Source organism: Corynebacterium sp. KPL2830, assembly GCF_040225635.1.
Lineage (GTDB): Bacteria > Actinomycetota > Actinomycetes > Mycobacteriales > Mycobacteriaceae > Corynebacterium.
Genome location: NZ_JBEHFR010000006.1, coordinates 1 through 81496, shown reverse-complemented (window position 1 = coordinate 81496; position 81496 = coordinate 1). Strand labels below are relative to the sequence as shown.

The following is an 81496-nucleotide window of genomic DNA, read 5'->3' as shown; positions in this document are numbered from 1 at the left end:
CCTCCATGCCTCCCGCCATGCCACCCTTCGCGCTCACCGGCGGCCACTTGGGTGCGCTGGAGCGTCCCCTGGTGAGCGCGAAAGGCGAGTGTGGTCCCGGCCCACCCTTTGCGCTCACGCCCACGCTTTCCGATGCCCATTTGCTCCTCCCCGTGACCGCGAAATGGGCCGGTTATCCACAGGCTGGCGAAAGCCGCCTGGACGGGAAGGCGGCCGCTTCTTTAGGTTGAAGCCATGGGGGCATGGACGACCGCGCAGTTGCGCGAGCAGGGGCTGGGCAAGGACGCGATTCGGCGGCGGGTGCGCGCGGGCAATCTGTACCGCGTCCACCGGGGAATTTATACCGACGAGTGGTCGCCGCTGGCGGTGGCAAAGGCGCTGGTGCATGGGCTGAGCCGTATCCATTTTACGGGGAAGACCGCGCAGGAGATTCACCTTGACCGGCCGCTGACCTTTCCGCTGGAAGCGGAGGGGCCGCGCACGCTGCGCGGCAAGAATTTCCGCGTCTCGCATTCCCGGCTCAAGGCAACGAGCCTGGTCAAGGGGCTTCCGGTAGTGCAGATTCTGTGGGCCGCGCGGAAGATTGCCGGGGCATGCGGCCCGCTGCTGGAGGAGTTTTATCGCGGCGAGAAGGGGCCCGGCCGGCTGGAGCGGGACCGCAAGCGAATGGGCCGGACACCGCGGGCGCTGAAGGAGACGATTCGACTCTCCGCCATCGGCGCGGATAGCCCGCCGGAGCGAAAGGTCAGCCGCGCGCTGCGCGCAGAAGGCATTTTCCCTGTTCACAACGCCCTGGTGTGTGGGTACCGGTTCGACCTATTGATGGGCAAGCTCATCGTGGAAATCGACGGCTGGACCTACCACAGCCACAGCCTCGCGTTCCAGGCCGACCGCTCCAAACAGAACGCCGCGACCGCGCACGGGTACACGGTTTTGCGCTTTACTGCCGATGACGTCACACACCACCTTGACCAAGTCATTCTCCTTATCAAAGCCACCCGTGACCTGCTCAAAGGCCGCAAGCCACAACTGCCTATATCCGCCACCCAGCCATATTGGCGCTGGCATTTATGCGTCTGACCCTTGCCATAATGTCAAGTTTGCTTTACATTAGGTCATGTAAACACGACAAGAGAGGTGATGATGTGGCCGGACAACCCAACATGGTCCGCAAGTGGCGGCGCTGGCGCGAATGGTCGCAAGGCGAACTAGCAGAGCGCGTCGGCGTCTCCCGGCAAACTATCGCAAATATCGAACGCGGCAACTACTCCCCGTCCGTGCACCTCGCATTGGACATCTGCCACGAACTAAGCAAAACAGTCGAAGAAATCTTTGGAGCTGAACAACATGATTAACGCCATCGCCAACATATCCCTCAACCACATCGAGCGCGCCTCCACCGACGAGTTCGAGCGCGACATCCTCACCAAGGCCTCCGCCATCGCACTGACCCCAATCTCCTTCCTCGAGCTCATCGTCGCCGCCATCCTCGCCTGGTCCCTCCCCGGCCGCCTCAGCCTCCTCGCCCTCCTCGCCATCGTCCCCTCCATCGCCGGCACGTCCCTCAGCGCCGCCTGGATGCGCAGGCACATCGCCACCCCCACCGTCCGCTCCAACTGGACTTTGACCACCCTCTACCTCATCCCGATGTTCCTCTGCTTCGCCGGCATCGCCTACCACGCCTTCACGCTTTCCGATGTCCCCGCCGCCCCCTACCTCATCGGCGCCACCGTAGGTGCCATCACGTCCGTCCTCATCTCGCCCGCACTCCGACGGAAGCAAAACCGCCGCGACCAGTCCCGCCTCGACACCGAGCTCGAGGACTAATGCTCACTCCACCTCCAATACGCACTCCACCACCCGCCCTTCGCGCTCACCGCGGACGGCGGGTGGTTTCCGTTTGCTACGCCCCGTGAGCGCGAAGGGGTGCTAGCGTCAGCGGCTCCCGACCTCCCCACCCTTGCCGCTCATCGGGAGGAGGTTCCGCCGCCGGCAACCGTTGGCGGTGAGCGCGAAGGGCGAGGCCTCCCTTGCCGCTCACCGGGGGCTAGCGCTGCGCACGAAGTTCGCCTTCCCGTGAGCGCGAAGGGAAGAGTGCCCCGCACGCACTTGCTTGACGATGCCCCTCCCCGCCCTTGCCGCTCACCGGCGGGTACAAAAAGACCCCAGCGCCCCACGCTGGTGAGCGCGAAGGGCGGCTGGGGCGGCTGGGGCCGTGCGGACGGCAGGGCCGTGGCCAGCGACGAAAGGTAGTTAAACCGGCGCGACCTCGTCGACGACGACAGGATTATTGGGCTTGGAGCGGAACGTCCAGAGCTTGTTGATGATGAAGTTGATAGGCATCGCCACGACGATGGAAATGGCCTGCGCCCAATAGGACTTGGTGCGCAATCCGGTGGAGTTATCGAAGACATCGGTGGGCAGCCCCACGGGCGAGTTGGGGTTCATGAGCAGCGTCAGGATGACCTGGCTGACGATAAACGCCCCGATTCCCGCCAAAAGGAACGGGAAGAAACCGCGAATCCAAGAGACCTTGGACACGGTCCGGAAGGTCCACATGCGGTTGAGCTGGTAGTTCCAGGTATTAGCCACGAGGAAGGAGATGGTGGCAAAGACGTGGTACCAGCGGATGTGGAATGCAGAACCGAAGAGGTTCATGAAGGGATCCTCGGCAAAGATATCCGCCGCGCCGAACAACTTCTGCGCGAGAAAATACACGAAGAGGTTAACCGCGGTTCCCGAGCCGCCGACAAGACCGAACTTAAGGAATTGCCCAAAATTGGACGCAAAGCGCGCAACGCTGAGGTCTGCCATGGGCCGCCTTTCTTGCCGGAGGTTAGTAATTACCTGATTGTAGTTCCTAATCCCCGCGAACTGAAAAACTGACGCTCCGAATGTGATAAAGGATCTATAAAAGATATAGTTTCGTGCGGCAAGGAAAGCGGGCGCGAGAAGTCGTAGAGGTCGAGCGGACGCGGCGTGGGATACGTGTCATCGCCAATGAGCGGACACCCAAGATGGTTCAGCAGCACCCGCAGCTGGTGCGTATGCCCCGTCCGCGGCCACATGGTCACCTCCCGCCCCGCAGCGCGCACATACGTCGAGGTCGGCGTGCCATTATCAGCCACGAGCACCTGCCTGCTGCCCCGCGGCTTGTGCATCGGCAGCCTGATTTCCTCATCGCAGAAAAGCGGCTGCTTGACGATGCCCCTATACCTCTTCACCGCCCTTCCCTCCAGGAAGATGCGCTGGTAGGCCGCGCGGGTCGCGGGATTGCGCGAGCAGATGACAAGGCCTGCGGTGAGGCGGTCGAGGCGGTGAAGCGGCACGATATCGTCTTCGCCGAAGTCCACGCGCAGGCGGGTTTGCAGGGTTTCGCGCTGCAAGCGGCCATTCGTGGTGGTGGGAAGAAAGTGCGGTTTATCGGCAACAATGATGTCGTCATCCGCGTGGACGACGGTGTATCCAAAGGGGATCGGATCCTCCGGCGGGACGAAGGGGTGATACCACGCGGGAATGGGCCGCGGGAGGCTTGCACCCGCGGGAAGGAGGGTTCCCTCCGGAAAGGGTGAGTCCCCGGCACGGGCGGCCCAGTACTCGCCTTCTAAAGGAACGCGATCGCGCAAGACCACCTTGCGGGGAGAAATCCCCTCCCGCGCGGGCGGGCGAAAGGCGCGAGGCGAGTTAAGCACTGGCGAGGCGTTCGACGGCGGCGCGCACCCGCTCATCGGTGCCGTTTAAGCCAATGCGCACGTGTTGTGCGCCCGAGGGGCCGTAAAAATCGCCAGGTGCGGCGAGGATACCCAGGGAAGCCAACCAGTCGATGGTCTCGCGGCAGTCTTCGCCGCGGGTGGCCCAGAGATACAGGCCGGCATCGGAGTGGTCGATGGTAAAGCCCGCCTTGATGAGCGCCTGCATCAATTCGGCGCGGCGCGCGGCGTAGCGCTGGCGCTGGAGGGCTTCGGTGGGGTCATCGTCAAGCGCGGCAACCATGGCCGCCTGAATCGGGCCTGGCACGATGAGTCCGGCGTGCTTGCGCAGCTCCAAGAGCTCCGCGATGAGGTCGTTATCGCCGGCGAAGAATCCGGCGCGGTAGGAGGCCATATTCGCGGACTTGGACAGCGAATGCATGGCGATTAGGCCGGTATTATCGCCGTCGGTCACGCGCGGATCCAGGATGGATACCGGCGGGTTGTCGTCGTTCCAGCCCAAGCCCATATAGCACTCGTCGGAGGCGATGATGGCGCCCGTCGAGCGGGCCCAGGCCACGATGCGGCGCAGCTCCTCTACCCCAGCGACGCGGCCGGTGGGGTTGGACGGGGAGTTGATGAATACCAGGGAGGCGGCTTGAAAGTCCTCGTCAGCGCGCAGCGGAGTGGCCCCGGCGAGGAGGGCGCCGACCTCGTAGGTGGGATAGGCCACCGAGGGGAAGGCAACGGTCTCGCCGCGCATGCCCAACAGGGTGGGCAGCCACGCGATGGCCTCCTTCGTGCCTACCACGGGCAGGACGCGGTCCACGTCCATGCGGTAGCGGCGGCGGAGGGCGGAGGCGATGGCTTCGCGCAGCTCGGGCGTGCCCTGCGTTTGCGGGTAGCCGGGGGCCTCGGCGGCAGAGGATAGTGCCAGCTGCACGCCGGGGGCTACCGGATCTACGGGGTTGCCCACCGAAAGGTCAACGATTCCATCTGGGTGCGCCTGGGACTTCTTTTTGGCACCAGCCAGCGAGTTCCAGGGAAAATCCGGAAGCGATTGTCCTAGCGGTGTGCGGGCCATGATTTACTCCTGATTCTGTGGGGGCAGCGCGGCTACCATTGACGCATCGAAATCTTGCGGGCCGAGGGCTGCCGCTCCACCGGGTGAGCCCAAGTCATCGAAGAATGCTGCGTTGGCATCGTTGTAATCGATCCACTCATCGGGTACGTCGTCCTCGTAGAAGATGGCCTCTACCGGGCATGCGGGCTCGCAGGCGCCGCAGTCCACGCACTCATCTGGGTGGATGTAGAGCATGCGCTTGCCTTCGTAAATGCAATCGACGGGGCATTCCTCAACACAGCCGCGGTCCATTACATCAACGCAAGGTTGAGCGATTGTATAAGTCATGGAGAATCCTTGAATCTTCCTGATTTCATGGGGTTGGGGATGAAATATAGTATGTCACTTCTGCTTTAGGAAAGGCCAAACGCCGCCGCCGATTCCGGCCAAAAGCAGGAGCAAGCTGAGAATATTATTGCCCACGATGACATCACCGGTAATCGGAACCAGCAGCATAAGCGCGAAAAATCCCAGGCCCCACACTATGAGCGGGATGGCCACGATATAAGTTCGATCACTCCACAGCCGCGCCGTACGGGTTAGCACCACGTTAAAGGCGGCGGCGATGACGATGGTGATGGGAAACGCGATGCTCGCGCCATCAGCCAGCGGAATCCGGGCGGTAAGGTAAATGACCTCTAGGAACAGCGATAGCAGAGCGCCGAGGGAGAGCCAGATAAGGCCGGTGACCTGCTCACCGCGGCTAAAATCAGTGCGCATTACAGCTCCCCTAGGAGGTCGGTTGCGGGCTCGCCCCGGCCGAGTTGGAAGTATTCGGTGCGCAGCAACGGCATGAGCAATCTATTGGACAGGCAGTAGGCCCCGGGCACCGCGGCTGGGTCGTGGACGGCAGCGACGGCGGCCTCGGGGTTGGTGGCGGTGGTGGTGCCATCGGCCAGCCAGATTTGCGTGGCGTGGGCGCGCATGGCGGCGCGTTTGGCGTTCAGGGCGGCATCGTCAAGCGCGAAGGCCAGATCCGCGCCGGCGGTGGTGAAATTATCCAGGTACGCGGCATCGGGCTTGCGCCAGCCCGCGGGCGCGTCGAGCGTGTCCAGGCCTGCGTAATTGGCGGCGCGGTCAAAGATCGCCCACCAGATGCGCGTGCTTGCCGATGCCGCCTTCTCCACCACCCTATGCACCGCCACGTGGTCCGGGTGGTTGTAGCCGCCATCTGGTCCGTAGGTCAGGATGGCGTGCGGCTGAAGAACCTCTAATTCCGTGCGGAGCAGATCTACTGCCTCATCCAAGCGATTGACCAACGCGCGGGGGTTGTCGTGGGAGGGCGATCCCGCCATGCCGGAATCGTGGAAGTGGCCGAATCCGCCCAGCTGGATGCCTTCTACTCCTAACGCAGTGAGGGCGCAGGCCAATTCGCGGGCGCGGAAGCCACCGAGCTGGTGGTGCTCGGCGAGCCCTTTATAAGGCGCGCCGATCACCTCGCCGTCCTCACCAAGGGTGAGGGTGATGACCGTGACCTGCGCCCCGCGCGCGGCGAGCGTGGCGAGGGTGCCGCCGGTAAAAAGCGTTTCATCATCGGGGTGCGCGTGCACTGCAACTACGCGGTAGCCCGCCAAGTCCTTAGTCCTCATCTATCCTCCAAACCGGCGCGGTGACCAGACCTTTATCCCAATCATCAATACTTTGGCCGGGGCCTACAATACCCTCCCCCAGCGCGTGCACACGCGTTTCATCTAAGAGCGGGACGTATAACACGTCCCGGGCATTGATCTCGCGGATTCGCCCCAGCGCGGTCGAGGGGCTTATCTTTCCGGAAAGGATGTCCATGCGCGTTGCGGCGGCATTATCGGGGCAGAACCCGGAGAGATCGCCGGCGAGCGGTTGGTCTTCGGCGCAATTGAAGATACTCGCGGCCGAAAGCGAGGTTAAGGTGATATCCTCCCAGGTCACGACCGCATCCACCTTGCCTTCAGGAAGCAGCTTAGAGGTAATGGTAGTAAGCCTATCGGTGGTGACCTCGGCGGGGATGCCGTGAGCCTCGAGGACATCGTAAAGCGTATTCGCCGCAGCCAAAGCCGTGGGGCTGGTCGGATCGACGGCGAAGCGGATGGGCTTCTTGCTGGCGCGCTCGCGCAGGGCCGTCAGGTTCGCCTCCCCGGAGACCGGATTATGCCCGGCCTTCAGATTGGAGGCGCGGCCGGTGGCGAGCCTGGCAACCTGTTCGGTATCGATAAGCGAGGCCACCCCGCGCCGCGCGGCCGCATCCTCAAGGGCGCCCTGCTCGGTGGACATGTGCAAGCGCAGCTGGCGCGGCCGAGTGACCGTCTTATCGCTCACGTGCCCCAGCAGGCCAAGCGCTTCCTGCGAGGTCTGATCCGGGGTGAAGTCCGCGAAGCCAATCTGGCCAGAGCGCAGCATATTCAGCGCCTGGGTGCTATCGCGCACCTCGCGCAGCTGGACGACGTCGATGTGGGCGGGGTCGGCGCCCCAGAAGCGGTCATTGCGGTTGAGGGTGATAACCCCGCGGCTGCGGTCCACGCTATCGACCGAGAAACGGCCGGCGGAGGCGGGAATGTCATTGGCCAGCACCGAGTCAAAATCGGAATTTTGCAGCAGGTGTGAGGGAAGGAGCTGGTTGAATAGCTGCTTCCAATCTTTAACGCGCTCTGCAAAATCCACCGTGACCACGCGCCCACCATCGGATGTGGTCACCGCGGAAATGGCGCGGTACCCCGCCGGGTCCTTGACGCCTGCGGTCGTGGTCATCTTCTTCCACAAGTAGCTGAAATCCGCCCCGGAAATCGGGGTGCCATCGGACCACTGTGCCGGAGAGGCGATGACGTAGCGTACCCGCTGGGCCACGTCCTCCGGCGCGGTGACCTCCGCGGCAGATTCCAGGACGTCTGTATCCATGCGTCCCCAGTGGAACGTTGACGGCAAAACCAGCTCGGCGATTTGATCCACGAGCTCAGAGTTATTGGCCACCAGGTGTGGGTTGAGGCCGGCGCGCAGCGGATCGACGCCGATGGAAATGGTAGGCCGCGACTCATCTTCCTCCGCGCGCGGCGGCTCGTTATCCGTCGTGGCCGTGGAGGATTCCGTTTCCTGGGCGGTAGATTCCTGTTCGTCCGAGTCTTCTACCACCGGCGGTGGGCCAGGATTGGCCGAGCACCCGCTGACAAACGCGAGGCCGATGGCGGCAGTGGCAGCCAGTGCACGGGCCTTGAGACTATTTTTCATCGCGGACTACTTTAGTACCTTCTTCCCGCCACACGAAGATTCTGCGCGCTAAACTCGGGCAAAATCACTGTTGAAGGGATCGTCGCCACCATGCTTATCTGCCAAGAAATGTTCCTCCTGCTTACCAAGGACAACGGTAAAAAGGAAGTACTGTCCAATAATGAGACCGCCCTGCGCGCCGGCCTTTTTAGCGATCTGCTCCTGCACGATGCGGTTGCCATAACTGCAAAGAATAAGGTGCACGCCACGGATAAGAAGCCGGAGCATCCGGTGCTTGCCTGGGCATGGGATAGCCTGCACGAGCACCGGACCAGCTCGGTCAAGGCTCTGCTGCAGGCGCGATGGTTCTCCCCGCGCGGGAAGATTGCCCAGGATTTTCGGGACCGCGGCCAATTGGAAATTGAGGATTCCGCGTGGTGGCAGCTCGGTGGCGATCGTTACATCATGACGGATACGGCGCTAGAAGATGGCGTGCGCGAGAGGCTCGCTGCGGTGCTTGACGGCACCGAAGCCCCTAGCGCCAAGGACGTCATCATCTTGGATATCCTCCGCGAAATTAGGGGCGCCTATCCCTTGCTCAAGGAGGACGCGCCCGAGATGAAACGCCGGGAGATGCGCAACCGCATTAAAGAATTAAAGCAGCAGGTGGAATACGACGATGCCGCCGCCTCTGCGGTAAAAACCATACTGCAGGAGACGACGGCGATTATCGCGGCGGCTGCGGTATCAACCGCAGGCACTACTTAGGACGGCAGATTACTTCTTCATCTGCTTAGCGCGGGAAGCGGCGCGCTTGCGGTCGGTGGCGGAAAGCTCCAGCTTGCGCACGCGCAGCACGTCTGGGGCGACCTCGACGCACTCGTCGTTGCCACAGAATTCCAGCGCCTCTTCCAGCGAGAGCGTGTGGGCCTTGGCCAGAGTGACCGTGGCGTCTGCGGTGGCAGAGCGCATATTGGTCAGCTTCTTTTCCTTGGTGATGTTGATGTCAATATCCTCATCGCGGTTATTGGCACCTACCACCATGCCTTCGTAGGCCTCGGCGCCTGGCTCGACGAAGAAGTTGCCGCGGTCAGCCAGCTGCATCAGTGCGTACTGGGTGATCTGGCCGGTGCGGTCAGCCACGAGGGAGCCAGTGGCGCGGGACTTGATCTCGCCGGCCCACAGATCGAGGCCATCGGAGATGGAGTTGGCGATGCCGGCACCGCGGGTTTCGGTCATGAACTGGGTGCGGAAACCGATGAGGCCACGGGCGGGAACGCGGAAGATCATGCGTACCCAGTCGCCTTCGCGCACGTCCATGGACTGCATCTGGCCCTTGCGGGAGGCCAGCAGCTGGGTGATGGCACCCTGGTGCTCCGACGGGGAGTCGATGGTGAGGATCTCATAAGGCTCGTAGGTCTTTCCATCGATCTGCTGGGTCACAACCTGCGGCTTACCGATGGTCAGCTCGAAGCCCTCGCGGCGCATGGACTCGATGAGCACGGAGAGAGCCATCTCGCCGCGGCCCTGAACCTCCCAGGTATCGGGGCGCTCGGTGGGCAGCACGCGCAGGGAGACGTTACCGATAAGCTCCTGCTCCAAGCGGGCCTTGACCATGCGGGCGGTCAGCTTGGTGCCGCCGCCGCGGCCTGCCATCGGCGAGGTGTTCACACCGATGGTCATGGAGATGGCTGGCTCGTCAACGGTGATGCGCGGCAGGGCCTCGGGGTTTTCTGGATCGGCGATGGTATCACCAATCATGACATCGGAAATACCAGAGATGGCGACGATGTCACCGGCGATGGCCTCTTCGGCAGGCTGACGCTCGAAGCCGACGGTGCGCAGCAGCTCAGCGACCTTGACGGTCTTGGTGTGCTGGTTGCCCTCATCGTCGTAGTGGATCCAGGCCACCTGCTGGCCCTTCTTGATGCGGCCGGCGTAGATGCGCAGCAGCGCGATACGGCCAAGGAAGTCGGAGGCGTCAAGGTTGGTCACGTGCGCTTGCAGCGGGGCATCGACGGTAGCGGAAGGCTCGGGCAAGACGTTGTAGATGACATCGAAAAGCGCCTGCAGGTCCTTGCTATCGGGGACGTTGCCATCGCCCGGGTTCTCGGTGGAGGCAACGCCGGCGCGACCGGAGGCATACAGAACGGGGAGATCGAGCAGCTCTTCAGCGGCGGCTGCGGCTTCCTCATCCTCGAGGCCAGCAGCGATTTCCAGCAGCAGGTCCTGGGACTCGGTAACGACCTCGTCGATGCGGGCATCGGGGCGGTCGGTCTTGTTCACGCAGACGATAACCGGCAGCTTGGCCTCTAGCGCCTTGGTCAGGACGAAGCGGGTCTGTGGGAGGGGACCCTCAGAGGCATCGACAAGCAGCACGACGCCGTCCACCATGGAAATGCCGCGCTCGACCTCGCCGCCGAAGTCGGCGTGGCCCGGGGTGTCGATGACGTTAATGATGAGGTCTGCGCCGTCTTTGCCCAGACCCTGGCGGCGGATGGCTGTGTTCTTGGCCAAAATGGTAATGCCGCGCTCGCGCTCCTGATCGTTGGAGTCCATGACGCGGTCCGTGTGCTCACCGTGTTCGCCAAAGGCGCCGGACTGTTCCAGCATGCCGTTGACCAACGTGGTCTTGCCATGGTCAACGTGCGCGACAATGGCAACATTACGGAACTCGGTATTACTCACTAGTTGGGTTCTCCTTCGGAGGATCTACAAGCGCTGGTGCGCGAGAAATGTTCTTGAACGACGTCCTACGATACCCCCTAACAGGGCATAGTGCAGCATTGGGGAGCCAGGACGCGACCTATGCCACCCCGTAACGTCTCGCGTGCCTGAAACGACCTAGTACTTGACACTTCCCAGCGGATCACTATCGTTACTAGAGTTATTACTGTTACTGCTGTGACCGATGAGGTTATACTTCTTTCCCTGCGAGACAATAAGGACCTGATACCGTGAGCCACGCCCACACTTCTTGGCGCCTAAGCGGGCGCACCGGCTACATCGCCGCTGCCACCGCCGCGCTTATTGGCCTTGCCTCTCCCCTGGTTGCGCCCGCGCAGGCCTTCGCCCCGGACCTCTCCTCACTGGCACAGCAGCACATGCCCGCCAGCCCCTTAGATGAGCTCGGCCGCCCCACCCCGGAGACCCAGGACCGCGTGCGCGCCTTTGCCGCGCAGCCGTGGATCCCTGAAGACGCCCGCAATGCGATCTTGTCTGCCTTGGACTTCTTTGCCGGCAACGGCGACGGTAGTGGCGGTGTCGCTATGCCGCAGGGCGATAATCCACACTTCCGGCAGTTTTATTGGCCTACCGTCTCCGCGCACTGCATCGGTGGCACCAACGCTGCCACAGGCTCTGCCATCGCGGTACCTGGCCCTACGGAAATTCCCGCCCCCGGCGCCGGCGAGGGCGAGACCGCCTTCCTCTTTACCGCCCTGGGCACCCCTCCGGCAGCACCGGACCAAGAAGGCATGAACGTGCAGTGGTTTAATATCAATACCCTGCAAAGCGGCATTACCCCGCTGCACAATAACGGCATCAACCAGGATGGGCCCACGACGCTGTCTGGCACGGCCCACACCGGCAAGGGCCTGGTCGTTGCGCTGCTCTCCGGTTCCGTTAATACCACCGAGGCGCGATGCGATTTCGCCCCCACCGCCGCCTTCCTAGAGGTGAAGTAATGGCCGTTGATCTCCACCCAGTCAAGCGGGAGACTTTTAATACTGCGGACTTCACCAATACCGATCCCAAGGGCTACCTGCGCCAAGTCGATACCTACACTGAAACCGAGTTCGGCCTGTACATGGCGCGCGGCGCCGATCACCCGCGTTTTGGCTACCTCGAATCCTGGCTGCTGCCAAGCCTCAACCTGCGCGCAAATATTTTTCACTTCCGCACCGGCATTGAGGTAGAGCAGGACTTTTATATCGACGTCGCAGAAATCCAGCGCCAGGGCAACGAATGGACCACCCGCGATCTCTACGTCGACCTGGTCACCACCACCGGCGAGCCGATTACCGTCCTCGACATCGACGAGCTCTCCGCAGCGACGTCCGCGGGCCTCATTTCCGCCGAGGACGCCGAGCTCGCCATCGACACCACCCTGAACGCGGTCGAGGGAATTACCCGCCACGGCGACGATGCGATGGCCTGGCTTGCCCACCACGGCATAGACTTGTCTTGGTCAGACAACATAACTTTAGCCCCCGAAGGATAAGCCATGGCCGGTGGCCTTTTTGCCCTGCTTGACGATGTCGCCTTAATTGCCCGCGCCGCCGCCTCCAGCGTCGACGATGTGGCCGCCTTAGGCGGCAAGACATCCATGAAGGCCCTCGGCGTCGTCGTCGATGATGCCGCAGTAACCCCGCAATACGTCGAGGGCATCAAACCGCAGCGCGAGCTGCCGATGATCTGGCGCATCACCAAGGGCTCGCTTATCAACAAGCTCGTCATCATCCTGCCGATTGCGATGATCCTGTCTTGGATCGCGCCGTGGGCGCTCACGCCCATCTTGATGTGTGGCGGTACCTATTTGTGCTTCGAAGGCGCGGAAAAGATCCTCTCCTTCTTCCACTCCAGCCCAAGCGATGCCACCGATACCGTCCAGCACAAGGGCCCCGAGGCCGAAGATAGCCTGGTGAAATCCGCCATCACCACCGATCTCATCCTGTCTGCTGAGATCATGGTGATTTCCTTAAATGAGGTCATCGATCAGCCCTTCTGGCTGCGCCTTGGCGCGCTCATCGCCGTCGGCGTCATCTTGACCTTGGGCGTCTACGGCGCCGTGGGATTGCTGGTCAAGATGGATGACATCGGCCTGGCCTTAGCCCGGCGCCGCGATGGCAATTCCCTGCTAGGCAATGCCTTGGTCAAGGGCATGCCCATCGTGCTGGATATCATCGGCATCATCGGCACCGCCGCCATGCTGTGGGTAGGCGGGCATATCGTCACCACAGGCCTGCATGAATTCGGAGTAGACCAGCCACATGGGTTTATCGAGGCCGCCACTGAACACATCCACAATGGCGCGCTGAGCTGGCTGGCCGAAACCGGCCTGTCCATGGTGTGCGGGCTCATCCTCGGCCTCGTCATCGCCAGCATCGTCATGGCCGTCAAAGCCTCAACCGGCTCGCCGTCTGCCACCTCAGAAGCGCAACACTAAATTACATAAACAGCATGAGCGATACTGCCATAATGGCCATGCCGGCGATAAGGCCGTAGATGGCGTAGTGGTGCTCGCCGGTTTCTTCCGCGGTGGGAAGCAGCTCATCGAGGGAAATAAACACCATGATTCCTGCCACGGCGGCAAAGCTAATGCCCATGGTGGCCGGCCCCAATACCGGCATGAGCAGGCCAAATCCGATGAGCGCGCCGAGCGGTTCAGCCAGCCCTGAAAGAGTGGCCCACCAGAAGCCCTTCTTGCGCGATCCGGTCGCCTCCCGCAGTGGCACCGCGACGGCGATGCCTTCCGGGATATTGTGGATGGCAATCGCCACGGCCACCGGCACCGCAATCTCCTTAGACTCCAGGCCTGATAAGAAGGTGGCAAAGCCCTCCGGAAAATTGTGCAGGCCCAGCGCTACCGCAGTAAATACGCCCGTCTTCATCAACCTGCCGCGCCGGGCATCTTCTTCGGTCGTGCCCGGTTCGTGCGGGTTGATTTCTTCTGGCACCATTCGGTCAATAATCGCGATGACCGCAATACCGGCGAAGAAGGCGCCTACCGCGGCCCAGGTACCGGATTTCTCGCTTCCGAGGGCATCGCTAAGCTGCTCTGTGCCCTCCGGCAGGATTTCCATGAAGGAGACATAAAGCATCACACCCGCCGAAAGGCCCAGGGCCGCAGCCATAAATGCGGGCCCTGGCTGGCGCTTTCCCACAGCCAGCGCTCCGCCGATGGAGGTGGACAGGCCTGACAGCAGGACCAATCCAAAGGCGAAGGCGAACGTGGACAAGGTCATAGGCAGGACTCTACTCCACTGGATGGGTTAGGATTTAATCTTTATAAGCTTTGCTGCGATCGCAAAACCGATGCAGGCTAGAACCGCAGGTGCGAAACCAACCACTAATCCCCAACCGGTATAGGCCCACATAATGAGGGGACGAATAATCACCATGACGGTCCCACTTAGTGCTGAAGCGATGGAAAGCATAGTCACTCGTTGACGCGGCCTACAGCTAGTGGCAAGTTTAACTTCTGCAATGCTCCGGACTACCCCGAAAATAAAAGCGCTGACAAGCATGAGCGCACCACTATAAAGTATTCTTTGACAGGTATCTACCAGCATCCCTATCGGCACGTAAATTGCGCTGAAGGCACTCAGTAGGACCCATGCGGAACCTTTTCGCATCCTAGGTCCCATCAGTGCTCCTACGCTCGATCCGATGGAAATAGCCAAAGAAAAGACCGTATAGAAAATCGAGACTTCTAGGGGGCTGACTCCGGTATCACTGCTAACGGGTTGAATTAAAATTCTCACGGAGACACCACACGTCAAAGTAGCCCCTAGTAGCAGCACACTTAGATGTAGAGTCTTCGGACCTCTAAAGAAAGACTTCAGATGACTGCGTTCCTCAGCCGCCATTTTTCTCGTAGAAGTCGGCTCAGGCAGACGCAGGGTAATCGGAAAAACCCCAAAAGCTAAGGCCGCAGTGAGCAAGTACGGCAACTTAGGATCGAGCTCAAACAAATAGCCAGCGGTTAGAAGCGAAACCCCGATTGTAATTCCTGAGACAAGCCTGCAAATGCTCAAAAATTTCGAAGGAGCTAATGTAACGAATCCTGATTCAGCTACTTCCCATGAATAAGCAGTATCTAGTCCGGAAGACAGCGCCCATAACGCACCCCAAGCTGCCCAGACGATGAACAACATGGGAACAGAATTACAAAAAGCTAGTCCTACAAATATGGCGGAGGTTCCCAGGGCAGATGCCTGGATGCTCCTAGCCCGCCCTATCACCGATACTGCCCTGCCCAGCGGAATTTCCGATACCAATATAACGGCATGGAAAATTGCATCGGCCTCAACTGCCTCTGCCGTTGAAAATCCTTGTTCCTTCAAAAGGAAAAACCAAGTTGGAAACCAAAATTGCACGTCTAGCGCAATTCGAACAATTAGTACCCTTGCGGCAACTGACATTTCTAGAGCGCCTGGCGTCGTTTCCAGAAGAATAAGAGCATCAGGATTACTGACGCCAATAAGCTAATCAGCAACACTGAGTCCATCGATTGGGATGACAGCCATGATGTGATGCTCCCATTTCCAAGGTCAAACATTGATTGTTTTGGATCACTATTGGCGTCTCGCCCGAATTGGACTAGGGCAACCGCTGTAGCCAATAAGGACGTCAGCCCAATTCCCAAAAGGATAATGTCTGTCGTAACCGCTGAACGCTCTTGCTGTTCTGCGGATAGTTTGGAAATCCGGTCTTGACAAAGTTCAAGCTTTCTTTGTGCAGGTACTCGCAAATCACTTTCGTACTCCCAAACCTGAAGAAATTCAGTGACCTTCTTTTTAGTGCGTCGCGGAGCATATTGCCGGTACTCGTCTTGGACCATAAACAATTCGACGGTTGAGTTCACCGTGAAGTTAAGGTTCCATCTGATAGATCTCAAATCAATTTCGTCCGAGTCCGCCATAGATTCCGCAAGGATAACTCGGAGGCTCTCATCCACACGTTGCAAAGATGCCCAGAAAAACTGAGCTATTTTCAGCGACTCCCAACGCATGTCCAGTTCGTCTTGGTTAGCCACATTATGAACGTGATTCATCCATCGAGCTACCTGGATGTCTTTGTTCTGAAGGACCTTTTTAAAGTCTTGATTGTGTTCTTCGTCCACCTCTTTGACCCAAGAATGTCCAAATTCGCATGAAACAGGATCGTCCAAATCCATCTGGAAGGCTCTCGTCACCCAGAGAGGTTCATCAATAATGTCTCCCTCATCGTGAAAGTAATAGTCCCAGTCCTTCACGTCCTTTGCGAACTCTCTTACTTGGCTCAAGAGGCACTTCCCGCAATTGACCGTCACTTGGCCCAAATATTCTCTTAGGCGGTCTTCAAGGAGCTCCGGGTCAGATAGCAATGAGTCTTCTACATCGACGTAGCCGTCAACTAGAAAAACCCCGTAGTCATACAAGTACCAATTAATGGGAGTCGTAAGCTGAAATTTCTCTTCTACGGGAAAAACGAAGTTTGATTCATCAGCCTTACCTTGTAATACCTCGAGCGGCCACGGCTGGGCAGCACCAGAAGCCGTTGCCCAGCCAAAGGGCTCAGATCCCGCCCGGGACCTAGGTGAAAATGCCGAATACCCAGAAAGGTACGAGCACAATTGGCATAAAACGTCCTGATATTCCTTTCCCGCACGGTCCCGAATGCCAGGAGAGCTTGTTAGTCCCACAAATATCGGAGACATCCACCGAAACCTAGCCATTATCTAGCTCCACATCATTAATCGATACTTCCCCAACGAGGCCCGCGCTAGGACCATTGAGCACTTTAACTGGAACAGTTGGTTCCGCCCCTAAGCTGGGCTGATCCAGTATTATTACCTGCGAATTACTTATCACCATTTCATCGGAATTATCCTGCCCCTTCAGCTTCATACGTACCGCGGAACCATCAGGTGCTTTTAAGCGTGCGTAATCCTTCTGATTGGTTATTTCATCGATCCTCGATTGATACTCCGCTGAGTCTTTATACTCTTTTAAAGTTTCATTAACGGATTGAACGATGTTTTCACTTTCCTGACTTGCCCCGAAGAATAAATGTAAGCCTCTAGCATTGGAGTTAAAGGAATGTCCATTGTCTAAAATCGAAAAATTATCTGCACTATACGAGAAATCCTCGCTTCGTAATACGGTCTGCCCGGCAAGTTTTCCCTCTGCTACAAGATCAACTTCTCCCCGTGCCAAAGCCTTAAAAGCTTCTAGACTTGTCGGAAAAGTCTCAAACCTAGCACCAGAGTCATCAAGTGCATCCCAGTATTTATAGCCTTTTATTTTGGCGACCTTGGCCCCGTCGAGACTTTGCTCTTTGTGAAGTTCATTGAATGTTCCTCCAGTTTTGCCGAAGAGCACATATTCAAATCGCATTAATTCATCGCTGTATATTCCAAATTCATGGCGATAGTCAACATCTATGACCGGGCCCATCGCTAAGGTGGCACCGTTTTTCACATCAGCTTCGGCCGTTTCCCAGTTCGTAAATTCAAAGTGTGGCTGGTAGCCAGAACGTTGCAGGACATCGGTAATAATTTCCGCTAATGGACCATTATTTTCCAATTCAGGGCCAATATAGGGCGACCATTCTGCGGTGGAGATAGTGACGGGAGTTTTCTGCTGCGGTGGTGCAGCACGTAGCTGGGTGGCTATTACATAAATAACAAGCCCGAAGATGATCGCCAACAAAATCCCTATCGCCGGCCCCGATAAGCGGCCGTTGGTTCGTGTATTTTTCTTCTTCATCTTTGATAACCCGTGATAACTTTCCATCCAGCAGAGTTCTAGGCCTTAGGTAATCCTCGATAGAATATCTAGCACATATTGACTGATATATCTCTTCGAGAGTTTCACATGAACGAGTGAGGACCTGATGATTGCCTACCCGCTTGCGACCAGCTACTTCGGCGTCGAACACGTCGCCATCTTGGAACATGTCATCTCTGGCACGGCGCTCAGCATCCCTGGTGTGGGTGGTGAGCCCGCGCTTATCGATGTCTCCTTAGAGCCCGATACCTACTCCAACGGCTGGCGGGTGCGTTCTGAGTTTGGCTTCATCGGTTTTCTCGATGAAGTTGAGGCAGCCGAATACCCGGACTTGCACCGGTTGAAGGCCTCTCAGGCCACTCCGCAGACGGTGGCCACGGTCGGCATCGTTGACGGCGAACTCGAGGTTGCCGTCTCCCTCGGGCTGTGGCCGTGGATGGTGCCGGTCAATGACCAGCCTGCCGAATCGGCGCTGCTCGCCGGTGGCCACGGTGCAGTGGTTGACACTGCGGCGGGCGATCTGACTGATTCGCAGCTATCTCACCTTGAAACGCAGCAGTTCTTTGTCACGCTCAAGGTCATCGATGATGCCGTCGTGGCCTCCTGCGGCGATACTGTGCTCGGCCCGTGCGGCACGTTGAGCCAGCTGCCGGGCCTGCGCGCCGCGTATGCGGCGGCACAAGTTTCCGGTGCCACGGTGGCCGCCCGTGCCTATAGCGGCGGCGGGATGATCGCGGTGGATATCCCGGTAGCGGATGCCACAGAAGCCGAATTATTCTCCCCTGCGGTACCGCCCCTGCGCGTGCCGTCCGGCCGCACCGCGCTGCCTAATGCCACCACTTCCCGTCCTGCCACCCCAGCCCCGCCCGAGGAATGGGAGTTCGCGCTGGAGTCCAGCGACATTGCCGGCGATCTTCCCACCGGCTCCCGGCGCCCGGTCAGCCCCAACACCGACGCAGCCACAGCGGTCACTGGTTCTGCCGAAGCCTCGCCCGCGACGCCCAGCGCTGCCCCGGAGAACGACGCTGCCCAGGAGAGCGGCGCCAAGAACGGAAAAGAAGGCGCAGAAAAAGAAGTGCCTACTACCCCACCCACGCCTCGTGCCCACGAGAAGGACCAGGCGGCGGCACCGCCTGCTAGCAGCGGCTTGGCCGACTTGGTCTCGTCCATGCCGGGCGCACAGAACCTGAGCTGGCGCGCGCTTCCCGTCGCGGAGGAACCGGGCCGCTTTTCTTCCGAGTCCGCCCGCGTGCGTGCCCGGCGCGTGGCGCGCGAGCAGTCCCGCCCGCGCGGCGGAAACCATCGCAAATAAGTCGGCCGCCTCTGCTTAGCGCAAGGTGCGCTTGCCGCCCTCGCCGCGGCGGGTAATACCATGGGCATCGAGGTATTCCAGCAGCGGGATGGCCACCCGGCGGGTGGTCCCCAGCGCCTGCCGCGCGGCGGACAGGGTGAAGGGCTGCTCGAGTTCTACTAGGAGCTCCCGCGCTTTGCCCGACGCGCCTGGTAAGAGGATGATGCCGTCTTTCAGGCGTAGCAGGCGCCCGGCGCGCTCAGCGGCGGCCAGTTCTTTTTCGCTCAGCCCCAGCTCTTTAAGTTCGTGCGCCTCTGGTGCCGCGAAGGGATCTTTATTTAACCTGCGCTCCAGCTCAGTCACGGCGGGCTCGGCGGCGCCGAGATCCACGCTGTGGCCGGGCAGGCGGATAAGCCCTTCGGATTCCTCCGCGTGCGCGGCGGCTACTGCTAGGCGCAGCAGCCCTTCTTCCTTGAGATCCAAGGCATCGAGTGCCGCCTTGCGCGGCATGCCGGGTGCGAGCGGATTAGCCGCAGCGTGTTCCTGCAGCGCGGTAGTCAGAGGTTCTTTCCAGCGCGTTACCTGGCTGGCGGCAATCCACCACTGGTGGAAGTTAATGATGCCCGTCGGCGTAGCGTCGGTGTCATAACCATCGAGTGCCAGGTCCGCGCGCCGGGCATAGCCCACGCGCTTCAGGTAGGAGAAAGGATTGCGAAAGGAGCTTAGCTCAGCCAGTGCGTTAGCCCGCTTGCGGGCGGCACCGCGGCGGTCGAGCTCCGGCGGGCGCACGTCGATGACCTCTACGCCGGCGCTGACATGGCGGCCGCCGGGGCTGCGGATCACTAGGCGGTCCAGGATGACCAGCGGCAAAGCGCGCGATAGGCGCAGGCGGGCAAAGCCCGCTGACAGCGGCCGCAGGTGCGCTTCTATCCCGGCGGTACCGCAGTGGACCACGAGGTTATCGGGCAGTTCATCAAGCGCGGTGCCAAAAGTGCGGTGGACGTCCACGGTATCGACGCCGCGCCACGCATCGGGGCTCAGCAGCAGGTCACCGCGGTGTATATCGGTGGCATCGACCCCGCGCAGGTTGACCGCGGCGCGGGTAACGGGGCCCAAGGATTCTTGCGCGGTATTTTCGCTATGCAGGCCGCGGATCTCCACGCGCTTGTTTCCTGCCGCGGTGGATAGCACCAAGGTGTCGCCGGTGCGTAGCGTGCCAGCACTCAGGGTCCCGGTCACCACGGTTCCCGCGCCCTTGACGCTAAAGGCGCGGTCGATCCACAGGCGCACCGGGGCGTCTGTGTCGGGTGCGGGCACGCGGGCCACCAAGTCATCGAGCGCCCCGCCAAGATCCGCCAGGCCCTCGACGGTGTGGGAGGAGACGGGGATAATGGGGGCATCGGCAAGCGGCGTGGCAGAAAACTGCGTGCGCACCTGGGCGGTGACCTCCGCGCGGCGCTTTTCATCGGCGCGGTCGCTGCGGGTCAGGGCGATAATGCCGTGCTCGATGCCCAGCGCGTGCAGCGCCTCGCGGTGGTCGGTGGATTGGGCCTGCCAGCCCTCGTCCGCGGCAACCACGAAGAGCACCACGGAGGCAGGCCCCACCCCGGCGAGCATATTGCCAAAGAACTTTTCGTGGCCGGGGACATCGACAAAGGCCACGTCCGCACCGGAAGGCAGCGACGTCCACACAAAGCCTAAGTCAATGGTCAGCCCGCGGCGCTTTTCCTCGGCCCACCTATCCGGATCCATGTCCGTTAAGGCGCGCACCAGGCTGGACTTGCCGTGATCGACGTGGCCGGCGGTCGCGATGACGTACACCTACATCACCGCCCGGATAGCCGCGATGAGCACCTCGTCCTGGGCCTCGGGCACGCAGCGCACGTCAATGAGGCAGCGGCCTTGGTGCTGGCGCGCCACCACCGGCGGGGTGTGCCGTCGCAGCTTTGGCGCAAGTTCCTCCGGCAGGGATACCGCGACGCCGGGCAACGGGTACTCGGGGGCTCCTCCCCCGCCCACGCGGCCAGCGTGGTCAACAACCTCGCCACCCACCGCCGCGGCGATGGCCTCGGTGCGCGCGCGGTGGCGCGCCGGGTCAAGGTGGAGGGCCTGCTGCACCGCATTGGCGGGCGTCGTGATAGCCGCCTCCAGGGCATTAAGCCGCAGCTTATCAATGCGCACCGCCCGCGCCAACGGGTGCTTTTTCACCGCCGCAATCGCGTCCTTAGTGCCCAACAGGATCCCGGCCTGCGGCCCACCCAAAAGCTTATCGCCAGAAGCGATGACGATATCCGCCCCGGCCTTCAGCTGCGCGTGAATATCGGGCTCGTCTGGCAGCACCGGATCGTGGGTGAGCAAGCCCGAGCCGAGATCCACGATGAGGTTCGTGCCTTGCTTCTTCGCCAGTTGCGCCAGCTCGCCCACGCCCACCGAGGAGCTAAACCCCTCTATCCGAAAATTGGACGGGTGCACCTTCAAAATCGCACCGGTCTCCTCCCCCAGCGCGCCTTCATAATCGTGCAGGTGCGTCCGGTTGGTCGCACCCACCTCGCGCAGGCGCGTCGCGGTGGATTCAATAAGCTCCGGCAGGCGGAACCCCGCGCCGATTTCTATCAGCTCGCCGCGCGAGATGATGACCTCTTTGCCCGGGGCCAGCGCGGCCGTGGCCAGCAATAAGGCCGCCGCACCGTTATTGACCACCAGCGCGTCCTCCGCGCCGGGGCAGGCCGCCAAAAGCGCCTGGGTGGCACCGGCACCGCGCCGGGACGAGCGTCGCCCGGTGTCTAGGTCCATTTCCACGTCGGTATATCCGGCCGCTTCCTGCAACGCGTCGATCGCGGCTGCGGGCAGCGGGGCGCGGCCCAAGTTCGTATGGATGATCACGCCGGTGGCGTTGATGACCGGCTGCAAGGAATGGGTGCTGTGGTCTGCCAGCCTTTGCGCTATTTCTTCCTCCACGCTGGCAACGGGCACCTCCCCGCGGCGGGCGGCGGAGAGCACGCCTTGAATCGTGGCGCGGATGGCGTGTTCGGCGAGTGTCTGCCGCGCGCTTTCTACTGCGGGGAGCCGCAATAGCTCATCCATGCGGGGTAAATTCCGGCGGGGATCACGGGCATTATTCGCGGGGCGACCAGCGTTATGACTCGGCACTCGTTTTCCTCCTTGCGCGCTTTTGGCGGAGACGGACAGGAATCGAACCTGCCAGACCGAGATGCTCGGCCTCACCGGTTTTGAAGACCGGGGCGCCCACCAGGACACGTACGCCTCCGCCTGGCTACTTTACAGATCCCGCGCGCACCCCACCGCCGCCGCCCCACCACTTCCGGCGGGTAAAATGACCAACATGATGGAGCAGATTAATTTAACCTCTTTCGCCGCAGGTGGCGGCTGCGCCTGCAAGATTCCCGCCGGGCAATTGGAATCGGCGGTAGAAGGGCTCATCGGCAAGGCCGATCCCAATGTCTTGGTCGGCCTCGACGATGGCGATGATGCCGCAGCGGTCAAGATCGACAACGGCGTCGCCGTGATTTCTACCGCGGACTTTTTCACCCCCATGGTCAATGATCCGTATGACTGGGGCCAGATTGCCGCGGCCAATGCGCTATCTGATGTCTACGCAATGGGTGGCACCCCCATTACCGCCATCAACCTCGTGGGCTGGCCCAATGAGAAGCTTGGCTTGGACGTCCTGCGCGAGGTGCTGCGCGGCGGCATGGATAAGGCCACCGAGGCAGGCATTTCCATTACCGGCGGCCACTCCATTACCGCCCCGGAGCCCTTGTACGGCATGGCGGCGACGGGCATCGTTGATCCCGAAAAACTCATGCGCAACGATGCCGCGGAGGCCGGCCTGCCCATTACGCTGACCAAGCCCATCGGCGTGGGCATTTTGAATAATAAACACAAGGCCACCGGCGAGGTATCCCAGGCCGCCATCGATTCCATGACCGCGCTCAACCGCCAGGCCGCCCAGGATGCGGTCGCCGCAGGTGCGCGCGCGGCCACCGATGTCACCGGCTTCGGGCTGCTCGGCCACCTGTACAAGATGTGCCGCGCCTCCGGGGTGTCGGCTGAGCTGGACTTTTCCGCCGTGCCCACCGTGGACGGTGCCACCGATGCCCTCGCGGAAGGCTTCATCCCGGGCGGCTCGCGCCGCAACCTGGATTGGGTGCGCACACACCTGCAGCCCTCCTCCCTCTCGGAGGAAGAGCTGGTGCTGCTTGCCGATGCCCAAACTTCCGGCGGCCTCCTCATCATCGGCGAAGTCCCGGGCTACCCCGTCATCGGCCGCACGACACCGCTTTCTGACGATTCCTACATCACCATTTCCTAAGATGAACCACCGCCTTTTTAGCCTGCCCCTTGTCACCCTCGCCCTCGGTGCGAGCCTTGTCGCCTGCGCCGACGGGACCACCAACCGCGGCTGCTCGCCCATCGAATTATCGGAGCTGCGTACTTCCCTGCCAGACACCCTGATCGGCGCTAACCAGGATCCCGATTCCACCAGCGATGAGGATGACTCCTTCTCCGTGCTCTACGGCGGCGATTCGCCGGAAAAGATTAGCGTGCTGGGCACGAAATACGAATCCGATAATGAGGCCGTATGCCCCGATGACCCAGATGCGGCGGCGGAGCGCTACTTGGAGCTGGTCAATGAGGACATCGACAAGCAAAATGCCGCCCAAGGCCGCGCGGGAAATGAGTACAAGCCGTTCGATTTCACCGCCGCGGACCGGCATTTTTATTGCTCGGCCTGGGAGGTCGAGGATGCCGTCTCAACCACCTGCGTGACCACGGTGCATGACGCTGCGGTGAACTACTATCTCCACCGCGATTCCGAGTCCTTAGAGGCCGAGCAATCGCGCATGCAGGAGATCGGTGAAGAACTCGCCGATTCCTTCGCCAACCTCGACTAAGCCTGGCCAGTCCTCGCTAGCCTGCGCTGAGTACGTCGGTGGCAAGCCCCTGCTCGCGCCGGCGCCGCTCCGCGCGGCGCTTCTGCGGACCCATCGTGGTGGCCGGGTTCTTGACCGCCGCCAAGCCCGCGTTGAGCACGCCAAAGCGCGTGCACGCGGATCCGGCCATCAAGGCCAGGCCCGAAGCCACGGATACGGCGCGGGACTTCGTCGCTGCTGCCACCGCGCTGCCCACACCGCCAGCGGCAATCAAGTACTCCGAGGCGCGCATGAGCTTTCCCGGCGTGCCGCGATGCAATTCCTCGCGCGGCTCCTGCTCCATATTGTGTTCTAGCACCTTCGTCGCCGCGATATCGCTGGCCGCGGCCGCCATGCCCAAGGCGCGGGCGGGACCGGCGTATTTCACCGGGGTGGTGACCATGGCCAAGCCAGAGGCCGCTGCCGAGGCAGAGGATACAAAGACATAGGGCAGGTGCCGCTTCATGTCATTCCACACCGGGTTGGACGTATTGGACAGCAATACCGCCGTATATCCGGCTAGCGGGCCACCGAGCAGGCCGGTTATCACCCCGGCCGGAGTTGCGGCCTTGCCCAGGCTCGCGCGTAGCCACTTCGGCAGCGGCAGCTTCCGCTTGGTCGCGTTATCAACCTCTACCACAGCCGGAATCGCCGCCGCGGTGGAAAAGCCCGCAAGCAGCCAGGATCCGAGCGACATCGGCGAGGTCACTTTGAAGACGCGGAACATATTCAACGCGCGCTCCGGCCGGCCCAGATCCAAAATCAAAAAGACCGAACCGGCGGCCGCCGCGCCAAAGGCCGCTACCCGCGTGGTCCGGCGCAAAGGTGCGTTGCCTGCGGCCTGTGCACCGGTGGCGAGAAGGCCCGAACCGCCGGCAATGCCGCCCAAGAAGAAATACCCACCGATGGGCCACTCCCACGGCGGGGCCTTGACTACCGGCCTGCCGTAATAGGAAGAAAACTCGAAGTCTTCGGCCATCCGCTCCTCTTTGGAGCCATCCTGCGCACCCGCACCCGGGCGCTTGCGCTTCTTCTTGCGCTTCGGCCCATCGAAGTTGCGGTAGCGATTCGGCCGCTCCGGCTGCGGTGGCCGGTACTCATCAAAACCGCTCATTTGCGCCCTCCAATCAAAAAGGAACCCGCCACGGCCAGCGCCATCCCGCCGATGGCCTTGGCCGCGGTCTTATACATACTCGGCAAATCCGCGGTGGGCACGCGCGGGTCCGGCGGCAGGCCATAGACCTCTGGCGAATCCAGCAATAAGAAGATAGAGCCGGTTCCGCCCACGCCATCGTTATCATTGGCGCCATAGAGCCGCGCCTCCGTTATGCCCTGTTCGTGCAGGGCGCGCACACGATCCCTCGCCGCGGCCAGCATGTCCTCATAGGTACCGAACTGGATGGAATCCGTGGGACACGTCTTGGAACAGGCCGGTTGCTCGCCCTGTTTCAGGCGGTCATAGCACATGGTGCACTTCTGGGCGACGCCCACATTCTTAATCGGCATCGCCTCGCCCGGCGTGTGATCCGTGCCTTGGGGTTTGCGCTGCTTGAGCTTTTTCAGCACATTGATGCCGGCGTGCGAATTATCCTGATAATCCACCGTCGCGGTCTTATCGTATTTCAACGACACCCCGCCGTCATCGCGGCGTTCGATGACGCCGAAGGGGCACCCCGCCACGCAGGTTCCGCAACCATTGCACACATCATCTTGGACGACCACGGTGCCAAACTCGGTGCGGAAGAGCGCACCCGTTGGGCACACATCCAAACACCCTGCATGCGTGCAATGCTTGCAGACGTCCGAGGACATCAACCACCGGAACGTATCCGTATCAGGCGGAGTGGTATCGACCTCGTCAGGCTTTCCACCGATGGTGGGCATGCCAAGGGAAATAAGCTGTTTTCCCTCTTCACGAGCCATTTCGATGCGGTCATTGTTTTGTTCCACAAAGGCCACGTGGCGCCACGTATTTGCACCTAGCGCGCCGGTATTGTCATAGGAATTACCGGTGACGTCATATCCCTCTACCGGGTTGCGGTTCCATTCCTTACACGCCACCTCGCAGGCCTTGCAGCCGATGCACACGGACGTATCGGTGAAAAAGGCCATGCGGCGGTAGGAATCATAGCCGTGCCGGCCCGCGTCCTCGGTCAGTAGATTAGTCATTTACTTACCTTCTTCGCCTTCGCTTGCCGTCTCATCATCACTACTATCCGCCCCAGACTGACCATGCTTTTCAGGCTCGGGGTTATAGGTAAACGAGTCAGGAACCGACAACAAATCATTGCCGGAATCAACGCTCAACTGCGCCCGCTCCTGATACTGCTTGAGCAGCTTCAAGCGGCCTTCTCCCCTTGGCCGGCGGCCCGGCTGGATATCGCAGGCGCCGATCTTTGAGTTCTGAATGAACACATTCGGCTCGAGCGTAAGACCCAAGAGATCGTTGGCACCGTCACCGGCCACAGCGGTGGTCTCGGACTCGCCGTAGTGGAAGGGCAGGCCAATCTGGTGGAATTCTTCCCCATTAATCTTCAGCATCTGCATGCGATCGGTGACCAAGACCTGCGCCTCAATCACGCCGCGCGGCGAGATAATCGTCGCCCACTCGCCATTTTCCAAGCCGCGCTTTGCGGCCAAGTCCTTATCCACCTCGCAGAATAGGCCCGGCTGCAGCTCCGCCAGATAAGGCAGACGGCGCGACATCGCACCCGAGGTGTACATCTCCGTGAGGCGATAGGTAGAAAATACGAACGGAAAAACCTCCGCACCGGGCATGCCCGGTTCTGGACGCTGCAAGTTATCCGGGCGCTTGATGGTCAAGCGCGTCGGCGATTGCTGCTGCTTATACAGCACGTTGGTCACCGGAGACTCCTGCGGCTCGTAGTGGGTGGGCAAAGGGCCATCGGAAAGCCCGGAAGGCGCAAAGAGCCACCCGCGACCGTCCGCCTGCATGATGAAGGCGTCCGTGCCATCAAGGGCGTCCGGACCGACGGCATCGGCGGGAGCCTTGTACTCGGGCGACTTCGTCACCGGGAAGTCAGGGACGTCATCGCCTACCCACTTGCCCTGGGCCTCGTCCCACCACACGTACTTCTTGCGCTCGGACCACGGGGTGCCATCCGGCTTGGCCGATGCACGGTTGTACAAAATGCGGCGGTTAGCAGGCCATACCCAGCCCCACTCGGGCGCGACCTCGTTCTGCTCCGAACCCGGGACCTTGCGCGCGGACTGGTTAACGCCGTCCTTGTACACGCCGGTGTAGATCCAGCAGCCGCCGGAGGTCGTGCCGTCATTCTTCATCTCCACGAAGGTGGGCAAAAGCTCACCCTTCTTGGGCCCATCGAGGTAGTAGCCGTTGATCTCCTTGAGGACATCCTCGGAGTTCGGTTCGCCTTCCTCATTTTCCACGTAATCCCACGTCACCTTCTGAAGCGGGAGATCGCGCGGATCAGTGGAATCGCGCAGGCGTTCCTTCAGCTTCTTACCCAGCTGGTAGAAGAACCACAGCTCGCTCTTGGCATCGCCTGGCGGCGGCGCCGCTTGGAAGCGCCACTGCAGCATGCGTTGGGTCTGGGTAAAGGTACCGGCCTTTTCCACGTGGGTAGCTGCGGGCATTAAGAAGACCTCGGTCTCGATGTCTTCCGTCTTCAGCTCGCCGTTTTTAATCTCCGGCGCATCCTTCCAAAACGATGCGGTTTCGATTTCCTGGAAATCGCGCACCACTAGCCACTTCAGCGATGCCAAACCGCGACGCTGCATGCCACCATTAGACTGCGCCACCGCCGGATTCTGGCCAAAGACGAAGTAGCCATCTACCTGCCCATTAAGCATGGCCTGCAGGGTTTCGTAGGTGGAATGCGCGCCGGAAATGCGCGGCATGAGGTCATAGCCCCAGTTATTTTCCTTGGTCGCCGCATCTCCCCAGTAGGACTTCATCAAGGACACGGCGTAATTCTCGCCAATCTGCCAGAAGCCCTTTTGGGACTCATCCCGGATCTCATCCACGAATTCCGGCCACGTCTGCTTTTCCACGCTCGGCATGGGCAGGTAGCCGGGAAGGGAGTGGAAGAGCGTCGGGATATCCGTGGATCCCTGAATGGAGGCATGCCCGCGCAGGGCCATGATTCCGGAGCCCGGACGGCCCACATTGCCCATCAAGAGCTGCAAGATCGCAGCGGTGCGGATGAACTGCGCTCCCAAGGTGTGCTGGGTAAATCCCAAGGCATAAGCGAAACACGTGGTGTGTTCCGGATCGGAATTCTGCGCAATGGAATCCGCCAGGTAGTAGAAGTCTTCCTGCGCGATGCCGCAGGTTTCTTCTACCAGCTCAGGGGTATAGCGCGCATAGTGACGCTTGAGAATCTGGAAGACCGAATTCGGGTGCTCCAGAGTGTCATCGCGCTCCACATTCCAAGAAGAGCCTTCCGGTTTTTGCACGTACTGCCACGAATCGGTCACATACGTGCCGGTTTCCGGGTCATAGCCAGAAAACAGCCCGTCCAGTTCCTCGGTGTCCTGGTAATCCTCCGAGATGATCATCGGCGCATTGGTATATGCGACGACATAATCGCGGAAGTACAGCTCATTCTGGAGCATGTAGTTAATGACCGCACCCAGCAGCACCACGTCGGTACCGCCGCGAATGCCAATGTGGCGGTTAGAGAACGCAGAGGTACGCGTATACCGCGGATCCACGTGAATAATGCGGGCACCACGCTTTTTGGCTTCTACGACCCACTGGAATCCCACCGGGTGGCACTCGGCCATATTCGAACCCTCGATGACGATACAATCAGCATTCGCCATATCCTGCAGCGGTTGGGTTGCGCCGCCGCGGCCAAACGAAGTTCCTAAACTAGGAACTGTGGCGGAGTGTCATATGCGCGCCTGGTTTTCGAGCTGCACCGCACCGGCAGCGGTAAAAAGCTTCTTAATGAGGTAGTTTTCCTCATTATCCAAGGTCGCGCCGCCAAGGCCAGCGATACCCATCGTGCGGTTGAGCGTCCGTCCCGAGTCATCGGTGTCTTGCCAGCCCTTCCGGCGTGCCTCCACGAAGCGATCCGCGATCATCTCCATTGCGGTGTCTTCATCCAGCTCCTGCCACTCGGTGGAGTGCGGTGCGCGGTACTTAATCTTGGTCAAACGCGTTGCGGAGTTGACCAACTGCTCCGATGCCGAGCCCTTGGGGCACAAACGCCCGCGCGAAATCGGCGAATCCGGATCGCCCTCAATCTGGATGACCCGGTCATCTTTAACGTATACGCGCTGGGCACAACCTACCGCGCAATATGGGCACACGGATTGCACCACGCGGTCAGCTTCCACCGTGCGCCCGTGCTTTTCCTTACTCTTGGTTGATTGCGTATTGATATCCCTGCCAAAGGGATCGCCACTACGCAGCTGGCGCACCACCGGCCAGTTGAGAGGACTTAAGCGAGACATGACTTTAAATCTATATTTGGGCGGAAAATTTCTCTAGCAAGGCGACCCTAAGCGCTTTTCGCCACGGCGCTAATCGCGCATTCCACGCCCCGCACGACGTCCGCGAGCTCCAGCATCGGGCTGTTTTCCTTATTCTGCTCCTTAATAAACGGAACGTGGATAAATCCTGCTTTTACCTGCGTATCTTTGAAATGGTGCAGCAGGCCATAGAGCAGGTGGTTGCAGACGAATGTTCCCGCCGTGGTCGAGACTTGCGCTGGAATCTCGGCCTCCTGAATCGCTGCAACCATTGCCTTGACTGGCAGGGTGGAAAAGTACGCGGCCGGGCCGCCTTCAACCACTGGTTCATCGCTGGGCTGGTTACCCGCATTATCCGGAATGGAAGCATCCGCCAAGTTGATGCCCACCCGCTCCGGAGTGATATGGCCCCGCCCGCCGGCCTGTCCCAGGCAGACCACCGCGTCCACGTTTTCTTTCTCGGCCACAGCAATGGCCTGCTTCAACGCTTCACCGAATACCGTTGGCACAGGGTGCTTAATAATCTGCGCGCCGCCGATTTCATCCGGCAGCCTATCCAGCGCGCGTTCCGTAGGGTTAATTTCTTCGCCACCAAAGGCATCAAAAGCAGTTACCAGAATCTTCATCATTCCAGTATGGCAGCTGACGGCGCCCCGCTGCTGTGATTTCACGCGGTTCTCTTAGTTTCCTCGTAGTGCCCCATCGCCCTTCGCGCTCACCGGCGGCGGCCTTTAGCGGGGCGCCGTGCTCGCGGTGAGCGCGAAGGTGAAGTGAACAAATTCGAGCGGACGGGCAGTCCGCTAAATCGGATTCTAGGGTGCGCCTCCCCACCCCCGCCCTTCGTGCTCACGTGGAAGCGCTAGCTCAGACCGTCTGGTCTTCGCGGTGAGCGCGAAGGGCGGGGTGATGAAAACTGAGCAGCTAGCCGATTTGTTGCTTGGTCGTGCAATCAATCTTCGCGTAAGCACGGCCCTTCTTATCCACAGAGGTTAAGGCGTAATTGCCGCCGTATGCACGGCACCCGGTGTAGGTATCCACGCGTGGTGCCTGTTGCGGCTGCGGGGCGACGTACTGACTTCCGCCCGTGTTCAAATTAGACCCTGCGGCGGGCGCTGTGGCGTCTACATGTGCATCTTCTGCCAGTCGCCTCTCGTGCTCGGCCTCTCGCTCCGCCGCTTCTCGCTCAGCTGCTTCCTGGCGCTCGCGCTCTTGTTCCCTTCGCTCCTCTTCTCTTTCCTTTTCCCGCTTGGCGGTCTCTACCTGTTCCTCAATTTCTTCTTCATGCTCAGATAGTTCCTTCTCCATCTGTTTTGCCAAGCGCTCTGGAGCTTCTGGATAAGCGGCTTTTTGGAACTCACTGCGATCATCGCTACGTCCACGCAAGGCTTCCAGCCCCTTCCGGGCAGCGTAAATCTGGGCAAGAGCCTTTGCGGCCCCACCGTCATCGTCGCTATCGATGTTGGCAGCAATAATTCCGATCCCAGCGGCAGCAGCCGTAGCACTTTCAGCTTGTTGAAGTGACTCTGCCATATCCTCATCGCTGGATACTTGGCATTCATCGGAAACCCCGAAGACTCCCGTGCCCTTAGTCCGCGGACCGCTTTCTGCTTCTTTTACCTCGTTATAGAACTTGCCATTAGCGCCAATCTTTTTGGCAACCGCAAGCCCCTCAGCAGCAATGTCTGCATTTACGAGATCGCCTCCAAGAAAGACACCGGCTAATGTGCGCCCATACTTATCAGTCTTCTCCTCGTCGTATTCCAGTGTCACCTCGGTTCCTTGTGGCAATCGACCTTCGAGGTACTCCTTAGCTTCTTCCGCTAAGCACTCGCTGGGCTTCCCGTTGCGCCCGATTTCGGGAGTATCGATATTAAGGAGTCGAACCCTCGTCTTTTCGCCATCAAGCATGACGTCTATGGTGTCGCCATCGATGACGCGATTAACCACTGCGCGCTCATCACTATTCGCTGCACCGACTCCCATCGACACCACGCCACCGAGTACGGCAACGCCAATTAATGGCTTTATCCAGCCCACGCCTCTACCTCCTGTAAAAGAAATAAGAGTAAAGGTACCAGGAGGTTCACGGGCTACCTATTGGGTACACCCAGCATCTTGTTAGCTCCATCTTCTCCCCTGCCCTTCGCGCTCACGGGGGATGGGAGCACTGGCAGAAATGAGGCTCGCGGTGAGCGCGAAGGGCGGGGCGCGGGTTGAGGAGGTGATGGGTTACAGGGCAGGGATGAAGGGCGTGGGCTGAGGAATGCGGTGTGGGTGAGAGCGTACACGGGTGCTGAACTGCTTAGTCTACAAAGCAGTCTTAACGGCATCGCAGCTGGAAACGAGACCCTTTTTCCTTGTGGTTTGACGCATGGAATAAAGTAAGACTGGTCGAAGTTGAACAGAACCGTACTAAGAAAATAGTCAGACCTGTTCAGTTGATTTCTAAAGGACGTTCTATGACACAAAAAGTTTCCTCTCGCTCCAAGCTCCCTAGCTGGGCAACGGGGTTTGGCGCGCAAGTCATTGCGGGCCTTATCATCGGCCTTATCCTGGGACTGATCGCATCTGGCATGGATACCGATCCTGATAATCCAGGGTGGCTGACCAACCTGCTCAGCGGTGTGGGTGGCGCCTATGTCCAGTTATTGAAGGTCATGGTTCCGCCGCTCATCTTCGCCGCGGTGGTCACCTCTGTGGCTAACCTGCGCAAGGTTGCCAATGCCGCATCCTTGGCCGTTTCTACGTTGATGTGGTTCGCCATTACGGCGTTCTTCTCCGTCATCGTGGGCATCGTCGTGGCATTGGTCATGAAGCCCGGTGCCGGCGCGAGCGTCGATGCATCCGCTGCAAAGGATCCATCGAGCGTCGGTTCGTGGACTGCCTTCTTCGAGCAGCTGCTCCCTCAAAACTTCATCGGGCTTACGGCCTCTGCTAGCGATGGCGAAGTTACCCTCAACTTCGGTGCGCTTCAGCTGCTGGTTATTTCCTTAGCCATTGGTATTGCCGCCGTACAGACCGGTAAGGCAGCCGATCCGTTCTTGCACTTTACGGAGTCCTTCCTCAAGGTCATCCAGAAGGTCCTGTGGTGGATTATCCGCCTGGCACCGATTGGTACCGCAGCTCTTATCGGTAAGGCCGTTGCTACCTATGGTTGGGACGCACTTGGCTCGCTGGGCAAGTTCGTCCTAGCAATGTATGTGGGTCTGGCCATCGTCTTCGCCGTGGTCTACCCTGCGGTGCTGAAGTTCAACAATATTCCGGTCAAGGGCTTCTACAAGCGCATCTGGCCGGTAACCTCCTTGGGCTTTGTCACCCGTTCTTCCATGGGTGTTATGCCCGCAACGCAACGCTTTAGCGAACGCGCCTTGGGCGTTCCCACCGAGTACGCGTCCTTTGCAGTGCCCCTCGGCGCTACTACGAAGATGGATGGCTGCGCCTCCGTCTACCCTGCTGTTGCTGCGATCTTCGTCGCGCAATTCTACGGCGTAGACCTAGACTTCACGCAGTACCTGCTCATCATCTTCGTCTCCGTTATTGGTTCTGCTGCTACCGCGGGTACCACTGGCGCGACGGTTATGCTCACGCTGACCCTGTCCACGCTGGGACTGCCATTGGCTGGCGTCGGTTTGCTGCTGGCCGTCGAGCCCATCATTGACATGGGCCGTACGGCGCTGAACGTCACGGGTCAGGCATTGTGTGCGACGGTCGTCGCCAAGCGCGCAGGCATCCAGAACCAAGAGGTCTGGGATGAAGCCGAAAATGGCGTCAAGCACATCATGGAGGAAGATTCCGACGAGGAAGTAAGCGTCAACGCTTAATAAATCGCGAACGAAGGCCCAGGGCAGTACGCCTTGGGCCTTTATTTATTGCCGGAATGGAAGTGGGCGGCGATGCGCGACGCCGGCTGGCTCCACGTGGATAAACACGCTGCATCCGGGGAAAAGCTGGTCGAGGGCGACTTCGACGTCGTCGGCGATCTCGTGCGAGTATAAAACGCTCCAGTTCGCCGGCACCTCCATGGTCAGGTAGACCATTCTTTGCCTGCCGGAGGCTACCGTGCGCCGGTCCGTGAAGGTCACGGCCTTTTCTTTTTCCAGTTCAGTTAAGAGATCCCAAATCTGATCCTGCTCTTCTTCCGGGAGGGCTTCAGAAAGCAGGCTGCTGACGGATTCGCGCAAAATCTTAAATCCCGTCCACAAGATATTGATGCCAACGGCCAAGGCTACAAGCGCGTCGAGCCACAGCCAGCCCGTAAGATACACCGCAGCCATGCCTGCGAGGACGCCGACAGAGGTCCACACATCCGTAAGCAGGTGGTGGCCATCGGCATTCAGCGTCGCGGAACGGTAGCGCTTGCCCGCCTTAATCAAGGCCAAGCCGACGCCCAAGTTGAGCAGCGAGGACAAGAGCGACAGCGCTAAGCCCCAGCCGCCTTCTTCAACGGGCTGGGGAGTAATGAGGCGCTGGATCGCGGTGTAGATGATGGCCCCTGCGGCGAGGAAGATCATCGCGCCTTCTACCAACGCGGACACATACTCGGCCTTGCCGTGTCCAAAGTGGTGATTGTGATCGGCGGGCTTGGCGGAAATGCGCAAGGCGCAATAGCCCGCGATGGCGGCTGCGAGGTTCACGAGGGACTCAAGGGCGTCAGAGAAGAAACCTACCGAGCCCGTTAGCCAAGCCGCCAGGGATTTCAAGATAATCGTCGCCACCGCCGCGGCGATGGACAACATCATAAAGCGCTCTAAAATGCGCTGCTCAGAACTTAGAGAAGACAAGGTCTACTACTCTCCCTTCGGCAACCAAAATCAGTCCGAAGGTCTCGTTCGCATCAAAGGCATCGATGCTGAGTGGCCGGGCTTTGAAGCCAGTGTGTCGACCAGTCATCGCGGCGCAATAGGCGCCGTAGGAACTACTCCCCTTCTGAGGTCATAGGTTAGCAGACAGAGGGAAGGGGAAAAATACAGCCAATGCCTGGATCCTCTCATGGGCCCTTGCAGCCGCTAGAGACGAAAAATCTCCCTACGAACCAGAAGGTTTCTCACCATCTGGCTCGTAGGGAGTAATGAAGGGGCTAGCCTAATTTAGTGCTGACCCTCTGCGAACTCTTCGACCAACTTAGCGTTGAATGCAGGCAGGTCGTCCGGGGTACGGGAGGAGACCAAGCCCTGGTCGCAGTGGACCTCCTCGTCAACCCAGGTAACACCTGCGTTGCGGAGATCGGTTTGCAGGGACGGGAAGGACGTCAAGGTACGGCCCTTGAGTGCATCTGCATCGGCTAGGATCCAACCGCCATGGCAGATGGCGCCCAAGGGGCGGTCCTCGCCCATGTGCTTACGCACGATGCTAACGGCTGCCTCGTCCAAGCGGATGAGGTCAGCGTTATTGGTGCCGCCAGGCAAGATGATGCCGTCGAAGGTCTCACCCTCGGAGTCCTTGGTCGTAGCATCAACGTTAATCTCGGTACCGTTCTTGCCCGTAATGGTGCCAGCCTTAGGCGCCAGAACCTTCACGGTAGCGCCGGCCTTCTGCACGGCCTCTAGCGGAGAGGTCAGTTCGGAGTCTTCAAAGTCATTGGTAGCAATGATTGCAATCGTCTTGTTTTCTAGCTCAGCCATTATTATGACCTCCTTATTGTTGTTGGGTACGCAAATAGGATAACTCTACATTCGCGCACTCGCCACGTTTACTTTCGCGACCTGCAACAAGCTAGGATTTAGCCACCGATCTTGAAGTCACACACGTCGCCATCGTGCATGATGTAGTCTTTGCCTTCTTGGCGGACCTTGCCGTTGGCGCGCGCCTCGGCCATGGAGCCGGCGGCAACGAGATCGTCAAAGGAGACGATTTCCGCCTTGATGAACTTCTTTTCAAAGTCGGTATGAATAACACCGGCGGCTTGAGGGGCGGCAGCGCCTTGTTTAATGGTCCACGCGCGGGCTTCCTTTTCACCAGCGGTGAGGTAGGTCTGCAGTCCCAAGGTGGAGAATCCGGCCTTGGCCAAGGTAGCCAAGCCGGGCTCTTCTTGGCCTACTGCCTCGAGCAACTCGCTTGCCTCGTCCTCATCCAGCTCCAAGAGCTCGGACTCGGTTTGTGCATCGAGGAAGACGCAATCTGCTGGGGCGACGAGCTGGCGCAGTTCGTCCTTCTTGGCGGCATCGGTAAGCACAGCCTCATCCGAGTTAAAGACGTAGAGGAAGGGCTTAGCCGTCATCAGGTGCAGCTCGCGCACGAGGGAAAGATCAATCTCGCCGGACTTGGCGGCGGCGAAGAGGGTGCGGTCATCCTCCAGGATTTCCTGCGCCTTCTTGGTTGCCTCCACCACAGGTGCCAGGTCCTTATTCTTCCGGGCATCTTTTTCTAGGCGCGGCAGGGCCTTCTCGATGGTCTGCAGATCCGCCAGAATCAGCTCTGTATTAATAACGGAAATGTCGTTGCCGGGATCTACCTGGCCATCGACGTGGATGACATTGTCATCAGAAAAGGCGCGGACCACCTGGCAGATAGCGTCGGCCTCGCGGATATTAGCTAGGAAGGCGTTACCCATACCCTCGCCCTGCGAGGCACCTGCGACGATGCCGGCAATATCCACGAAGGACACGGTCGCCGGCAAGATGCGCTCGGAGTTGAACATCTTAGCGAGGGTGTCCAAACGGGGATCCGGCAGCTCCACCAAGCCGACGTTGGGCTCGATGGTGGCGAATGGGTAGTTGGCCGCCAAGATTTCGGAACGGGTCAGGGCATTAAACAAAGTGGACTTGCCCACATTGGGCAAGCCGACGATTCCTAGTGTAAGACTCACGGGGCTAATCCTAACGCACCTACCGCGTTATAAGGCAAGATGGTGGGGTGAGTTCTGATAAGCAACCAACACCCGAAAAGCCGCAGGCAAGCCCGGGCGATAAAATAGACGGTGACTTCGACACCAGCCAATTGGACGATGTATCGCCGCATCCCCCGGGCAATCAGGTCGATCGCTCCGTCATCGCGGGCGAAATGGTGAAGTCGACCTCCCTGTGGGCCGTGCGCCTGCTAATCATCGGCGTTTTCCTTTTTGCGATCTATCACGTCTTGGGTAGCTTCTGGCAGGGCATCCTGCCGGTGCTCTTGGCCCTTATTATCTGTACCGTGCTTCACCCCATGGCGCGTTGGATGCGAACAAAAGGACTGCCTGCAGGCCTGGCGGCGATTGTGACGATCCTTATCTCCTCGGCCGCCGTCGGTGGGCTCATCGCCTCGGTGGCACCGGATTTCATGCGGCAATCCCAGTCGCTCTACCTGCAAACGGTCTCCGGCATCCAGCAGCTCCAGGTGTGGGCCCAGGGCCCACCCTTGAACCTCGATAGCGACGATATGAGCACCTATATCGACGAGGCCGCAGGCTGGTTGCAGGAGCGTGCGGGCGTTATCGCCGGGTCCGTATTTACGGGCATCGGCAATGCCACCTCATTTTTCGTCACGGTGTTCATCGTCTTGGTGCTCACCTTCTTCTTCCTGAAAGACGGCACCAAATTCCTGCCGTGGCTGCGCAATGCCACCGGCCGGCGCGCCGGCTGGCACCTCACAGAATTGCTCACGCGCGCCTGGAATACCCTGGGCGGATTCATTCGGGCGCAGGCAGTGGTCTCGCTTATCGATGCCATCTTTATCGGCCTCGGCCTCGTGCTTATCGGCGTGCCCTTGGCGATGGCCCTGGCGATCATTACCTTCATCGCCGGCTTCATCCCGTTCGTCGGCGCCATTGTCTCTGGCGCGCTCGCAGTGGTTATCGCCTTGGTATCTTTGGGCTTTACCCAAGCACTGTTGGTCTTGGGCCTCGTTATTTTGGTCCAGCAGCTTGAAGGCAATGTACTCTCGCCGTGGCTGCAGGCAAAGGCCATGAACCTGCACCCAGTTATCGTTTTGGTCTCCGTCATCGTCGGCTCCGCGCTCTTTGGACTCATCGGTGGATTCCTGGCCGTGCCGACCGCCGCCATGATCGCGGTTGCCTATCGCTACGTGCAGGACATGATGAAGCTGCAGTCCGGGGAAAAACACTCCTCCGAGCTCAACTACTCCACCGTCGCGGGCTATCTCATCGGCCGCTATACCGAAGAGCAAGCGCAATACAAGCGCGAGCAATGGCGCAATGTTCCAGAACACGCCAGCCCCGATATCGCCGGCGCCGATGCGGCTTCCGATGGCGACTCCACCACGCTCGATGACTCCGTCGATGTCGATTCCACCCCGGAGGACTATGACGAGCCAAGCATGCGCTCCAACCTGCGCCGCGCGCGGGATGCCTTCGAAAATCTCTTGAACGGAGATTCGAATAAATAGTGTGCCGTGTCGGCAGCACGTGTCATAGTGGATTCCATGACATCCACTTTGCCCATGCTGCTGCTGTTTATCGGTCTCCTACTGGGTGCCGTTCTGGGATGGCTGGCCCACTCTCATTCCGCTTCCCGCTCCGCGCCGAGCGAGGAGCACCGGGCGCTGCAAGAATCCCAACGCCGCCAGGCCGAGCTGCAACCGCTAGAAAAGGCCATGGATAGGCTCGGATTCCAGCTACAAGAACTGGAAGAAGACCGCACCGCCCACTTAGCCTCCCTGTCCAGCCAAGTGCAGGCGGTGACCCGCACCTCGTCCCAACTCACGGAGCGCACGGATCAGCTCGTTACGGCCCTCCGCTCGCCCAATGTGCGCGGGCGATGGGGCGAGATCCAGCTAGAGCGCGTCGTCGAACTCGGCGGCATGAGACGGCACGTGGACTTCGATTCCCAAGTCTCTGCCCCCTTAAACGGCCGCATCGTGCGCCCAGATATGCTCATCAACTTGGCCGGTGGCAGGCATATCATCGTCGATGCCAAGGTTCCGTTCTCTTCATACCTCGATGCGCTAGAAACCGACGATCCAGAAGAACACGCCGGCTACCTGCGCCGCCACGCGCATCAGCTGCGCAGTCACATCCAGGCGCTATCCCACAAAGACTATATTGAGGCCTTCCAACCCACCCCGGAATTCGTGGTGCTCTTCGTACCCGCGGATCCTTTCCTCGATGCTGCGTTATCGGTCGATCCTGAGCTCATCGAGTTCGGTTTTGAACGCAACGTCGTCATCGCGACCCCGAGCTCACTCTTCGCGCTCTTGCGCACGGTAGCTATGGGGTGGCACCAGGAAGATATTTCCGCCAAGGCAAAAGAAGTCCAACGCTTGGGACGTGAGCTCTATTCGCGGCTCAATACCCTTTCGGAGCACTATGGCAAGGTGGGCCAAGGACTCGAAAAGGCAGTAGAAGCCTATAATTCCACGCTCTCCTCGCTTGATTCGCGCGTGGGCGTGACCGCCCGCAAGCTGCACGAAATGGAGATTCCCGGCCGCACGAACAGAGCGCCGCGCGAGCCCTCCCCCATTGATACGTGGCCGCGCGGGACAAATTCTTCTTAAAATCTAGGCAGTTTTACTGCGTGGATATAGCCATTGGCCCGCGCCAGACGGTAGGATTTTGCGACGTGTCACTAGCCAAACAACGAAAGCCTACCGCCGCGCAAAGCCTGAGCATGCCGAGCATCTCGCTGCTGAAGGGCCTTGGGCTATTGGCGGCACTTTTGCTCACCGGCGCATTGATTTCCATTCTTGCCGGCTCCATAGGCTGGATGTACTTTGCCTTTCTCATCATCAGCTCCCTGCTCATAGCGCTCATCGTTGAGGAGCGGGGATTATTCCTGTCCATCGCGTCCATCCCCATTTTGTACGCGGTAACCGTGGTGACGGCGGGAATCTTCATCACCAAGTCCAATGCTCCGGAAGGCACCAGTTTTTCTAAAACGTCCCTGCTGACCTCCGTGTATCCGCTGGTCCAGAACTTCCTGTGGTTGCTTATCGCGGTTCTCGGCGCGACCGCAATCGGCGTCTTGCGCTGGATGCGCTTCCGCAAGGCCGCCCAACGCGCTGTGAATCAGCAAAAGGTCGCGCGGCGCGCGGACATGAAGCGGGATCGCCAGAACCGCGCTGAACGGCTTTCCGTGGCGGAACTCATGGCGCGCAATAGATCCGAAAACCCGCAGGCCCCCTCCCCACGCGCCTCCCGCCGCAGATCACACGCACAGGCGCAACCTCCGCGGAAGCCGCAGGACCGCATCCGTGGCCGCGACCGAGAAGAGCGCCGTCGCGAGCAACAGGCGGAACGCGAAAATCGCTTGCAACCGGATCCGCACCGGCGCGCAGGGGACGTGATACCACCGGCCCCCGAACCAGATCCCGCTTCCTCGACAAAAGACACTGCCAAGAAGCAGCGTTGGGACGATAACCTCTACGAATAAACTAAACCGTGAGCCCCGGCACTCTTTAAGAGGCCACCAGGCTCACGGTTGTTGTCGTTTTAGGCGTTGCAGCGCTAGGTGCGGGCAGGACGCAGATCGCGCGGCAGCGCGAAAGTAATGGATTCGGTGGAGGTGGTCACTTGCTCCACGTCATTAAAGCCGCGCTCATCCAAGTATTCGAGCACCTCGCGCACAAGAAGTTCTGGCACGGAGGCGCCACAGGTCACGCCAACGGTCTCTACGCCGTCTAGCCACGATTCATCGATCTCGTCGGCAAAATCCACCAAGTGGGAGTCGCGTGAACCCGCCTCGAGCGCGACTTCTACGAGGCGCACGGAGTTGGACGAGTTCTTAGACCCCACCACGATCATAAGGTCGCACTTCGGTGCAATGGCTTTGACGGACTCTTGCCGGTTTTGAGTGGCGTAGCAGATATCATCTGACGGCGGGTTTTCTAGGTGCGGAAAACGCTCACGCAGCTTATTGACGATGACAACGGTCTCATCCACCGAGAGTGTGGTCTGCGAAATCCAGATGAGTTTCTCATCCTGCAGGTAGTCTGGCAGCTTGTCCACGCCGTCGACGCCATCGACCAGATGCGTAACATCGGGGGCCTCGCCCGCGGTGCCTTCTACCTCCTCGTGGCCTTCGTGGCCCACGAGGAGGATGTGGTAACCATCGCGCTCGAAACGCTGGGCTTCCTTGTGCACCTTAGTCACCAAGGGGCAGGTAGCGTCCAAGGTCAATTGCTTGCGCTCCTGCGCCTGATTGCGCACCGCCGGGGAGATCCCGTGGGCGGAAAAGACGAGGTGAGCACCCTCCGGGGCCTCGGCGGCCTCTTCAACGAAGATGACTCCGCGCTTGGCCAAAGATTCAACGACATAACGGTTGTGGACGATTTGCTTGCGCACATAAATGGGTGCGCCGTATTTTTCTAGCGCCTTTTCTACGGTCTCGACGGCGCGGTCCACTCCAGCGCAGTAACCGCGCGGTGCCGCGAGGAGAACATTTTTACCATCAGTCATGCCTCCCAGAGTATCGAAAGGTAAAGCAAAACAATAGTAAGGGCTATCCAGCAGGGAAAGCGCCCATCTAGGCCACCCAAGCGGGGCGCCACGTGCCTTGAGCACCTACACTAAAGGGCACCGTATGGCGCTGTAGATGGAAAGGGTGGCTGCGTGAATCAACCGGCAAATACTCCAGAGACCCCGTGGCCCGTGGGCCAGGTCAATGACCAGGTGAAGGGATGGATCGAGCGCCTTGGATACCTGTGGGTGGAAGGCCAATTAACGCAGATCAATTACAAGCCCACCTGGAAGCTGTCCTACCTCACCCTGCGCGATGTGCAGCAGGAAAAGTCGGTGCAATTGACCTGCTCTTCCTCAATGCTGCACAACTTGCCCACGCCGCTAAAAGATGGCGACCGCGTCATCGTACACGGCAAACCCGCCTTTTATGCTGGCCGCGGATCCTTTTCCCTGTGGACCACGGAGATCCGGCACGTGGGCATCGGCGATTTATTGGCGCGCATCGAAAAACTGCGCGCACAGCTCGCCGCCGAAGGCCTCTTTGATCCCGCACGCAAGCGCCCGCTTCCCTACCTCCCAGAGAAGATTGGCCTAATTACCGGCCGCGGTTCTGCCGCCGAGCGCGATGTCATGGCAGTCGCCCGCGACCGGTGGCCGGCCGTGCAATTCCGGGTCATTAATACTCCGGTTCAGGGGGCCAATACCGTCCCCGAGGTGATTTCGGCCCTGCAGGAGCTGGACGCCGATGCGGAGATTGATGTCATCATCATCGCCCGCGGCGGCGGTTCCGTCGAAGATCTCTTGCCCTTTTCTGAAGAAGCCCTGCAACGCGCCGTCGTGGCTGCCAGCACCCCGGTGGTCTCCGCGATTGGCCACGAGCCAGACAGCCCGGTGCTGGATAATGTCGCAGATTTGCGCGCGGCCACGCCCACGGATGCCGCCAAGCGCGTGGTGCCTTCCGTGGCAGAAGAACGAGCGATTATTGCAGAGGCGCGTTCCCGCATGGCGGCGGCGTTGCGCGGCTGGGTCGAACGCGAGCGCCGTGGACTGGATAATATCCGCTCCCGGCCGGTATTGGCCGATCCGATGACACCGATCCGCGCCCGGCGCGAAGAGGTCGAGCGCATGCGCACGAGCATGCGCCGCGAACTGCGGGTGCTCTTAGACCGCGAGACCCGGCACGTGGAGTCCCTTCGCGCGCGGGTTTCTGCTTTAGGTCCTTCGGCGACGCTTGCCCGTGGGTATTCTATTGTCCAGGTCTTGCCCAAAGATGGCAGCGATCCGGAGGTCGTTAGCTCTTATGAGCAATCACCGCCCGGCGCGCAATTGCGCATTCGCGTGGGCGATGGTTCCATCACCGCCGTGTCCATGGCCTCCCAGGCCGCCGATTAGCCAGAAATAGTAGGAGAATTGCTGATGTCAGATGAAACCATTGGTTCCGGCCAGCCGGGCCAGGATGCTTTTACTCCCGTAGAGGAATTGAGCTACGAGCAGGCGCGCGATGAGCTCATTGAGACCGTCAAGATTTTAGAGCTCGGCCAGATGGGCCTGGACGAGTCCCTGAAGTACTGGGAGCGCGGCGAGGCGCTTGCTCGCACGTGCGAATCCCACCTGGATGGAGCCTCGAAGCGCGTGGAAGATGCCCTCGAAAGGGCGGAAAACAACGAGCAGCAGGCCGAGGAGGGTGAAGAGTAGTGCAGATTTATGGTTACCCGGGAAAGCGGATTGATTTCGTATCCAAATCGGCATCGGCAGGCTCCATCATGGGCGGCGATTCCCGCGCGCTGGTAGAGGAGTTCTTCGGGCCGGCGCATACCAGCACCCAGGTTTCGGGCACCGAGGAGGAACTGAGTTACTTTTCCCAGTCCATCGTGCTGCTGCTTGCCGATGCCCAGGTGGTCCAAGTCTCCATCTACCCGCAGCGTTCTCAGCGCGAGCGCGTGGATGTCTACCTAGAAAAGACGCGGCTGAGCGGCCTGGATGCCGCTGGCTTAGAAGAAGCCACCGGTAATACTGAAGGAATCACGGTGGAAGCGGACTCCGAGGGGCTCAGCGAGGTTACTTTCCGCTTATAGGCTTGGTCTTGATAAAGGCCTCGGTGGCGGCGGCGAATTCTTCATCGGGGGCCGCGCCGGAGATGATGAGGCGGGCATCGCCCAGGTCAACAATCCACAAGCGGCGCACCGAATCGTCATCGCTTGCCAGCACGCGCACCTGGTGGCCGGCTACCTCGCGAGTAGAGTTCAGCCCGCGGTAGTTCGCGTCGTATTTTTCGCCCGCGTCTTCTGCAGAAACCTGGGTTTGGGTGGATTCCACGTAATTTCCATCTGCGGTGAGCCAGCTGACGACGGTGGCTGTCTCGCCGCCTAGCTGCGAACGGCGGGCCGCATTGGCCTGCCAGCCTTCGGGCATCTGGGGATCTCGGATGGCGCCAACACCGGCGCGGGCCTGCGTATCCAGGAAGGTCTCCTCGTCTACCTCTTGAACCGGGCCTTGCGCCGTTTCCGGATTCACCGAGCAGAGCCCGGTTGCGCCCACCACGAGCAACATCATGACCACCACTACGGAAAGGGACAAAATGATGTCGCGAGCGCCTTCGAAAATCTTCGGTCTTTGTTCTGCTGCCACGCGCCTTAGTATCGCATGAGCCGCCGTGAAAGTGCCACATGCCTCCCGCGTGCGCACATTCGCGCCGATAATGCTGCCCCTGACAAGGAAAATCCCCACAAAAGGGGCCCCAAATCGGACCTATTGGTGCCAAAAAGTGCCAGAATAGGAAAAGTAGAACACTAAGCGCGTGGGAATTACCCCCACGGTGAGAAAACATGGAAGGCAACCACTACACATGTCCGAAAATACTTCTTATTTGCCCGACCGTAACCTGGCCATGGAGCTGGTGCGCGTGACCGAAGCCGCCGCCTTAGCCTCTGGCCGCTGGGTTGGTCGTGGCATGAAGAATGAGGGCGATGGCGCGGCAGTCGATGCCATGCGCAAGCTGATTAACTCCGTGGCGATGAAGGGTGTCGTCGTCATCGGCGAGGGCGAAAAGGATGAGGCCCCGATGCTCTTCAACGGCGAGGAGGTCGGCACCAGTGAGGGCGCGGCGATGGACATCGCCGTGGACCCCGTGGACGGCACGCGGTTGATGGCTGAGGGCCGCCCCAATGCCATTTCCGTAATCGCCGCCGCTGAGCGCGGCACCATGTATGACCCGTCCGCGGTCTTCTACATGGAAAAGATCGCCGTGGGCCCCGAGGCCGTCGGTTCCATCGACATCAACCAGTCCGTGCAGTGGAATATCGAATCTGTTGCCAAGGCAAAGGGCCTGCGCACCGCCGATATCACCGTGGTGGTATTGGACCGCCCGCGCCACGATAAGCTCATCCAGGAGATCCGCGAGGCAGGCGCCAAGGTGCGCCTTATCATGGACGGCGATGTGGCAGGCGCCATCGCTACCTGCCAGGATTCCAACTCCATCGACATGATGATGGGCATTGGCGGTACCCCTGAGGGCATCATCACCGCCTGCGCCATGCGGTGTATGGGCGGCGAAATCCAGGGCAAGCTGTGGCCAAAGGATGAAGAGGAAGCGGAAAAGGCCCGCGCCGCAGGCCACGACTTGGATAAGGTCTTGGGCACCAATGACTTGGTCTCCTCCAAGAACTGCTACTTCGCCGCCACCGGCGTGACCAACGGTGACATGCTGCGCGGTGTCTCTTACCGCAATAACGGCGCCTCCACCCGTTCGCTGGTCATGCGTTCCAAATCCGGCACCATTCGCTACGTCGATTCCTTCCACAAGCTGGCTAAGCTGCAGGAATACTCCGTCGTGGACTACTCGGACCCCACCAAGAACTAAACCTCACCCCCAAATGGCGGGGCAGGCTCGGGCTTTTCGCCCTCTCACTTTTAGCTTTTCGCCATACTGGGGGTAGACGCACACAATCAATTAACCGAGGTGATTTTCATGACCGAATACCGTACCGAACATGACACTATGGGCGAGGTTAAAGTTCCCGCCGATGCCCTGTGGCGCGCACAAACCCAGCGCGCGGTAGACAACTTCCCCATCTCCGGCCGCGGCTTGGAAGATGCGCAGATCCGCGCGCTCGGCCTGCTCAAGGCTGCATGCGCACAGGTCAACAAGGATTCCGGCAGCCTGGATGCAGAAAAGGCTGATGCGATTATCGCCGCCGCGAAGGAAATCGCAGAAGGCAAGCACAACGATGCCTTCCCCATTGACGTCTTCCAGACCGGCTCCGGTACCTCGTCCAATATGAACACCAACGAGGTCATCGCTTCCTTGGCACATAAGCAGGGCGTCGAGGTCCACCCGAACGATGACGTCAACATGGGCCAGTCCTCCAATGACACCTTCCCCACCGCTACCCACGTGGCGGCTACGGAAGCTGCCGTCAATGACCTCATTCCGGGCCTGAAGGTCCTGCACGAGTCCTTGACCAAGAAGGCGAAGGAATTCGCGGACGTCGTCAAGGCCGGCCGCACCCACCTCATGGACGCCACCCCCATCACCCTGGGCCAGGAGTTCAGCGGCTACGCCCGCCAGGTGGAGCTCGGCATCGAGCGCATCGAGGCTACCCTCCCGCGCTTGGGAGAGCTCGCCATCGGCGGTACCGCCACCGGTACCGGTCTGAATACCTCCGCCGAGTTCGGCGGCAAGGTGACCGAGGAGCTCAAGAAGCTCACCGGCGTTGAGAACCTCAAGGAAGCAGAAAACCACTTCGAGGCACAGGCTAACCGCGATGGCCTCGTGGAGTTCTCCGGCGCCATGCGCTCGGTGGCCGTGTCCTTCAACAAGATTGCTAACGACCTGCGCATGCTGGGCTCCGGCCCGCTGACCGGCTTGGCAGAAATTCACCTGAAGGACCTGCAGCCTGGTTCTTCCATCATGCCGGGCAAGGTCAACCCGGTTATCCCTGAGGCGGTCACCATGGTGGCCGGCCAGGTCGTGGGCAATGACGCAGCCGTTGCTTTCGGCGGCGCGCAGGGCCAGTTCGAGCTCAACGTCTTCATCCCAATGATGGCGCGCAACGTGCTCGAATCCGCTCGCCTGCTGGCCAACTCCGCCCGCGTGTTTGCTGAGAAGTGCGTCGACCACATCGAGGCGAACGAGGAGCGCATGAAGCACTTCGCGGAGTCCTCCACCTCCATCGTGACCCCGCTAAACTCCGCCATCGGCTACGAGAACGCTGCAAAGGCCGCAAAGCACGCACTCAATGAGAAGATCACCGTCCGCCAGGCCGTAATCGACTTGGGCTTTGTTGACGGCGAGAACCTCACCGAGGAAGAGCTGGACAAGCGCTTGGATGTATTGAGCATGACCAACCGCGAGCGCGACAATATCTAATCTAAGCCGCCTTAAGCGCTGCAACCCCGCTCGGAAATCGCTTCTGAGCGGGGTTTTCGCATTCCTCGACTCGCTTCCCAGGCAGGGTAAGCGCGGGTAAAGAAAGGGGCATCGGCAAGCACACGACGTGACCTACAACATAAATTCGGTGTATACATCTACAAAATCACCTATTTTGCACTTGGTGCAAGTTTGCACCGAGTGTAAAGTTGCATCCTGTGCAAGAAGAACTATCACTACGCGAGCAGAAACGCCTAGAAACGCGGCTACGCATTGAGGATGCCGCCACCGAATTGGTGGATAAGCATTCCTTTGGCGAGGTCACTATTGAAGAGATCTGCGAACTAGCCGGTATTTCTCGGCGCACGTTTTTTAATTATTTCGATTCGAAGGAATCCGCCGTGCTTGGGGCGCCAAGCGCTGACTTCACCGCCGAAATGCGGGAGTATTTCCTCCATGAGTCCACCAGCAGCATCATGGAATTAGTCCTTAACCTGGTGGAACAGCACATGGAGGGTCATCACGTTAATCCCACGATTCGGGAGAGACGCAAGCGCATTGCTAATGACCCAGAGGCGGCGGCCGCCTCCATTAGCCGCAAGCGGGCGAAATCCATCGAGCTTATTGGGCTCATTGAGGAGCGCCTAACCCAAGAACCGGAACTGCGCATCCTCGAGGGGCACTCCGCGGCAACGGAGGCCATGGTCATCGCCGGTGTAGTCCGCGAGGCCCTCTGGCTTTCCATCGCCGCCCCCGATAGCGATTGCAGCGACGCCCTGAGGTCGCGTCTGAATGATTCACTGACTTTGATTAATGATTTTATGAAAGGAATCCGATGGTAGATACAGCCGAAAAGGCTCCTGCGCAGGGCCAGTCGCGGGCGGATAACCTGGGGCTCATTTTCTCTGCGCTGGTGCTCACCATGTTGATGAGCTCGCTGGGCCAGATGATTTTCTCTTCCGCTTTGCCAACTATTGTTGGTGAGCTTGGCGGCGTTGACCACATGAGCTGGGTCATCTCCGCATTCCTTGTCACCATGACCATCGCCATGCCGATTTCCGGCAAGCTGGGTGACATGCTGGGCCGCAAATGGCTCTATATTGGCGGCATCGCCGTCTTCGTCGTGGGCTCCGCCGTCGGCGGTTTCGCCGATTCCATGACGGTTCTCATCATCGCCCGCGCTGTGCAAGGCTTCGGCGCTGGGTTCATGATGATTTCCTCGCAGTCCATCATCGCCGAGGTCACCTCCTCCCGCGAGCGCGGCAAGTTCATGGGCATCATGGGCGGCGTCTTCGGCCTGTCCTCCGTCCTCGGCCCCGTCTTGGGCGGCTGGTTTACTGATGGCCCCGGCTGGCGTTGGGGCATGTGGATGAATATCCCGCTCGGCCTGCTGGCCATGGTGGTCTGCATCTTGGTGCTCAACCTGCGCGTTGGCCAGGCCGATATGAAGCGCTTTGACTGGCTCGGCGCCACCTTCATCGCCATTACCACCGCTTCCCTAATCCTCATGACCACCTGGGGCGGCACCGAGTACGACTGGGATTCCTCCATGATCCTCACCCTCGGCGCCATCGCCCTCGTCGGCGCCATCATTACCACCATCGTGGAATTGCGCGCTGCCGAACCGCTTATCCCGGTTCGCCTCTTCAAGAACCGCAACATGGCCCTGACCACCCTATCCGGCGTCATTTTGGGTCTGGCCATGTTCGGTGTGCTGGGCTATATGCCCACCTACCTGCAAATGGTCCACACCCTATCACCCACCAACGCTGGCCTGATGATGATTCCGATGATGGTTGGCCTTATCGGCACCTCCACCGGCGTCGGGTTCATCATCGCCCGCACCGGCCGCTACAAGATTTACCCCCTCATCGGCCTAGCCATTACCGCAGGCGCCCTGTTCTGGATGTCCCGCCTCTCGGTAGATACCTCGCTCACGCAGCTCGGCTTCGAGTTCCTCGCCTTCGGCATCGGCCTGGGCATGGTGATGCAGGTGCTCGTGCTCATCGTCCAGAACTCCTTCCCACTGTCCCAGGTGGGTACGGCCACCGCGGCGAATAACTTCTTCCGCCAGATCGGTTCTGCCCTGGGCGCTTCCCTAGTTGGTTCCATGTTCATCAACAACATGCAGGATGAGATGGCCAACCGCCTGCCGCAGGCTATCCAGCAGCTGGGACCTGAGGGCGCAGCCTATGCCGAGAAGTTTGGCAATAGCGACGGCAATGCCAATAGCCTGACCCCGGATTTGGTGTCTTCCCTGCCAGAGCCGCTCGAGCAGGCAGTATTAAATTCCTATAATGACGGCCTCACCCCGGTCATCGCGCTGATGGTCCCGCTCGTCATCGTCGCCCTCTTGGTCCTGCTTCCCCTGCGCGAAGAGCGCCTGAAGGAGACGATCGATTAAATGTCGCTCAATCCTGCAGAAACCGCCGCCACAAGTAGGGAGCTGCATGCTCTGCGCGATAGCCTGCCGCTTGCCGATGCCCCCATCGAGTCCGCGCTCGGCTACCCACCCGGCGGCCTCGCGGAGGTGCTCGATTTCGAGGCAAGCCCCATCGAGGTATGGCGCACCCGCGATTACCTCGTGGCCTTAGCCGAGCGCGAAGGCATTGACGTGCCACCCTTTAGCCACTTGCGCGATTCCATGCGCCCACAGGCACAGATGTGGTTTGGGCGCTGGGAGGTACCCGCAGTCTAAGGCCGCGTATCTCACCAAGCTTTACCTACGCACACTGCGTGGTAGAAAACAACGAAAGGCCGTAGCGACCGGGATGATTAATTCTCCCCGGCATCGCTACGGCCTTCGTGGTTAAATGGCACAGCGCCTTTAGAGGTGCTTTTCCTCCGGCTTGGGAAGCAGGAGCTCGTAGACATCGGTATCGCGCCACTGACCGGCCAACTCGCCATAGGTCATCTTGGCCATGTGTGAGTAGGTGCCGACCTTTTCAAACCCGCGAGACTTGTGCAGGCCCGCAGAACCTTCATTTTCTGGGAAGATCCAGGAGTGGATGGCCCACTTGTGCAGGTCCTTGCACACTTCAATGAGGCAATCGAGCAAGGCCCCTGCAATGCCACGGCCTTGGGCATCAGATCCCAAGTAAATGGAATCCTCTACCACCCCGTGGAAGACGGTACGCGAGGAAATCGGGGCGGCCGAAACCCACCCCAATACCTTGGAATCATCGTCCGCCTCAACGGCTACGTGCACCGAGGCCATGATCTTGGAGCTCGTAAACTCCTCGTAGGTCAAGGATCGGGTTTCATAAGTGGCATGGCCGGTTTGTAGGCCCTGCTCGTAGATGTCCCGCATCTGCGGGTAATCGGCCGAAGTGAAGGGCCGAATACGGAAATCCTTTTTCTTATCGTCCGCAGACGTCTTCTTGGCGTTCTCGCTCATAAGCACCATTATTACTGGTCTTGGCTGATTCTTGCTATAAAGATTTCATTAAATTCGCTGTCTGCGAAACGCATTCATCCAGCCCTCGCTTAGTCGTTGCCTTCTAATAGATCAGTTACGAGTTCCGCAATGGCGGAGCGCTCCGAACGCTTAAGGGTAATGTGCGAGAAGAGCTCGTGGCCCTTGAGCTTTTCGATGACCGCCTGCACCCCATCGTGGCGGCCCACCCGCAGGTTATCGCGCTGTGCGACGTCGTGGGTAAGCACGACTCGCGAGCCTTCTCCCAAGCGCGAGAGCACGGTGAGCAAAACATTGCGCTCCAGCGACTGCGCCTCGTCCACGATGACGAAGGCATCGTGCAAGGAGCGGCCACGGATATGGGTCAGCGGCAAGACCTCTATAAGCCCGCGTTCGTGGATCTCTTCCAGGACGTTGTCAGAGACCAACCCTTCCAAGGTGTCATAGACCGCTTGGGCCCACGGGTTCATCTTCTCTGATTCAGAGCCCGGCAAGTACCCCAGCGATTGCCCGCCTACGGCGTACATCGGCCGAAATACCACAATGCGGCGGTGTTCCCCGCGCTCTAAGACGGCCTCCAAGCCGGCGCACAATGCCAGCGCTGATTTACCAGTACCGGCCCTACCGCCGATGGAAACGATGCCAACCTCCGGATCCAGCAACAGATCCAGGGCGATGCGCTGTTCCGCCGAACGCCCCTGCAAGCCAAAGGCGTTCCGATCGCCGCGCACGAGGCGCACTGCGCCGTCCGGCATGATGCGGCCCAAGGCAGATTGCGCGCCGGCGATCAACGTGATCCCACAGTGCACCGGCAAGTCTTCAACCGGGGTGTCATCGTCCGTGACAACCCCGTCTAGCAGCACTTCCCCATCGCTGTAGAGGGCGTCGATGACATCTGTGGTGGTATAGGCGGTGGCCATACCGGAGTACCCAGTCAAAATGACGTCCTGGGCGTGGTATTCATCGGCCTGCACGCCCACGGCGCCGGCCTTGACGCGCAGCGGTACGTCTTTGGTGACCAAGACCGTGTCCTTACCCTCGTGCGCCAGGTTCAAGGTGCAGGCCAAGATGCGGTGGTCCCCTTCCGGCCCGCGGAATGCGGCCGGCAAGAGCGACTGGTCTTGGTGGTTAAGCTCTACCCGCAAAGTACCGCCAGCTACATTTACCGGAACGGGTTGGTCGAGCGCCTCATAGGTAGCGCGCAGCTCTTCCAAAAAGCGAAGAGCTTGGCGGGCGAACCAGCCAAGCTCCGGGTGATGACGTTTTCCTTCTAATTCAGAGATAACCACGACGGGAAGGACGACCTCGTGTTCAGCGAATTTTCGCAGCGCCCACGGGTCAGATAATAAGACCGAAGTATCGAGAACATAGGTCTTGGTGGCGACGTCATTATCGGTGGTGCCTAGTGGAGTAGAAAGTACAGAGGGGCGAGTCATGGTGGCAGGAATCTTCCTTTGTGAAACGGTAGAAAGCTGTTCTTCCTTGTCTATCCCCCGGACCGCTGATGCTGCGATCTCTTGGGGGCTGCCACCCAACCTAAGCACCCAAGGTTGAAATCACATGGGTGGAAGATGAACTTTAAGAAAACGACAAATCCCTGCGGGAAACCCGCAGGGATCGTGGCGAGAGGTAATCGACGCGCCGCGTGGGCAGGGCGCCGACTTTTAACTTTTAGGCGTTGATATCAGCCGCGAAGGTGCCGTCTTCACCCTCAGTCCAAGAGATGGTGCCGTTGCTAAACTCTTGGGTCCAGCCGTTCGCCTCGGTTGCGTCAGCCTCTGGCTTGGTAGGCAGGCCAACGGAAGAGTCGAGGCCACCCTCGTTTACCCAGGTTTCAGCAATCTTGCCGATGACCGGCTGTGCACCAGTCTCCTCAGAGTAGACCAGGTGCTTGCCGCCCTCGAAGGTAGCCAAGGTGCCCTTATCGGAGGACTCTACGCTCTGCACGTCGCCCCACTCTGCCTGCTTTTCCTCGATGGCGGCTGCAAGGTCAGCGGGAACTTCTTCCTCGCCATTTGCAGTAGTGACGGTCTGGGTATCGCCCTTGGCGCCCTCTGCATTATCGTCCTTGGAGCCAGTTGCCTCTGCGGCAGCGGAACCTGCGGCGTCGGTGGCATCGGCTGCGGCAGAGCCGGCAGCATCCGATGCGTCTGCGGCTACGGAGCCAGCGGTATCCTTGGCGTCATCAACGGTATCCTCTGCGTCCGAGCATGCAACGAGAGCAACGGAGAGGGTTGCGGCCGCGAAGCCACCTGCAATACGACGAGTAATCTTGCGCATTTCTATATCTACCTTTCGCTTTTCAGCCGAAAAATTAGTTCACTGTAGTTTTCAGCCGCCATTGTGGCGAGCGCAGCCAACCGTATAGCGATCTGCACTGCCGCGCCACTGTGTGCACCGGGGATTGAGCGGATCAGCTTTCAGTTTATCGCCGTTTGCGCTGCTTAGGACGCTTCTTCTGCTTTTGTAACGGATTGTTAACAATCCTTCGAGACTGTTTAGCTTTAGCTTTTTCGCGGGCTGTGCGCTTCGGTTTTTCCTGCCTTGAGGAACGGGCGGTGCGGCCCTTAGCGATGCCCACAAAGTCCTGAATGGCCTCGCCATCCTCCGCCTTTCGCCAGACCAAGGCGATCTCGGTGACCGGTACCTCGCTGCCCTTCAGCGCAAGCGGGACCACCTGTTTCTTGCTGAGGATTTTTAATAGCGGCAGCGGTGCGATGGCGATCCCCACATTGGCTGCAACCACCTGCAGGGCTTCGCGTACGGCGGCGATATCGACCTCACCGGCATCGGTGAGGCGGTAGTTGAGGTGCTCATCGGAGACATCGGCAAGCGCCCGCGCCTCGCCCACCTCCGCATAGACTGAGTCCTTTGGAACCGCAATGCCTGGCGCCTCCTCATAGAGGCGGACCACATGGAAGGAGTCATCCACGCGCGCATCCGGCAGGCGAGTTAGCGCCACATCCACGTGACCGGCGAGCACTTCCGCTATGCTGTCATCCGCATCAATGGTGGATAAACCGCCGTGCGCAGTATTGTCCTGAAATCTCTGAAACCATTTTCCAGGTTGTGTACCGGTAACAAAGGCTAAGCGCAGCATGGAGCACAGTCTACTGAAAGTGCTACGGTTAAACCGTGAGTGAACAACATAACCAACAGCAACCGTCCGGTACCGCAATGCGCGCGCAGACCGCCGCTAAAAAGCTGAATATCTATCTGCCCGCCGCGCCCGAAGAATTTCAAAATAGCGCGGTAAGCCACGAAGAGCTGCGCGAATTGCAGCACAATCCCCCACAGTGGCTGCAAACGCTGCGCCGCGAAGGCCCCCACCCCCGGCAGGAAGTTGCCCACAAGCTGGGCATTTCTGTCACCGCATTAAAGAAGAATGACATGGATAAGCCGCTGACCACTGCGGAAATCAGCGAGCTTTTGGAAAAACAGCCGGAGTGGCTGCAGCAAGCCCGCGCCACGCTGGCGCAGGCTCGCGGGCACGACGTCAACGAGGACGCCGCAGAGGATAAGGACTAAACCAGCTTCCAGTCCTCGAGGCCTTCATACAGCGGGTAATCCTCGGCAATCTTGTCGACGCGCCGGCGAAGCGCCTCGACGTCGGCGTTATTGCCCTGTGCCAAGGCGGTGCCGATGACATCGGCAACCTCGGTGAAGGCTTCCGCATCAAGGCCGCGGGTGGCCAGGGCGGAGGTGCCGATGCGCAGGCCCGAGGTGACCATCGGCGGGCGAGGATCGTTCGGGACCGCATTGCGGTTGACGGTGATTCCTACCTGGTGCAACAGGTCTTCTGCCTGCTGACCATCGAGCTGCGAATTGCGCAGATCAACCAGGACGAGGTGGACATCAGTGCCACCGGACACAACGTCCACGCCAGCTGCCTGCGTATCTTCCGCCAAGAGGCGATCAGCCAGAATGCGGGCGCCCTCAAGGGTGCGCTCCTGGCGCTCCTTGAATTCCTCGCTGGCCGCAATCTTCATAGAAATAGCCTTTGCAGCCACCGCGTGCATCAACGGTCCACCCTGCTGGCCTGGGAAGACATTGGAGTTCAGCTTCTTTGCGTATTCCTGCTTGGCCAAGATCATGCCGGATCGCGGACCGCCCAGGGTCTTGTGCACGGTGGTGGAGACGATATCGGCGTGCTCCACTGGGTTCGGGTGCAGGCCTGCGGCAACCAGACCCGCGAAGTGGGCCATGTCAACCCACAGGTAAGCGCCCACCTCATCGGCAATCTCGCGGAAGGCCGCGAAATCCAGGGTGCGCGGGTAAGCGGACCAACCGCCGATGATGACCTTTGGCTTCTCCTTTAGCGCCTGTTCGCGCAGCTTATCCATGTCCACGCGCATGGTCTCTGGGTCCACACCATACGCCGCGACATCGTAAAGCTTGCCGGAGAAGTTCAACTTCATCCCGTGGGTCAGGTGTCCACCATGCGCCAAGGACAGGCCGAGGATCTTATCGCCCGGTTCCGCGATGCTGGCCAGGACTGCGGCATTCGCCTGCGCGCCGGAGTGTGGCTGCACGTTGGCAAATTCCGCGTTGAAGAGCGCCTTCGCACGGTCGCGGGCGAGATCCTCAACAACATCGACGTGCTCACAGCCGCCGTAGTAACGACGCCCTGGGTATCCCTCGGCGTACTTATTGGTCAGGACAGAACCCTGTGCCTGCAAGACGGCGCGCGGCACGAAGTTTTCAGAAGCGATCATTTCTAGAGTTTCGCGCTGGCGGGAAATTTCTCCCTGGATAGCGCCGAAAACATCGGGGTCAAGATCGCGCAGGTCAGTATTGAAAGAAGCCATATAAGACTAGTCCTCTTCTCGGTAGGAAGCAGTATGAACTATTACATATCATAACCTTTCGGCTACCTTACAGGGGGCAAATTTTTAATTCCCTTATCATCGCGTGCGACAATTAGGCTATGGCGCGCAACCTGGATTCAAGCCCCTACCTCGACTTTGACCGTGAAACCTGGCGTGATCTTCGCAAATCCATGCCACAGGTTTTGACAGAAAACGAACTAGAAGAGCTACGCGGCATCGGCGATCGCATTGATTTGGACGAGGTGGCAGACGTCTACCTCCCCCTCTCCCGCCTTATCCACATGCAGGTCACCGCCCGGCAACAACTCACCGCCGCCACCGAAGCCTTCTTGGGCAACCCTCCCACACACGTGCCTTTCGTCATCGGCGTAGGCGGTTCCGTGGCCGTTGGTAAATCCACCACCGCCCGCCTCCTCCAAGTGCTCCTACAGCGCTGGGACTCTCACCCGAAGGTGGACCTGGTGACCACGGACGGGTTCCTCTTTCCCACCCAAACGCTTAAAGACCGCGGACTGATGAAGCGCAAGGGTTTCCCCGAATCCTACGACCGCCGCGCACTTATGCGCTTTGTTACCGACGTCAAATCCGGAAAACCCGTGGTTAAAGCGCCGCTGTATTCGCATATCACCTATGACATCGTCAAAGATCGCTATCAAGAGGTCAACCAGCCGGATATCTTAATCTTGGAAGGCCTCAACGTCCTCCAAACCAGCCCCACCTTAACCATCGCGGATCTTTTTGATTTCTCCGTCTACGTCGATGCCCGCACGGACGATATTGAGCAGTGGTACATCGACCGCTTCCTCACGCTGCGCCACACCGAATTCCGCAGGCCCAATGCTCACTTCGCTGCTTATGCCGATATGAACGATGAGCAGGCGCGCGCCCAAGCCCGCGAGATTTGGCAATCCATTAACCTGCCAAATTTGGTGGAAAATATCCTGCCCACCCGCGTGCGCGCATCCCTGGTATTGAAAAAGGGCTCGCATCACCTCGTCGAAAAGGTGCGGATGCGAAAAATCTAGCCGCTATTTGCCAAAGCGGCGCGAACGCTGCGAATAATCACGCAGCGCGCGCAGGAAATCTACCTTCCGGAACGCCGGCCAATAGGTATCGGTGAACCAAATTTCTGAATAGGCTGCTTGCCACAGGAGGAATCCGGAAAGTCGCTGCTCACCGGAGGTGCGGATCACCAAGTCCGGGTCCGGCAGGCCCTTGGTATAAAGGTGTTCCGTAATCGAATCCGCGGTGACTCGGTCCGCCATCTCGGCCGCGCTCGTGCCCTTTTCGGCCTCGCTGCGCACCAGCTTCTGAACGGCATCAACGATTTCTTGGCGCCCACCGTAGCCCACGGCCACATTGACGATGACGCCTTGGTTATCCTTGGTTTCCTCAGCGGCGTCAACCATGCGCTGGGTTACCGGCGCGGGCAATAAATCTAAGTTACCCACAAGGCGCACCTGGCAATCCAAATCCCCCTGGGACAAATGCGTGACCACATCAGAGATGATGTTAAAAAGCAGCTGCACTTCCTGCTGGCTGCGCTTCAAGTTCTCCGTGGACAAGAGGTAGATGGTGACTACCTCAATATCGGTATCACGGCACCACGCGATCATCTCCCCAATTTTCTTCGCCCCCTGGCGGTGACCGTGGCTGATATCCGTAAAACCGGCTTCCCGCGCCCAGCGGCGGTTGCCGTCAGCCATGATCGCCACGTGCTTCGGCTGCGGTCTGCCCTTGATAAGCCGCACGAGGCGTGCTTCATACAAGGGGTACATCAGCCGCTTGAGAAATGTCACGTTGATTACTCCAGCCGGCTAGAAAATCGACTTCTTGCGGTTATCGTAAAGGCCAGCTTCCTTGAGCGCCGCATCCACTGCCTCTTCGTCGAATGGATCGATTCCGTGGTCTTCAGCGAACATAGTGCGCCGACGGAAGCGCGAAAAGCGACGGTGGAAATTCCAACCCGCTACCAGCACGGCAACGCCCAAGATGGCCAAGATAAGCAGCCCGATGGGCGAGGCTTTACCAAACTCGGGCCCCATCGGCCCGCCCTCTGCACCTTCTGTGCCTTGCGCAAGAACAGTGACATCGTGCGCAGCCAAGAAAAGGGAGTCATAGACGCTCATGCTTTAAGTCTCCTCGTTCTTTTCAATGCCCGCAAATAAATCATTTTCCGGCAGCGAGGTCGATACCCTAGTCTTGGCTAATTCAAACTCCTCCGTTGGCCACAAGCGCTGTTGGACCTCCACGGAGGTTGCCAAGAATGCGCCCGCAGGATCGATCTGCGTCGCGTGCGCCCGCAGCGCATCATCACGGTTTTGGAAGTACTCGGCGCACTCCACCTGCGTGGTAACGCGGGCCATAATATCGCCGAAAGCCGTGTCCCAACGCGCCAGCATAGGACCGTACGGGCTGGGCTTACCCTCCTCAAGGAGAAGATCGTGGAACATCTTCATACGCTGGTACACAAAGCCATGCGAATAATACAGCTTCAGCGGCTCGAAGGGCTCGCCCAGTTCTGGGTGGTAAGAGGCGTCACCGGCCTTTTCCCACGCAATCATGGAGGCTCGGTGAACCATGAGGTGGTCTGGGTGCGGGTAGCCGCCATTTTCGTCATAGGTAATGATGACCTGCGGGCGGAATGAACGGATAACGCGCACCATTTCCTGGGCCGCTGCATCATCGCCCATCAGGGCAAAGCAGCCTTCCGGCAAGAGCTCTTCCATGCTCTTGCCTTCCTCAGGATCTGGCAGGCCGGAATCAACGTGGCCTAACCACTGGTGTTGGACCCCAAGCGCGCGGGCTGCCTTAGCCATTTCCTCGCGGCGCACCTCAGCCATGTTTTCCTTGACGCCAGGACGGTCCATAGCCGGGTTAATAATGTCACCGCGTTCACCACCGGTGCAGGTCAGCACCATTACATCCGCACCTTCTGCTGCGTAACGGGCCGTAGTCGCAGCCCCCTTGGAGGATTCATCATCCGGGTGTGCGTGGATTGCTAGGAGGCGAAAGTCGCTCACTGAAAATCCATCCCCTTTAAAACTAGCTTTTAGAACAGATCACTATCTTAGTAGATAATGGGAAAATGGTACTCCTCGGTTAAAGTAGGGCTATGACTTCCGCCGGAAATTCTCGCCCCGCCGCGCGCTACGGCTCGCGCGATAAATCACAAAAGAACTCTGGTAGCTGGGCCAATAAGGCGCTGGTGTTGATTTTCGCCGCCATGCTCGTCACCCTTCTCTACTACGGCTTCCAGTATTTTCGGGAAAAAGAATCCGTCAATGCCCAGATTTCTATGGTCACTCAAGAGGTTCTGAGCGATGACACCACGCGCGTCTGGGTCGACGTAACCCGCAATCACACCGATGAGGATGCTTACTGCATCGTGCAGGCTTACGATTATTCCAAATCCGAGGTAGGCCGCCGCGAATTTGCCGTTCCCGCTGGCGGAAATGAGACGCATCGCATTGCCGTCGATGTCCCCACCAGTGCCCGCGCCGTCGCCGGTGGAGTCTATGGCTGCTCCGGCAATATCCCGGATTACCTGGATATGGACAATCCCGACTACGCGGAAAGTCGCTAGCCCCATGTGCTAGGATTTGTACAGCCTAGAACTGGGCAATTGCCTGGTTGCATACTTAACTTCGGTCCCGCCATCATCGCAGGACTTTGACCACTATTCCACAGCACGGAAGGTTTTAGAATGGCTGAGCAGCAAAAGCAGTACATCACCCCAGAAACCAAGGCAAAGCTCGAGACCGAGCTGCAGGAACTCATCGATCACCGCCCAGAGGTGGCAGCGGAAATCAATGAGCGCCGCGAAGAAGGCGACCTGAAAGAAAACGCCGGCTACGACGCCGCCCGCGAGATGCAGGACCAGGAAGAGGCCCGCATCAAGCAGATTTCTGAGCTGCTGGCCAACTCCACCACCGAGCGTGGCACCATGCAGGAAGGCGTTGCCTACACCGGCAGCGTTGTTCACGTGTACTACAACGGCGACAAGAACGATAAGGAAACCTTCCTCATCGGTACCCGCGCCGCTGCGACCGATAACAAGGACCTAGAGACCTACTCCGAGCAGTCCCCACTGGGCGCCGCCATCATCGGTGCGCAGGAGGGTGAAACCCGCGAGTACTCCGCACCAAACGGAAAGACCATTTCGGTAACCATCGAATCGGCTGCCCCATACGATTCCGCCAAGGCCGCCACCCCGCGCGAATCCTAAATTCCTCCTCCCACCCCACTACCGCCTTCACTACTCTGGAGAAAGAGCACATCCCCATGAAGAAATTCTCCCGTTTCGCCACCGCTGGTTTAGTTTTTACCGCCGGCCTTTCCTTGGCCGCATGCCACCCGCCGAACGAACAGGATTCTGAATCCGGCAAGATCGACAACGCATCGACCTTCACCGGCGAGGCGCCGGCGCAGAAGAATGCTGAGACGTCTTCATCTGCTGCCACCACCGAGCCCGGGGTGGATTCGGAGGGCCTGCAGAACGGGGTCGAGGAACCTGTGCAGCAGCCAAACGCCACCGCGACACAACTGCCGCAATAAAAGAAATGGGCTGAAGGATAGTATCCCTCAGCCTTTTTCTTTCCCGATTCGCTGCCTAGGATTCTCGCACCCAATTGCCGATGACCCCAGGCACAACAGCCGGTGGTTCTCCCAACAGATCTCGCTTATTAGGATCGCGCTCAACTTGAGTCGTTACCGCCTTCACCCGGTTCTTGTCATTTCCCTGACCCCGGGTTCCCATCATTGGCGCAAAGGCTCGCATACCTGCTGCCGGCCTTGCGGCGCCAGATTTGGCACCGGTGCTATTGATGGCGCCTCCCCCGCGCACCACGGCTTCGCGCACAGCTCCCCTTTCAAGGTGTCCCCGGTTACCGTTACCGCCGCTGCTATTGCCAGCAGATTCGCCTGCCCCGCGAGGAAGCGCACCTCCCACACCGCGAGCGCCGACGCTCTCACCGGAGCCACCACGCAAAGCAGCTCCGCCGCGCGCAGCGGTTCCGTCAGCACCTAGTCCTGGAGCGGAATTTACGAGTGCACCCATGTTTCCGCCTACGCCAGAACCAGGCCTTCCACCCGTGCCCAAGGCCCCGCCGCCGAGCCCGGTCAGTGGATTGAATCCGCCACCGCGGAGCGCGCCAGGATTTCCACTTCCAGCTCGCCCGCCGAAGGTAGGAGTACCCGCGGCACTTGCAATTCCAGTTCCGGTACCTAACCCGGCCCCAGTGCCCATACCCGTAGCACTGGGCCCACCGCCAGCCATTGACATAGAACCTAGCTGACTATGCGGCGTCGCCCCAGGGAGTGAGGCTCCACTGGTTGCGACATCGCGACCGCTGATATCTATTCCATCGCCCACCCCTAGTTGGGAAAGAGCCTTTCTACCGTCTGCATGCAATTGCTCCTGGAATGCGGCGGTTTCCTCTGGAGTCATGCCCACCGACTCCAAATCGTGGACCGTACCATTTGCAACGTCGAAGTTTCCCGGCCCCACATCACCGCGGGCAATAGCTTCCTGAATCGCGCGCGGCCACACAACACTGTCGGTACTATACTTCTGGCCATCGCCATCCGCACCAGACAAACCGGCATCAACACCGCCTCCTCCGGAAGCTGGCGACTGTTCCATTAACGCATGCTGATTAGGCATTGCGTCAATGGCAAACCTTTGAAGATCCGGTTGGAGCTTTGCCAACGCCGCAGTCTCTGCGATTTTTCGTTCGGCCGGGTCAGGGATCTTCATAATATCCATCGCCATTGCCATTGCCGACGGCTGAATCATCATCAATCGCGAGTGGAAACCAGTGAGCTTTTCTCCCATTGCTTCGGCATTGGCCACAAAGTGCTTCCCCGAGGCCGCTACCTCTCGGATCTTCGCTGCCGCCCGCGACGTCGTTTCGCTGTCATTCTCGTTTTCCAACGATCCCGCGGCTTTTTCAAGCCCACTAACGATCTCCCGAACCTCGGAGCCTAAGGACTTCCACCGCGCATTAGCTTCGGATACGCTCCAAATCTGCGTAGACATCAAGTCCGTTGCCAGCTTAGTAATCGACGTGCCGACGTTAACTACAGGCGGAGTAAACATAAACGGGCTATACCCTGGCTCCGGCTGATCCATAATCGGCATCGATTCAACGCCAATCTCACCGCCAGCGTCCGCGATATCCATCGCCCTACTATTTGCAGCTTCTTGGGCTTCAAAGCCTCGGGCTTCACGAGCAAGACTGTCGTAGAGCCAAGTAATCTGATCTGAAAAAGCCCCCATTGAAGATATCGCAGAGCCCGGATCGCTTAGAAGCACACGCTTGTGCAATTCTCCAACATCATCAATTCCTTTCACTGGTGAAAATGATGCGCTAATTGGAGAGTCACTCATAGACCCAAGCTCAAGAATTCTTTCTTTAAGTTTATCGATAGATACCGAATTGAGCATTAGATTTTGAATTGAAATTTGCATTTGATCCCCCCGAGTATCAATTTATTTTGCTAGATTTTCGATGATGTTTTCTGAATTCTGACAATCTTCAAAAACGGAGTCACTCCCCATTTGCATAAAACCTAATTTTAATGTTCCTCTAGAAGTTTGAAAAAGTGCTGAACAATAGTTTCCTATCAACCCTTCTACCTTGTAAGACACAATAGGAAGGTTCGCCCCTCTGCGTACGGGATTTGCCGAATACCCCTCTTTAACTTCATCGATACTTTTGACCGTGCTTTCCAGAGCAATAACTGCATCTTGATATTCTTTGCCCCCATTGAAGGCGCAATAACTCCACCCAGATTCCCGATAAGAAGACTTTTTCTCAGCTGCAACGCCTGCGACCTCAAGCTTTTCCGGTGGAACCTCCGTACACGGATCGAATAGTTCGAAATCTGGATCAGCTGGATCAAATTCTCCCGGCGGCGGTAGTACCCCGGAATCCCCATCGGCCGTGGCGCCGGTCTCCCCCCGAAGACCGGCGCCAGCACTCGTGTCCTCGTCTTTAGAGTGTTCCGAATCCCCCGCGTTGTCTTCCACGTCATCCCCCTGGTTTCCGTTGGCATCACCCGCGCCATCGACCGAACTAGTGCCATCAGCTTCTGTCGTCATCGCGGCATCTTCTGACGCGCTCCTCGAGCCGACTTCCGCAACGCAGGCACTCAGCGCGACCGAGCTGACTACCAGCGCTGCTACGGTTGCCTGACGTTTCACAACAATCCTTCGGTTACTCCTTCTAGACGAGCTGGAACGAGGAGAAAATAGAGGAGAGAACTCTCTACCTTCCGGTTTCCCGTTCCCGCCACATAGCATGCATGAATCGCGTAAAAATTTCTTGCCGAGCCCGCAAATTAATCACTATTTAACTATTTCATTTATCTCACACACCACATTTATAACTTTCCAAATGGTGAAATTTGCTGCTCATTAGCTGTCTTAAGCCTGAATGTCCTCTCCTACCCGCTTAAAGGCTAAAGGACGACTTAATACCCCCTGAATTACCCCAATAATTACAGGCCTGTAAGCCAAACGCGGACACAAAAATGGCCCGCACCGTAGTGCGGGCCGAAAGCATGAAAAAGACTTAGTTGCGCTGAACGTAGCTCAACAGGCGAAGAATTTCGGTGTAGAGCCAGACCAAGGTCACGGCCAAACCGAGGGCAACGCCCCATGCCTGCTTGGCAGGAGCACCAGCACGGATAAGACGGTCTGCTTGGTCAAAGTCGGTCAGGAAGGACAGGGCAGCCAAGACAATGCAGACCAGGGAGAAGATGATGGCGAGGGGGCCACCATCGCGCAGTGGGTTGAAATCGAAGAAGAGGGCACCCAAGAAGTTTGCAAGAGCCATGACCGCGACACCTGCAATGAGGCCGACCAAAATCTTGGTGAACTTTGGAGTGACCTTTACTGCACCAGTCTTGTAGACAATGAGCATACCGATGAATACGCCGATGGTACCGACGATTGCCTGGCCAATCAGCGCCATGCCATTAGAACCACCGATGGTGCTATTAGCGAATACGAAGGAGAAGCCACCGACGAAAAAGCCCTCGAATACCGCATAGATTAGGGTTGCGGCCGGTGAGCCCCACTTCCGGCCAAAGGAAGCCACAAGTACGGTGATGAATCCGCCGATGCCGCCGACCAGCATAAGCATCATGGCGGTGCCTGGGTTCATGGTGCCCAAGTAGAAGTTGATGGCAGCGGCCACGATAATGATGCCGAGGGTAATTCCCGTCTTGGTGACGACGTCATCCACGGTCATGGGGCGAGGGGCTTCGCCCGCGTAGCTGGGGTTCTGCTGCTGGCTACTTTCAGTCAGCGAGGTCATAACCGGATTGCTTGAACGCACGGTTGTCCTTTCTCAGTGATGTACAAATCATCTTTCTCATGTAGATCAACGTCATCACACCCCACAAAGTTCCTCATTTGGAATAATTTGTTCAAGATTCTGCAAATTTTATTACATTGGGGGTCCATCCCTTGGGCAGTCAGACGTAAGCATCCTTTAATTGGACAGTTTTAGGACACCCCAGTAGCTCTAGATGCTGTAGTTCCACAGGCATTATTCCGCTTGAGTGAGCTGGAAAGCTCGGCAGATGCCGAGAAAATTTAATCAAGCTGCGAAAATCGTACGGTCCGAGCGCGCCACGTCAATTTGGCATTATCATCCGGACTTCGTGTTCTCGCACTAGTCATTCTGGCTTATTTCTTTATACAGGTCCGGAACCTATACGCAAACCATCAGATAGCCTCAGTAAAATTGGCGGGAAACACCACAAATAGCCCCTAGGGGCGCTGGATACTCCTAATATCGAGCCCCCTAGGGGCACACCTCCAAATATTTCGAAAGGACTCATTTCAATGACGTTGAAACAGGCCTCCGCCGTCTCAGGCATCGTTGTAGCCGCTGCCTACTCTATTATTGCTGATTCGCCCTTCTGGCCCTTGGTCGTGGGGCTCGCTGCATTATCCGGCTATAACTTAGCCGCAGCGACCACTCAGCAAAGGAAAAACCCTGCAGCCTAGAGTCCTTGACGCAGATACAGGCAAAGAGCTGCGGACCGGCGGGGACTGCACTGATCGTATCGGCGTACGCTACGCGGCGTGGCTCAATTACTGAGCCATACGAAAAGTCTCGAGACACCATAGGAACGATGTCTCGAGACTTCACAGCGTGCCCCCAGTGGGACTCGAACCCACACTGAATCGATTTTAAGTCGACTGCCTCTGCCGATTGGGCTATGGGGGCGGGGCGCAAGGAATAGTGTAGGACACTATTCCTAAAAAGAGTTAATGAGGGGTAGATTCACTAACCAGACCAGCAATGATGCCGTCTAGGATGTCTTTTTCACTGATGAAAAAGCTGCGCGCATCACTAGTGCGCTCGATGAGCTGCATGATTCCCTCAACTGCTACTGCCCCACCGCCGATGACATCGGCGCGGCCTGGGTGAATGACCGGATTGAGGGCGCGTTCTTCCGAGGGAATGCTGACGAGTTGCTTGAGCAGCACCCGCAGGGCATCGAAACGCAGCTCCGAGCCGTGGATCGCATCGGCATCATAGCGCTCTAGGCCCTGTGCCAAGGCGGATAGCGTGGTGAACGTGCCGGCACAGCCCACAATGGTGCGCGCCTTGGACATGGGCACGATCTTTTCCACCTCGCCCATGCGCTCTGCTACGTATTCGGAGGCGATTTCAACCTCTGATTCCGTGGGCGGGTCGGTGCGCATGATGCGTTCTGTCAGACGCACACAGCCCATGTACGCAGAGTGCGAACCTAAAATCTCTTCATCAGCGGTGCCCACGACAAATTCGGTAGAACCGCCGCCCAAGTCAATGACGCAGAAGGGGCCGCGGTCAGGCTCCATATCGGCTACCGCGCCGTTGAAGGACAGGAGTGCTTCTTCTTCGCCGGAGATAACCTCCGCCTTGGCACCGGATTCAATCTGGCCCAAAAGTTCAGCAGTCATATCGAAAAATTCCTGCTGGTTCTTTGCATCGCGGGTGGCACTGGTTGCCACCATGCGCACGCGGGTGACCTTCTCGAACTTCATCTGGCGCACATAGCCTTCCAAGGCCACGCGGGCGCGCTCTAAGGCATCGGGCGCGATTTCACCCGTTGCATCCACGCCTTGGCCCAGGCGAATGATTTCCATGGTGCGGGTGATATCGCGCACCTTGCCGTCTTCATCAATCTCAGAAATGAGCAGACGAATGGAATTGGTACCGCAGTCAATTGCTGCCACGCGAGTCATGTCTTACTCCTATTCCGCGATGGAAAAATCGAACTCCGCCAGGTCAATGCCCAGCTCTTCCACCGTGGGCCAGTCCTGTGGAATCGCCGTACCGCGCAGCTTACCGTGGTCGGCTGCCATGGCCACGGCCTCGGTGCCGAGGCGGAAGTGTTGGGGGCCTTCGGCAAGCGCATAGGCAATGAGCACGTGCAGGCACTTCACTCGCTCCGGCATGCCGCCGCCGGAAAAGTCTGTGCCCAGGTCCTCAATCTCATTGCGCTTGGCTAAGAAATGCTCGTGGGCCTGGTGATAGTCCGCGGCGAGCTCCTTGTCCTCGGCCAGGCGGGACTCCATCCACTTCATCACGTGGGCGACCTCCAACCGGGAGGCCTCTGCGGTCAATCGGGGATCGGTGAGGTAATACAGTGTGGGAAATGGGGTGCCATCCGGCAGCTTGGGAGAAGTTTTAATCACGGCCGGTTGGTCATCCGGCGTGCGGAAAGATACCTCCAGCACGCCGCGTGGGGTGCGGCCCAATTGCTCGGAGACGATGGCTAAATCTGCATCAGTGACGGTCATGCGAACAATTATCGCATATCGCCGCTTTCCTCAGGCGCTGGCTCAATCGGCAGGTGCTGCGACTCGCTCGCTGGGGCATCTTCTTCTGGCGGCTGCGCCACCGAATCCCACAGCACCTCAAACCATGGGCGCGAATCTTCCTGCGCCTGACTATCGGTAGTGACCTGGTTATCGGGCTGAATATTAGGATCGAGGATGCGGTACGCGGTCTCGCCCTGCTCCACCACGCCGAAGCGCCGCCGGGCTTCCTGCTTGATATAGTCGTCGGATTTATATTTATCGATCTCTTTTAGCAGGGCGTCTTTTTCATCCTGCTTCGCTGCAATCGATTCATTAAGCCGGGCGATTTCGGAGCGGCCGTGGTAATAATTGCGCAGCGGCACCGCGATGATGACGAGCACCACCAACACAAAAACAACGATGACGGTCATGCCAACGATGCTCATGCGATCGGGCTTGCGGTTCTTCTTTTCCTGCGCCCGCTGGGATTTGCGGATATCCGCAGCACGCGAGGCCACCGGAACCCTAGTGCGGCTCCGGCGGCGCTCCGTCTTCTTCTCACGTGCCATAGGGTTACTATCCTAGCGCCGCCACACCAGTAACACAGGCGTGGCACGCGCGGAATTTCATCAACTTTCTCAGGCGCTCGAGATGCTCAGAACGAGCAAGCCCCCGCCACACCTTTTCGGGGCGCAACGGGGACTAAAATCCTAGCGGCGTCTAGCTTCTAGACTAGACCGCTAGGCCTTAAGCGTTGAAACGCGGGAAGGCGGAGCGGCCGGCGTAGACGGCGGCATCGCCAAGCTCCTGCTCAATGCGCAGCAGCTGGTTGTACTTAGCCACGCGCTCGGAGCGGGCCGGGGCACCGGTCTTGATCTGGCCGCAGTTAAGGGCGACGGCCAAGTCCGCAATGGTGGTGTCCTCGGTCTCGCCGGAGCGGTGGGACATCATGGTGCGGTAGCCATTGCGGTGCGCGAGCTCTACGGCATCGAAGGTCTCAGTCAAGGTACCAATCTGGTTGACCTTCACCAGCAGCGCGTTGGCTGCCTTCTTATCGATGCCCTCCTGCAGACGAGCCGGGTTGGTGACGAAGAAGTCATCGCCGACGATCTGGACCTTATCGCCAATAGCGGCGGTCAGGGTGGTGTAGCCTTCCCAGTCGTCTTCCTGCAGTGGATCCTCGATGGACACGATGGGGTACTCGTTGATGAGCTCCTCGTAGACCTTGGACATCTCCTCGGCGGCGTGCTCGCCGCCTTCGAAGTGGTACTTGCCGTCTTCGTAGAACTCGGAGGAAGCGACGTCGAGGGCCAAGGCGACGTCCTTGCCCGGCTCGAAGCCGGCCTTCTTGATGGCCTCAACGATGACGTCGAGCGCAGCGCGGGTGGAATCGACGGAAGGAGCAAAGCCGCCCTCATCGCCCAAACCGGTGGACAGGCCCTTGTCCTTCAGGACGGCCTTCAGGGAGTGGTACACGCCAGCGCCAATACTGAGGGCCTCGGTGAAGGTCTCTGCGCCGATGGGGGCAATCATGAACTCCTGCACATCCACGCCGGAGTCAGCGTGGGAACCGCCGTTCAGGATGTTCATCATGGGAACGGGAAGAACGTGAGCGTTCGGGCCGCCAATGTAGCGGTAGAGCGGCAGCGCGGCGGACTCGGCGGCAGCCTTAGCGGTAGCGATGGACACACCGAGAATGGCATTGGCGCCAAGGCGGGACTTGTTATCCGTGCCGTCCAGCTTGATGAGCGCCTGGTCAATGAGGCGCTGGTCATCAGCCTCGAGGCCAGCGATTTCATCGCCGATTTCCTCGTTGATTTTCTCTACGGCCTTCTGCACGCCCTTGCCTAGGTAGCGGTCGCCGCCGTCGCGCAGCTCGTGTGCCTCGTGCACACCGGTAGATGCGCCGGAGGGAACGCCGGCAACGCCGTGGGCGCCGTCCTCCAAGAAGACCTCGGCCTCTACGGTCGGGTTACCGCGGGAATCCAAGATTTCGCGTCCAAACGCGTGGATGATACCAGCCATGCTGTAACTCACTCCTTATAGATGATGTTCGTCGCTGAGCCAGTTAGTTCAGTTACATGCCCAATTGTTCCAGAAAACCGCCACGCGTGAGGCTAGCGAGCCGGTTGCGGGACCGAGTAGGCATTGGCCGCATGGGCTACCTTGTCCAGATATTCCCTGGACTGGTTGTAATTTAAGATGGCCTCTTCCCACTGATCCGGGTCATTGAGATCCCTATCACCAAAGCACAAGAGGTTCGCCGCGCCCAGGGCGGCATCGTCAATCTGGTTCGGGTCGGCCTTGCCATCGCCATTGGCATCGCCGCCGGCGGACTCCCACGAGGTAGGGATGAACTGCAATGGACCCACCGCGCGGTCAAATTCCGTATCGCCGTCGATTTCGCCGTTATCGGTATCCGGGGTGTGCGCGGTGTTATTCGAGCCATCCAGGGTAATGCCGACGATGGGCGGCTGCGGGTAGCCGTTGTCATCCAGCTTGGAGGACTTAAACCAGTTGCCGTTATAGGTACCGTGCCGAGTCTCTACAAAGCCCAAGCCTGCCAGGGTATTCCACCGCAAATTGCACCCCGGGTGCTGCTGCCGGGCGATAAGTTCGGCGTTGCCATAGGCGCGCAGCGCCTGCGGAGGGATATCGGTAGCTTCTGCCAGATCCGATGCCCAGTGGGTGAGCTTATCGGCCGTGCGGCCCGGCGCGTTGACATCGATATTGGCCACCTCTTTTCCACCTACGGGCGGGGTGGCATCTGGGACCGAAGAATCATCGGTGGAATTGGATACAATTAGCCCCATTACCAGCGCAATGATGATTACTACGGCTAGCCCGCAGCCCCCGATTGTTCGCAGCAGCCTGTTCATGAGTAGCCATCCTACTAAGTGAAATTCACCCCGCCGGATAACTACACGCGCCCGCCGCGCGTAAAAGTCCCTGCGACTCTTACCCCGCTTTTACTCCCGCGATTTCCCCTCTGCCCAGAGGCGGTTTTGTTCTTCTACGCCCACTATGTCCGCCGTGCCATCAAAGAGGTACGGCGCGCGGGAGCGCATCTTGCGCACGAAACTTGTGGCGACATCGTCAAGCGAGAAGGTGGAAATCTCGGCGTGAAAAAGCACCTGCAGGAAAATATCCCCAAGCTCTTTGAGCAAATCTTCCTCGGGTGCACGCTGGCGCACGGCCGCCGCAAATTCCCCCGCCTCCTCTTCTAGGTACGGCAGGAGGGATTCGTGGGTCTGCTCGCGCTCCCATTCGCCGATGCGCCGAGCCGTCGCCATAGCGCTGCGCGCCTGCATCACGGGATCCTCGAGCGACTCGGACCTAATCACCTGCTCCCCGGTGGCAATGCGCGCCTGGGTTTCCGGATCGTGTTCATCGGTGGTGACCAAGGTGCCGGTGGCATCATCGCCGCTTAAGAGATCCGAGAAATTCCACCGCACTGATACCGGTACTTCCCCGGTGAACTGAACGGGGCCATATAACCTGCCATAGGCGCGCATGGGAATCATGGTGGGCCAGCGTTCATCGAGCAACAGGACTGTCATAGCTACAAAGTCTATCCCGTGTGTTTTCTCAAGTTCCCTTTAACGGGGCAGGCGCGGTACTTTAGGCCAATGACCTCCAGCCAAAATAAGTCCCACTCGGTGTCATTGTGGACGCTTGTCGCGCTGATTATCGGATCCACCGTCGGCGCGGGCATATTTTCGCTACCCCAAAATATTTCCTCCGTGGCAGGCCCAGGTGCCATGCTCATCGGTTGGTTGGTGGCGGGTATCGGCATGCTGTCCGTTGCCTTCGTCTTCCAAATTTTGGCGTACCGAAAACCCCACCTTGACTCCGGCGTCTATTCTTATGTGCGCGCTGGCTTGGGCGATTTCATCGGCTTTACCTCGGGCTGGGGCTACTGGCTGGGCTCGGTGATGGCGCAGGTGGGTTATGCCACCCTGTTTTTCAATACGCTTGGCCATTACCTGCCGCTTTTCGATGCCGACCACCAGTGGGCGTCCGCCATCGCCGTCTCCCTTCTATCGTGGGGCATCTTCGCCGTGTTGGCACGCGGGGTGCAGCAGGCCGCATTCATGAACCTGGTGACCACGATTGCCAAAATCGTGCCGATCCTGGCCTTCATCGTCTTGGTTGCGTTCATCGGCTTTAGCTGGGATAAATTCACCCTGGATTTCTGGGGCCGAAATTCCAATGCCAGCGTCTTTGAGCAGGTCCAGGGCATCATGCTCTTTACCGTCTGGGTCTTTATCGGTGTAGAGGGCGCCTCCGTCTATTCCAAGCAAGCCGCTAAGCGCACGGATGTCGGCCGCGCTACCGTCATTGGCTTCTTTTCCGTGCTGGCACTCTTGGTCTCCGTATCCACCTTAAGCTTTGGTGTGATGACGAAGGAGGAGCTGGCCGCACTGCCAGATAATTCCATGGCTTCGGTCCTTACGGAGGTCGTCGGCCCCTGGGGCGGCGCGCTAATTTCCATTGGCCTGTGCCTCTCGGTCCTCGGTGCCTACGTTTCCTGGCAAATGCTGTGCGCTGAGCCCATCGTCATGATGGCCATCGATGGCCTCATTCCCCGCCGCATCGGCACCATCAATGTGGCCGGCGCCCCGTGGGTAGCGCAACTGATTTCCACCTCCGCGATCCAGATCTTCATCGTCGTCTTCTACGTCAATGAGGCGTCCTATGCCGCAATGGTGCAACTGGCCACCATCATGTACCTGCTGCCCTATATCTTCTCCTCGCTGTATCTGCTACTGCTAGCGATACGTGGAAAGGGCGTTACCCACCCGCACGCCGGAACGCGCTTCGATCTGTCTGGGCCGGATATTCCCAGACGCGAAAACCGGCGCCACTTTGGCATCGCGCTAGTGGCTTTCGTGTACTCGTTGTGGCTAATTTACGCCGCCGACCCGGTTTATATTCTCTTCGGCGCCCTCGCCGTCGTGCCGGGGCTTATTCCGTACGTGCTCACCCGCCTCTCGCGCCGCGAGAAGCTTTTTAATGGATTTGAGTGGTCAATCGTCATCGTTGTGCTGGTTGCCGCTATCATCGCCGCGGTCGGCCTCGCCCAAGGATCACTGGAACTCTAGTCCACTGCTCCGCCAAAAAGGGCTGCATCGGCACGCTCGCCCGCCATCGCAAGTGGTCTTGGACACAGACAGTTTAGTACGGTAATAACACCCCACTAATTCTTGTGAATATCACTTTTGGAGCACTTGTGACTCAAACCAATGCGAGCGTTATGCCCTCTGCCACTCCTGCTGGTTCAGACCCCGCGGTAGACAAGGCCTGGGCGGAGCGGATTAAAGAGTTGGCGGAACAGCGCAATGCGGTGATCCTGGCGCATAATTACCAGATCCCGGAGATCCAGGACGTTGCCCACCACACCGGCGATTCCCTGGCGCTGTCCCGCAAGGCGGCAGAAACCGATGCAGATATCATCGTCTTTTGCGGCGTGCACTTCATGGCAGAATCCGCCAAGATCCTGTCGCCAAATAAGAAGGTTCTCATCCCCGATGAGCGCGCTGGGTGTTCCCTGGCGGATTCCATCACCGCCGATGAGCTGCGCGCATGGAAGGCCGAGCACCCCGATGCCCTGGTGGTCAGCTACGTCAACACCACCGCCGAGGTCAAGGCGCTGACCGATGTCTGCTGTACGTCCTCCAATGCCGTCGACGTGGTCAATTCGCTGCCGGCGGATAAAGAAATCCTCTTCTGCCCCGACCAGTTCTTGGGCGCCTACGTCAAGCGCGAGACCGGCCGGGAAAATATCCGCATTTGGGCTGGTGAGTGCCACGTGCACGCCGGCATTAGCGCCCAGCAGCTAACCCAACAAACCCAAGATAACCCGGACGCGGACTTATATATCCACCCGGAGTGCGGCTGCTCCAATTCCGCGTTGTACCTAGCCAACGAGGGCTTGGTACCGCAAGAACGCGTGCACATGCTCTCTACCGGACAGATGATCACCCAATCCCAGAAGCAGCCGCAGAACAAGGTGCTCGTTGCTACCGAGACCGGCATGCTGCACCAGCTGCGCCAGGCCGCGCCGGACATCGATTTCCAGGCCGTCAATGACCACGCCGAGTGCAAGTACATGAAGATGATCACCCCAGAGGCCCTGGAGCGCTGCCTGATAGAAGAAACCGATGAGGTTACGGTGCCAGAAGACATCGCAAACGCGGCGCGCAAGTCCCTCGAGGCCATGATTTCCATTGGCAACCCCGGCGGGGGCGAGTAAATGGAAAACCTGCGCCTGCCGGATTGCTCTGCGCTCATTGCCACGGCCTTGGATGAGGATTTCGCTTACGGGCCGGATTACACCTCCCTGGCCACGGTGCCGGGTAAGGCCCGCTGCACGGCGGAGTTCACCGCGCGCGAGGCCGGCACCATCGCAGGCTTGGGCCTTATCGAGCAGGTCCTTGACGCGACCGCCCAGCGCTTGAGCCAGTGGGGCGTGGATACAGGCTCCGAGCTTGCCGATGCCCCGACCCCCACCATCACCCTCCACTCCACCGACGGCGACCGCGTTGCCCCAGGCCAGGTCATCGCCACGGTGCAGGCGCCTACCCTCTTGGTGCTCGCCGCTGAGCGCACCATGCTCAATATGGTCTCGCACGCAAGCGCCATCGCGACGCAGACCCGGCGTTGGGTCGATGTCATCGCAGCAGCAGCGGACGAAACGGGGACGCCGGACAGCATTAAGCAGGCCCAGGTGCGCGATACCCGCAAAACCCTTCCTGGCCTGCGGGCGCTGCAGAAATACGCCGTGCGCGCCGGCGGCGGGGCAAACCACCGCATGGGCTTGGGCGATGCCGCCATGATTAAGGACAATCACGTGCTCGCCGTGGGCGGCAGCGTAGCCACGGCCCTGCGCCGCGTGCGCGAACACGCCCCGGATATCCCCTGCGAGGTCGAGGTCGATACCTTGGACCAACTCGAAGAGGTCCTCCCGCTGCACCCGGATATGGTACTGCTGGATAACTTCGCGCTTGCCGATGTCCACACCGCCGTCCGCCTCCGCCAAGCGCTCAGCCCAGCCACGGCGCTAGAAGCATCCGGCGGGTTGCAGCTTGAAAACGCCGGCGAGTACGGCACCTCGGGCGTGGACTATATCGCCGTCGGCGCCCTCACCCACTCGGTGCACGTGCTGGACATCGGTTTGGACTTCTCCTAAGCGGCGACCGGCTACGGGCCGAGAGGCTACTCGCCCATCGGCTACTCGCCTACGCTGATGACGGATCCAACGCCGGCTTCCTCGCCGGAGACGTTGATGGGTTGGACATCGAAAAGCGCGCTTAAGAAGTCCGCTGCCCACTGGATAAGCTCCTCATCGCGCAGCTTGGGCGAGGTGACATTGCGCCCAGCCTTGGGGAAAGGCACGTTGATGGCCTTGGCCGCAGCGCGGAAGCTCGAGCCTGGGTACAGGCGCTTCAGGCGCACCTGCTTGGAATCCGGCAGCTCGACCGGGTGGAATTTCACGCGGGTGCCCTGCACGGTAATGTCTGCCACCCCGGCGCGGCGGGCTTGGTGGCGCAGGCGCGCTACGGCGAGCAAGCGCTCGACCTCCTTGGGCAAGGGGCCGAAGCGGTCTTCCATTTCCTCCCGCGCCGCCGCCAGATCCTTGTTGTCCTGCGAGGCCGCGAGCTTGCGGTAGACCTCGAGGCGCAAGCGCTCGGAGTCTATATAGGACTCTGGGATGTGGGCATCCACGGGGAGATCGATGCGGATTTCCTTCGGGCCCTCGTCTGTTACCGCAGGTGCCTCGCCGCGGGCCAGGGACTTGAAGGCCTCGACGGCCTCGCCCACCAAGCGCACGTAGAGGTCAAAACCCACGCCTGCGATGTGGCCGGATTGCTGGGCGCCCAGCACGTTGCCGGCACCGCGCATCTCCAGGTCCTTCATGGCCACGGCCATCCCGGCGCCTAAATCATTGTTCTGGGCAATGGTGGCCAGGCGGTCATAGGAGGTCTCAGTCAGCGTGGCGCCCTTGGGGTACAGGAAGTAGGCGTAGCCGCGCTCGCGGGAGCGACCCACGCGCCCGCGCAGCTGGTGCAGCTGCGACAAGCCCATGTGGTGGGCATTTTCCACGATGAGCGTATTCGCATTGGCAATGTCCAGGCCGGTTTCCACGATGGTGGTACAGACCAAAACGTCATACTCGCGGTCCCAGAATCCCTGGACGGTCTTTTCCAGCACGTCCTCATTCATCTGGCCGTGGGCAACGACGATGCGCGCTTCTGGCACCAAGTCGCGCAGTTCGCGCGCCTTCTTTTCAATATCGGAGACCTTATTGTGGATAAAGAAGGTCTGGCCATCGCGCAAAAGCTCGCGCCGAATGGCTGCCGCGACCTGCTTGTCCTCGTAGGCACCAACATAGGTCAACACTGGGTGGCGATCTTCTGGCGGGGTGAGGATAGTCGACATTTCGCGGATGCCGGCCATGGACATCTCCAGCGTGCGGGGAATCGGCGTCGCGGACATGGTGAGCACGTCGACGCTGGCTTTCAGCGCCTTGATGTGTTCCTTGTGCTCCACGCCAAAGCGCTGCTCCTCATCGACGACGATTAGGCCCAAGTTCTTCCAGTGCACGCCGGTTTGCAGCAGGCGGTGCGTACCGACGACGATGTCAATCGAGCCATCGGCAAGCCCCTTAAAGATCTCCGTTGCTTCCTTCTTGGAGGTAAAGCGCGATAGGACCGCCATCTTGACAGGGAAACCGGCCATGCGCTCGCTAAAGGTATCGAAGTGCTGCTGCGCCAGCAGCGTGGTGGGCACCAGCACGGCGACCTGGGTACCATCTTGGACCGCCTTGAAGGCGGCGCGAATGGCGACCTCGGTCTTGCCATAGCCCACATCGCCGACGACCACGCGGTCCATCGGCACCGTGGATTCCATGTCCTCTTTCACCGCGTCGATGGCCAGCATCTGGTCTTCGGTTTCAACGAAGGGGAAATTATCCTCCATCTCCGCCTGCCAGGGGTTATCGGGCGCGAACTGGTGGCCCGGTGCGGCCTGGCGCTTGGCATAGAGATCCACCAATTCGCCGGCAATCTCGCGTACGGCGGCACGCGCCTTCTTCTTGGTGTTCTTCCAGTCCGAGCCGCCCATCTTGGATAGGTGGGGCGATTCGCCGCCGGTGTATTTGCTCAGCAGATCCAGCGAATCCATCGGCACCCACAGCTGGTCCGCCGGCTGCCCGCGCTTGGAGGGCGCATACTCCAGCACGATGTATTCGCGCCGGCTGGTCTCATCGCCTGATTGGATGGTGCGCTCGGCCATCTTCAAAAACTTGCCGATGCCGTGCGTTTCATGCACCACAAAATCGCCCTGCTTGAGCGCCAGCGGGTCCACCTTATTGCGGCGCTTGGCCGGCCGCCGCTTAGCGTCTGCAATATCGCCAACGCGGTTACCGGTCAGGTCCGTTTCCGTGACCACGACGAGCGGGAGTGCCTCAGCGTCTTTGAGCTTGCGCACCTTGGGAAAGACCAAGCCGGCATGGCTGAGCGCCTGATACAAGGTGACCTCGCCCGCGCTGGGTTCCCAACCAGGGGTGGCCACCTTGGTGCGAATGCCCTGCTCGGCAAAGCGCTCCACCATGCGCTTAATGGCGCCCTGGGCAGGCGCGATAAACGCCGCGCGCCCGCCGGCGTTGGTATGCGCCAGCAGCTGGGCCATCATGGCGTCGATTTCTTTGATATCTCCGCGCGGGGTGGGCCCAGGTTCGAACTCGAGCGGCAGGGTTTCTTCCTCTGGCCCGGCCAGCATGCCCGGTGGGGAAAATGTCCACAGCGGCTGGCCGGCCTCGCGAATAGAGACCTCCAACGACTCAAAGGAACGGTAGCTAGAGCCTTCGGTATCGAGTCCTTCCGTGGACAAGGGGCCATCCGCGCCCATGGCCGCGGCCTCCCACCCGGCGGCGAGGAATTCCGCGTCTGTCTTTTCCAGGTCTTCCACGCGGCGCCTGATCTTTTCCGGCGCCACCATCACCACGTGCGTAGTGGCGGGAAGGAACTCGGAGAGGGTGATCAGTGGGGCATCGGAAAGCACGGGCAAAACCGCCTCCATGCCCTCAGCCGGAATATGCTCGCTGACCTTGGTCAAAAGCTCCACCAGCGCCGGGTTGCCGGTGTGCGTCGCCGCCAATTTAGCCGCGCGCTGCGCTACCGCATCCGTAATCGGCAGCTCGCGGGCGGTAAAGATATCGACGCGGCCGACCTCGATTTCCGGGATGGTGCGCTGGTCAGCAACAGAGAACTGGCGGATATCGGTGACCTCATCGCCCCAAAACTCCACGCGCACCGGGTAGTCCAAGGTGGTGGGAAAGACATCGATAATGCCGCCGCGGGTGGCAAACTCACCGCGCTTGGCCACCATGTCCACGTGCTTATATGCCCGAAATTCGAGGCTGCGCACCACATCATCGAAGTTATATTCGTGGTCTTCTTCCAAGTGCACCGGGGCGCGGCCCTCGATGTCCTGCAGGATGGGCTGGGACAGCCCGCGCGCGGCAGTAACGATAATGCGCAGGTCATCAATGTTGTGCAGCACCTGCGCGCGCTTGCCGATGATATCCACGCCCGGGCTCAGCCGCTCGTGCGGCAGCGTCTCCCACGACGGGAACATCGCGACCTTATCGCCCATCATCGCGCTAAGCTCCGCGGTGAGATCCTCGGCCTCGCGGCTGGTGGCCGTGACCGCCAGCACCGGCGCGTGGTGGGCCAGGGTGCCAAGAGCCCAAGGGCGCGCCTGATCGATACCCGTAATGTGCAGGTCCTGGCCCACATTGGCCACGAGCCCCTTGAGCTTCGGGTCCGTGGCCGCGACCTTAAGCAGACCTGCCAGCATTGGCGTCGCCATTTACTTCCTGCCTCCTAGCTTGGGCTTAATTTCCATACCGGACAAACCATTCCAGCATAGATTGACTATATGCGTAGCGACGACTTCCTTATCCGGTTTATCCGGGCTGCGCTCATCCAACCACCACTGCGCCGTGGTAGAAACCATGCCCACAAGTGCTTGCCCGTAAATATTGGCTAACTCCGGATTAATACCGCGGTGTTCAAAGGCCTCACCCAAGATATAGGCCACCTGCCCCACCGCGGCATTGAGCAGCGTGGAAAAGCTACGCTCCTCGCCCGGCTTCGAATCGCGTACCAGAATGATGAAACCATCGGTTTCTTCCTCAACGTAATTCAGCAGCGCCATCACGGCCTGCTCAATGCGCTCGCGCCAGCTGCCTTCTTCTAATGAATCCCTGATGACTTTTTCTAGCGCCAACATCTCCCGATCCACGACCACCGCATACAGGCCTTCTTTGCCCCCAAAATGTTCGTAGACCACCGGCTTCGATACGCCGGCGCGGGACGCAATCTCTTCAACGCTGGTGCCTTCAAACCCCAATTCCGCAAAGGCGGCGCGCCCAATGGAAATCAATTGCTCGCGGCGCTCGCGTCCGGTCATTCTCTGTCGAACCATGCCTTCTACCATATCCTTTGCCCCACCCCTACCTAGTAATTTGTTATTTACCCGGGGGCGTCAGGTACGCTATAGCTACAGCAATCGCTGTGGTTCCCCATGGTGTAATCGGCAACACTGCGGTTTTTGGTACCGCCATTCTAGGTTCGAGTCCTGGTGGGGAAGCATTTTCGCAGCCCTCTCTAAAGGCATAAACGCCGGCGAGAGGGATTTTTTAGTTTTCCCGTTCCTGCGGTCTCAGAAAGAAAACTGTCACCAAGAGAATCGCCCAACCGCGAAAATCTACTAATCTCAGGGCTCGCTGTCTTTAGCGATCACATTCACCGGTGGCAAATTAATGCTTATTCTTCCCTCTCCCCAGGACCAATAGATCAACCCGCGGAAAGAGGCCCTGCACAGGCTCATCGATGCAATCCCTCCACGTATTTATCCCCCCTGTAGATCCTCAAGATACGCAGAGATTGACCTCCCTAAGTTTTAGAGGAAAAGTTAAAACACACCTGACTCATTCCTGTGTGTTCCGACACAAAAGCTGAATATTTTATAAATAAGCATTAGTATGTTTCCGGTGTAAACACCCACCTTTTGAAAACAAAATTCCACCAAGGAGGAATCATGCTGCGCAAAGCATCCGTCGGACTTACCACCCTGGCCATTGCCACCACCACCGCAGTGGCACCGGCACTCGCTGAAGACACCACTCCCGAAACCACTGCAGCCGAGACCACCGCAGCGGTAGAAACCACCACCGAGACCACCCCAGAGCAGGATGACAACGGTTCCGCCAAGCTCAACAAGGAGAACATCCACGACAAGCTGGACGAGCTCTCCAGCAAGCACCAAGATAACAAGCAGGATCTCGACGGCAAGCACGAAGAGCACAAGGAAAACTTCCACGCCAAGCTCGACGAGCTCTCCAGCAAAACTGATGACTTCAACGCAAAGGCCGAAAAGTTCATCAAGAACATTGACTTCAGCAAAATTCAAGACGCGCTGAAGGTCGTTGAAAAGATCATCGAGATCTCCGCTAAGCTCGCCTAACTTCAACGATCTCCACAATTCCACTAATGCTCTGGGTGTATTCCAACCACCCAGAGCATTTCTCTTTTCTCCATTTGACCGAGCTGACCCCTCTTTGGAGCAAACACCTCCGAGATTAAAGGAATCCGGCCATAAGAAAACCGTCCAGTGCACTACGCGCGCATTGGACGGTCTCGCTGGGTTCCCAAAAGAACCAATTATTGAGTGCTCTGTGTAGTCATAAAGCCAATACAGAAGCGGGGTGACCTATTTAGCGGTCGACGTCAAGGACTAGGCCGTTCCTGTCGATATCGACGTCAACGCCACCAACTTCGACTTCCCAGTAGCCATCATTGTCCCACTTGACCTTGCCTTCGCCGTTGTGGGCACGCTGCAAAACCTGAGTCACTTCATCCTTAGTCAGACCCTCTTCGTTCAGGTCACGCTCTGCTTCACCGGAGTAACCGGTAATTTCGGTGGGCAGGTCGTTGGTGGCAGCGTTGCCACCGCCCTGACCGGCATTGCCACCATTCGCGTTAGCGTCTGCACCAGAGGTGACGGTGACGGTTTCCTTGCCATCATCCTGGTTATTCTGGTTGCTCTGTTCCGCTGGTGTAGCGGTCTCAGTGACGGTCACCGGGGCGGAGCTGCCATCATCGCTGCAGGCTGCCAGGGTCAGGCCCAGAGCGGCAGTCGCAGCTGCGATGGAAACGCGGCGGAAATTATTCGATTTCATGTCTTCAACCCTTCTTATGAGTCTTGTGAGTTTTCCCAACGTTTGCTGGGGAGGCGGTGTCCAGCCTCTGAGAACTCCAGCTCGACACGGTTAGTGAGTATACCTATAGCGACATATAGATTACCTATCCTAGCCCTAAAATGTGAGGTATATATCACAGTAGCATACGGCGTGACGATGGTTATGCTTGCCTTAAAGGAATTAGGCAACCCTTCGAAACCGGGTGTCCCTGCCGAATGCGCTAAAAGCGAGTCACGTGGTTTATTCGGGAAATCGGGATTACAGGTATCAGTCAGAGCTAACAGGGTAAGCCACGGCCATTTGGTTGATGGCTTGTTTCCCGTAACGATGCAGCCGCAACGACACGCTCCGTTTAGACCGCGCATCGCTTACAAAGAGGAATCGAGTTGCCAGGGTTCTTCTATCACCCACTGGCCCCTGAACATTCAGCAAATGTTAGGATTGGCGGGAAATTACTCCCCGTCGCGAATGTTCAAACTATTCCGCCGTGGTTTGGGCATTAAAGGCCACGCGCCTCCTGGCAGGAAGCAGTTCATTATTGTCACACAGGGTTAAACTGCCCTTTTACTTCTTGGCGTAGCGCATGCCTTCTATCACGTCATCATTGTCAAAGATGACGGGTTGGCCATATTCCAAATCGGGGCCGTCATCGTATTTATGCATCAAGTAATCATTGAGCTGCTGCATATCCTTCACCGTCACCGCCTGATAAGGCATATCGAAGGCAAGCTTCTCCAAGAATAGATAGCCATCCTCATACGGCACGGCAACGCCGGTATGTCCGATAAAAAGCGTGGCCGGTTCCGTCAAGGTATCGTGCGAGAATACCGACACCACCCGAGCATCCGTATCCGCGAACTCGATTCCGCGGTCTTTAAAATAAGCCTTGATATCGGCGATGTGCTGCCCTGGATCTTGCTCCATGGTGGTTTCCACATTCCCATAGAAGGCCTCGAACTTGGCGCGCTCGGCTTCATCAAAGATTTGCTCCGGCGCATTATCTAGGGACTGTTGATCTAGGAATAACAAGGAATCATTGGGATTGTCCTGGTCATCAACGGAAAAGAGCGAATCCGCCAGGGTAAAGGTATTAATGCGGCAATTGGTACCCACATAGTCCGCATGGTGGTCATTCCACGCCTTTGAAATGGCCTCCACATCGTAGTCCGGATCCTGCGTCCCGTAATCCGCGAAGCCTTCGGCCACCATGCTGTCCGTCGGTACAGCAGTGTTGTATTCGTCTACCAATTCAAAAAAGCCGTCGATACTTTCTTGTGGCATTCCGGCATCGGCAAGCGCGGTGCGGGCCACCTCTTGCGATTGCTTATCGACGAGATTGCTCATCGTCATCCCCGCCAAAAGCTGCGACGCATCGCTATCTGCGGTCGGAATCTCCGTGTGCTGTTCGCTCGCCGCCTTTGACTGCGCGGCAGCACTGGAGGCCGACGCAGATTCGGAATCATTCGCAGCCTGATTCGTGTCACCACTATCTGGGTTCGAGCAGGCCGCCAACAATAAACACGCTGTCACAGTAGGGACAGTCAGGTAGGAAAAGCGCATCATCACATGCTAGCGAAAAATGGCCCACACAAGATAGCCCCTCGAAAAATCGGGTAGCAAGAACTCCCAATGCGTCTCGGTACGACTTTATTAGCTCATTGTGGGGAAGCCACCACTATCCAATCTCCGGTATGAGCAATGAAAGTGTAAATCCTTTAGTAGGAGATATCCTCGTCAAACATCTTCTGATCCACCTTAATGGCAACGGCGGCTCCAGCACCCATGGCTTGCGGCATTTGGTCTGGGGAGCTTATGACATTTCCTGCAGCCCAAATGCCCTCCAGCGACGTCATCCCAGAGTCCGCTTTAACCCAACCGTGTTCTACAGCGCATCCGGCTTGTTTAAGTATTGAGTCATTGGGAACAAATTCCGGACCGGTAAAACAAGCTTCGTATTCTTTCTTTTCCTGCCCAACGTCAAGTACTACGCCGCCATCAAAGCGTTCAGATTCTCTAACCCCTTGCACCAAATTAGGTTCAATTGTGATTCCTAGCGATTCCATAAGGCGTTTTTCTTCCTGGGAAAGATCCAAGCCATTTGGATAGAAAGTCACTCGATCCGTCCATTTAGTGAGCAACTTCGTTATACGGAAAGTAAATGGAGGGTTCTTCCCACCAATAACGACCAGGTTTTTATTTTTTACCTCATAACCATGGCAATAAGGGCAGTGAAAGACCCGGTTGCCCCACAGCTGCGCTACTCCGGGGATGTCTGGCAATTTGTCAGTGATACCTGTAGCTACGATTACATGGCGCGAGTAAACGGCGTCGCCGCTTTCCAATTCGGTTTTCCACCCACGAGTGTCGCCATCAGCAAGAGCAAGCGACTTCGCCATTTGAGAAATAACCTCTCCGCCGAACGACTGAAATTCACGGCGTCCGCTTTCAAGCGTTTGAATAGGCGAAGCTGAATCAAATCCTAAAACTCCGTGGGAATGCTCGCTAAACCTATTGCGTGGCTGATCTGAGTCCACTAACGCGACAGACCGATTCGCGCGAGCCAAGGTAATGGCCGCAGAAGTGCCCGCGAATCCGCCACCAATAATTACTACGTCCACTCTCATAGAAATCTTTCCTCACCCCAATGCTGAATCATCAATAATCGGAATCTACTTACCTTACTTTAAGCCAAGGAAAGTCAAGGTAATCTACAATTTTCGTACACATAGGCGGTTTTCCTTGCTCACCTGCATACTTATGTCCAGACCGGTTGATTTAGTTAAACCATTGCTACTTCACACCACAGCCAGATGCTGGGGTTGTGCTTCGGCAACAATCACTCATTATCTCTCTTGCGAAAGACCAAAGCGTTGGACAACTCTCCTTACCCGTCTCCCTCCCTTGAAACTCCTGCGCCACTTCCATCAGCAAACGTGGAAAAGCCGCTTTTAAAGCGGTGGTGGTTCTGGCTATTGTTTATTGGGGCCGCCCTCGTGGTGTTTGTGGCCTTTATTTTTTCCATGCTGAAAATAAGCGAAGCCCAAGACACTGAGGCCGCTTTAGACAAATGCCGCGAGGATGTAACCCGCCGTGCCAAGTACCCCGGTGGAGTCAGTTTTCCAGAAGATATTGATATCCAGTCGGCAGATTCAATAACTGAATCGCCACGTACATACCACGCCTTCGGCCACGTTGATTTTCCCAATGGATTTGGCACTCCAGTCGAGCGTGTCAAGTTGTTTGTGTGTGGGGTTAGGTTTATAGGTATTTGTCGAAGCGGTCGGGAAAGGCCACGGCCATT

The 81496-nt window shown here is 58.9% G+C and carries 80 protein-coding genes and 2 tRNA genes; 34 read left to right on the top strand and 48 right to left on the bottom strand.

Translation table 11 applies throughout. The features are described from left to right. The 4 genes from ABRP87_RS03690 to ABRP87_RS03675 form a co-directional block, all read left to right on the top strand. Nucleotides 1-230, top strand: a 230-nt coding sequence (locus ABRP87_RS03690) for a hypothetical protein (RefSeq protein WP_349867785.1), incomplete at its 5' end; no start/stop codon positions are given. 4 nt (nt 231-234) lie between these two features. After that, nucleotides 235-1080, top strand: a complete 846-nt coding sequence (locus tag ABRP87_RS03685; protein WP_349867784.1) for a DUF559 domain-containing protein — start codon at nt 235-237, stop codon at nt 1078-1080. Nucleotides 1081-1145: 65 nt separating this feature from the next. Then, complete coding sequence (locus ABRP87_RS03680; protein WP_349852589.1) at nt 1146-1355, top strand: helix-turn-helix transcriptional regulator; 210 nt, start codon at nt 1146-1148, stop codon at nt 1353-1355. Further along, nucleotides 1348-1827 carry a transcriptional regulator gene (locus tag ABRP87_RS03675; protein ID WP_349852588.1) on the top strand — a complete coding sequence of 160 codons (480 nt, stop codon included), beginning with the start codon at nt 1348-1350 and terminating at the stop codon, nt 1825-1827. Before ABRP87_RS03680 ends, ABRP87_RS03675 begins: the two co-directional genes overlap by 8 nt. A gap of 426 nt (nt 1828-2253) precedes the next feature. Here ABRP87_RS03675 and ABRP87_RS03670 read toward each other — a convergent pair whose 3' ends face one another. From ABRP87_RS03670 to ABRP87_RS03640, 7 genes are read right to left on the bottom strand one after another with little or no spacing between them, the layout of a single operon-like run. Then, nucleotides 2254-2814: a GtrA family protein gene (locus tag ABRP87_RS03670; RefSeq protein WP_298693915.1), complete on the bottom strand. Its 561-nt coding sequence runs from the start codon at nt 2812-2814 to the stop codon at nt 2254-2256. Nucleotides 2815-2843: 29 nt separating this feature from the next. Next, entirely contained in the window at nt 2844-3632 is a 789-nt protein-coding gene (locus tag ABRP87_RS03665; RefSeq protein ID WP_349867789.1) for a pseudouridine synthase, read from the bottom strand. A 52-nt stretch (nt 3633-3684) separates the two neighbouring features. Then, complete coding sequence (gene dapC / locus ABRP87_RS03660; protein ID WP_349867783.1) at nt 3685-4773, bottom strand: succinyldiaminopimelate transaminase; 1089 nt, start codon at nt 4771-4773, stop codon at nt 3685-3687. Nucleotides 4774-4776: 3 nt separating this feature from the next. Continuing rightward, nucleotides 4777-5100 (bottom strand): ferredoxin, encoded by a 324-nt coding sequence (gene fdxA, locus ABRP87_RS03655; RefSeq protein WP_023017724.1) that lies wholly within the window; start codon nt 5098-5100, stop codon nt 4777-4779. A 54-nt stretch (nt 5101-5154) separates the two neighbouring features. After that, on the bottom strand, nt 5155-5532 hold the full coding sequence (locus ABRP87_RS03650) for a hypothetical protein (protein ID WP_239267902.1): 378 nt from the start codon (nt 5530-5532) through the stop codon (nt 5155-5157). Then, nucleotides 5532-6401 carry a PIG-L family deacetylase gene (locus ABRP87_RS03645; RefSeq protein WP_349867782.1) on the bottom strand — a complete coding sequence of 290 codons (870 nt, stop codon included), beginning with the start codon at nt 6399-6401 and terminating at the stop codon, nt 5532-5534. The genes ABRP87_RS03650 and ABRP87_RS03645 overlap by 1 nt, the downstream gene beginning before the upstream one ends. Further along, a complete protein-coding gene (locus tag ABRP87_RS03640) occupies nt 6391-8010 on the bottom strand; it encodes an ABC transporter family substrate-binding protein (RefSeq protein ID WP_349867781.1) in 1620 nt (539 codons plus the stop codon). The genes ABRP87_RS03645 and ABRP87_RS03640 overlap by 11 nt, the downstream gene beginning before the upstream one ends. A 90-nt stretch (nt 8011-8100) precedes the next feature. On the opposite strand from ABRP87_RS03640, the gene ABRP87_RS03635 reads away from it, so the two are divergent. Then, the gene (locus ABRP87_RS03635; RefSeq protein ID WP_349867780.1) at nt 8101-8757 is read left to right on the top strand and encodes a GOLPH3/VPS74 family protein; all 657 of its coding nucleotides are present in this window, start codon (nt 8101-8103) and stop codon (nt 8755-8757) included. 9 nt (nt 8758-8766) lie between these two features. Here the strand turns inward: ABRP87_RS03635 and typA are convergent, their stop codons facing one another. Beyond that, complete coding sequence (gene typA / locus ABRP87_RS03630; RefSeq protein WP_349852582.1) at nt 8767-10677, bottom strand: translational GTPase TypA; 1911 nt, start codon at nt 10675-10677, stop codon at nt 8767-8769. Between the two features lie 269 nt (nt 10678-10946). Here typA and ABRP87_RS03625 point away from each other — a divergent pair, with 269 nt between their 5' ends. The 3 genes from ABRP87_RS03625 to ABRP87_RS03615 are packed head-to-tail and all read left to right on the top strand — an operon-like array spanning nt 10947 to nt 13156. Continuing rightward, a complete protein-coding gene (locus tag ABRP87_RS03625; RefSeq protein WP_349867779.1) occupies nt 10947-11675 on the top strand; it encodes an Rv1157c family protein in 729 nt (242 codons plus the stop codon). Then, entirely contained in the window at nt 11675-12211 is a 537-nt protein-coding gene (locus tag ABRP87_RS03620) for a ribonuclease FAU-1 family protein (protein WP_023026235.1), read from the top strand. Before ABRP87_RS03625 ends, ABRP87_RS03620 begins: the two co-directional genes overlap by 1 nt. Before the next feature lie 3 nt (nt 12212-12214). Further along, nucleotides 12215-13156, top strand: coding sequence for a DUF808 domain-containing protein (locus ABRP87_RS03615; RefSeq protein WP_349867778.1), 942 nt, complete (start codon nt 12215-12217; stop codon nt 13154-13156). A gap of 1 nt (nt 13157) precedes the next feature. On the opposite strand, the gene zupT is transcribed toward ABRP87_RS03615, so the two are convergent. The 4 genes from zupT to ABRP87_RS03595 are packed head-to-tail and all read right to left on the bottom strand — an operon-like array spanning nt 13158 to nt 17462. After that, a complete protein-coding gene (gene zupT / locus ABRP87_RS03610) occupies nt 13158-13955 on the bottom strand; it encodes a zinc transporter ZupT (RefSeq protein WP_023026231.1) in 798 nt (265 codons plus the stop codon). A 27-nt stretch (nt 13956-13982) separates the two neighbouring features. Next, the gene (locus ABRP87_RS03605) at nt 13983-15134 is read right to left on the bottom strand and encodes an MFS transporter (protein WP_349867777.1); all 1152 of its coding nucleotides are present in this window, start codon (nt 15132-15134) and stop codon (nt 13983-13985) included. Between the two features lie 2 nt (nt 15135-15136). Continuing rightward, entirely contained in the window at nt 15137-16411 is a 1275-nt protein-coding gene (locus tag ABRP87_RS03600; protein ID WP_349867776.1) for a hypothetical protein, read from the bottom strand. A gap of 10 nt (nt 16412-16421) precedes the next feature. Continuing rightward, nucleotides 16422-17462 (bottom strand): substrate-binding periplasmic protein, encoded by a 1041-nt coding sequence (locus ABRP87_RS03595; RefSeq protein ID WP_349867775.1) that lies wholly within the window; start codon nt 17460-17462, stop codon nt 16422-16424. A gap of 127 nt (nt 17463-17589) precedes the next feature. Here ABRP87_RS03595 and ABRP87_RS03590 point away from each other — a divergent pair, with 127 nt between their 5' ends. Further along, nucleotides 17590-18795: a hypothetical protein gene (locus ABRP87_RS03590; protein WP_349867774.1), complete on the top strand. Its 1206-nt coding sequence runs from the start codon at nt 17590-17592 to the stop codon at nt 18793-18795. A gap of 15 nt (nt 18796-18810) precedes the next feature. On the opposite strand, the gene selB is transcribed toward ABRP87_RS03590, so the two are convergent. The 3 genes from selB to ABRP87_RS03575 all read right to left on the bottom strand — a co-directional run bounded on the left by selB (nt 18811) and on the right by ABRP87_RS03575 (nt 22042). Next, a complete protein-coding gene (gene selB, locus ABRP87_RS03585) occupies nt 18811-20595 on the bottom strand; it encodes a selenocysteine-specific translation elongation factor (protein ID WP_349867773.1) in 1785 nt (594 codons plus the stop codon). Further along, complete coding sequence (gene selA / locus ABRP87_RS03580; RefSeq protein WP_349867772.1) at nt 20596-21924, bottom strand: L-seryl-tRNA(Sec) selenium transferase; 1329 nt, start codon at nt 21922-21924, stop codon at nt 20596-20598. Nucleotides 21925-21947: 23 nt separating this feature from the next. Beyond that, a tRNA-Sec gene (locus ABRP87_RS03575) sits at nt 21948-22042 on the bottom strand. 78 nt (nt 22043-22120) lie between these two features. Between ABRP87_RS03575 and selD the strand changes: the two genes are divergently transcribed. Together selD and ABRP87_RS03565 are read left to right on the top strand one after the other, a co-directional pair. Continuing rightward, a complete protein-coding gene (gene selD / locus ABRP87_RS03570; protein WP_349867788.1) occupies nt 22121-23107 on the top strand; it encodes a selenide, water dikinase SelD in 987 nt (328 codons plus the stop codon). A 1-nt stretch (nt 23108) separates the two neighbouring features. Next, nucleotides 23109-23690 (top strand): hypothetical protein, encoded by a 582-nt coding sequence (locus tag ABRP87_RS03565; RefSeq protein WP_023028603.1) that lies wholly within the window; start codon nt 23109-23111, stop codon nt 23688-23690. Nucleotides 23691-23706: 16 nt separating this feature from the next. Here the strand turns inward: ABRP87_RS03565 and nrfD are convergent, their stop codons facing one another. The 5 genes from nrfD to ABRP87_RS03540 form a co-directional block, all read right to left on the bottom strand. Further along, complete coding sequence (nrfD, locus tag ABRP87_RS03560; RefSeq protein WP_239275748.1) at nt 23707-24822, bottom strand: NrfD/PsrC family molybdoenzyme membrane anchor subunit; 1116 nt, start codon at nt 24820-24822, stop codon at nt 23707-23709. Next, the gene (locus ABRP87_RS03555) at nt 24819-25877 is read right to left on the bottom strand and encodes a 4Fe-4S dicluster domain-containing protein (RefSeq protein WP_349867771.1); all 1059 of its coding nucleotides are present in this window, start codon (nt 25875-25877) and stop codon (nt 24819-24821) included. Before ABRP87_RS03555 ends, nrfD begins: the two co-directional genes overlap by 4 nt. Next, on the bottom strand, nt 25878-29153 hold the full coding sequence (gene fdnG, locus ABRP87_RS03550) for a formate dehydrogenase-N subunit alpha (RefSeq protein WP_349867770.1): 3276 nt from the start codon (nt 29151-29153) through the stop codon (nt 25878-25880). Between the two features lie 47 nt (nt 29154-29200). Continuing rightward, nucleotides 29201-29842, bottom strand: a complete 642-nt coding sequence (gene pcp / locus ABRP87_RS03545) for a pyroglutamyl-peptidase I (RefSeq protein ID WP_349867769.1) — start codon at nt 29840-29842, stop codon at nt 29201-29203. Nucleotides 29843-30092: 250 nt separating this feature from the next. Beyond that, on the bottom strand, nt 30093-31208 hold the full coding sequence (locus tag ABRP87_RS03540; RefSeq protein WP_349867768.1) for a thermonuclease family protein: 1116 nt from the start codon (nt 31206-31208) through the stop codon (nt 30093-30095). A 422-nt stretch (nt 31209-31630) separates the two neighbouring features. Between ABRP87_RS03540 and ABRP87_RS03535 the strand changes: the two genes are divergently transcribed. Further along, nucleotides 31631-32992: a dicarboxylate/amino acid:cation symporter gene (locus ABRP87_RS03535; protein ID WP_278723989.1), complete on the top strand. Its 1362-nt coding sequence runs from the start codon at nt 31631-31633 to the stop codon at nt 32990-32992. Between the two features lie 45 nt (nt 32993-33037). Here the strand turns inward: ABRP87_RS03535 and ABRP87_RS03530 are convergent, their stop codons facing one another. The 3 genes from ABRP87_RS03530 to ychF form a co-directional block, all read right to left on the bottom strand. Then, nucleotides 33038-33952: a cation diffusion facilitator family transporter gene (locus ABRP87_RS03530; protein ID WP_490290484.1), complete on the bottom strand. Its 915-nt coding sequence runs from the start codon at nt 33950-33952 to the stop codon at nt 33038-33040. A gap of 306 nt (nt 33953-34258) precedes the next feature. Further along, nucleotides 34259-34792, bottom strand: coding sequence for a type 1 glutamine amidotransferase domain-containing protein (locus tag ABRP87_RS03525; RefSeq protein WP_349867767.1), 534 nt, complete (start codon nt 34790-34792; stop codon nt 34259-34261). 98 nt (nt 34793-34890) lie between these two features. Continuing rightward, nucleotides 34891-35976: a redox-regulated ATPase YchF gene (gene ychF / locus ABRP87_RS03520; RefSeq protein WP_349867766.1), complete on the bottom strand. Its 1086-nt coding sequence runs from the start codon at nt 35974-35976 to the stop codon at nt 34891-34893. Between the two features lie 47 nt (nt 35977-36023). Here ychF and ABRP87_RS03515 point away from each other — a divergent pair, with 47 nt between their 5' ends. The 3 genes from ABRP87_RS03515 to ABRP87_RS03505 all read left to right on the top strand — a co-directional run bounded on the left by ABRP87_RS03515 (nt 36024) and on the right by ABRP87_RS03505 (nt 39475). Next, complete coding sequence (locus ABRP87_RS03515) at nt 36024-37493, top strand: AI-2E family transporter (RefSeq protein WP_349867765.1); 1470 nt, start codon at nt 36024-36026, stop codon at nt 37491-37493. 36 nt (nt 37494-37529) lie between these two features. Beyond that, on the top strand, nt 37530-38600 hold the full coding sequence (locus tag ABRP87_RS03510) for a DNA recombination protein RmuC (protein WP_349852566.1): 1071 nt from the start codon (nt 37530-37532) through the stop codon (nt 38598-38600). Between the two features lie 65 nt (nt 38601-38665). After that, nucleotides 38666-39475 carry a DUF6542 domain-containing protein gene (locus ABRP87_RS03505; protein ID WP_349867764.1) on the top strand — a complete coding sequence of 270 codons (810 nt, stop codon included), beginning with the start codon at nt 38666-38668 and terminating at the stop codon, nt 39473-39475. A gap of 74 nt (nt 39476-39549) precedes the next feature. Here ABRP87_RS03505 and ABRP87_RS03500 read toward each other — a convergent pair whose 3' ends face one another. Beyond that, nucleotides 39550-40500: a 4-hydroxy-3-methylbut-2-enyl diphosphate reductase gene (locus tag ABRP87_RS03500; RefSeq protein WP_349867763.1), complete on the bottom strand. Its 951-nt coding sequence runs from the start codon at nt 40498-40500 to the stop codon at nt 39550-39552. Nucleotides 40501-40653: 153 nt separating this feature from the next. Between ABRP87_RS03500 and xseA the strand changes: the two genes are divergently transcribed. The 3 genes from xseA to ABRP87_RS03485 are packed head-to-tail and all read left to right on the top strand — an operon-like array spanning nt 40654 to nt 42578. After that, nucleotides 40654-41895, top strand: coding sequence for an exodeoxyribonuclease VII large subunit (gene xseA / locus ABRP87_RS03495; protein ID WP_349867762.1), 1242 nt, complete (start codon nt 40654-40656; stop codon nt 41893-41895). A 24-nt stretch (nt 41896-41919) separates the two neighbouring features. After that, complete coding sequence (locus ABRP87_RS03490) at nt 41920-42198, top strand: exodeoxyribonuclease VII small subunit (RefSeq protein ID WP_349862605.1); 279 nt, start codon at nt 41920-41922, stop codon at nt 42196-42198. Beyond that, nucleotides 42198-42578: a hypothetical protein gene (locus ABRP87_RS03485; RefSeq protein WP_349862603.1), complete on the top strand. Its 381-nt coding sequence runs from the start codon at nt 42198-42200 to the stop codon at nt 42576-42578. Before ABRP87_RS03490 ends, ABRP87_RS03485 begins: the two co-directional genes overlap by 1 nt. Here ABRP87_RS03485 and ABRP87_RS03480 read toward each other — a convergent pair. Continuing rightward, nucleotides 42562-43131 carry a DUF4245 domain-containing protein gene (locus tag ABRP87_RS03480; RefSeq protein ID WP_349867761.1) on the bottom strand — a complete coding sequence of 190 codons (570 nt, stop codon included), beginning with the start codon at nt 43129-43131 and terminating at the stop codon, nt 42562-42564. The two genes, ABRP87_RS03485 and ABRP87_RS03480, sit on opposite strands and share 17 nt — an antisense overlap. A 217-nt stretch (nt 43132-43348) precedes the next feature. On the opposite strand from ABRP87_RS03480, the gene glpX reads away from it, so the two are divergent. The 5 genes from glpX (at nt 43349) to ABRP87_RS03455 (ending at nt 48569) form a co-directional block, all read left to right on the top strand. Continuing rightward, entirely contained in the window at nt 43349-44362 is a 1014-nt protein-coding gene (glpX, locus tag ABRP87_RS03475; protein ID WP_349867760.1) for a class II fructose-bisphosphatase, read from the top strand. 108 nt (nt 44363-44470) lie between these two features. Continuing rightward, nucleotides 44471-45871: a class II fumarate hydratase gene (locus ABRP87_RS03470; RefSeq protein ID WP_005282123.1), complete on the top strand. Its 1401-nt coding sequence runs from the start codon at nt 44471-44473 to the stop codon at nt 45869-45871. Between the two features lie 218 nt (nt 45872-46089). Then, nucleotides 46090-46713, top strand: coding sequence for a TetR/AcrR family transcriptional regulator (locus ABRP87_RS03465; RefSeq protein ID WP_349852556.1), 624 nt, complete (start codon nt 46090-46092; stop codon nt 46711-46713). Beyond that, nucleotides 46707-48275 carry an MDR family MFS transporter gene (locus tag ABRP87_RS03460; protein ID WP_349867759.1) on the top strand — a complete coding sequence of 523 codons (1569 nt, stop codon included), beginning with the start codon at nt 46707-46709 and terminating at the stop codon, nt 48273-48275. Before ABRP87_RS03465 ends, ABRP87_RS03460 begins: the two co-directional genes overlap by 7 nt. Beyond that, entirely contained in the window at nt 48276-48569 is a 294-nt protein-coding gene (locus ABRP87_RS03455) for a DUF2316 family protein (RefSeq protein WP_349852552.1), read from the top strand. A gap of 129 nt (nt 48570-48698) precedes the next feature. Here ABRP87_RS03455 and ABRP87_RS03450 read toward each other — a convergent pair whose 3' ends face one another. The 4 genes from ABRP87_RS03450 to ABRP87_RS03435 all read right to left on the bottom strand — a co-directional run bounded on the left by ABRP87_RS03450 (nt 48699) and on the right by ABRP87_RS03435 (nt 52386). Continuing rightward, nucleotides 48699-49277, bottom strand: coding sequence for a GNAT family N-acetyltransferase (locus ABRP87_RS03450; RefSeq protein WP_349867758.1), 579 nt, complete (start codon nt 49275-49277; stop codon nt 48699-48701). An 80-nt stretch (nt 49278-49357) separates the two neighbouring features. Next, complete coding sequence (gene phoH2, locus ABRP87_RS03445; protein ID WP_349867757.1) at nt 49358-50722, bottom strand: RNA 5'-3' helicase PhoH2; 1365 nt, start codon at nt 50720-50722, stop codon at nt 49358-49360. A 235-nt stretch (nt 50723-50957) separates the two neighbouring features. Beyond that, nucleotides 50958-51566: an LGFP repeat-containing protein gene (locus tag ABRP87_RS03440; RefSeq protein WP_349867756.1), complete on the bottom strand. Its 609-nt coding sequence runs from the start codon at nt 51564-51566 to the stop codon at nt 50958-50960. Nucleotides 51567-51711: 145 nt separating this feature from the next. After that, nucleotides 51712-52386, bottom strand: coding sequence for a LysR family transcriptional regulator substrate-binding protein (locus ABRP87_RS03435; protein ID WP_349867755.1), 675 nt, complete (start codon nt 52384-52386; stop codon nt 51712-51714). A gap of 35 nt (nt 52387-52421) precedes the next feature. Between ABRP87_RS03435 and ABRP87_RS03430 the strand changes: the two genes are divergently transcribed. After that, nucleotides 52422-52814, top strand: a complete 393-nt coding sequence (locus ABRP87_RS03430; protein WP_296089941.1) for a DUF5997 family protein — start codon at nt 52422-52424, stop codon at nt 52812-52814. Here ABRP87_RS03430 and glyA read toward each other — a convergent pair. Then, nucleotides 52811-54094, bottom strand: coding sequence for a serine hydroxymethyltransferase (gene glyA / locus ABRP87_RS03425; protein ID WP_284623156.1), 1284 nt, complete (start codon nt 54092-54094; stop codon nt 52811-52813). The two genes, ABRP87_RS03430 and glyA, sit on opposite strands and share 4 nt — an antisense overlap. A gap of 119 nt (nt 54095-54213) precedes the next feature. On the opposite strand from glyA, the gene coaA reads away from it, so the two are divergent. After that, a complete protein-coding gene (gene coaA, locus ABRP87_RS03420; RefSeq protein ID WP_284769949.1) occupies nt 54214-55140 on the top strand; it encodes a type I pantothenate kinase in 927 nt (308 codons plus the stop codon). A gap of 3 nt (nt 55141-55143) precedes the next feature. Here the strand turns inward: coaA and ABRP87_RS03415 are convergent, their stop codons facing one another. The 3 genes from ABRP87_RS03415 to mca are packed head-to-tail and all read right to left on the bottom strand — an operon-like array spanning nt 55144 to nt 57138. Then, nucleotides 55144-55914, bottom strand: coding sequence for an isoprenyl transferase (locus tag ABRP87_RS03415; protein WP_284782455.1), 771 nt, complete (start codon nt 55912-55914; stop codon nt 55144-55146). An 18-nt stretch (nt 55915-55932) separates the two neighbouring features. After that, entirely contained in the window at nt 55933-56244 is a 312-nt protein-coding gene (locus tag ABRP87_RS03410; RefSeq protein ID WP_005280029.1) for a hypothetical protein, read from the bottom strand. Between the two features lie 3 nt (nt 56245-56247). Beyond that, nucleotides 56248-57138, bottom strand: a complete 891-nt coding sequence (mca, locus tag ABRP87_RS03405) for a mycothiol conjugate amidase Mca (RefSeq protein WP_349836631.1) — start codon at nt 57136-57138, stop codon at nt 56248-56250. Between the two features lie 92 nt (nt 57139-57230). Between mca and ABRP87_RS03400 the strand changes: the two genes are divergently transcribed. The 3 genes from ABRP87_RS03400 (at nt 57231) to ABRP87_RS03390 (ending at nt 58672) form a co-directional block, all read left to right on the top strand. Next, nucleotides 57231-57701 carry a DUF4307 domain-containing protein gene (locus ABRP87_RS03400; RefSeq protein WP_349867754.1) on the top strand — a complete coding sequence of 157 codons (471 nt, stop codon included), beginning with the start codon at nt 57231-57233 and terminating at the stop codon, nt 57699-57701. 120 nt (nt 57702-57821) lie between these two features. Beyond that, on the top strand, nt 57822-58343 hold the full coding sequence (gene greA, locus ABRP87_RS03395; protein ID WP_284769952.1) for a transcription elongation factor GreA: 522 nt from the start codon (nt 57822-57824) through the stop codon (nt 58341-58343). A gap of 56 nt (nt 58344-58399) precedes the next feature. Continuing rightward, nucleotides 58400-58672: a thiamine biosynthesis protein X gene (locus tag ABRP87_RS03390; protein WP_284852202.1), complete on the top strand. Its 273-nt coding sequence runs from the start codon at nt 58400-58402 to the stop codon at nt 58670-58672. A gap of 55 nt (nt 58673-58727) precedes the next feature. Here ABRP87_RS03390 and ABRP87_RS03385 read toward each other — a convergent pair whose 3' ends face one another. From ABRP87_RS03385 to ABRP87_RS03375, 3 genes are all read right to left on the bottom strand, one after another. Beyond that, complete coding sequence (locus ABRP87_RS03385) at nt 58728-60299, bottom strand: hypothetical protein (protein ID WP_349867753.1); 1572 nt, start codon at nt 60297-60299, stop codon at nt 58728-58730. A gap of 309 nt (nt 60300-60608) precedes the next feature. Further along, on the bottom strand, nt 60609-61322 hold the full coding sequence (locus tag ABRP87_RS03380; RefSeq protein ID WP_349867752.1) for a DUF3558 family protein: 714 nt from the start codon (nt 61320-61322) through the stop codon (nt 60609-60611). A gap of 370 nt (nt 61323-61692) precedes the next feature. Then, on the bottom strand, nt 61693-62460 hold the full coding sequence (locus ABRP87_RS03375; RefSeq protein ID WP_284769956.1) for a Bax inhibitor-1/YccA family protein: 768 nt from the start codon (nt 62458-62460) through the stop codon (nt 61693-61695). Between the two features lie 512 nt (nt 62461-62972). Here ABRP87_RS03375 and ABRP87_RS03370 point away from each other — a divergent pair. Next, a complete protein-coding gene (locus ABRP87_RS03370; protein WP_349867751.1) occupies nt 62973-63137 on the top strand; it encodes a hypothetical protein in 165 nt (54 codons plus the stop codon). Nucleotides 63138-63286: 149 nt separating this feature from the next. Here ABRP87_RS03370 and ABRP87_RS03365 read toward each other — a convergent pair. The 7 genes from ABRP87_RS03365 to ABRP87_RS03335 form a co-directional block, all read right to left on the bottom strand. Further along, nucleotides 63287-63360 (bottom strand) — tRNA-Leu (locus tag ABRP87_RS03365). Between the two features lie 41 nt (nt 63361-63401). Next, a complete protein-coding gene (locus ABRP87_RS03360) occupies nt 63402-64367 on the bottom strand; it encodes a Ppx/GppA phosphatase family protein (protein WP_284769957.1) in 966 nt (321 codons plus the stop codon). A 9-nt stretch (nt 64368-64376) separates the two neighbouring features. Continuing rightward, nucleotides 64377-64925: a DUF501 domain-containing protein gene (locus tag ABRP87_RS03355; protein WP_349867750.1), complete on the bottom strand. Its 549-nt coding sequence runs from the start codon at nt 64923-64925 to the stop codon at nt 64377-64379. Between the two features lie 8 nt (nt 64926-64933). Next, the gene (locus ABRP87_RS03350) at nt 64934-65494 is read right to left on the bottom strand and encodes a septum formation initiator family protein (protein WP_349867749.1); all 561 of its coding nucleotides are present in this window, start codon (nt 65492-65494) and stop codon (nt 64934-64936) included. Nucleotides 65495-65672: 178 nt separating this feature from the next. Beyond that, complete coding sequence (gene eno, locus ABRP87_RS03345; protein WP_349867748.1) at nt 65673-66950, bottom strand: phosphopyruvate hydratase; 1278 nt, start codon at nt 66948-66950, stop codon at nt 65673-65675. Nucleotides 66951-67042: 92 nt separating this feature from the next. Beyond that, on the bottom strand, nt 67043-67804 hold the full coding sequence (locus tag ABRP87_RS03340) for a lytic transglycosylase domain-containing protein (protein ID WP_239270115.1): 762 nt from the start codon (nt 67802-67804) through the stop codon (nt 67043-67045). Nucleotides 67805-67894: 90 nt separating this feature from the next. Continuing rightward, complete coding sequence (locus ABRP87_RS03335) at nt 67895-68485, bottom strand: MazG nucleotide pyrophosphohydrolase domain-containing protein (protein WP_349867747.1); 591 nt, start codon at nt 68483-68485, stop codon at nt 67895-67897. A 69-nt stretch (nt 68486-68554) separates the two neighbouring features. Here ABRP87_RS03335 and ABRP87_RS03330 point away from each other — a divergent pair, with 69 nt between their 5' ends. The 3 genes from ABRP87_RS03330 to nadC all read left to right on the top strand — a co-directional run bounded on the left by ABRP87_RS03330 (nt 68555) and on the right by nadC (nt 72117). Beyond that, complete coding sequence (locus tag ABRP87_RS03330) at nt 68555-70030, top strand: amino acid permease (protein WP_349867746.1); 1476 nt, start codon at nt 68555-68557, stop codon at nt 70028-70030. Between the two features lie 128 nt (nt 70031-70158). Continuing rightward, nucleotides 70159-71181: a quinolinate synthase NadA gene (gene nadA / locus ABRP87_RS03325; protein WP_502879275.1), complete on the top strand. Its 1023-nt coding sequence runs from the start codon at nt 70159-70161 to the stop codon at nt 71179-71181. After that, nucleotides 71182-72117, top strand: a complete 936-nt coding sequence (gene nadC, locus ABRP87_RS03320; protein WP_349867745.1) for a carboxylating nicotinate-nucleotide diphosphorylase — start codon at nt 71182-71184, stop codon at nt 72115-72117. Nucleotides 72118-72158: 41 nt separating this feature from the next. Here the strand turns inward: nadC and mfd are convergent, their stop codons facing one another. Together mfd and ABRP87_RS03310 are read right to left on the bottom strand one after the other, a co-directional pair. Further along, on the bottom strand, nt 72159-75800 hold the full coding sequence (gene mfd / locus ABRP87_RS03315) for a transcription-repair coupling factor (protein ID WP_349867744.1): 3642 nt from the start codon (nt 75798-75800) through the stop codon (nt 72159-72161). Further along, nucleotides 75801-76418, bottom strand: coding sequence for a TetR/AcrR family transcriptional regulator (locus ABRP87_RS03310; RefSeq protein ID WP_023026117.1), 618 nt, complete (start codon nt 76416-76418; stop codon nt 75801-75803). Between the two features lie 615 nt (nt 76419-77033). Here ABRP87_RS03310 and ABRP87_RS03305 point away from each other — a divergent pair. Continuing rightward, on the top strand, nt 77034-77459 hold the full coding sequence (locus ABRP87_RS03305) for a hypothetical protein (protein WP_349867742.1): 426 nt from the start codon (nt 77034-77036) through the stop codon (nt 77457-77459). A gap of 250 nt (nt 77460-77709) precedes the next feature. Here the strand turns inward: ABRP87_RS03305 and ABRP87_RS03300 are convergent, their stop codons facing one another. The 3 genes from ABRP87_RS03300 to ABRP87_RS03290 form a co-directional block, all read right to left on the bottom strand. Continuing rightward, nucleotides 77710-78174: a hypothetical protein gene (locus ABRP87_RS03300; RefSeq protein WP_349852510.1), complete on the bottom strand. Its 465-nt coding sequence runs from the start codon at nt 78172-78174 to the stop codon at nt 77710-77712. Between the two features lie 585 nt (nt 78175-78759). Further along, complete coding sequence (locus ABRP87_RS03295) at nt 78760-79725, bottom strand: DUF4300 family protein (protein ID WP_232208523.1); 966 nt, start codon at nt 79723-79725, stop codon at nt 78760-78762. Nucleotides 79726-79910: 185 nt separating this feature from the next. Further along, entirely contained in the window at nt 79911-80819 is a 909-nt protein-coding gene (locus tag ABRP87_RS03290) for an NAD(P)/FAD-dependent oxidoreductase (RefSeq protein ID WP_349867740.1), read from the bottom strand. Nucleotides 80820-81128: 309 nt separating this feature from the next. Between ABRP87_RS03290 and ABRP87_RS03285 the strand changes: the two genes are divergently transcribed. Next, nucleotides 81129-81496, top strand: a 368-nt coding sequence (locus ABRP87_RS03285; protein WP_349867738.1) for a hypothetical protein, incomplete at its 3' end; no start/stop codon positions are given.

Bases quoted from the DNA above. Each gene is read 5' to 3' on its own strand.
- nadC (WP_349867745.1), top strand. From the start codon at position 71,182: ATGGAAAACCTGCGCCTGCCGGATTGCTCTGCGCTCATTGCCACGGCC.
- ABRP87_RS03385 (WP_349867753.1), bottom strand. From the start codon at position 60,299: ATGGATATCGCGGACGCTGGCGGTGAGATTGGCGTTGAATCGATGCCG.
- ABRP87_RS03400 (WP_349867754.1), top strand. From the start codon at position 57,231: ATGACTTCCGCCGGAAATTCTCGCCCCGCCGCGCGCTACGGCTCGCGC.
- fdxA (WP_023017724.1), bottom strand. From the start codon at position 5,100: ATGACTTATACAATCGCTCAACCTTGCGTTGATGTAATGGACCGCGGC.
- ABRP87_RS03310 (WP_023026117.1), bottom strand. From the start codon at position 76,418: ATGGTTCGACAGAGAATGACCGGACGCGAGCGCCGCGAGCAATTGATT.
- ABRP87_RS03410 (WP_005280029.1), bottom strand. From the start codon at position 56,244: ATGAGCGTCTATGACTCCCTTTTCTTGGCTGCGCACGATGTCACTGTT.
- ABRP87_RS03435 (WP_349867755.1), bottom strand. From the start codon at position 52,386: ATGCTGCGCTTAGCCTTTGTTACCGGTACACAACCTGGAAAATGGTTT.
- ABRP87_RS03335 (WP_349867747.1), bottom strand. From the start codon at position 68,485: ATGACAGTCCTGTTGCTCGATGAACGCTGGCCCACCATGATTCCCATG.
- ABRP87_RS03605 (WP_349867777.1), bottom strand. From the start codon at position 15,134: ATGTCAGTTGCCGCAAGGGTACTAATTGTTCGAATTGCGCTAGACGTG.
- ABRP87_RS03490 (WP_349862605.1), top strand. From the start codon at position 41,920: ATGTCAGATGAAACCATTGGTTCCGGCCAGCCGGGCCAGGATGCTTTT.
- ABRP87_RS03600 (WP_349867776.1), bottom strand. From the start codon at position 16,411: ATGTCTCCGATATTTGTGGGACTAACAAGCTCTCCTGGCATTCGGGAC.
- selD (WP_349867788.1), top strand. From the start codon at position 22,121: ATGGAGCAGATTAATTTAACCTCTTTCGCCGCAGGTGGCGGCTGCGCC.
- ABRP87_RS03300 (WP_349852510.1), bottom strand. From the start codon at position 78,174: ATGAAATCGAATAATTTCCGCCGCGTTTCCATCGCAGCTGCGACTGCC.
- ABRP87_RS03500 (WP_349867763.1), bottom strand. From the start codon at position 40,500: ATGACTGATGGTAAAAATGTTCTCCTCGCGGCACCGCGCGGTTACTGC.
- ABRP87_RS03510 (WP_349852566.1), top strand. From the start codon at position 37,530: ATGACATCCACTTTGCCCATGCTGCTGCTGTTTATCGGTCTCCTACTG.
- greA (WP_284769952.1), top strand. From the start codon at position 57,822: ATGGCTGAGCAGCAAAAGCAGTACATCACCCCAGAAACCAAGGCAAAG.
- coaA (WP_284769949.1), top strand. From the start codon at position 54,214: ATGGCGCGCAACCTGGATTCAAGCCCCTACCTCGACTTTGACCGTGAA.
- ABRP87_RS03330 (WP_349867746.1), top strand. From the start codon at position 68,555: ATGACCTCCAGCCAAAATAAGTCCCACTCGGTGTCATTGTGGACGCTT.
- nrfD (WP_239275748.1), bottom strand. From the start codon at position 24,822: ATGAGCGGTTTTGATGAGTACCGGCCACCGCAGCCGGAGCGGCCGAAT.
- ABRP87_RS03305 (WP_349867742.1), top strand. From the start codon at position 77,034: ATGCTGCGCAAAGCATCCGTCGGACTTACCACCCTGGCCATTGCCACC.
- ABRP87_RS03645 (WP_349867782.1), bottom strand. From the start codon at position 6,401: ATGAGGACTAAGGACTTGGCGGGCTACCGCGTAGTTGCAGTGCACGCG.
- glpX (WP_349867760.1), top strand. From the start codon at position 43,349: ATGTCCGAAAATACTTCTTATTTGCCCGACCGTAACCTGGCCATGGAG.
- ABRP87_RS03590 (WP_349867774.1), top strand. From the start codon at position 17,590: ATGATTGCCTACCCGCTTGCGACCAGCTACTTCGGCGTCGAACACGTC.
- zupT (WP_023026231.1), bottom strand. From the start codon at position 13,955: ATGACCTTGTCCACGTTCGCCTTCGCCTTTGGATTGGTCCTGCTGTCA.
- eno (WP_349867748.1), bottom strand. From the start codon at position 66,950: ATGGCTGGTATCATCCACGCGTTTGGACGCGAAATCTTGGATTCCCGC.
- dapC (WP_349867783.1), bottom strand. From the start codon at position 4,773: ATGGCCCGCACACCGCTAGGACAATCGCTTCCGGATTTTCCCTGGAAC.
- ABRP87_RS03290 (WP_349867740.1), bottom strand. From the start codon at position 80,819: ATGAGAGTGGACGTAGTAATTATTGGTGGCGGATTCGCGGGCACTTCT.
- ABRP87_RS03640 (WP_349867781.1), bottom strand. From the start codon at position 8,010: ATGAAAAATAGTCTCAAGGCCCGTGCACTGGCTGCCACTGCCGCCATC.
- ABRP87_RS03650 (WP_239267902.1), bottom strand. From the start codon at position 5,532: ATGCGCACTGATTTTAGCCGCGGTGAGCAGGTCACCGGCCTTATCTGG.
- ABRP87_RS03535 (WP_278723989.1), top strand. From the start codon at position 31,631: ATGACACAAAAAGTTTCCTCTCGCTCCAAGCTCCCTAGCTGGGCAACG.
- ABRP87_RS03370 (WP_349867751.1), top strand. From the start codon at position 62,973: ATGACGTTGAAACAGGCCTCCGCCGTCTCAGGCATCGTTGTAGCCGCT.
- ABRP87_RS03685 (WP_349867784.1), top strand. From the start codon at position 235: ATGGGGGCATGGACGACCGCGCAGTTGCGCGAGCAGGGGCTGGGCAAG.
- phoH2 (WP_349867757.1), bottom strand. From the start codon at position 50,722: ATGACTCGCCCCTCTGTACTTTCTACTCCACTAGGCACCACCGATAAT.
- ABRP87_RS03360 (WP_284769957.1), bottom strand. From the start codon at position 64,367: ATGACTCGCGTGGCAGCAATTGACTGCGGTACCAATTCCATTCGTCTG.
- ABRP87_RS03455 (WP_349852552.1), top strand. From the start codon at position 48,276: ATGTCGCTCAATCCTGCAGAAACCGCCGCCACAAGTAGGGAGCTGCAT.
- ABRP87_RS03595 (WP_349867775.1), bottom strand. From the start codon at position 17,462: ATGAAGAAGAAAAATACACGAACCAACGGCCGCTTATCGGGGCCGGCG.
- ABRP87_RS03390 (WP_284852202.1), top strand. From the start codon at position 58,400: ATGAAGAAATTCTCCCGTTTCGCCACCGCTGGTTTAGTTTTTACCGCC.
- ABRP87_RS03355 (WP_349867750.1), bottom strand. From the start codon at position 64,925: ATGACCGTCACTGATGCAGATTTAGCCATCGTCTCCGAGCAATTGGGC.
- ABRP87_RS03470 (WP_005282123.1), top strand. From the start codon at position 44,471: ATGACCGAATACCGTACCGAACATGACACTATGGGCGAGGTTAAAGTT.
- ABRP87_RS03440 (WP_349867756.1), bottom strand. From the start codon at position 51,566: ATGCGCAAGATTACTCGTCGTATTGCAGGTGGCTTCGCGGCCGCAACC.
- ABRP87_RS03525 (WP_349867767.1), bottom strand. From the start codon at position 34,792: ATGGCTGAGCTAGAAAACAAGACGATTGCAATCATTGCTACCAATGAC.
- ABRP87_RS03340 (WP_239270115.1), bottom strand. From the start codon at position 67,804: ATGAACAGGCTGCTGCGAACAATCGGGGGCTGCGGGCTAGCCGTAGTA.
- ABRP87_RS03620 (WP_023026235.1), top strand. From the start codon at position 11,675: ATGGCCGTTGATCTCCACCCAGTCAAGCGGGAGACTTTTAATACTGCG.
- ABRP87_RS03350 (WP_349867749.1), bottom strand. From the start codon at position 65,494: ATGGCACGTGAGAAGAAGACGGAGCGCCGCCGGAGCCGCACTAGGGTT.
- ABRP87_RS03460 (WP_349867759.1), top strand. From the start codon at position 46,707: ATGGTAGATACAGCCGAAAAGGCTCCTGCGCAGGGCCAGTCGCGGGCG.
- ABRP87_RS03635 (WP_349867780.1), top strand. From the start codon at position 8,101: ATGCTTATCTGCCAAGAAATGTTCCTCCTGCTTACCAAGGACAACGGT.
- ABRP87_RS03565 (WP_023028603.1), top strand. From the start codon at position 23,109: ATGAACCACCGCCTTTTTAGCCTGCCCCTTGTCACCCTCGCCCTCGGT.
- glyA (WP_284623156.1), bottom strand. From the start codon at position 54,094: ATGGCTTCTTTCAATACTGACCTGCGCGATCTTGACCCCGATGTTTTC.
- ABRP87_RS03615 (WP_349867778.1), top strand. From the start codon at position 12,215: ATGGCCGGTGGCCTTTTTGCCCTGCTTGACGATGTCGCCTTAATTGCC.
- ABRP87_RS03675 (WP_349852588.1), top strand. From the start codon at position 1,348: ATGATTAACGCCATCGCCAACATATCCCTCAACCACATCGAGCGCGCC.
- ABRP87_RS03555 (WP_349867771.1), bottom strand. From the start codon at position 25,877: ATGACTAATCTACTGACCGAGGACGCGGGCCGGCACGGCTATGATTCC.
- mfd (WP_349867744.1), bottom strand. From the start codon at position 75,800: ATGGCGACGCCAATGCTGGCAGGTCTGCTTAAGGTCGCGGCCACGGAC.
- ABRP87_RS03670 (WP_298693915.1), bottom strand. From the start codon at position 2,814: ATGGCAGACCTCAGCGTTGCGCGCTTTGCGTCCAATTTTGGGCAATTC.
- ABRP87_RS03450 (WP_349867758.1), bottom strand. From the start codon at position 49,277: ATGGTGCTTATGAGCGAGAACGCCAAGAAGACGTCTGCGGACGATAAG.